The sequence below is a fragment of the Legionella sp. genome, from assembly GCF_965140895.1.
Lineage (GTDB): Bacteria > Pseudomonadota > Gammaproteobacteria > Legionellales > Legionellaceae > Legionella.
Genome location: NZ_CBCSKT010000060.1, coordinates 1 through 115,343, shown reverse-complemented (window position 1 = coordinate 115,343; position 115,343 = coordinate 1). Strand labels below are relative to the sequence as shown.

Here is a 115,343-nt window from a genome sequence, read left to right as displayed (position 1 = left end):
ACCCAAGCAATTTCTTCCGGTTGTGCCAAGCGTTTTGCAGGAATTTGCTCAATAATTGATTCCAAAATGTCAGGACGAATACCCTTCATTAAACGTGTATCCACATAACCTGGAGAAATACTGTTTACCGTAATGTTTTTATTCATTAATTCTTGCGCCAAGCTCTTGGTAAATCCATAGATACCTGCTTTAGAGGCGGCATAATTTGCCTGAGAAAACTGACCTTTTTGTGCATTTACAGAAGAAACATTAACGATTCTTCCCGACTCGTGTTCCCTCATATTTTCGACAACCTGACGGGTGACATTAAACATACCATCAAGGTTAACTCGCAATACTTCATCCCACTGCTGTTTCGTCATTTTAGTAAATACCGCATCACGCGTAATACCTGCATTATTTACTAAAACATCAACATCACCGAACTCTTTTATAATGGAATAGATGACTTTTTCGCATTGATCATAATCACTCACATCCATATGTCGAAATGCTATATTTCGATACCCAGCTTCTCGCAACTCTTCTTCCCAGGCTATACCATGCTCTTTAGTAGCCAGATCAAGAGCAAAAACATGCTTAGAAGATGCATTTAACTGTTTTGCGATTGCAGTACCGATATCACCGGTACCCCCAGTAATTAATACGACGTTGTGACTGTGCATAGGACTCTCTACTGTTGTTTTACCTAAACTAAGCATAGACTTAACTCCCAAGAGTAACAACTTTTGAGAGTTATTCTTTTCTAATTGGCTTTTACTGCATAGATCTGTAGAGGGAAACTACATGTACTGGCCACCGTTAATGTCTAAATTTGCTCCTGTCATAAAGCCACTGGCTGGAGATGCAAAAAAAGCAACCGCATCAGCAATCTCTTGGGGATGTCCCAAACGTCCAACAGGAATATTAGCAATAATTGCATCGAGAACGTCTTGTTTAAGTCCTGCGAGCATCGAGGTTTCTATGTACCCAGGCGATATCGTATTTACGGTGACTCCTTTGCTTGCTACTTCTAAAGCAAGGCTTTTGGTAAAACCGAATAATGCTGCTTTGGTAGAGGCATAGTTACATTGGCCAAATTGCCCTTTACGTCCATTAATTGAAGAAATACTAATGATACGACCATATCCCTTATCCAACATATGCGGGATTACATTACGTGTCATATTAAACACACTGGTTAGGTTGGCATCAAGAACTTGCTGCCATTGTTCAGGAGACATTTTTCTTAAACTACAATCTTGGGTAACGCCTGCGTTATTAATCAACACATCAATGCGCCCGAAACGCTCCATCATATCTGCTGTTATTCGTTCACAATCAGCAAATTGCGCTACATCACCATAGATAATGTCAATATCAAAACCTGCTTGTTTTTGCTCTTCTTGCCATTGTTTGGCTTCCTCATGCCGTCCATGTTTAAAATAGCAAGCAACTACCTGATAATCTGCCGCAAGACGCTGGCAAATTGCACTACCAATTCCTCCGGTACCACCAGTAACGATTGCAACACTCTTAGTCATAAATAACTCCCTGTTATTACTTCAACCATCATAGTACAACTATTCTTAAAAACCTCAAAATACCTTTTCCAAGGCTTTTGAGTATAGAAGAAGTTTAGGGGTAAGCAAATAGATTATATAAGAATTTTTAGATTGGTTGATGGCAACTAAGATACCTCATTTCCTACGCCCGGCGGCTTGTCCGCAGGACGTAGGTAGAGAAGAAGAACTAATGTGTGTGATAAACAGGAACATACCCTTTTAATTGTTGCGCAAACTGGTTGAGTACCTCAAGGCCGGACTCTTCAGCCTGACGGCACCATTGTTGCAGCGCTTCAATCAATTCTTTTTGCGTTGCCGCTGTTTTTAACCAAACGTTTTGCAGTGATTGCTTGTATGCATAAACAACACGTAATTGCTCACGTGCTTCTAATAGAGCAGATAAGCGCGCTTTGGCTTTAGAACTAAGTAAAGAATCTTCACGACGCAACAAGCTGCCTGCTCGCGCAAACATTTTTTTCGTTTCTTTACTGTCGTCACTATTAATACGCTCTTGTTTTAATATCGGACGAATCACGCCTCTATAATAATTAGACATTACTTGGAACCGATTCGAAATAACTGCTTTAACCGTATCGATATCTACTTGCAACTTCCCCGCATCCGTAGCTAACTTTGGTGGTAATTTTTTAACTCGAGCCAAACCAAAGAACGACAGAATACGAATGTACATCCAACCCATATCAAATTCCCACCACTTCACAGAAAACTTGGCTGAGGATGCAAAAGTATGATGGTTATTATGCAGCTCTTCACCACCAATCCAAAATCCCCAAGGAAATATATTGGTCGCTGCATCACGGCATTCATAATTACGATAGCCCCAGAAATGACCAATTCCGTTAATCACCCCTGCCGCATGAAAAGGAATCCACATCATTTGAATTGCCCAAATGGTAATTCCCGGAAGGCCAAAGAGGAATAAATTGATGAAAAACATCAATGCAATGCCTCCGGCAGAAAAACGAGAGTAAATATTTCTTTCTATCCAATCAGTCGGTGTACCATGAGAGTATTTAGCAACCATCTCTCGATCTTTACGTGCCTCACGGTAAAGCTCAGCCCCCTCCCAAAATACTTTTTTAATGCCTAGAACTACAGGACTATGAGGATCTCCCTCAACATCAGTTGTTGCATGGTGTTTACGATGAATAGCAACCCAATCAGCAGTAACCATTCCTGTAGTTAACCATAACCATAAGCGAAAAAAATGGCTAACGATGGGATGTAACGTTAAAGCTCGATGAGTTTGATAGCGATGTAGGTAAAGTGTTACTCCGGCAATGGTAATTTGCGTCATAACAAGGACAGCAACCACATACCCCCAAAAAGACAGGTTTAGATAACCAAAAAGCATAATCACTCCGCGTCTAATGCTAGTTTATGAAAAAGCCATTTCCGTAGGCAAAACACTTGGCTTGTAGGCGGTGTTTTACACTCAAGATCCCTCAAGTATAGCATAAGGATAACACATTTTTATTCATTCCGTTGCAACATTTAGTGATGTAGTCGATAATTAACCTTATCTCATCATATATACATTTTGGAATAATGCTATGAACAATAAATTTCAAGTACCAAAGATCTTTGAGACCCTAATTCCATTTATTATTGCCGGAATTGCCATTGCCTTATTTATTGGCCTGCTGTTTATGTTTTCCTATGTTGTTATTTGGGGATTAATTATTGGTGGAATTCTTTGGCTCATCTCGGTAATTAAAGAACTAATTTTTCCTAGTCCCCAAAAAACAACCATCATTAAAAAAACTCAAGGTCGTATCATTGAACATGACGATAAGAAATAATGCCTGAATTACCTGAGGTTGAAACAACAAAAGAGGGCATTAAACCTCACCTCGAAGGGCAAATTATCCGGAATATTGAAGTCCGTAATTATGGATTCAGGATTCCTGTGCCCTCTAATATTAACGAGCTTTGCGCAGAAAAAAAGATCCTGGCCATAACCCGCCGGGCCAAATATATTCTGCTCCAATTAAGTAAAGGTTATCTTTTAATTCATTTAGGAATGTCAGGACACTTACGCATTGTTTCCGACACGAACCCACCTGAAAAACATGATCACATTACCTTATATTTAACTAATGGGAACGCGCTGAGATTTTGTGACCCTCGACGCTTTGGTTTATTTGTTTATATAGATGAAAACCCTCATCAGCATAAACTATTGACGCATCTGGGCCCCGAACCATTTTCTGAAGCCTTCGATGGTCATTACTTATACCAACGAGCGCAAAATAAGAGCAAACCCATAAAATCATTTGTTATGGATAATGACATCGTTGTTGGTGTGGGTAATATTTATGCTACTGAAAGCCTATTCTTATCGAATATTCACCCAGCTACTCCAACAAAAAATATTAGCGAAGCGTCCTATCATCTTTTGGCAAAGCACATCAAATCCGTGTTGCAACAAGCCATAAAAAGTGGCGGAACGACTCTTCGTGATTTTTATGCCTTTGATGGAAAACCAGGTTATTTCAGTATTTCACTCAAGGTTTATGGTCGTAAGAATCAACCATGCATGCAATGCCAACACTCAATCCAAACCATGATGATAGCAGGTCGTAGCTCTGCATTTTGCCCCAACTGCCAAATATTGACTCACGAGCATGCGGCATCTGGGCAATTGTAGCGACTTAAGTTATATTAGCGCCTCATTTAACTTAGCATAATAATAATGAAAATAAACCAGATAAGAACAGCATGGGTAGTTGGTTGTTTATTTTTTTATACAGCCGTAACCAGCCTCCGCTGTATTGGTAAATACTATTTCGGTAAAACCACCCGCGCATGGACTGATAAAACCCTTCACCATTGGGTTGATCAACTACTCAATAGTGTCCAGGTAAAATATAAGGTTGTTAATCCATATAAGGTCCTACCTGAGCCAGGAAAAGCTACGATTATTATGTGCAACCATTCCAGTGCCTATGATATTCCTCTTGGTTTTAAAGCATTTCCAAATCATTCCATCCGTATGCTGGCTAAAAAAGAATTATCTAAAGTTCCGTTAATGGGTAAAGCCATGCAAGCAGCAGAGTTTCCATTTGTTGATCGTAAAAACCGCTATCAGGCTATAAAAGATTTAGCTTTCGCAAAAAAATTAATGGAAAGTGGCATTATTCTTTGGGTAGCTCCTGAAGGAACTCGCTCTAAGGATGGAAAACTGGCTCCTTTTAAGAAAGGTGCTTTTATTACTGCAATTGAATCTAAGGCTACCATTATCCCTATCGGTATTCGTGGTGCTAATAATATTCTCCCTGCGCGTACTTTTAATATTCATCTGAATCAAGAGGCAGAAATACATATAGGTAAACCTATTGATACAGCAGAATTTGGTTTGGATAACAAGGCAGAATTAATTCAGCAGACTTATGATTCGATTAAGGCGTTGATTGGTGAGTAAAAGCCTCCCCATCTTGCGATTGCAAAATATTTATTAGGAATAGCCTGGTTGCTTACAACCAGGATCCTGGCACGAAAAAAATAACCCCCTAATACTTCACCCCATACCCACGAAAGCTAGTAACAACACTAGCGGCCAATCCTATCGCTCTCGGATCAGAAGCAGCCGTAAGAATATTAGTATCCTTATCCCAGGTAATTGCTTGCATATCACCATAATATTGCTTTAAAGGCTTCAAGGAATATCCCATAGCCTTGAGAGCTTCTTGAAGTTCAGGAGAAAAGGTATCTGGCTCAAACTGCAATAAATCAGGAAGAAATTGATGATGAAAACGCATTGCCGAAACCATGCTAATTGCCCCAAAATCATCATGAAACACCAAGGAGGCAAGCAAAACCATCGTAGCAATACGACTGCCTCCAGGAGTTCCTAAAATCGCGACCCGTCCAGGCAGCTCAAGAAAGGTTGGCGTCATGGTTGATACTGGGCGTTTACCTGGAGCGATACTGTTTTTATCACTTCCTACAACTCCAAATACGTTTAACGCCCCGACTTTAGCAGTGAAATCATCCATTTCATCATTAAGTAAAACACCTGTTCCTTCAGCAACAACACTAGAGCCAAAAATAAAATTGACGGTCATCGTTGCCGCAACACGATTACCCTCTACATCAATGATCGAGATATGGGTAGTGTTGCTTTCTTTAGTAGAATTGTTGCCAGGCCCCTTCAATACGTCACTGGAAATTGCTTTATTCTCGGGAATTAATACTTTTAATTGCTTCGCATTCTCAGCTGAAACCAATTTTTCAATAGGTACAGACACAAAATCCGGATCACCCAGAAACTCTTCACGCTGCCAATAAGCCAAACGCATAGACTCCGTTAAATAATGTATCCATTGCACCTTAGGCAATGAAGATAAAGAATAATGAGATAAAATATTTAACATGGTTAATAAAGCAATCCCGCCCGCAGAAGGAGGAGGAGCAGTAATAACGAGCATGTTGTGATAGGCACCAACTAAGGGTTCTCTAAGCTTCACTTGATAACCGGCTAGATCCGATAAGGTCCATCGTCCACCCGCAGCATTAACACCTTTTACTAAGCGCTGAGCAACTTCTCCTGTATAAAAACCCTTCTCGCCCTGCTCTGCGATTCGTTTTAAGGTATTCGCTAAATCAATTTGCACCAAACGTTCGCCAAGTTCATATGGACGCCCATTTTTTAAAAATATTGCAGCCGTTGCAGGATACTTTTTAAGCTGCTCCAGTCGACCTTCCATATTGAAAAAATGGCTAAGTTGCTTATCAACTAAAAAACCATCTTGGGCTAATTGGATTGCCGGAGCTAAACTCTTATTTAACGGCAAACGGCCATAATGCTTTGCCAGATAAACCAAAGCAGCAGGATGCCCTGGAATCGCCGCAGCCAAGCCTCCATTTAAGGATAATTCAGGAATAACCTCTCCAGTCGCGGTTAAAAACATATCTTTGTGAGCAGCTGCGGGCGCTGTTTCACGGGCATCTATAAAAACATTAGAACGAGTACTTGCTTGGTGTAATAACCAAAAACTTCCTCCACCTAAACCTGAATGGTACGGTTCAACCACAGCTAATACTGCCGCGGCGGCGATACCTGCATCAAAAGCATTTCCACCATGAGCTAAAATATCTAAAGCAGCATTAGTCGCTAAAGGATTAGCCGTAGCTACCGCATATCCAGGAGGATGATTGGGGGACTGCTTTGCATAGGCATTAAATCCAGAAAAAAAACAACTGAAAATGAATACTGCAGACCACAAATGTTTTGGCTTTCTTCTATTGAAAATCATTATTTTTTTGTTTCTTTTGTAATTCCTCAGCCACACAAGGAGGAACAAATTGAGAAATATCGCCATTCAAATTAGCAATTTCACGTACCAAACTGGAGGAAATAAACATAGCACGTTCTGATGGCGTTAAAAATATGGTCTCAATATTCTGAGATAACTTACGGTTCATTCCCGCAAGTTGAAACTCATATTCAAAATCAGATACAGCACGCAAGCCACGTAAGATTACCGTCGCATTTTGCTCCTGTGCAAACTCGATTAGTAAATTATCAAACCCCAAGACCTGTACGCCAGGCAAGTCGGCCACGCTTTCTTGTAAAAGACGTATTCTGGTTTCCAAAGGAAAAAAAGGTTTTTTTGCCTTATTGGTGGCAACAGCAACAATAAGTTCAGGGAAAATTTTCGCTGCTCGTCCTATAATATCCACATGACCATTAGTCACCGGATCAAAGGTGCCTGGGTATATTGCTTTTGATTTCATATGAGTTAAGACTAATTGCTAAGACGACCAGTCTAGCGTATTGTTGTACAAAAAACTACAATAATCCTGGTAAAACAGTAGGATGCAATGCTTTACCAGATCTCGGAACGAGGTGAGTATGGATAATTTAAAACGTTTTATTGTGCTTCCTATTTTTTTGTTAACGGCATGTGCACCGCCAAGACCAGTAATGATACCAGAACTGCCAGGCAAAATAGCAAAAGTAGCTCCTAATGAAACACGGACAGAACACGCAACAGGCAAAGCCGAAACGGTTTCCTCCTGGGAAATTGGTGGTGCTTTAGCCGCCAAAAATAAATCCAAAGGCTGGTCCGCAGCAATGGATTGGGCACAGAACGGGCCTAGCTCATATCAACTCCGTTTAATGGGACCTTTAGGGGCCGGAGCTATTCTGATTACTAAAAAAGGCAGCTCGATTACCTTCCAGGATGGTCCAAAAAGAATTACATCAACTAATGCGGATGAGTTATTACTGCAACAAACAGGAGTCCGCCTTCCTGTAAATAATTTATACTATTGGGTTAGAGGCCTCCCTGCCCCAGGAAAAGTAGGTTCAGAACAACGTGACACAGCCAACCACTTAGTTATGTTAAGGCAAAGTGGCTATACCGTTACCTTTGGAAACTACACGATTGTAAAAGGAATCGCCCTCCCTGGCATCGTTCGCTTAGACGGAAATGGGGTGATGGTGAAAGTTGTTATTAAAAATTGGTCTATTTAAGGGATACGTTATCCCGAACATCGTGAGGGAGCTCTCAAATAAGGTAAAAATTAACATTGTCCTTATTCAGAGCCCCCTTCACCCCAAGTCTCCCAAACAACCTGTTTGAGTTCAAATTGAACTAATTTGCCAAGCAAAAACCTATCGAAAAAATAAATTTAAAAAATTTATAAAAATTATTGCTTTCAAAGTTGACATGTTAATAAAACCACTGCAAAATACCTCCACATCGCAAGGATGAAAGCTTTTATAATTTATGGAAGTTTTGATATAGAATCTGCAATTTTTTTAGGGGTGTCGCCAAGCGGTAAGGCACAGGGTTTTGATCCCTGCATACCTAGGTTCGAATCCTAGCACCCCTGCCACTTTCTTGTTGATTCACAAGTAAACAGACAGCAGAAGATAACCTGGAAGGATGCATTTTCGTTGGTGCTCAAATAATAATAATATCTTTTTGGCTGTCTTCTGCTATGTGTTTAAGTTACGATGAACCTAGGTCTAAGGCTTTTTACACATGTCCACAATGATGATTTTTGCCGGTAACGCGAATCCGGAACTAGCACAAAAAATTTCTTCCCACTTACAGATACCTATAGGCAAAGCGACAGTTGGTACTTTCAGCGATGGCGAAACCATGGTTGAGATCCTTGAGAACGTTCGCGGGCGGGATGTATTTATTATTCAGTCGACTTGTGCCCCATCAAATAATAATTTGATGGAACTGCTTGCTATGGCAGATGCACTAAGAAGATCTTCTGCAGCTCGTATTACCGCTGTAATCCCCTATTTCGGTTATGCGCGCCAAGATAGACGAGTACGCTCTGCACGTGTTCCTATTACGGCAAAAATTGTTGCCGATATGATGGCCTCTGTAGGAATATGCCGTGTTCTTACCGTTGACTTGCATGCGGATCAAATCCAAGGCTTCTTCTACATGCCAGTGGATAACGTTTACGCAACGCCAATGTTACTTGAAGACATTGCCAAGCAAAATCTGCAAAACGTTATGGTAGTATCACCAGATGTTGGCGGTGTAGTTCGAGCTCGTGCTGTTGCCAAACGCATCGAACATGCAGAACTGGCAATCATTGATAAACGCCGCAGTGGACCGAATAAATCCGAAGTGATGCATATCATTGGCGATCCAACTAATAAAGACTGTATTATCGTTGATGACATTGTTGATACTGCAGGAACTCTTTGTTCTGCAGCTCATGAATTAAAGAAAAGTGGTGCGAAAAGTGTTAGAGCCTATATTACTCATCCAGTTTTATCCGGCCCTGCGCTCAAGAACATTAAAAATTCCCATATTGATGAAGTAGTAATTACTGATACTATTCCTTTATCAGAAGAAGGACGTGCTTGCGATAAAATCCGTGTAGTCAGCCTTTCTGACATGCTGGCACAAGCAATGAAGCGCGTGAATATAGAAGAATCTGTTAGTTCTATGTTTGCCGAATAATCCCTTCAATATCCTCTCTTGGTTGCTTGCAACTGCATCTTAGTTACATTTCTGCTACGCCCCGCGGACAGCCGCGGGACGTAAAGTCTACAACTTCTTGCACCAATGTCCCTTAAAAACTATTAAATCTTAATACTCTCTTAACCTCATTGCGCTAAAATAAGTACAGGAAATATAAAAAGAGAGCACTATGCCCAAATGCCGCACCCTATTTAAATTTTTTCATAAAGTTGAAACTACATATAAGGACATGCTCGAGCATATACAGGAAGGATTACGAAATAAACAACATCATATTGAAACTAGCAGTCAAGAGATTAATTTTTTACTTAGGCTAATTGCTGCATTACACCTTAATTCTGATTATGAAGCGAACCCTGTTCGTACTCAGGAAGTATTACAAGAAATGTTAAACGGTGGGCATCTGAATTTGGAAGATGATGGCAAACTTTATGATGAGTTAGTTAAGCATTTTAACTCCAGTATTAGCAAACGGATCTCATCTCATCATTCTATCGCCCAGCAATATTCTCTTTCTTATCCAATATCAAAAGAAGTTCTTTTTGGTGTAACCGAGGATAGCGAAGGTAGAAAAAGAACGTGGATGCAATTTGAAAAGCATAATACCAAAAACTTGCTAAATATTATTTTGCACCTTATCGATTATATTAAATACCGAATCACAGGGAAAAATATTGGCCCCTTTGGTTCATCGGAGCATACTGATAGCAATCCATTGGTTGTTACGAAAGGTATGGGAGCAAATTAAGCGTGAGCTCAATGATGACGTAGTTTCCCTGCTCGTCTGGCTCAAGTGTCACAAATAAAAAAAGGAGCTTTAGCTCCCTTTTTTATTTGATACGGCTCAATTAATCACGCGTACCAACATATTTGTCATCAAAATAACGACGTAACTTAGTTCTCAATGTTCCACGACTAATTCCCAGCATAATTGCAGCTCGTGACTGATTGTACTTACAGTGTTCCATTACTGCTCGAAATAAAGGTGTCTCAATTTCTTCAAGTACAAACTGGTATAAGTCAACAGGATCAGTTCCCTTAAGCTCTGAAAAATATTTTTGTACTGAATGTGTTACGCTCTCGGCTAGTGAAGCGGTGTTATCCACTACTTCATTACTGATTGTTGTCATTATTATTAGCTCCTCCTTTTAAAAACAGTATATTACCGAATCAAACCGTGTCAGACAAGGGTGGAATTGAAAAAACTACGTTAAATCAACATAGAATAACTAATACTGAAGCCCTTAATATCCCAAAGTTGCTTAAAAATAAAAAAGGGGAAATTGCAAATACAATTTCCCTTTTTTTAAACAATGCAGATTCGAATTAAAACTTTAACATCGATTCATTAAATGGCTTACCATTCACAATAAATTTACCCTGATCTAAACTTACCTCAATAAAATAATCAGTACCTTTTTCAACAATTAAACCCGCTTGCTTGAGCGCATTTAATTGTTGATCAACTTGCGGCTGCGCAGATTGGACTGGTTGTTGAGTTGCAGGCTGAGCACCGAGCTGTGTAGCAATTGATGGCTGCGCGTTAGGTTGTTTTGCCATTTGTTGGGCTACTGCTTGCTTCATTAATTCTCTTACGGTAGCAGCTGGAACACTCAATTTAGCATTACCACGAATTTTCTGCATCAATTGAAATGGATTAGCATTTTCATCTTTAGGTAAAGAAATAAGCAAACTACCATCAATTGTGCCTTCAGGTATCTTGAAATTAAGCTTAGAAATCTCTAACTCAGCCCCTTTGTTGAATAATTTAGGTAACTCAGGAAGTAAGGCAATCATTGCTTGTTGGCGCTGTTCATCTGTACCATTTTGCATTGCATTGGCTTGCTGATTGATTTTCGCCAATACATCCGCATCAAGATTTCTTACTGAAATGTTGATTTCACCTGGGCCATAATTTTGCGCATTCGCTAAAATTGACTTAATTGTTAAAGTAAAACTTGTATTAAATAAATGTTGTTCAATATCGCTTTTTGATTTAAAGAGCAAGTCTACAATCTCGAATATTTTTTGCCCTTTAACCTGGATATTAAACGCAGGCAAAGTGAAGTTTGCATCACCTAAATACAGGCCAGTATCAGTTTCATGTAAATCATAATCACTAGATACTTTACCCAAATCGACTTGAGCATCATCTTTAGCCAGATGAACACCATCAATAACTACTGTACCATCAACTTTTTTCATGCCCGCAGACATTGTTGTTGTCGCATTCAATCCTAACCAATTAAAACGACCGCCATCTTTAGAGGTTAAATTAAATGTAGGAACATTAAAATCCAAAGTACTTTGATTAAAATAATTTACAAAAATACTTAAGTCTAATTGTGGTTTAGTTGATTCAGCAGTGAAGGCCGCATTAAATTGATCAACGTATTGTTTAGGGAATGGGAAAACAGCTTCAGCATATCCAAGTCCAAATCGTACGGAGTTATTAGCAATAATAACTGGGCCATGATGAATCGTCAAAGGCATTTCCATTGAATAATCTTGTGCAGGAACAGTTTGCGCAGCTCCATTTGCATCGATCACATGCTCAGGAATATGTAACTGCCATTGGATCTGAGCTTCAGAACTAAATAGGCCTCGATTATATTGCTTAATCTCTGCTCGCAATCCATTCGATTGGTCAATTACCTCTATATTCTTTCTGATTGTTTTTTCAGTAAGAATGCCCATACCATAATATCCGCCTATAACCAAAGCGGCCAGGATAATTATTAATCCTGCCAATTTTTTCATTATGCTCTCCATGTTAGTAATTCGAATTGCAGCATAAAGTATAACAGTAAATAGACTTATTGTGCGATAAACTAGTGATTGAAAAGAAAGAAAAAAATTGAACAATAGGTAGAAAGGTAGCCCTGAGAAATCCTTTCAGGATGTACCTTGGTTGCGAACAACCAAGGTACATTATTTAATGTCTACGTGAGCAAAATTATGCGTGTTCTATCGGCTTACAATAAGTTTCTTTGACCAACAGTGCCAAGATAAGTGCGATTAAAGAACATACTGGTAATATTTTTAATCCCGCTTGGAAATCGGACAATAGTAGAGATTCTACATTATACGCACGAACCCCAGAAACCATGTCTACCAAACGCCCAACTAAAGGCTGTAAGGATGCGCCAACAAAAATGGATATCATATTCGTAAAAGCAATTGACGTACCAATCACATTACGATGATGAATTTCCGTTGATACGGCATAAGCGATGGCAACTCCTGTATTAGTCAAACCGAAAAGGAAGAAAATAAAATATGCATAGTTTTGGCTTAAGGATGGGCTAAAAACGTATATGGAAGTCAGTACCATTCCGCATAAGGCTGAAATGATCATTAACGGTTTACGACGCCCCATTTTATCAGAAAGCCAACCAGAAAGCGGTCCACTAATTCCCCAGCCAATGAAAATCAAACCCGTTGCAAACGCAGCAGCATGAGCCCCTAAACCATGGCCAAACTGTAAATAAGCAGGTCCAATTGCCTCGCCGATTACTGCAGTGGGTCCAAATAAAAAACCAGCATATAAAGCGTTAAGCCAAGTTTGTCGGCAAGATAAAATGATTTTTAAGCTTTGCAGAATGCTAACATGATTGACCGGATGAGCCTCACTGCGATGCCCCGCCGGAGTATCTTGAACAAACTGATAAAGAAGACCAGCCAGAGCAATAAACAAGAAAGCGATAATAAGCATACTGTGACGCCAGCCTACATTAGTCACTAAAAAGGATACAGGAGCTTCTCCAGCAGCGGCGCCTAACATTCCTACAGATTGGGTTAAACCGGCTAATAAACCCAGCATGGTTGGTGGGAACCAGGAAGTAGCTAATCGTAATGAACAAACAAAAGCAAAGGCCGCACTAAAGCCAATCAGCATGCGACCAATTGACCCCATAAGTAGCCCATCAGCTAGGCCAAAAACACAGCAACCAAAGGCCGTGACCAGAGACATGACGGTTAATAAGCCGCGTATACTTAGACGGTCAACGGTAAGGCCCACAGGAATCTGCATGAGAATATAAGGAATATAGAATGAAGCAGTTAAAATACCGAACTCAGCCTCATTGATTCCAAAATCCATTTGTAGATAACGATGCATTACACCAGGTGCAACACGCGCCATGTAATCGGAAAAATAAAAAGCAGCCGCTAAACCCCATACTAACCAAGCAATCCCCTGATAGCTCTTGCGATTATAGATATCTACTTTAGCATTATGCATTTTGTTCATAAATCTCTACTCAATAAAGCCCTAATTCGCCTTGTTTTATAAGCATAAGCAAAGGATTATTGCCGGGCTAGATACTCCAAAAACAAAACTCCTATTACCTGATTCGTAGTAACGTTGTTCTAAAAAATCCATACATTCAACAATGTAGTTACCAGATTATCGAGTTGAACAAAGCCACAAATTTCCGTAGATCAACTACAGAGAATCGGTGTTTTTCTCTCAGAATAACTGAAATTAACCTAGGATTATACTGCTGCTGTCATTTATTTCAACACTGATATTACTCTGTAATTCAAGAAGAAACTTAAGCTTCGCTCCCCTCCTCGCTGCCATTCAGTTGAGGAAAAACGTCATCCGAAACGTAGCGAGAGATGACGTCTTCAAGAAAGATGGACTAATAAAGCTCCGCTAATTTTTAAAAAACTTTAATACCATAGAACGCATTCTTGCGGTTTCAGAAGGATTAAATTCTTTATAAACGTCGCTACCGATGTTTAAACACACAGTAACCTGCTCTCCAAGCCCTTTGAGCAAATCAACACCTGATAATTTAAGTAAATTAATTTCTGTAGCGATTTCAGCAGCCCACGCATCAAGATAGGTCATCTCAGTGAATACAGGAAGAAATAGTTCATTATCCTCCTGGAGAAATAAAACCCGAGGCTCTTCACCTTCTATATGTTTCTCTACGGGGATAATAAAGTTGGCTTTAATAAATTCCAGGTAAGCTTTATTTGCTTCTTTTGAAGATCCAGCAGAAATAAGCGCTTCTTTTATGGCGTTGTCGAGTGCATTCATCAGTGTAATTTGATCCGGTAAAAGGCAAATTATAACCAAGTATGCCGTTGATGAACAGCACTCAACTGAGTAAGTAGCCCGACTAGGCTACCAACTCAAATAATTGATATCCAACGAAAGCAGAAGCGGCTATTGCACCACTAATTTCAATTACCAATGATAAGAAGCTATGCTTTTGGCAATATTGCTGATCGTTTGCAGCAATTTCAGGCTCTAGTGAATCTTCTTTTTGTGAATACTCACTAATATCAAATAGAGGCTCATCACCAGATAACGCATCCCACCATCCCTCTAACCAGTGATCGGCTTCTTGAGATCCTTTTGGATAAGGATTATCTTCTTCTGCCGCATAAGCTAACGCACACTCATATCCTAAGGCATAACTCTCTTCATGGCTTGGATGATCAATGTTAAAACGTAATTTAATATGTGGTAGTAAGGCAGTAATGTCGTTCATGATTGTACCCTCAATTTATGTATCCTGTATGTATTTTCCCAAGCTCAACTGTGATACTCCAAGTTGTATTATAATTAAAGCTGTGTGCAATTCGTTATCTTCTCATGTCGATAATTTCTGCACTTAAAACAATTTTACGACTTTAAAATACTAGTAACAGCCAAATTAAAAACCTTTACTCCTTTTTGACAATTTCTTCAAAAACTATGGACTTAATTAAGTTTTATGATTTCTATATATAGATGCAATTAGCAGGCCAACTTTTTATTTTATGAAATTATTTTTTAATATGTTGAATAACATCTATTTTTTATTTTGGACGAGAATATAACTTGGACTACACTTTCGTATTGCTCCGCTTAATGTAGGCTGGGCTGCCAAGTCAGCATTGAAAGTAGCATAAACACTATTTGCTGGGCTTTTCAGCCCAGGCTAGGATACTGTGTCAAAGAATTGATAAGCAAAATGCGTTGCCGACAAATTTTGCCGTTAGGGTGCCAGGCGGTGGTGCAGCCAGCGCCCTTCTTGCCGGTAATATTGAATTCGATCATGCAAACGGTTGTCTCTTCCCTGCCAAAACTCAATCGCATCAGGGATAACCATGTAGCCTCCCCAATATTCAGGCCGCAATACAGGCTCTTGTCCATGTTGCTGAATTAAGTCATTTAATGCTTTTTCCAACATATCCCTACTAGTAATTTCATGACTTTGTGGGGATGCAATCGCGCTAAATTGGCTTTTTATTGGTCTCGATGAAAAATAAGCATCCGATTGCTCCTGACTTACTTTCTGTACTTTGCCGCGAATGCGAACTTGTCTGGCCATTTGTGGCCAATAAAAATTAAGTGCCGCATAAGGTTTATTTTGCAACTGCGTTGCCTTGCTGCTTTGGTAGTTAGTGTAGAAAATGTAATTTCCATCCTCCAAGCCTTTTAATAAAACAACTCTGGAATCTGGGTGGCCATCGCTATCTACGGTAGAAAGTACCACCGCTGTAGGATCATTTGTTTCATTTTTTAAGACATCAGCGAACCATAAGTGAAACTGTTCAAGAGGATCATCAGGGATATTCTGGTCTTGCAGTTTTAATTCACCATAATCGCGTCTTATGTCAGCAATACTTCGAAAATTTGTCATGGTGTTACATCCATTTTGAAAAACACTGTTGCCTGGATGGGTTAAAGCATATTTATTATTGCAGGTTGGACCCATGGCCCAACCTACAACTCAAAATAACTTACCAGCCAGTTACTTCTGCAATAGCATCGCCTAAATCAGCAGGAGAACGTACTGTTCTTACACCAGCAGCTTCTAGCGCAGCGTATTTCTCAGCGGCAGTACCTTTACCACCAGAAATAATCGCACCAGCATGCCCCATACGCTTACCCGCAGGTGCAGTAACACCAGCAATGTACGATACAACAGGCTTGCTAATATTTGATTTAATGTATTCAGCGGCTTCTTCTTCTGCAGAACCACCAATTTCACCAACCATAATGATGGCTTCAGTTTGTGGATCTTTTTCAAATAAAGCCAACGCATCAATAAAGTTAGTTCCTGGAATTGGATCCCCACCGATACCGATACACGTACTTTGTCCAAAACCTTTGTCAGTAGTTTGTTTTACTGCTTCATAAGTTAACGTACCGGAACGCGAAACAATACCTACTTTACCTGGTAAATGAATTGAGCCTGGCATAATACCAATTTTACATTCGCCTGGAGTGATAATTCCTGGGCAGTTTGGTCCAATTAAACGAGCTTGAGTATTGTTCTCTAAGTAAACTTTAACATCCAACATATCAAGAACAGGAACCCCTTCAGTGATACAAACAATTAATTTAATTCCTGCATCAGCTGCTTCAATGATTGAATCTTTGCAAAATGGCGCTGGAACATAAATAACGGTTGCATCGGCATTGGTTGCTTCTACCGCGTCACGCATTGTATTAAATACAGGTAGGCCTAAATGTGTTTGGCCACCTTTTCCTGGGGTAACCCCACCAACCATACGCGTTCCATACTCAATCGCTTGTTCTGAATGGTAAGTTCCTTGCTTGCCAGTAAATCCCTGACACAGTACTTTGGTTTCTTTATTAACTAATACACTCATTGTTGACCTCGAAATTTAGTTTAAGCCCGCAGATTAACACTGCAGGCAATCGCTCTATAGCAATCAATTAATTAAGCAACAGCTGCCACAATTTTCTTCGCAGCATCAGTTAAACTGGTTGCAGCAATTACGTTTAAATCACTCTTATTTAAAATATCAGCGCCTAATTGAGCGTTATTCCCTTCCAATCGAACAACTACAGGGATCTTAACATCGACTTCTTTTACAGCAGCCAAAATACCATCAGCAATAAGGTCGCAACGAACGATACCACCGAAAATATTCACTAAAATACCTTTAACTTTATCGTCAGATAAAATAATTTTTAGTGCTTCACTAACACGTTCTTTGGTTGCACCACCACCTACGTCCAGGAAGTTTGCTGGCTCACCACCATGAAGTTTAATCACGTCCATAGTCGCCATTGCCAAGCCTGCACCATTAACCATACAACCAATTGAACCATCAAGAGGAATGTAATTTAATTCCCAATCGCTAGCACGGTTTTCACGCTCATCTTCTTGTGATGTATCGCGCATCCCTTTCAATTTTGGTTGACGGTATAACGCATTGCCATCAATATTGATTTTTCCATCTAAACACAATAATTGTCCTGATTTAGTAACAACTAATGGGTTGATTTCTAGTAAGCTTAAATCGCATTCAACAAACATTTTACCTAAGCCCATCATCAACTGAGTAAATTGTTTGATTTGGTCATCTTTCAGGCCTAATTTAAATCCAGCGTCACGACATTGAAATGGCATAACACCTACTAATGGGTCTACAACTACTTTGAAGATTTTCTCAGGAGTTTCTTCAGCTACTTTTTCAATTTCAACGCCGCCTTCAGTAGACGCCATAATAACTACACGACGTGTTGCTCTATCAACAACAGCACCAAGATATAATTCACGGTCAATGTCACATGTTTCTTCAACCAATACCGCATTAACAGGTTGTCCATGCGCATCTGTTTGATAAGTTACCAGGCGAGTTCCCAGTAATGCTTTAACTGCTGCAGCTAATTCATCACGGTCAGAAACTAATTTAACACCACCTGCTTTTCCGCGGCCACCAGCATGCACCTGCGCTTTAACAACCCAACGTTTGGTTGATAGTTGAGAAGCAACTTGTAGTGCATCTTCAACCGTGTAAGCTACTTGGCCATTTGGTACAGGTAAGTTGTAGCTAGCAAATAATTGTTTGGCTTGGTATTCATGTAAATTCATTGCAATTACCTTTTAAAAAAGCAAAACCCGCAGACACGGGCTTGCTGTTAATTGTGATTATTAAACATTAAGTAAAAGACGAGCAGGATCTTCCAATAACTCTTTAACACTCACTAAGAACTGTACGGAATCTTTTCCATCAATTAAACGATGGTCATAAGATAAAGCGACATACATCATTGGACGAATAACAATCTCACCTTTCTCAACTACAGGCCGGTCTTCGATTTTATGCATCCCAAGAATACCTGTTTGTGGTGGGTTAATAATTGGCGTTGCCAATAATGAACCGAAAACCCCACCATTAGTAATAGTGAAGGTACCACCTTGCATTTCTTCCATAGACAATTTACCTTGTCTAGCGCGGCTGGCAGCATCGTTAATAGCCATTTCAATTTCAGCCATGCTCATTTGATCCGCATCACGAATCACAGGTACAACCAATCCGCGTTCAGTAGATACAGCAATACCAATATCATAGAAGCCATGATAAACCACATCTTGGCCATCAATAGAGGCATTCACGGCAGGGAAACGCTTTAATGACTCAACAACCGCTTTAGTGAAGAAGGACATAAAACCTAATTTAACACCGTGCTTCTTCTCAAAACCGTCTTTATATTGAGCGCGCATGTCCATTACTGCTTTCAAGTTAACTTCGTTAAAGGTAGTTAACATAGCAGCATTATGTTGTGCTTCAAGTAAACGCTCAGCAATTTTGGCTCTTAAACGAGTCATAGGCACACGGCGCTCTTCTCGCGCTCCCATTGCAGCTACTGGTGCTGGTTTGCTTGATGCTGAAGCTGCTTTACCACGATTGGATTCAATATAAGAAAGAACATCGTCTTTAGTAATACGGCCGTCTTTGCCACTGCCTGGAATTTGACCTGGTTGTAAATCATGTTCCGCCATCATACGACGTACGACAGGACTTGTTGATTTATCTTCATGGGCACTAACATCAGCACTGCTTGCAACAGCTTTTTCCTCACTTGGCTTAGAATTAGTCTCCGCAGGAGCAGCAGCACCTGCAGTGATTTTTGCCAGAAGTTGGCCCGAAGTTACAGTGTCTCCAGTTTGGAAAAGAATTTCACTGAGCACGCCGTCAGCAGGAGCAGGCACCTCAAGAACTACTTTATCTGTTTCCAGATCCAATAGATTTTCATCACGAGTAACTTTATCACCTACTTTTTTATGCCAAGCAGCTACAGTTGCATCAGCAACCGACTCAGGTAGCACAGGTACTTTGACTTCGATAGACATGGTTATACCTTCTTATTTTATTAAATTCATTTAAGAGAGCACTGTCTGGAGCAAACACCAGACAGTAATAGCCTAAAATTTATCCCAACAACGCGTGTTCAACTAGTGCCAATTGTTGTTGTGCATGCAAGGCCGAACTACCTACTGCGGGTGCTGCAGCAAATTCTCGTCCTGCATACTGCAATGATTGCTCAGGGCGTAAACAATCTTTCATATTATGCTGAGAAGAGAACCAGACGCCTTGGTTTTGTGGTTCTTCCTGACACCAGACTACATCCTTAGCATTTGGATACTTATTAATCTCTGCAATTAGCGCTTTTTTCGGGAATGGATACATTTGCTCAATTCGTACAATGGCAACATGATCCAAGTTTTTATCACGACGCATTTGCAATAAGTCATAATAAACCTTTCCACCACAGAGCACCACTTTCGTTACTTTTTCCGCATCTAAAGCATCAATTTCCGGAATAATCGGATGGAATTTACCTTTAAATAAGTCTTCTAGGGGTGAAACAGCTAACTTATGACGTAATAAACTCTTTGGAGTCATCACAATCAGTGGTTTGCGGAAATCACGAATGGCTTGTCTTCTTAATAAATGGAAGATCTGGGCTGGTGTGGTTGGTGTACAAACCTGGATATTATGCTGTGCGCAAAGCTGCATGAAACGTTCCAAACGTGCAGATGAATGTTCAGGTCCTTGGCCTTCGTAACCATGAGGTAGCAACATAACTAAACCACACAAACGACCCCATTTTTGCTCGCCAGAGCTAATAAATTGGTCAATAACTACTTGTGCACCGTTAGCAAAGTCACCAAACTGGGCTTCCCAAAGAACTAAATAGTTAGGTTCGGAACAAGCATAACCATATTCAAATGCCAAGACCGCTTCTTCTGATAAGACCGAATCGATAACAGAAAAACCACGGCCATGTCCATTAGAAATATGCTCTAAAGGAGTAAAAGAATCACCAGTTTCAATATCATGTAATACTGCATGGCGATGTGCGAAAGTGCCTCGGCCACAATCCTGACCTGACAAACGAACACCATAACCTTCTTGAATTAGACTTGCATAAGCCAGAGTCTCTGCATAACCCCAGTTCATGGGTAATTCACCTGCGGTCATCTTGTCACGTTCACTTAACAAACGTTGCACTACTGGATGCAAAGAAAATCCTTTTGGCAAATCATTTAATTGCTTCGTAAGTTTTTGTAAGTCCCCTTTAGTAATGGTGGTATCTGCTTTATCAGTCCACTTGCCATTAATGAAAGGACTCCAGTCCATCGCATATTTACCGTCATAATCGCCATGTACCAGATTAACTACAGGCTTACCTTGATCTAAACCATCACGATAAGCATCAACTAGTTGTCCGGCATCGTTAGCAGTTAACAAACCTTGTTGTATTAATTTTTCTGCATAAAGCTCACGCAATGGGCGCATGGATTTAATTTTTTTATACATTGCAGGCTGCGTTACTGCCGGTTCATCAGCCTCGTTGTGACCATGACGGCGGTAACATACCAGATCAATAACCACATCGCGGTTAAATTTCATTCGGAAATCAAACGCGATTTGGGTTGCAAACACGACCGCTTCAGGATCATCACCATTCACATGGATGACTGGCGCCTGAACCATCTTGGCAACGTCAGTACAATAAAGAGTAGAGCGAGCATCCAAAGGATTGCTAGTCGTAAAACCAATCTGGTTATTGATGACGATGTGGACTGTACCACCGGTTGAGTAACCACGAGCCTGAGAAAAGTTAAAGGTCTCCATCACCACGCCTTGACCGGCAAAAGCAGCATCTCCATGAATCACCACAGGAACTACAGAGTCTTTTTTCTCTAAGTCATTACGGCGATTTAAACGTGCACGCACCGAACCTTCAACTACTGGACCGATAATTTCTAAATGAGACGGGTTAAAGGCTAAGGCTAAATGCAATACATTGCCTGAAGCCGTTTTAATATCAGAAGAATAGCCAAGGTGGTATTTCACATCCCCGGTACGCTCGTATTTGACTTTGCCTTCAAATTCCTGGAAGAGCACGCCAGGTTCTTTTCCTAAGACGTTAACCAGTACGTTTAAACGTCCACGATGCGCCATGCCAATGATTAATTCGTTTACATTATCCTTGCCCGCGCAATTAATGATTTCTTTCATCATGGGAATTAAGGAATCACCGCCCTCTAATGAGAAACGCTTTTGCCCTACATAGCGAGTACCTAAATAACGCTCTAAACCGTCAGCAGCGATTAAGTCCTTTAAAATTTCCATTTTTTTGGCAGCGTCAAAAGTAGCGCGGCCACGTACTGATTCCATTTTTGTTTGTAACCATGCAGTTTCTGCCGTATCAGAAATGTGCATGTATTCGATACCGATGCTGCCGCAATAGGTTTCACGTAAGGCCTCATAGATTTCATTTAACGGCATTTCTGGACCATTAAAAGAAGTACCTGCAAAAAACTTGCGGTTTTTATCTACATTAGTCAGATTATGAAAATTCAAATCTAAATTAGGAACTGCTGGACGCTGAATCATTTCTAAGGGATCGAGGCTCGCTGCAAGATGCCCTAATGCTCTGAAATCGTTAATTAAACTAGCCACTTCATATTGATGACTATCTCCAGATTGAACAACATGAGTAGCTTTCTTGTCCACATTCTGCAAAAAATATTCGCGAATATCACGATGAGATAGCTCTTGATTAGAACCATTAACCTTAGGTAAGGCGCTAAATACTGCTCGCCAATCGGCAGGAACCGAATCAGGGTCAGCAAGATAATCTTCATATAGACTATCAACGTAAGCCATACTTCCACCAGACAAGTAGGAAGAAGCCCATTCATTTTGCAGATTGGAACTGCTCATTATCGTTCTCCAAAGGGTGTAGCTAAAGGTTTATGTAACGACTCCACCCCTGCATTATCGAAGGGGTGGTTAAACTGCATCATTACTGCGATTAGGTTTCTTGTCTCAACATTTGCGTGCGAATTTCTGCAATCGCTTTAGTTGGATTGAGTCCCTTCGGGCAAACATTCGTACAATTCATAATGCTACGACAACGGAACACACTGAATGGGTCTTGTAATTTTTCCAAACGGTGATCAGTTGCCGTATCGCGACTGTCTGCTAAAAAACGGCGTGCCTGTAATAATCCTGCAGGGCCTACAAATTTCTCTGGATTCCACCAGAAAGAAGGACATGAACTGGTGCAACATGCACACAAAATACATTCATATAATCCATCAAGTTGTGCTCGCTCTTCCGGAGATTGCAAACGCTCTTGAGCAGGAGCTACTTGAGCATTTTGTAAATAAGGCTCAATACGCTCGTATTGTTGATAAAACTGAGACATATCAACCGCCAGATCACGAATCACCGGAAAACCAGGTAAAGGACGGATAACAATTTTATCCGTATTTAACTGAGAAACGTGAGTAATACATGCTAGACCATTCGTTCCATTAATGTTCATCCCATCAGAACCACACACCCCTTCACGGCATGATCTTCTGTAGCTGATGGTAGGATCCTGCTCATCTTTCAAACGCTCAAGCAAGGTCAACAACATCGGATCGCTTTTAGCCGATATTGTCAACTGATAATCTTGCATATAAGGCTTAGCATCCACATCAGGATTATAGCGATAAATTGATAAAGTCAAATTTCTATTATCTGACATTCTGATATATCCTCTTTAGTAAACGCGTTCTTTCGGCTCAAAAGGCGCAATATGTTTAGGTGATGCATTAACCGGACGAAAATCGATTACTTCACCTTCCTCAAAGTACAGTATGTGTTTAATCCAATTGGCATCATCACGCTGTGGATAGTCTTCACGACTGTGTGCCCCACGGCTTTCGGTGCGGACGATTGCCGAATGTGCTGTCGCATAAGCGGTCGCCATTAAGTTATCTAACTCTAAAGCACTAATACGATCGGTATTAAAGACCTGACTTTTATCTTCCAGCTTCGCATGCTTCAAACGCTCACGTAAGGCTTCTAAACGTTTTAGACCCGACTCCATAACTTCACCAGTACGAAATACGCCGAAGTCTTCTTGCATTACGCGTTGCATGTCAGAGCGAATAACCGCAATGCTCTCACCATCTTTAGATTCATTCCAACGATTATAACGAACCATAGATGCAGCAACATCTTCGTCACTGATGTAAGCCATGTCAGGTAATTGATTGGATTGCCATAATTCTTCAACATGGATTCCAGCAGCACGACCAAACACGACCAAGTCTAATAAAGAGTTTCCACCTAAACGATTAGCGCCATGTACGGACACGCAAGCACACTCACCTACCGCATACAAGCCTTCTACAATATGCTCCTGGCCATTCGCTTTACTAATAACTTGGCCATGCACATTGGTCGGTATACCACCCATACTGTAATGGCATGTTGGTACGACAGGAATTGGTTCAACAATTGGGTCAACACCGGCAAATTTCATTGATAATTCGCGAATCCCTGGTAAGCGCGACATAATTAAATCCGCACCTAAATGATCCAACTTCAACTTAACGTAATCAACGCCACCTGGTTCAAAACCTTTGCCAGCGCGCATTTCCAAAGACATAGAACGGGCAACCACGTCACGTGACGCCAAATCTTTAACTCGAGGCGCATAACGTTCCATAAAGCGCTCGCCATCTTTATTAATAAGGTATCCACCTTCTCCACGACAACCTTCGGTGACTAAAGTACCGGCACCGGCGATCCCTGTAGGATGGAACTGCCACATTTCCATATCTTGCAATGGAATACCGGCTCTTAATGCCATACCAAAGCCATCGCCTGTATTGATGAAGGCATTCGTAGTCGATTGATAAATACGACCAGCGCCGCCTGTAGCTAAAATACATACTCGTGATTGGAAAAATACCACTTCACCCGTTTCAATGCTCATAGCCGTAACACCTGAGATACGACCTTCTGCATTTTTAACAAAATCTAAAGCAAACCACTCACTAAAAATATGGGTTTTTGCTTTTAAATTTTGTTGGTATAACGTATGAAGTAAGGCATGTCCTGTACGGTCTGCTGCAGCACAGGTACGAGCAGCTTGCTCGCCGCCAAAATTCTTAGACTGCCCACCGAACTGACGCTGGTAAATTCGACCATTGTCCATGCGCGAAAACGGCAAGCCCATATGTTCTAACTCATAAACAGCTTCAGGGCCTGTCTTACATAAGTATTCAATACTGTCTTGGTCACCGATGTAATCAGCTCCTTTTACAGTATCGTACATATGCCAACGCCAATCATCCTCATGCGAGTTTCCTAAAGCGCAAGTGATACCACCTTGAGCTGAAACTGTATGTGAGCGCGTTGGAAATACTTTAGATAAAAGTGCAACTTTTAAACCAGAGTTTGCCATCTGTAGTGCTGCGCGCATTCCTGCACCGCCAGCACCAATAATTACCGCATCAAATGTATTCCGTGCTATAGCCATGCTTACCGCCCCCAAAGGATCAAGAAGCCCCAAATCAATTGACTAAGGAGCCACAAAAGAACCAACATCTGTACTGATACACGTAACACAGTACATTTCATATAATCGGTAGTTACTGTCCAGATACCTATCCAGGCATGCAAAGTTAACGAAAACAATGCTAAAGCAGTTGCAATTTGCACCACTGGATTGGTAAATAAGCTATGCCATTGTTCATAGCTCAATCCTGGATGCAACAATAAAAATCCAAACAAGAAAAACACATACGCAGCGAAATATACTGCCGTAACACGTTGAACTAACCAATCTTTTAACCCATTGCCAGTTAAGCTGGTGACATTTGTTACCATATCCAGAATCCTAGTAAAATTGACAAAATAACGGCAAGAACTATTACTAAAACGGCAGTACGCCGACCAGCACTAAGATGCTCACCAAATCCCAAATCCATAATCATATGACGGATACCTGCAAGCACGTGATAAATCAATGCAGCCCCAAAGGCCCATAAGATCAACTTATAGCACGGATGTGTTAATAATGCCTTCATCTGTGCAAAAGTCTCTGCTGATTGCACTGACTGGCCAAAAATAAACAACATTATTGGCAATAATAGGAATAAAACCACCCCTGAAATCCTATGCAATATCGATGCGATTGCCATAGGGGGAAATTTTAAACTACCCAAATCAAGATTAACGGGTCTTTTTTTGTTCACTGTTAGTTTCTTCCTTAATTTGAAAAATTATAAAAGGACGCACGAATGCGAAGTATAGCACTCTGTTTTTATCACGCAAGATTAAGTCATAATGTGTGGAGATATAACGGTTTAAATGACTAAAATTTAATCGAAATCAGGAAAAACAACCAATAAGCTTGAGTAGCTTGATTACTTGAGTGGCTTATCCAAGAGCGAATTACCGCAGTCAATCCACGGTAATTCGAGAGAACGATAAGATGGAAGCTGTTAAATCTTCATACCAGGAGATTTATGCAGTTGTCTAAAGGTTGACCTTGGTGCCTCTGGAGGATAACCATATTTTTCGGCATTTTGTTTTACAATCTGTAGATAACGCTCACCCCAAGACCCAGGATCGAAGTTAGTAACGACTACGTTATAATTCAGATTAATAATGGATTCAAAAGCCTTTCTTTGCGATAACAAGTGCCCACCAAAAGCAACTTGCACTTCTATTTCAGTACTAATGCCCCCAGACCTCAGTCGCTCGACCAGAATGTAAATCATTTTTTCTATGGTATAGAATAACTTACACATCGACATGCCTGAGTTAATCATGTCTTCGCCCTTGGAAGTAGAGAGTTTCGAACCGTAGTCATGAATATCATACACAAACTCATACTCCTGAGTCCCCGGTATCAGTTCCGGCTTAATGACTATAGGCGGAGATACTGGAGGAATAGTCGGAGAAATAATATAAAGATGGAAATCAGCCCAATGCCACCAAATCTGATAAACCCGCTCCACTAAGGCGACCGGATCATTAAGATCGGCTTCCATTTCCAATTTGCGCAAATCAATGCTGCGCTCCTCTGGCATATCTGCTAAAGGATCAATATTGCTTTCATCTGGTTCATTGGCCATGTATTTGTACCCAATGTAATGCATCTGTTTATGATTATATATTAGCCCAAATTTCAAGAATGAGCATCAAAGTTAGATCACATAGTGGTAAAAAAGATGTAAAAAAATAATAAAAACAATAAGTAGGCTACAAAATACACCATCTAAACAAAGATTATGTAGCCGTATTAGCGGCAGCGTAATACAGCAAAACCTGATTCATGTACGCGGTTTCATGCCATATTGGGAGATAACTACGCCTGATATTGATAATATTCAGGTGCGTTGATACGGCATTTAAAACAGGTACTCTGGCAATTCGCTTTTTCCTGGCATTTACGAATCACCCCTTTTTTAACCCAAAGATCCAACATAGGCTGTAACGCAGATAAGTCCAAATGAAACTCACGAGTTAGCTGTTGCGTGCTAACCACGCCCTGACGACAAATATAATCACGAATTTGTAATAACATTCTGCCCTCCTATCATGCGTTTATTGAAATGCCATAGAATAGGGATCAAGACAAAAGTCAATACGGATACCAAAAGCCAATAGATCCCATGTGGTGAATGTTCCACAAATTTGGCTCCCTGATAAAATCCAACCGCAACCAAATAAGCAACCACAAAGGACCAAACAACGGACATCCACATAAATTTTTTATTTGCTTCCTGACGTATAACTGCCATGGTAGAAACACATGGAATGTATAAGAGAACAAATAACAGATAAGCATAAGCACCAATCGGCCCATCAAAACGCTGTACCATAATGCCATAAACGGACTGCGATACAGGATTATCTGCGGCACTTGCTAATACAGGGTTAGCAAAAGCACTCCCTAATTGCGATAAATTTTGTGGCACGGACCATAAGGCTGCCTTAATACCTCCCCAAAAATCAAAATGTGCTGCCGCAATTTCACTTAGGTGCCCTGCTTGTGCATAAAGAGAGTTGAGTGTACCCACCACAACTTCCTTGGCTAACATTCCCGTTAATAGACCCACAGTCGCCGGCCAATTGTCTGGATGAATCCCCATAGGGGTAAACAAAGGAGTAAGCCATTGCCCCATTATTGATAATAAGGATTCACTGCTTGCGTCAGTAGTATTAATACCACCGCCTACAGTAATGGCATTTAAAGCCCCTAAAATCACACAGATAGGAATAATTAATTTACCTGCACGCAGAACAAAAAAACGCAACCGCAGGGCCGTTTCTTTGAGCAAACGACGTACCGAGGGCTTGTGATATGCAGGTAATTCTAAAATCAGTGGCGAAGAATGCCCCTTAAGCATGGATTTACGTAAAATAAATCCGGTGAGAATCGCCATTAAAATACCAACCAGATATAAAGAAAATACGATATTTTGACCGCCTGAAGGGAAGAAAGCAGCGACAAATACGGCATAAATAGCCAAACGGGCGCTGCAAGACATAAAGGGACTCATCATAACGGTCAGTAGCCGATCGCGTTCAGAATCTAAGGTACGTGCCGCCATAATCGCAGGAACATTACAACCAAAACCCACAATCATGGGCACAAACGACTTACCCGGCAAACCTAAGACACGCATGACTTTATCGACAACAAACGCAGCTCGAGCCATGTATCCTGATGTTTCCAATAAAGACAAAAAGAAAAACATAGCTGCAATCACGGGGATAAAGGTTAAGGTGGTGTTAACTCCTTTGCCAATTCCATTCGCCAAAATGGCAACAAGCCAGTTCGGGGCGTGAACTTGTTGCATTAACCAAGCAACTCCTTGCACAAAAATGGTATCGGTACTGATATCAAAAAAATCCTGGAATGCCCCACCGATGTTGATCGCAAATAAAAACATTAAATACATCATGCCAAAGAAAATTGGCAATGCCCAAAAACGATGCAATACGATACGATCCAGCTTGGCGGTAAAATTGTCGCTCGCGTCACTACATTTTTTTTGCACAGCGCTAACCAGTTCATGAATTTTCTGATAACGCGCATCAGCCAATAACACCTCAACGCCCAAATCATTATTATTCAATGCAGATAAAGCCTGCGTTACCCGCTCATTGACTAAAATCACATCGCCCTCTGCGATTCTTCGTGAAAAATAGTACGCAAGTACTTGGCTATAACCTTCAGCGATTAAGGCGTTTTCTATCTCCATTAAGCCTTGTTTTACTGAGGATTCTAAAGGAAGAACCCAAGGTAAAATAACCTGCGGTAACTTGAGCAAGGCCTGTTCCAGGGCGATCAGCCCTACTTTTTTATGTGCCTGAATCGCAATTACTGGGCAACCTAGCTGCTGTGCTAAAGCGTTCACATCAATGGATATGCCACGCTGCTCAGCAATGTCGATCATGTTTAAAGCAACAATAACGGGTTTTCCCAACTCTAAAATCTGACTGGTTAAATATAAATGACGCTCTAAATGGCATGCATCAACGACATTAATAATGCAATCTGCCTGCATGGTCGCAACGGATTGTGCGGCAATTTGTTCATCCTGACTCACGCCACCAGAGTTAGCTACTAAAGAATAAACTCCTGGTAAATCAGTGATGTTAATTAATTGCTTTCCTAAAGAAAAAGACCCTGTTTTCTTTTCGACGGTAACCCCAGGCCAGTTTCCGATACGCTGATTATCACCAGTTAATGCATTGAATAAGGTGGTTTTGCCACAATTCGGATTGCCTACTAATAAAACGTGGGTCATATACGCTCCAAAATCAATTGGCTTGCCTCTTCCTTGCGCAAAGTCAATGCAGTTCCTCGTACTTCAATTTGGATGGGGCAGCCCAAAGGCGCCATTCGAACGACACTAAATTCGGCCCCACAAGTAACTCCTAAAGACAGGAGCCTGCGTCTATATTGTACATCAGTACTACCATAGCTCACTAATCGAGCACGGTCACCTTGAACTAATTCAGTTATTCTGGTCATGGAATAATCATAAAGACGTAAACACATGATATATATTCTAACACAAATGATATCGAGAATCGTTCTCATTTAAGAAAAATAATTCATCGAACAATTTCTCCATTACAGGCTCAGGATATCAATTTATAAAACCCATAACCCAGCACCAAAATAAATCCAATTTTCATATAAACGGCAATAGGTGCATTTAGGTATAAATTATACAGATACGCCAAAGGATGCTTGTAAATTAGGGTACGTAATATTTTTTTACACACCGGAGTAGGAATTCCATCCATTGCGTGCTCGTGAATACGCACACTTGGTCCGTGGTTTGCCTCAATAATCGCTCCGTTGGAATGGTCAAGTGGCTCATTAATATCAGCGCACTGTACATCAAAGCCAACTAGCTCCAGCCCTAATACTTTAGCTGCACGGACAAAAAGTCGCTTGTTTTCTTTGCAAATCTTTTTCCCCAAGGAAATATAGGTTCCGCCACGAGTCGCATTCGAAGTATACGCTACGGTAACCCATTCCCCCTTTGGTGGAATGTAATTCAGATCAATATTTAGCTCATGTAAGCGAATATTAAACTCTGTATCAATGCAAATCGGCCCAAGGGTATCATTTATTTTTTGCCGTTGCTTATTGGTTATTTCTACAAGTTCTTGCAAATTATGTTTGCCATCACCAATTACGTGGGCCGGATGGCGTAAGACAACGCCAATCACTTTATTTTTTAATACCAAGACGCGATAAGATTGTAAATTACCAAGATATTCTTGAATCAATAAAGATTCATACTTCACCAACTGTTCGTGCAAATGTTCTTCCAGCTGAGCTAGATTCTGTATATTACAGAGCACGTCCTCACCCAAGCCCCCTGTAACTGGTTTTGCAACCAACGGAAATGACAGCCCAGAGATTATCTCGTCAAGTTCTCCATTTTGAAATTGATCCTGGTAAATAACTGTAGTGTTAGGTACAGGTATACCCGCTTTTTCCAGAAGAGAGTTAGTGGCATATTTATTTTTGGAAACAAAGGCATTGGTATAACTATTTAACGGGGTGACCGCACGAAAAAAAAAATAGTGTTTTGAACCTAAAGAAAGTTCTAATGTACCTAATTCAGAATTATAAGTTACAGGAAGATGCATCTCCAAAGCGTGCTTCTGATAACATTCAGTATTTTTATTCATGGAGGACAACGGATTTTCCTTATGTAAAATATATGAAAATAATTATCAACCAAACCCCGTTCATTTGACAATAATATTTTTTTAACTCACCATTTAAATCATACATATCAATAGGTTCTTGCATGCACGATGATTTAACGCCCTATCGTTATCCTAACAGTTATCTCGTAAAAACATTAAATAACAAAGGGCCATCTTCAACATATATTGATGAGTATGCGAAACAATTTATTCACTATGCCGCCTCACAAAAGACTCCCGTTTTAGAACTGGGCGCTGCTTATGGGTTTGTCGCAATTGAAGCGTTAAAAGCTGGCGCGACCCTAATTGCTAATGATTTGGATCAACGACATCTCAATATTTTATACAATAATACTCCAGAAGAATGTCGCTCACATTTAACTTTATTGCCCGGTGAGTTTCCCCAAGATATTAATTTAGCCAATGAAAGCATTGCTGGCTGTTATATTTCACATGTGCTCGGCTATCTGGCTCCTGAGGACTTACCCATCGGATTTATGAAAATTTATCGCTGGCTAAAACCTGGCGCATTATTGTTTATTTTATCATCGTCACCCTATCGTGCTGTCTATAAAGATCTGATTCCCATCTATGAACAACGTATTCGGGAACATCGACGATGGCCTGGTTATTTTACCGGGATAAAAGAACTGGTTAGCGGCAAACTCGCCCGTTATGCTGCTGCAGATACTTTACACTTTATAGATGACCAAGTATTAAGCCGTGAATTAATGCGTGTAGGTTTTGTAATAAAAGAAGCTAAATTATATCCACGTAAAGATTTATCAGAAAAAGTTACTTTTGATGGCCGAGAGGGGGTCATTGTTATTGCTCAAAAACCATAGAGATGATTTTATGGGAAAGGTTAACGTTTCTTTCAGCTTTGTTAATCAAGAAAGACTCCCCTTAATTATACAACCACAAAACGAACAACCATTAAGTGCTGAGCATATAGCCGCTTTTCTCGAAGAAAAAGGATATGAAATAAAAATATACCGAAGCCCGATTATGGAAAGGCTAGGATTTAATCATCATATGGTTTATGCAAAACAGAACGAGGAATTCTAGCAACGGTCTTGAAATGAAATTCAAGACCGTTGCTAGACGTATATAGTACCGAGGTAGGTCTGCGCCCTACCCCATCGCCTGCACTTCCCGCTTAGGATGGCGACTTAAATAATCAACCGATTGCATTTCCATCAATCGACTGCGAGTACGTTTAAACATTTCCAACAACTCGCCCTTTAAATACAATTGCTCAACAGGAACAGCGGCAGAAATAATAATATTTACCCCGCGGTCATACATTACATCAATAAAGTGAATGAACATAATTGCTTGTAAGGTATGATTCTCCGTTAACTCCGGCACATCACTGATAAAAATAGAATCAAACTTATCCGCAAGTTCTAAATAGTCCAACTGACTGCGCGGTAAATTACACAAGACATTAAAGTCAAACCAAATGGATTTATCTCCCCGCTCCCAATAGGGAATATCTCGATTTTGGATCAAAATCGTCCCAGCTCCTTGGGGAGGAGCTGCTAAACGGAGGAATTGCTGTTCCATCTTCTCTTTAGTTTGTGGACTCAAAGGAAATAAATAAGCATCGACTAAGGGTTCACGTCCTACGCGATAATCTCTTAACTCATTGAGATTTAAAACCTGACAATTTTTATTAATTGCGGTAATCGCAGGCAAAAATCGCTTACGATGCACCCCATTTTTATACAGATCGTCTGGCATGGTATTCGATGAAATAACCAAGATGACCCCGTGCGCGATTAAAGCCTGTAAGAGTTCCGCTAAAATCATAGCGTAGGCTACATCGTGAACCAGAAATTCATCAAAACATAAGACTCGAACTGATTTAGACAGGTTTTTCGCAATCTGCCGCAGGGGATCTTTTTGTCCTTGTAAATGCCTTAACTGAGCATCAACTTGTTGCATAAAATGATGAAAATGAAAACGCGCTTTTTTGCTTTCCGCAATATGGTCATAAAAAAGATCAACCAGATAAGTTTTACCCGCACCGACAGGCCCATAAATATACAAACCTTGGATATGAGGCTTACGCATCCAGGAAAACCAAGATGTCTTTGCCTTTTCTAAATCCTGTGCAAGCCGTTCCATCTGTGCCAAAATCTCTCTTTGCAAAGGATCATCATTAATCTCACCACGCCCAATCGCGGCAGCATAGTAGGCCGTCAACGTCATGAGGGCTTTACCTGTGTACGAAGATACTCCGTCAGTTTATTTTTAAGCTCAATTAACTTGCCATGAAAAAAATGAGTTGTTTCTGCAAAACGAATCACCGGTATTTCCGGTTGGGCTTGGGCAGCAAAATCAAAAACCATATCCGGTGACACCACCTCATCCTCATCGCCTTGAATAATTAACCAAGGATAAGGAGCGGGGCTAAACTCCTTATAATCATAGTGATGTACAGCAGGAGCAACACTAATCAAGAGCTGGTGTGTGCATTGCGCGGCAACCCGATACGTCACATAAGAACCAAAAGAAAAACCGGCAAAAATAAACTGTACCTCAGGCTGCTCCTTTTTCCAAGCATGTACCAAAGAAAGCATATCCTCACCTTCACCAATCCCCGCATCATAAACACCTTCAGACTGGCCAACACCGCGAAAATTAAACCGCAATGAAGGAATGCCTAAGTCCTTGAATGTACGTGCTAAAGTGGTAACTACTTTATTGGCCATCGTCCCCCCCTGCAAAGAATGAGGGTGTCCCAAAAAAGCAATGTAATTAGAAAGACGTTGCTCTGGAACCGTCAAAACAGCTTCCAATTGACCAACCACACCCTGTAAAGTTAAACGATGCTCACCGGGGACAACTAATTTTTCAGTGATTTGCATAAAAAACCTGTTACTATAACGAGCATAAATGATAACTCAGAATCAAAGATGATGAAAATGCATAACGAACAAAAAGAATTCGCTAACCCAGGAGAAACCCCAGCAACACTCTGGTCAAAGCCGACCTGATTCCGCTTAGCCCCAGGTTTTTGGTATTAGTAAACGGGGTGATTGATATTTGCGAACATTACTAATTCATGGAGCAAGATCAGCACTTTGTCGTTGTAAGAATACAGAGAGTAAATATGGCCAATGGTTGGCTGATAAAAAAGCGTCATTTAGCCTTAATAAGGCGGCTGCATGTTGCCGCCTGTCTTTAAAGTGAGCGCCAAACTTAATGCACCATTGACGCACCGTTTCATAACTCACTTCAATGCCGCGATATAATAACCGCTCCGATACGTCTCGATAACAGTCGTTAAAACGCTCTTAACTCCATACTGCAATACTGATTCGCTCTACAGGGTAACAATATCTTTTGGGCTTCCGTTGCAGCATTGCGTGTCCCGATAAATAAATATCAGTTTAGCTCAAAGTTAACTTGACGATGCCCTTTTAAAGGCTCCCGCCAAGAAAGTTAAGGGAGAAACGCCTTCTCAATTACCTGAATTTGAACTATGATATCTGAGGCTGTTAATTGCTTAAAATAGTATAATTATCAGCCTCATGACGCGCTGACCCCAAGTAAGCATTCATAGAATATTATCTGTATTCGTCATTGCGAACCTACGGCAGCGACCCCCTATCATTTCAATTTATGGAGGACTTGATCCATGCGACAGGTACCTGAAGAATATTTTGGTTTTATTAGTCATGCGCAACTTAGCCTGCTAAGGAGTGCGGCATGAAAATTCATGATTTTAAACGAAAAAAGCAAGAGCAGCAAAAAATTGCCATGCTCACTTGCTATGATTATCCTTCCGCTTGCACTATTGCTGAATCTAATATTAACTGTGTGCTGGTTGGCGACTCAGTTGCAATGGCAGTGCATGGCCATGATACAACCATTATGGCAACCATGGACATGATGGCTATGCATACTGAAGCAGTAGCTCGCGGTCTAAAACAGCAATTTTTAATTACCGACCTACCCTTTTTAAGTCATAAAATTTCTCTGGCACAAACGGTTGAAAACGTAATGCGACTTTTACGTGCAGGGGCTCATGCGATAAAAATTGAAGGTGGTGATGCAGATACCTGTAAAACCATTAACCATCTAGTAACTGCCGGTGTTCCCGTAATCGGTCATATAGGCTTAACACCACAATCAGTTCACCAATTAGGTGGTTTTAAGGTTCAGGGAAAAAGTCAGGAACAAGCCGACATTCTGCTGCAACAAGCGCTTGAATTAGAGCAAGCGGGTTGCTTTGCTCTCGTCATTGAATGCGTACCACAACACGTTGCTAAGCGCATTACCGATGCATTAAGCATTCCCACTATTGGTATTGGCGCTGGCGCAGATACCGATGGGCAAGTCCTTGTTTGGCATGACATGTTAGGCCTGCAAACCAGCCATAACTTTAAATTTGTTAAACGCTACGCTCAAGGCAAAGAAGTGCTGCTTGAGGCAATTAATGCTTACGCAGCTCAGGTACATCAAGTAAGTTTCCCGACACCTGAGTATGCTTTTTAGGTGGTGTACCTAAAAGAATCCCGTTTGCAAACAAGCGGGCTACGAGCAATAAACCGTTTACGGCATATGTAATTTTTTAAATTTAAAATAAGAAACGCCGTCATTGCGAGCCTTGGCGAAGCAATGACGGAACATACATAGCCCATGAACCTACAACAGCAATATGCAGGAGTAATTCATGCAAATTTTTCATGATCTTCAAGAATGGATGAACTTTCGAAAACAGCTCCCAACCGAGCAGACTATTGGTTTTGCGCCAACGATGGGTAATTTACATGCAGGCCATGCCTCTTTATTTTTAGCAAGCCAAAAAGAAAATCACTATACCGCCACCACCTTATTTGTTAACCCCACCCAATTTAATCAAGCAGATGACTACAAGCACTATCCTCGAACTTTAGAGGCGGATATACGTATTATGGAGGAAGCAAGAGTCGACTTTTGTATTTTACCCACAGAAAAGGCAATCTATCCTGATCAGTATAATTATCAAGTGCACGAACATCAGCTTTGCCAACTTATGGAAGGAGCACATCGTCCAGGGCATTTTAATGGTGTATTAACTGTGGTTATGAAATTATTGAATCTGGTTAAACCTCATAAAGCTTATTTTGGTGAAAAGGATTACCAACAGTATTTGCTTATCCGAGAGATGATTAAAGCCTTTTTTATGAATGTAGATATTATCTCCTGCCCTATTATTCGTGAACCCAGTGGGTTAGCCTATAGTTCTCGTAATAATCGTTTAAACCCAGAAGAAAAGGCTTTAGCTGAGATTTTTGCCCAACTATTTCAGCAAAAGGACAAGACCTGCAAACAGCTTCACTCGGAGATAAGCGCGAAGAATATAGCCGTTGAATACATTGAAGAATACGACAATCGCCGTTTTGCGGCAGTACGCATTGGCGATATTCGTTTAATCGATAATTATTGCTTGTAATTTTAATCGGCCTGGTTGCCCACAATAAGGCTTCCTTTAAAGCAAAATGAAGTCAGAAAACGTGGCCCGTATTAGCGTAGAGTAATACGGGAACCAAACGTGGTTTGTACCCTACAATAACTCAGGAATCGCCTCTTGAGCCACTTCACCAACCGCAGCAACTTGGTGTGCAAGTTGATACCCCACCCCAACTAAAATTGATTGCGCAGGAATACCAGCCCATTGGGTATTCTCGGGCAAGCACTCACCTTTCATTAATAAAGAGAGACTACCCAAAGTAGAGTTATCTTCCATTACCGTGTTGTAGAGTACAATTGATCCAGTACCTACGTTACAACCTGAATTAATCGTTACGGTAGATACCTTAAATATGCGATCTTCATAAAGATGGGTCTGGATTATGGTTTCCGCATTAATGCACACATCATCACCAATGGTGATTAAATCAAATTCAGAAAACTCGGCACTATCAGTAAATACACGCTTACCAGCCTTAGTACCTAAACAACGATGAATCCAAAGTGCAAATGGAGTACCTAAAACCTTATTGGTTAAATGAGGATTGGTATAATAGTTATAAGAATATTCAATGACATCATTTTTCCAAATAAAGGGATCCCAAATAGGTTTGGTTAATGGCTTTAATTTGCCCAAAAGAACCCACTTTAAGCCGACTAAAACCCCAACCATACACACAGTAAGCAGTAGCTCAGAAACGGGCAATACAAGCGCTGTAACGCCCCAAGAATATGTTGCTAACATGTAGTCCAGAATATAAAGCAGGTTAAACAAAACGACTAATGAAAACGATGTAGGTAAAATAATTCGCAAAAACTCGATTAGCAAACGTGTGCAATACAGTTTTTTCGATGGATAGAACGTTTCTTTATCAGAAAAACCTACAAATAGTTCACGTTTTGGCAGATATACGGCTGGAGAACCTAACCATGCAGAATTGACCTCTGTCGCCTTGTCTCCCGGAGGTGTTATTGACAAACATCCAAGCAAGGCGTGCTCACCCAGTTCTTTACCTGCGGAAAGTAAACTAACGTTCCCGACAAAACCACGTCGACCAACAGAAACTGGAGCAAAATTAATTGCGCCCTGATAAACATGGGGCCAAGCTAAAGCGACAGAACTTGCCGTAAAACCGCCCTCTTCAATCGTCACTAAATCAGGAATAATGTGAGGGGTCTCGCCCATTTCTACACTTTTCCCAAGCTTAGCACCGAGAAGTCGTAAAAAGGCTGGCAAATAAAGTGTATCAGCCATTACAGATATTTCATCACTGTCCAGCATTTTTACGATGATCCAGTGACGAAGATAATAAAAACTCTTCAATGAATACTGGCCAGGTTTTACCTTGTCCATAATAATTTTTTTGCAGACAATGACACACAGATAATACAAACTTAAGAAAACAACCGAGCCCAAAGGAACAGCAAAGAAAATTGTTGTAAAATAACTGCCCTGATCAAAATAATAACTGATAAAGGAAAGCGCAGGAACCAGACATAAGTAGAACATGACCATAACAAAAACAATGCCTAAATAGTGCAAAATACCAAACATCGTATTTTCCAGCATTGTGGATTCTTCAACGTCTACTTTTTTCCTGGTAATGTGATCCTCAGGAAGCACTCCTGGACTCGCAGGAGAACCTGAAAAATAGGTGCCTTGAGGCATATAACTTTGCTCGGGTAACATGGACATATCATCCAATACCGCATTATCCTCAACAACGCTATTTAAACCAATTACAGCCCTGGCGCCAATATAGCAATTATCGCCAATACTAATGGACCCTATTTTCAACCAACCATCTTCAACGATATATCCATACAGCCGGCTATCCGTATTAATGGAAGTATTATCGCCAATGACTAACAGATCGTGAGCGGCAATCTGCATGGAGCCTATATGGCAGTTTTTACCTATTTTTGCCCCTAACAGGCGGTAGTAAATGTTAACTAATGGGGAGCCGACTAAGTACTTAGCCAAAAATAAATTTTTTTGCAGTTTCTGTACGAACCACCAACGGTAATAAAACCAACCCCAAAGCGGATATTCACCCGGTTTCACTCGGCCTAATAAAATCCACTTCATTCCGACAGTAATCATTAACGAGATAATCGGTAATGATAAAAATAAAGCTAAAAATGTTAACTGTGATTCACGGGAAATAATTGAATATTCTGAAGTCACCCAACTGTAGCATAAAACCACCGCCAACAATTGAAAGGTGCCCACCGCATATTGCAATAAACAACCGAAAAATTGCCCCAGGCCACATAAATAATATTTCCATTGAGGAGCACGGTATTTTGGTTTACGCGGAACTTCTGCTTGAGGGGCTTGGTTCGCATCATTAAATTTTTGCTCTAGCTGACTAATTGTAGGATTTTTATATAAATCCAAAATAGATATATTTCGTAACGCAGGAATTCTGCGTAAGCTAGATATCGCTTTTGCAGCCAGTAGAGAATGTCCACCTAAATCATAGAAAAAATCGGCATCCACAGAAATTTTAGGATAATCCAGCACCTTCTCCCAAACATGGGCGATTTGTTTTGCCAACTCTGATTTGGGTGCGGTATATACAGTTTCTGCCCTCATTTGGGTTGGTTTAGGTAATGCCTTACGGTTTACTTTGCCACTCGATAAGACAGGGAAAGATTCCAGAACTTCTGTAATTGCGGGAATCATATAATCTGGTAAATTAGTTTTTAAAAAGGACTTGAGTTCACTGGCATTAAATTTGGCATTTTTTTCGAGCAAAACATAAGCAACTAAGCTTTGTTGATCCAGAGTTTGTAAAGAAACTACCGCTTGCTTAATACCAGGGTAGTGCATCATTACGGCTTCAATTTCATTGAGTTCAATACGAAAACCACGTAACTTCACCTGATCATCAATCCGTCCGGCAAAGCGTATATCGCCATGTTCGGTCTTAGACGCTAAATCACCAGTACGATACAGGCGCTGTTGATTTGTTGGATTAATGACAAATTTTTCCGCGGTATTTTCTGGACGATTCACATATCCTCGAGCCAGAGCCAAGCCACTAATGCATAACTCACCTTCTTCGCCATCACGTACTTCGTTTAAATGTTCATCAACGATCAAAACCCCATAACCAGGAAGTGGTTTGCCGATGGTAATTTCCTTTTCTGGATGACATTCCGAATAAGTTGCAATGACGGTCGCTTCAGTAGGACCGTAAGTATTGATAATTCTAAGTCCTTTGCGGCTCCAATTTTTAACTAAGCTGGCAGGACAGGTTTCGCCACCTAAAATGAGTAGCCGTAAATCAGGCAACTGCCCCTCTAAGGTAGACAATAACGTTGGTACGGTAGACAGTACACTGACTTGATGTTGATTTAAGAAAGAAATTAAACCAAGCCCTGAACGGACCTCTTTTGCAGTACAAGCGACTAATGCCGCACCATTAGCAAAAGCCATCCACAGCTCTTCCAATGAAGCATCAAAAGCTAAAGAAAAACCTTGATAAACACGATCATTGCTGGTTATTGCATAAAGAGCACTTGCCTCTCTTACATAGTGGCAAATACTGCTTTGTGGAATTTCTACCCCTTTGGGCTTACCAGTCGAACCTGAAGTGTAAATGACATAGCATAAATCATCGGGACTCGGTTCATTTGCAGCTGAAATCAATCTTTTAGAGGGTTGTTGCGAAAGCTCTTCACTAAGTTCATCAAGAACTAAAGCCTTTGGCCATGCTAATTTTTTTTGCGCTAATTGAGTGGAGGAAGTTAATACTGCAGTAAATGGCAGATCAGAAAAAATATAATTAATTCGCTCCTCAGGGTAATCCACTTCAATAGGAACGTAAGCGGCGCCTGCTTTTAACGTAGCCAGGATAGCAATATAACACTCTACCGAACGCTCTAAAAGAATACCGACAATACTGCCCGTTGATACCTTGTTCTCAACAAGATAATGAGCCAACTGGTTCGCACGGCTTTCTAATTCTTGGTATGAAATAAACGCATTATCGCAAATTAAGGCAATATTGCTCGAAAAGCTATCGACTGATCGCTCAAAAAAATGATGCAACTGCATAGTGTTATCACCGGAAGAAAAACTCAAGTTGGCTTGCTCCTACTAAAGGCACCATTTCCACAAATTAATTGATTGTTGCTGATAAAAAAGCACAGAAAACCCCATGATTTAAATATATTATATTTAACATCAATAGTAAAAGGCTTATGGAAAAAACACCGAAGCAGAGCTTAATTGGAGGGATTATAATTCTTTATGGGCAGACAAGCGACACTCCACGCTATAAATTTTTTTTAAATCACTGAGCTACATACTGTACAGTAAATTTCTGTCATGAAAAGATCCGCTCATTTTTTTGACGCGCCGCTACACGTCGAAAACTCGATAAAAATGAGCGAATATATCAGCACTCCAGCCAAGCAATGCCTTAATTCACGGGATTGCATACCTTAAATAAAAATTTCTTGTAAAAAATTCGACATGGCCTGCCATGAGCGCTTCGCAGCAGTGGAATTATACATCAAACCTAATTGTGTATCATGGGCGTTAGGGTTGGTGAATGCATGTTGCACCTGGCCATACATATGCAGCTGCCAATCAACTTTTGCTGCAGTCATTTCTTGGCAAAACGCATTGGCTTGCTCGGGATTTGCCATAGGATCGTCATAACCATGTAAAGCTAGAACCTTTGCTTTAATCGCATCGGACCTCATCGTTCCAGGCTTATTCAGCAAGCCATGGAAGCTAACCGCGCCTTTAATATCAGCCCCAGAACGTGCTAACTCTAAAGCGCACATACCACCAAAACAAAAACCAATGATCGCAACATGCTCCTTATCGACTTCAGGAATAGCGAGAACCGTATTTAAAGCAACATCTAAACGTCGACGAAGTAATGCTTGATTAGAAACCAAAGGTTGTATTAATGCTGATTTTTCTTCGGTCGTCGTACCAACCTGAGCATTACCAAACATATCCAGTGCAAATCCAAGATAGCCCATCTCAGCAAGCATCGTTGCTTTTTGACAAGCAAACTCATTACGTCCAGACCAATCATGGGCTACAATTACTGCAGGCCGAGTACCTTCTTTAGAAGCGTCATAAGCCAGAAAACCATGAAGTTCCAGTTCATCTTGATGATAAATATAGTTTGAAGTATGCATGTGCTATCCCTGAAATAAACGGTAACGATAGTCTAGGTGAAACAAACTAAATGTCCAGTAATTTAACCTAAGTAGCACAGAAAAACACTGCGGTTCTCACCAGTAAAAATAAGGCCGTTTTTAATATATAGCCGTATGATAATAAAGGAATTGTGAACCAATAAGAAAATTGGTCTACACTAAAAGAAAATAAAAGGAATTAGTATCATGTTAACTACATCATTAACCTATGTTAGGGATTTATTACATGCTAAATTCTGCTATCAAGTTTTTATTACCCCCATCCATCTCCCCCTGGAAAAAGAATATCGAGATTTTGCAAAATTAGCCTGCGAAATTATGGAAAAGCGACGTACTGAAGTAATTCATAAGGAATACCCTCGGCATCACGTATTACATCGGTTTCTTCCTACCCAGGCAACCAAAGATAAAAAAATTCTTATTACGCACGGCTGGATATCCCGTGCAGCGTATATGATGCGAATTATCGATACGTTGCAACAACAAGGATATGAAGTCTATGCCCTTGATTTCCCTGCTCATGGTGAAGCCAAAGGGCTGCAATTGCCATGGATGGATGCAGTCAATGTAATAAAGGAAACCTTAAACCAGTATGGCCCTTTCTATGGAACAATTGGCCATTCTTTTGGCGGTTCGATGTTACTTAATACCTTAAATTTATCCGGACAATTTCCTGAATGGCGATTAATGCATAAACCGGAACGTGCCATATTAATTGCCTCCCCCACCCAGATGCGTGGTCCAGTGACTAGTGTTGCTAAAAAATTCCGGCTTAGCGGACCTGGGTATATTCACTTACGTCATCTCATGGAAGAGGATGCGAAAGTTGGTTTAAATAGAATACAATTAAATCATTTTATTTCCCAATCCCCGAATATTCCCTTTTTATGCATTCATGGGGACTTAGACAAAACCGTGAGCACAAAAGAATCGATTCGCTTCTGCAGACAATATCCGAATGCGGATTTGCGGATTTTAACGGATGCAAATCATGTTAGTGTGCTGATAGATGAGCGAGTGGAGAGTTTGGTGCGCGATTTTTTAGCGTAGGGGTTGGGATTACGCAGCTTATAAATAGAAAACCCAATTACCGCGGCTTGACCGCAGTAATTGGGGATTATTATTCGTTAAGGAATAAATCGTCTACGCTTCAATATACTGGCGCAGTTTTTTCATCGCATTTTTTTCAAGCTGTCGTACACGCTCAGCGGATACGCCATATTTTTCAGCTAAATCATGCAAAGTCAGTTTGTCATCCGCTAACCAGCGTTGCTGCAAGATGTCTTGGCTGCGTTCATCAAGCTGCTCTAAAGCAAGCATTAATTTCTCGCGACCTTGATCCCCACTATCTTCCTTCTCTAATACCAAAGCAGGATCGTCATCCGCATTAAATAAATAACGTTCTGGTGCATGGAAATCATCACCATCATCCGAATCAGAAGCCTCATATGGAGAATCCATCGCATTCAAGCGCTGCTCCATCAACAAAACATCTTTAGTACTTACACCAAGATCTTTTGCTACCGCTTCAACTTCTTCATTACTAAACCAACCCAAACGGTTCTTCATCTGACGAAGATTAAAAAATAACTTGCGCTGGGCTTTAGTAGTCGCAACCTTAACAATACGCCAATTGCGTAATACAAATTCATGGATTTCCGCTTTAATCCAATGGACTGCGAAAGAAACTAAACGCACGCCCATTTTAGGGTCAAATCGTTTTACCGCTTTCATTAACCCAACATTGCCTTCTTGAATTAAATCATTCAAGGGCAAACCATAACCTAAATAACCTCGAGCAACTCGAACAACATAGCGTAAGTGAGCAAGAACCAAGTATCTAGCCGCGTCAAGATCCCCTTCAGAATGAAAGCGCTCGGCATAGGCAAGCTCTTCCTCCAAAGTTAACATAGGAATTTGATTAACTCTATGAATATACGCATCAAGACTGCCTATGGGTAAATTCATAGCAGCAAGTTGCAATTGTTGACTCATACGTCTTCCTCTTGGAATTAAACTACAATTGAGGCTCTATAGAAGCTAACTGTCGCTTTACCGACAAAAAGGCCCCAAACCAACCTAGTATAATGGCAAATATAATGAGTAGCAAGATTTGCCGCATAGAAAGAAGACTGATCGAATAGTGCATTTGATAAACAGATGCCAGGTGATTAACGGCTTTTGCTAAACTCAAAATAAAAATATTAACTAAAAAAGCAGCGAAAACAGCCCCAATAAGCCCATACCAAATCCCTGAGTACAGAAAAGGCCGGAGAATAAAAGGATCTTTAGCACCAATTAACTTTAACACTTGAATCTCTTCCTGACGACTGTGTAGCGCTAAACGCAATGTCGTACCAATGATCAGCACTACTGCTAAAGCAAGCAACACTAATAATCCATCTGCAAAATGCGAGGCAAATCGCATCAGTGCATCGAGGCGACTAATCCACTCCATATCAACCTTAGTTTGCTCAACACCAGCCAGGGTCTGCAATTGTTGGGCGAGTTGATCCAATTTAAGGGGAGAATCAACCGATACCGTTGGTTGCACCGTCACTACCGCAGGTAATGGATTTTCAGGAAGATAACGCATGATATCCTGCATTCCCTCTTGCTTTGTTAATTCAGCAAGCCCTTCTGCTGGTGATTTAAGGGAAACCTGACCTACTCCCTCTGTATCACGTACTCTCTGTAGCAGTTGTTGCTGTTCTGTTTCCGTCAAATTAGGTTTTAGATAAATGGAAATAGGGCCACCGCGTTTCCAATCGCTGGTCAGCTTATTTACATTATCGGTACACACCCAAAAAAGAGCCGGTAATGCCAATGCAATGGCAATCACCACCGACGTCATTAAAGTAGCCACCGGTTTGCTGCACAGATAATTCAAACTTTGCGTTGCTGCCTGAACATGATAGGCAAAAAAGGGTCGTAATTTCTTTAACACACCCGGCCTCCTTTAAGCATGACAATTCGGTGTTTCATGCGGGCAATTAAAGGTAAATCATGGGTTGCAATCAATACACTCACCCCAACCTGATTAAATTGCTCAAATAGAGACATAATTTCCGTAGACAGCTTGGGATCTAAATTTCCAGTTGGCTCGTCAGCCAATAATAAAGCCGGTTTATGGACTACGGCACGCGCTATACCAACCCGTTGTTGCTCTCCTCCAGATAGATGAGGCGGAAGCATTTTTTCCTTACTTAATAAACCAACCATATCTAAAGCAGCATGAACCCGTTTTGCAATCATGGGATAAGGTGTACCTTGGATTTGCAAAGGCAGGGCGACGTTATCAAAGATGCTGCGATCATTCAGTAAATACGGTGATTGAAAGGTTATTCCTAATTGGCTGCGGTGTGCTGCTACGTCACGACGCTTCAAATGATTTAAACGCATGCCATTCACCATTAACTGCCCAGATGTTGGCCATTCTAAAAGCGCGATTAGCTTCAATAACGTGCTTTTGCCAGCTCCCGAATGCCCGGTAAGAAACGCCATTTCGCCCTTTTGTAAGGAAAAATTAACATTGCTTAAGGCTTCATAGCCACCAGGATATCGTTTACTCACCTGCTCAAATGTGATCATGAAACAATGCACCAACAAATTGTTCAGCATCAAAGGGACGTAAGTCTTCTATCCCTTCACCAATCCCTATATAACGAAAGGGTATTGCCAATTCACTCGCAATAGCAAACAATATTCCGCCTTTAGCAGTTCCATCCAACTTGGTCATAGTAATGCCCGTTAAATTTACTGCTTCATGAAATTGCCGTGCCTGTACTAATGCATTCTGACCGATACTTGCATCCAAGATCAACATCGTTTCATGAGGTGCTTCTGGACAAAGTTTTTGCAAAACCCGTTTTACTTTTTTCAACTCATCCATCAGATTACCCTGGGTATGCAAACGTCCAGCGGTATCCGCAATAAGTACATCTATCTTTCGTGCTTTTGCTGCCTGCAGCGCATCAAAAACCACTGAAGCACTGTCAGCGCCAGTATGTTGCGCAATGACGGGAATGTCATTGCGCTCCCCCCAAACTTGTAATTGCTCTACTGCTGCCGCTCTAAAAGTATCGCCTGCAGCCAACATGACTTTTTTGCCTTGTTGTTGGAACTGTTTCGCTAATTTACCAATTGTGGTTGTTTTTCCGGCTCCATTTACACCAACCATTAAAATAACAAAAGGCGAATGATCTTCGGTCTCTAAAGTTAAAGAAGTATCGTTTTGGGTTAAAATGGATTGTAAATGCGCTTTAAGTGCATCATAAACCGCCTCACCATTAGCTAATTGCTTACGCTCCAAGCCTTCAGCGATTTGTTTTAATACCTCTTGCGTCGTATTAATTCCAAGATCTGCGGTAATGAGTACGGTTTCTAACTCATCTAACAGCTCTTGACTGATCTCTTTTTTACCTAATAAAAGCCGTCCAATACCATCACCCAATTGGTGACGAGTCTTACTTAAGCTCTTGCGAAAACGAGCAAAAATACCTTCTTTGGTGACTTCGGGTTCAGGTTCTACAGGACGTGGAACCACCTCAGAAATAGACTCTTCGATTCCCTGCTGTTCCTTGCTCTCGAGCGGAGCTTCACTTTGGCCTCGTTTAAACCATTTAATCATATTAGTATACAAATCCTAAAAAATGTGGAATTCTATCATCTTTTTGCTTAGAGGTTAATTTGTGCGCAAAATATTAATCACCTTTCTTATGGTACTATCTTGCCAAACCTTCAGCCAAGTTCAAGAGTATACCTTGAATAATGGATTAAAAATATTGGTTAAAGAAGATCATCGAGCACCTATTGTAGTATCCATGATTTGGTATAACGTAGGTTCAGCAGACGAACCTGGTGGGATTACAGGGGTTTCGCATGCCATTGAACACATAATGTTTAAAGGTACAAAAAAATACCCTTTGGGGATATTTTCTAAGACAATCGCCGAAATTGGCGGTCAATCGAATGCATTTACCAACAATGACTATACTGCTTTTTATGAAAAAACGGATGCTTCACGCCTAGCAACCAGCTTTGAACTAGAAGCGGATCGCATGAGTAATTTACTACTTAGTGCCGATGAATTTGCCAAAGAAATTAAGGTAATCCAGGAGGAACGTCGTTTACGAACTGACGATAATCCCCAGGCCCTGGCTTTTGAACGCTTTTTAGCAACCGCACATTTAGCAGCGCCATACAATCATCCGGTTATCGGGTGGATGAGCGATCTAAAACAAATGAGTGTTGATGATGTAAGAAAATGGTACAAGCGTTATTATGCCCCCAATAACGCAACGCTAGTGGTAGTCGGCGATGTTAATGCCGAGCAAGTACGTGCTTTAGCCCAACAGTATTTTTCAGCCCTACCCCAGCGGAAAATTCCCGCACGTAAGCCACAACAAGAACCACCAGCATTAGGTAAGAAGGCAATTACTGTGCAAAGCACCGCAAGACTGCCACTGGTAATGATTGGTTATTCAGTGCCTGGAGTAAAGACAGCAAAAGCAGCTTATGAACCTTATGCTCTGGAAATTATTGCCGGTATTCTGGATGCCGGAGAAGGCGCTCGCTTTGCCAAAAATCTCATCCGCGGGCAACATATCGCTACGGGAGCCAGCACCTATTACAATCTTTATACTCGCTATCAAACTCAATTTATCGTTTATGGTGCACCCAGCCAAAACCAAAACGTTCATATTCTGGAAAAAGGCTTAGTGGAACAATTAGATGATTTGAAAAAAAATCGCGTCAGTGACAAAGAATTACAACGCATTAAGAATCAAATCATTGCCCAAAAAACCTATGAAAAAGATTCGATTTTTAGCCAGGCAATGGAACTGGGTTTGTTAGAAACCGTAGGACTTGGTTGGAACAAGGCCAATGAATATACCCAGGCAATTAATGCAGTAACTGCAGAGCAAATTCAACAAACGGCTCAGCGTTATTTTCAAGACAATAACATGACCATCGCCAAACTAGAGCCGCAAACAACTCCTAAGGTGAACCAATGAAAATTTTAACCACTTGCCTTATGGCGTTAACCATCGGCTTATACAAGCCAGCCCACGCAACCAGCTTTAAAACGGAAAAATGGCAAACAACAAATGGCGTACGCGTTGTGTTTTACCCGGCCAAAGAAGTGCCTATGCTGGATGTTAGCCTCGCATTTGCAGCAGGCTCATCCTACGATAAAGAACACTATGGTTTAAGTTCCTTAACCGGACATCTGTTAAATCAAGGTAGTGCAGGCGAAGATGCGACCGCGATTGCCGAAGCATTGGCAGACACTGGGGCACAATTCAGTGTGGAAAACAGCAGAGACATGGTTATTTTAAACCTGCGCTCACTAGTCAGTAAAGATGTCCTGGCTCAATCAAGTAAAACATTTACCCAAATTATTAATCAACCTGATTTTCCAGATGAGGCTTTTGCCAGAGAAAAGAAACAATTACTCATGACGATTGAGCAAAGCCATGAATCACCAGAAGATGTCGCGGATCGTGCTTTTTTCAACGCATTGTATCAACAACATCCTTACGCCCATCCAGTTAATGGCACCAAAAAATCACTAAGGTCCATTACTAAAAAGCAAGTAATGGACTTTTATCACCGTTATTTTGTGGCACAAAATGCGGTGCTCGTCATGGTGGGTGATATAAATAGTGAAACGGCTCACCAATTAGCAGAGCAGTTTACCGCGAACCTACCTAAAGGTACTCCAGCTCAGCCTGTTGCCCAAGCGACTCCATTAGCTCAATCCGAACATGTAAATACCGCATTTCCATCATCGCAAACCATGATTCGTCTTGGTCAAATAGGCATTGATCATAAGAATCCCCGTTATTTCCCGCTCATGGTAGGTAACTATATTTTAGGTGGCGGGTCCTTAGTTTCGCGGCTGGCTATTGAAGTAAGAGAAAAGCGAGGATTAACTTATGGTGTTGAAAGTCAATTTTCACCCATGCCAGGGGAAGGACCATTTCTTATCAGCTTATCAACTCGGAATCAGCAAGCGAAGCTGGCTCTGGATATCATTCAAAAAGAATTACATGCCTATATCAGTAATGGTCCCAGCGATCAAGAACTGGATGCGGCAAAACAATATCTTACCGGTAGTTTTCCGCTCTCCTTAGCAAGTAATCGCAGCATAGCAACCATATTGTTACGTATGACCTTTTACCATTTGCCAGATAATTATTTGGATACTTACGTCACCCGCATCAAGGCCGTAACCAAAGACGAAATAAAACAGGCATTCCAACAGCAGTTAAACCCAGATAAATTACTTCTCGTGACAGTGGGGCAATCTTGAAACAGGAAATTCGTATTATTGGAGGCCAATATCGTGGGAAAAAGTTACATTTCCCCGAGATTGAAGGATTAAGACCCACCCCGGATCGGGTACGCGAAACCGTATTTAATTGGTTAATGCACGATATTAGAGGCGCACGCTGCCTCGATGCCTTTGCCGGCAGTGGTGCTTTAGGCTTTGAAGCCTTTTCTCGTGGTGCAGCACAAGTCGTCTTTGTCGAGCAATCACCCCAGGCTCATGCGAATTTGCACAAAATAATTACTTCATTTAATAGTCCGATTTTAAAACTATTAAAGATGGATGCCCGTGCTTATCTGCAATCCTGTAAAGAGCAATTTGATATTATTTTCCTCGACCCTCCCTTTGCCCAAAACTACCTTCCTCAATGCATCCAAGAACTGACGCAGAAGAATATTTTAGTTCCCAGAGGTTTAGTTTATCTGGAATCGCCAACGGCAATCGAATTGGATGAACAATCATGGCGAACAGTGAAACTGAAAAAATCCGGCCAAGTCGTCTATGGTTTATTTGAAAAATTATAAAGTAACGGGTAGGCTGGCTTTTTAAGCCCAGCCTATATTAAGGAACATGCATTACCGGGAACCAGAACCACTTTAAAACGAAGCTCGCTAATCTAATAAGAAAAACCCACAGACAAACAACCCAACCAAGCCCAATAACCAAAGCTCAAACGATGTGCTTTTTTTATGGATAAAACCTGGCTGCCTGAGTAAAAAGCAAATTGATTCAACAAAGAATTTCGGTGATTCTTTTCCAGAAGTTACGTAATGACTTGACAAGGAGCGTGGCTCCTGTTTCAATCATTCCAATATTATCTAGACCGAAAGAATTTGAATGAACAACAAGCTTGTCACGCTTTTAATTGCTTCAATCCTGCTTGCCAGTTGTAAATCTACGGGTGTGTTTTTTAAAAAACCCCCTGTAAATAACCCCAGTGATGATGCCACAATTAAACTGGCGGAAGCAGCAGTTTCTGTTAGCGATTCGATGCATGAAATGGCTCGTATAGAAAAAGTAGTCGTGCCACCACACAAAGATAATATATTAACAATACCTAATGCCTATAATCTACAAGCCCGTGCAAGTGTAGATTGGTCCGGTCCGATTGAAGAGTTGACCGCGCGCATCGCTAAAGCCGCACATTACAGAGTACGTATCCTAGGAAAATCTCCAGCGATACCTGTACTTATTAGTCTTACCGTTAAAGATCAAAGCTTAGCTGAAATCCTGCGTGATATAGATTATCAGGCTGGAATAAAAGCTTTTATTCACGTTTACCCTAACAGTCAGGTTGTTGAATTACGTTATGCCAAAATTTACTCTTAGTCTCACTGTTCTGGTGTCAGCCTTATTGGTGGCATCATGTCACAAATCAGCGTATCTAGGTGATACCGGTTCATTGGCTGGTTTGCAAGCTATGGCCAATGTAACAGCCAAGGAAAGAACCAGAAAACAGTCTGGTAAATTTCGCCAAATGGCCCTTAAAGAAACAGCACTCAGTCTTGGAGCTCAAGCAGGCTTGGCATGGCGAGCTAAAGCTATTGATGAGCAATTGGCCAAACAAACGCGTACCTTAGATACAATCTATGATTTTAATTCACTAACGCTGGAGCATAATATTCTCCCTCCCGTACTATTGGAAGGAAGAAATACATTAAATCTTGCCGATGCACAAAACATTCGTGTTTCAGATCGCACTTATAAAGTAGCAAAACAAGCCCACTTTGTGACAACTCCTCCAACATGGCGTCAATATTTATGGTTGGATTATGTTAAACCTGAATATCCAAACCATACCTTGCTACCTAAAACGCGAATCGAGAAAAAAATTTGGTGTATGTATGTAGCTAAAGGTTGGAAGAATGGTATTGAGCAAGCCAATACCATTCTTGAAGAAAATATTGCCCGTATCAAGGAAGACTTTGGTGGTATGATTCTTTATCGCAAGCTCTTAGCCATGAATATGGTTTCTCCTCCCTATGTATCCCATACTGACTTAGGGGTTACTGGGGATGCCTCTGAAATTCATATTGATGACCGCGTCTTACGTATTACGGCATTGCCTGCATTGAATATCAATAGTAACGAATGGCGAGCAGCTGTAGCCAAAGATGAAAACGCGTTGGAACAATTTAAGAACATGGAAAAATTGGCAAGTCAGTCTAAAATTATCATAACAGACAAATCTTGGCAGCCGGTTATCACACCAACGACAAACTGATAATTTAACTATGACTACAAACCTTTTAATGCCTGATGAACCAACACGTTTTACGCCATTATTCATGGATAAAATGTTGGAACATACGGAGCGCCTAAACGCATCAGATATCACCATTCAAACTGGTGAGCCTATCTATGCCGAGGTTTATGGAAAATTGCTCCGCATTACGAATCGCCGCTTATCGAATACAGAGCTTGGCGATTTAATTAATGCTATTTATGGGCCTAACGCGACCACCCAGCTCCTTTCAGGAAAGGATATTGATACGCACTATGAATTCCGTCCGAATCGTGGTGTACGTTATCGTTATAGGGTCAATGGTACTGCTTGCCTCGTTGAAGGCCATGATGCGATTCAAATTACTCTGAGGACCATTCCTACCACCCCTCCCAAGTTAGAAACCATGAACCTTCCGGACATCGTGCTTGATGCCGTTGCGCCACAGGAAGGAATTGTTTTTATCACTGGGGCAACGGGTTCGGGTAAATCAACTCTTTTGGCTTCGATTATTCGCGATTTAATTGAAAAAGAAGATTCGCACCGTAAAGTATTAACTTATGAATCACCTATTGAATTCGTTTATGATGAAATTGAAACGATTTCGTCAGTCGTAAGCCAGTCTGAAATTCCTCGCCACTTGCCCAGTTTTGCGGATGGAGTGCGAAATGCTTTGCGACGCAAGCCACGTCTTATCATGGTTGGGGAGTGTCGTGACGCGGAAACCATTAGTGCGGCACTTGAAGCCGCTCTCACTGGACACCCAGTCTATACCACCTTGCACACCTCCGGGGTTGCAGAAACCATGCGTCGTCTCGTAACCTCATTCTCAGGGGAAGAGCGCTTGGGGCGTACTATTGATATTCTGGAAACCATTAGACTGTGTATTTGGCAAAAACTGGTTCCCACTGTAGATGATAAACGCGTCGCATTGCGTGAATATCTCGTATTTGATGAAGAAGTTCGGGATATTTTATTAGAAAGTGATCCCAATGATGTCACCGCAGCAACACGTAAGTTGGTACGAAAAAAAGGGCAACTGATGACTTGGGATGCCAAAAATAAATTCGAGCAAGGAATAATTAGCGAACGCGTCTACAAACTAATTATTGCTGGGGCAAAAGATTATCAGCAATAATTCTAGATTTAACTAGAGGGGTACAGCTATAAACGGGAACGCTTTATGTTATTATAAAAGTGCTCAAGCCTTATTTTTACCAGTAAAACCTATTGAAGTATTAGAAGGTTTTGAGCTGCGCCTGCATAAGCACCGTTACTTTTTTTGTGGTGCCGAACCGCCGATAAATTATTCCAGCAGCACCCGTATTGGCAGGCATAAATATGTTGCAAACCGCTTATTAGAAGAAGCAGAAATCCCTGTTCCTAAGGCCGTTTTAGTTGATAAAGAAGAGCTAGAAAATGATGCCTTTACCGAACTAACTGACCAGCTAAAGTATCCTTTGGTTGTAAAACCGCTAAATGAACGGCAAGGAAGAGGCGTTTTATGCAATATCCAAAGCCTGGATGAATTAAGAACTGTACTAAACCAAGCCTTTTCCACCTATCAACAAATCATTGTGGAAGAATTCCATGGCAATTTAAAATCGTATAGGGTCCTCGTATTTAATCAAAAAGTAATTGGGGTGGTACTTCGCCATCCATCCTCTGTTATTGGCGATGGGAAGCACCATATTAACGACTTAATTGAGCGAACCAATAAGGAACGCAAACGAATCAATGAGTTTTTAGGGCCTATTAGTTTGGATGCAGAAGCGTATACCTGCCTTAAAGAACAAGGTATTAAAGAAGACTATATTCCTCGCGGCGGTGAGAAAGTAGGCTTAGGCTACACCAGTAATGCTAGTCGTGGAGGCAGCTACGAGAATATAAGTAAAAAGATATGCAAAGAAAATCGCAAGCTCATGATTCAAGTTGCCAATACGCTCAACCTCAAACTGGTTGGTATTGATATACAATGTGACGACATAAATAAACCAATAAAATACCCAGACGGGGTTATTATTGAAGCCAATGAAATCCCCAGTATACGCATTCATGAAGTTCCCATGTATGGGTCGGCTAATCTGGTAACCCGAAAAATTATGCGTCATTTTATCTATCGGCACCCTTTTGCCTATTTATGTTCGCTATACTTTAATAAACGCACAGCATTTTATATTCGGGCATTGATTATTGCCTTAATTATCGCTGTGCTGTATCCATTACTCAAAACAAAAGGCCTTATATGAACAATTCCATACAATTGTTGGATGCGTCATTAAGAGATGGTGGACATAGAACAAATTTTCATTTTACGGACAATGAATTAGAAGGTTTTCTGCCCCGTCTCGACCATTCAGGCATTGAATACATTGAAATTGGCTATCGCAATGGCTCCTTACATTTTATTCCAGACTTAGGGCGAGCCGGATGGTGCCACAAAGATTATTTACTTTTTTGTCGTGACTTGATTAAAAATTCCAAAATGGCAGTCATGGCTCATCCGCACAACGTAACTCAGGAAGACCTACAAGAGCTCAAAAGCTGTGGTGTTGCTTTATTAAGGATATGTATCGCTCGAGGCGAACTACCCGTTGCCCTCCCCTTAATAAAAATGGCCCAAGACCTAGGCATGATGGTCTCGGTTAATTTCATTCATATTTCGTACTACACGAATGCAGAATTAGATGAAGTAGTGGGCTTAGCCAGCAGTCATCAGCCAGATATTATTTATTTTGCCGATTCTAATGGGAGCTTATTACCCTCTCGCACGAAAGAAATCTACGATCGCTATCTGAAGGATAGTTCGATTCCTTTTGGCTTCCACGCTCATGATAATATCGGTTTAGCCCAAGCGAATACACTAGCTGCACTCAATTCCGGCGTTCGTTTTATTGATGCCTCCCTGGCCGGAATGGGTAAAGGCATAGGTAATTTACGCACTGAGTTTTTTACCGCATACCTTCATGCAATTGACGTTAAAAAATATAACTTACAAGATGTTTTGGATGCTGCCAATTACGTACGAGATGTGCTAAAAATAGGGCATGAAACCATTGAGATGGATGAATTTATTCGCGGGATTACCGATCTATCCACCGCAGATCTCAAAGCATATAAAGAAAAAAATAAATTGTCCTAGAGGTACAGCCGCATGAAAAAAAAGAACATATTAGTCATTGGGCCGGTTTCTGCACACCCTGAGGATATGGCATCTATTGCCAAAACGCTGACATTTCTCACCGAGGACTATGACATTGACTACCTTGACTCTCTATCCATTATGGAAGAGCTGCCCAATGCCGCTTATTACCCGCTTTGGGAACAAAAGTTAGCAACCTGCATCAATGATTATGATGCCTTTTTTGGATTTGCATTTGGTGGTGTCGTCATTCAACAATGTTTTCCATTGTTCCAATCCCTGAATAAACCAATTATTTTATTTTCAACCCCAAGTTTTGCGGATAGCCCCTTAAACCAAAAGCTCGGTCTGGTAGTTCATTTATGCCAGGAAGATAAGCTTGAAGAGGCACTCCAGGCACTCTATGAGCCTGTTTTTTACCCTAATCCCATGCCACCCCAGTCAACGACCAACCTTAACCGTGATCAAGCTTATAAACGGCTAATTTTTGGTTTAACCCGGGTATTACAAACAGACTCAAGGCCTATCTTACAAAACAACCAAATACCCCATTTACATTTCATCGGCGAATACTCCAACCTAGTTAATAATAAAAATGTTATTGCAGCGCAAAACGGTCAATTAGTAACCGTGCCTCATTCCAGTATGCGGGTACTGCAAGATAACCCAACCTATTGCCAAAAAATCATTTTGGAGGTTTTAAGTGGTTCTCGATAAAAAGCTTAAAGTCGCTGTCCTTCCCGGCGATGGCATTGGCATTGAGGTTACTGAAGCAACGCTTCCCATATTTTCTGCGCTGGATCTTCCTATTAGCTTGCATATGGGCGATATCGGATGGTCCTGTTGGCAAAATGAAGGCACTCCGATTCCTGAAAGAACTTGGGAGCTGATCCATCAGTGCGATACGGTCTTATTGGGGGCAATCACTAGTAAACCGCAACGGGAAGCACAACAAGAGTTAGCGTTGGCGTTACGTGATCGGAACCTGAACTACATCTCACCGATTATTTTACTGAGACAAAATTTAGATTTGTATGCCAATGTACGCCCGTGCTTTTCAATTCAACCCCGCGACAAATCATTTAATTTTTGCATCATCCGCGAAAATACCGAAGGCCTCTATGCAGGCTTTGATTATGCCCCACCTCCTGAAGCAATACTTGGATTACTGGGCAAAAATAAAACCTGGAAGCAGGTTCCCGCCGAGGAGCTAAGTTGTGCGCTACGCTTGCAATCAACTGCCGGCTTAACACGTCTATTTGAATTTGCGTTCCAGCATGCAGAAAAACAACAAATGCAACGTGTCACCTTTGCAGATAAACCAAATGTTTTACGTCTAAGCAGCCATTTTGCCCGCGAAATATTTGAATCCGTCGCTCAGAAATACCCCCTCATTCATGCCGACATCCTCAATGTTGATGCTGTAGGTCTCTGGCTTATTCGCCGCCCCGAAAAGTTTGGGGTTATTGTTGCAGAAAACATGTTTGGCGATATTTTATCAGATGTGGGGGCTGGGGTTATGGGCGGTTTAGGATTTGCGCCCAGTGCCAATATTGGCCTAAAACAATGCTATTTTGAGCCTGTTCACGGCAGTGGACCCCAGATGCGCCCCCAAACCGCAAACCCAACCGCCATGTTCTTAACCATCAGCATGCTCCTTAAGCAATTCGGTTATGAAGAGCAGGCGAAACTGATTAATGAATCAGTGCGTACCGTCATCAATAAAAGACGCTTTTTGACCTATGATGCGGGAGGTAAATCAAGCACTAGTGATATGGCCAATGCAATTATCGACCAATGCCTACGCTCCCCCCCAAATCAGCATCAAGCCCCAACTCTAAGTGAAAAAAACGCCATGGATGCGTATCTGAAAAAACTATATACCTTTAATACCACCGAAATTTCGGATGCATTGGATGCCTGTCAGGTTGAAGGAGCCTTGTTACACCTAAAAGCCTTAGCGCCAGGGATGAAGATGGCCGGCCATGCCTATACCGTACGTTATGCTGCTAATGAGCAAAAAAACGTTGGATTTAGAAATGCAGCAAATTACATCGATGCGGTACCAGAGCACTCGGTTATTGTCATCGATAATGAGGGGCGCATTGATTGCACCGCTTGGGGAGCAATCCTTACCAAAATGGCGCAGCATATGAATATAGCAGGCACCGTAGTTAATGGCGCCGTTCGTGATGTAGACTTTATTCGCGAAGCCAACTACCCACTTTTTTGCGCTGGAACCTACATGCGCTCCGGGAAAAATCGTATTCATAAGGTAGATGAACAATGTCCTCTGAGCATTAATGAGGTTACAATTAATCCTGGTGATATCATTTTTGCCGATGATAATGGGGTTTTAGTCATCCCAAGACAGTTAATGGCAGAGGTTATTGAGAAAGCAGAGAAAATAAAATTCACTGAGCTCAATATTGCGCAGGCGATTCAAGACGGCTCCTCCTTGGAACAAGCACGCATTGATTATCGCTATGATCAACCCTGGCTTGGTGCGAACAAGAAATGAAACCATTAGCAGATTATCAATTTATTGATATTCATTACCATGCCAGCCCGGATCTTTATGCCCGTCGCTGGAATGCATTGCAGGCAGGAAAAATTTATCAATCCTTGCATGGAGCCGTTTTTTTAACCAGTCATCTTGGCGCAACCAGCATTCAAGCCACTTTAGCCCAGCAACAAGGATTACCGGTCTTTCCGTCCTTGATATTAAATCAACTAGCAGGTGGAATTGATTATCGCGCCATTATGCAAGCACTGAATGAATATCAACCGCTTACGCCTTCAAAACTATTAGTACATTTTCCTACAATTACGGGACGCAACTATCCCTCAAAACTTTCGCGTCAATTAAGCTACCCACATTTAAGCCCATTCAGCCAACGCGGCGAAACCCTGTTTAATAGTAACCAGCAATTAGGCCAAAATGTGATTGATATTTTAAAAATGAGCAATGACTATCCAATTGTTTTAACTACGGGACATGCATCTAAAGAGGAGGTTTACAGTTTAGTGGATGCTTGTATTCGCTACAAAGTACCCGCATTAATCTTAAATCAACCGGCACATCCATTGGTTAATTTAAAAGCACCCGCCTTAAAGGAGTTGGCGCAAAATGAATTTGTCTGGATTGAGCAAACCGCATTGACCTATCTTTTAGGGCATCAGGACAAAGAGGATTTTAGCGAAGTATTGCAGACCATTCCTCAGGTTATCTACAGCTCGGATCTAGGGCAGACCACACAAATGGATATTAAGAATTGGGTTCGTTTTTCCGCTGATCTATTTACCGAACAGAAGCTATCGGAGCAAAGAAAAAATGAGCTGTTGCGAGAGCATGTGATTAAGCTGCTTTCGTGACTACTTTTGCATTCATTCACGTGAATGGCTGCGCTGTCAATTAATTCTAAATCTTCCTTTTATAAAGCGAAGAATTACCGTGGCCTGATCGCGGTAACTCAAGAGAAGAATGAGGGCCACTATCCCACAAAAACCTCGTTCAAAAACGCCTCCGTTGCCTGCCAGGAACGCCGATCCGCTTGCTCATTGTAATGCAAGCCCATCTCATCATCATTAGCCAACGGATTAGTAAATGAATGGGCCGTGTTACCATAAATATGAATTTGCCAATCCGCCTTACGGGCACTCATTTCAATGGCAAATTGATTCACCTGCTCCGGTTTAACCAAAGGATCATCATAACCATGCAAAACCAGGATCTTGGCCTTAATTGGAGCAAATAACTCATCTTCAGGAGCTTTAAGCACACCATGAAAACTAACCACACCTTTAACATCAACGCCAAAACGCGCTAAATCCAAGACACATAAACCGCCAAAACAATATCCTATAGCCGCAATATTATTTTTATCAACTTGAGGTAATTCCGTGAGAACATTAAATGCTGATTGAATACGCTTAATCAGCATTTGCCGATCATTCATAAATGGAGTCATTAAGGCTCGCTTTTCTACCTTGTCAAAGGCCACTTGCGCCTGTCCATACATATCAACAGCAAAGCCAACGTAACCCAGTTTAGCAAGTTGTATCGCCTTGTTACATGACTCATTCCCACGACCGCCCCAATCATGAGCGACCATTACGGTGGGTCGTGGTGATGAAAAGTCTTTGTTATATGCGATGAATCCTTTGCAGATTGTACTCGCATCGTTGTAATTTATTTCATCCGTTACAATCACACTAATCCTCAACTCATTAAAATACCAATGTCTGTTTACAGCCGGCTGACAACCGACTTGTAAACAGACTTTAATTACCTAATTAACCCTATTCTTGTTTAGCCGCCCTCACCACCAATGCCTTGGAGTTTGCCGCCAAGACCTCCTCCACCACCGCTGCTACCACCACCGCTACTGCTACTGCCACTGCTACTGCCACTGTTTTTGCCGCCAAGACCACCGTCTTTACTACCACCTTTATTACCGCCAGTAGCCTCAACGCTACCGCTGCCACCACCACCACTGCTTATGGCTCCTTTAGCTTTATTTAGTCCTTTCATACCAACACCACCAAGCTGCTTGTCAATCTGGCCTTGAGCATCCCGAGTTTCTTTAACACCGGCATCTTGTTGTTTTTGAACCTCACCAGCCCATTGTGCGGACTCTTGCCCTAAGCTTTCAGGGTTACCACCAATCCAGCGTAATACCTTATCAGGTAGGTAAGATATTAACGTAAAGGATTTTTGAATTAACACTAAATACATTGAAGTGTAGGTCAAAATCGAGAAGAAGAAGGCATAAATACCTGCCCAATCTGAATAACCCCCAGTACCTGAGGCCATATCAGAAACCCCACCGCCTAAGGTTGTAAGTGCTGTGCCTACGCCACTCGTACTCACATTTTCCTGTTGGATAAAGGCAATCGCGGTATCGTATCCGGAATTAAGGATCCATACCCCGACATAAGACAAGGCAATAGCAGCAATATATCCAATAATCATCATCGACGGTCTTAAGAAGACGTTGATCAAGATCATGATTGCCGCTTCACCTTTACCAAAGGCATCATGTCCCTCTGGGTGAGTGACCCCTAAGGCCACAATAGGCGCTGCCACCATCGCTTCGATCACGGAGATCAGCCATGACATTGCACCGAAGGTAAAGATCATGTAAGGCAATATAGGAACATAGTATGCGGTTGTAAACCCTATGGTTGTCATGATCCCAACCCACGCGAGTAAAAGAGGCAGAGCTAAAGAAATCAACGCAAAGATGAAGATACCAAATATCGGGATTAACGCACTCGTAACCGCCATATTTAATAACATGAGCCATAAGTTACCAGAGAAGTTAATGTATTGCACACCCATATTTGCTAAAGCCACAACTGGGTTAACTCCTGGAGCAGATAGAACTTGCACCCCTTGTTTAAAGATATCAGCCATACCACTAAGAGGTATCATCAGGAATGCCATGACCACCTGGTTAATTATCTGTCCAAAAACCTGCATCAAGGTATTATAGATGAAGAGGAAGATGACGTTATAGAACAAGTTACCCAACAATTGTCCCAAACAGAAAGAGAAGAATAAAATCTGCACCTTACCGCATGAGAAGCTTTGTTGTTGTAATGTATATAATGACGTATCAACATGGAAGTTAATGGTATTCGCAAAGGTCAAAGGTTTTAAGCCGGGCTGACCTGGGGTTTGCATCATGACTGAGTTATTGATAAATCCATAGACTGTCGATGATTGTGAACTAGCAACGGCAGGTCTGTTAGGGTTTGCAGTCATATTAGGTTTAGGTACAAGACTACTTGCAGAGGTAGAGGTAGGAGATGAAATACCAGAACCATCAATTAACGATTGCACCATAGCTACAGGGGTACGATTTCCTCCAAACCAAGTACATAAGGTTGAGAAGGAGCCTCCACTACAACTGCCATTATCACCAAAAGACGAAGTAATCTGGGTTGCATCAAAAGAGCTTTGATCCAAACCTGTATTACTGTCCGTCATGCTCGAGCTTTGGGTTGCACTACCCTGAATTTGCACTAGATTAAAGAAATAAGCTCCAGCCATAATCCAGCCTTGGGTAGATGCTTGGGCAATGAATGAACGAGCATTATTTGCATTAGTACTATCGTTCATTTGGGTTAACAGGTTTAGCGTTGGCATCATAATGCCATTGTAGTCATTTATCGCGTTAATAAACTCAGTTCCATTAAATAATGTACCGCCACCAGTACTACCTGCAGCCGGCCCCCAAATCAAGCAATTTTGACCATAAGACGAACACACTGTCGAATTTTGAGTATAAGGTACTCCAAACTGCTGATTTGCCAGATTAGGAATAAATGGCTTAGAGTTACTTGAATTATTCGAACCAGGTGGCTCAAATCCAGGGGCATTACCGATTATAGTTTGGGTTACATTAGATAAATCCACATACATTTGTTGGATAGCAATTGCCCGTGACATCTGTGCCGTTTGCAACTCATCAGCGGTAAGAGAAACACCCCCTATACTTGTTGTCTGCCCAACTTGTCCCTGACTTGAGCTCAAAGCAGCAGAATTACCACCTACATTATTCGTATTAGTTACCTCGCCTTGTGTCCAGCCCAAACCCTTCCCAGCAGCCTGCGCCCAGGAGTTTCCATTTCCGCTAGAAGAAAACCCTAACGTTTTTCCAATGGCTCCCCATACAGAATTAGCAGATGAAGTACCTTTGGTGGCCGTTGAAGTAAGTGTATTAAGATTATTCCAGCGAATCTCACCGCAAATACCATTTAAGAAATTATAGGGAGAGCCTGAGTCAAAATTAGGCATTGACACAGTCCAGTAACTTGCAGTGGGATTACCATTTTGTGTGGTCACCGCATTTACCGAACCAAGAAAATCAGGTATAGAAGTATTACAAAACGTAGCCATAGTTCCTGAGGGAGTTCCAGAACAAGGTCCTGAATTTTTTGCTTTTTGATTTAAATAATTTTGTCGCTGATTTTGTAGTTGTGTTTGCAAACCCAGCATACATACTTGGCCTGCGAGAATGTTCATCGCGCCTGAAGCAATACCAGACATTCCAGCAGAACCATTAACAAGTGCGGAAGCAGGATTAATTTGCTGGGCCTGAATAATGACCCCACCGCGGTTCAAATAGCTTAATGCCGCATTCCACACTTTATCTGCGGCTCCAACACCTTGTACCACAATCCACATAACAAAAATTTGCATCAAGCAATAACCAGATGCTTTAGGGATTAATAAGGATAAACCCACTGTGGAACGTACTGGAATCCAAATGGAAGACCATTTTTGTCCTAACATTTGTCCTTCATGAGCCGTATTCATCGTGGAGACGAGCAAGGTGTACATGATAATCATACCGCCTAAGGCCAAAACGGCGGAGTTAAACACCCCAAACATACTCCCCATTATTTGGCTACCTGTGCCGCTTAAAACGCCATCCACAATACCAAATAAATTACCCAAAAATACCATTGAATAATCACTGGCCGGCGGAGCAAAAGTCAACGAATTATCCGCTAAGGCCATAGCTGGAAAGAGAAAGATGAGTAAGGTTTTCGTAAGGAAATTGCTCATTTTTTCTCCCCTAATAATCCTTGCTTAAACCATTCGTTAAAGGTACAACCCAACTTACGATTTTTAATTTGGTAGTACCAGAAATGGTAGCGAAAAGCCAATGCCAATGCGATTAAAGTGACTATTAAGCTCACAATAACGGCCTTAAATGAACCATAAAAAAGTTGATAACCCGCATAACCCAAGATCAGGCCTGCCGCGATTAGCATGACAATGCTTAAACGAAACAAAGCGTTTTGCTTTGTCATTAAGGTTGTATCACTAAGATTTAATTTGGTTGCTGCCTCTTCAAAGGACTCAACCTCGTTATTCTGTTGTGGTACAAACAGCCGTTTAAATCCATTAGATAGGTATAGAGTAAAAGATCTCACCCGTTCCCAATCAAACCATGCGCGAACATTTAGAATACTGCTAATAAGCTTTACGATTCTCGATTCTGATTGCTTCTTCATATTTTTTGCTTCTTTAAATTAGAAATCTATCTTTTACCCTTCATAATATACTATAGTAGTTAGTAATGAATTCGTCCATTAATCTGACACAGTAAAAAAAGAGTAAATCATGCCCGATCTTAGCCATGAAGCATCCTCCCAATATTGGTTTGAATATATTGACCCGATGATCTACCGCGTTATTACTTTTATGGAAAGTGTTGAGGACTGGACCCTCGATGGAAACCCCGAATTTGAAGCGGTTATGGAGCAGTTGGGTAAGGAGCTGGATGACATTGAAAAAATCGATTTAGGACTCCTGTCTGAAGAGGAAAAGTTCATTCGTATCGTAGGAAATATTAAATCAGGGAGAGGACTACGTTTGTTGCAAGCAATCGATACAGTTCATCCGGGAAGCGCCTCACGCGTCCTGATACATGCGGAAGAAACGAGTACTGGAAGCCATGATCCTGCAGGAGTTTTTCTTAAGAGAAACATTGTATTTGAACGTTTACGCTTATTATCGCGGGTTTTTTGTCAATATCGACTAAAACTCGTTTTGCGCGCACTTGAAGGGGATGAATGATGAAACGACTATCAAAATTCGCTGTGATTAATTTGTTTTGCTGGACGGCTCTGCCTGCTGTAGCAGATGATATTTCCCAATACAGCACCCAGCAAACAGCAGCAAACACACAAAACTTAGTACAATACTTAGTAAATCTTGGTGGTTATTTAGGATATAACATTACTCAATCGCCTACCAAAAATAACAGTACGGTAAGTCAAACCTTACTGAATGCTACTGCAACCCAAGTCGTGCAAACTTATATGTTTAATACCTTTTTAGGCGCACTACCCGTTAACGCGTTCAATACGGCTTTAGCTCAAATCGTTCCTGGAGAAGTATCCGGCGCATCATCGATCAATGCTTGGGCCAACAACACTTTTAATGCACAAAATTTTAGCAATCCCTCATCCCAACAACAAGGCAAGGTCTCCGTTGTCAATAATGTTGACCAACAGACATTCCAACAAGACCCTGTGAATCAAGGCTTATTAAACATACTCGGCACACCCGATAACAGCTATTGTATGAACTACGATGGCACTGAGTGGGTCGGATGTTCCTCTAATGCCAATGGTAACCTCGTACCAGGAGGCGTGGTTTCTGCGAACATCATTGGGGAGCTTCCTTCGACTTACCAATATTTTACGTATCAATATAACCAACAATTTTTAAGTCAGCTAAACAGCAATAATCTAACCGCACCACTTATGTATTCAAACCAAAGCACATCGAGCAATACAAACTCGAATTCAGTTAACCCTCAAAATCAAGGTTTGAGTGCACAAAACCAAGCTCAGCAAGCCTCGAACTTTATTCGCTATGTTTCTGGCTCTGTAACGCCATTACAACTACCCAATCTTAAGTCCTATGATACCTTATATAGTACTGCAACCTCATCAAGTGGTTCTCAGAAGCCAACACTTCAACAAGTACAAGCACAATCAACGCTCAATAATTATTTTACGTCGCTACGTACCTATGCAGCGCAATACTCCGTAGGGCTAAGTAACTTATATTTTATTATGTCAAAAAGACTATCACAAAACCAAAGCACTACTGGGCAAGCACCAGCAAGCCAGGCATTGAGTGAATTTAAAATGGCGACCTGGAGATTATTTAATGCGGATATGAGCCAGAATAATCAATGGATCAATCAAATTAATAGTGCCTCTCCAGCAACAGTCGAAAAAGAAATTGCCACCTTATTGGCTGAAATTAGTTATCAAATGTACTTAGACCGCCAAATACAAGAGCGTATTTTACTTACAAATAGCATTATGCTTTTACAAAATACTCGCTCAACTCAACCTAGCGGCAATTTCACGAGTGGGTCAGCAACAAACTCTCAATAAAATACTATTCGTGCTACACCCAATGCTTTTGCCTCTCCCCGAATTCCCGTGACTTAAACGCGGGAATTCGGCTAGGATGGTTCGGTGGTTGCAGCAGCCTAGGCTACCCCGCTCTTTTATACACCAAATAAACATTATCAATCATCTTTTGCGAATGCCCTTTCACATTATGAGCAACAGGTCCCGACTCAAACCGCGCAATAAACTGATAATCAGTTAAAAAATCACTGCCTTGGAGTTGGCTGATTAAGAAATCACCACGAGCCTCCAAAACAGGCTTGCTGATAATAACCCAATTTGGTTTTACCTGCTCGCGCAGATGGGAAGCATATAAGGCAAAGTTACGATTATAAGGTGCTTGTGTTAACTCCGCATTATTCAAACACTGGCTATCAATAAAACGTAAATCAGAACGCGCATTAAAAGGAATTACACCGCAATCCCCTAATAAAATAGTATCCCCCTTTGCTGCCTGCTCATTCAATAATCTGGCAATCAATAACCGGCTTTGATTTCGACTTTGATAATTGGTAGCCAGTGCATGTAGCGAAGTCAAATTATTCCCAGGGATCAATAAAAACGTTATGAGAATAAATACAACGCAAACGAGTAGCCTTAAATCTTCTTTTGCTAAATTAAAATAGCTTAAAAACTCGGATACGCCCAAAACCGCCAACAAAGAAAACAAAGCAAAAGGAGCTAAAAATAAGCGCAGCATGTGTGCTAAAACCGGATCCGCCCCCCATAGCATCGCTCCATAAAGCAGGGAAGGTAACCACAGGAGAATATGGCGGCAATCTTTAGGCGCTAACAAATAGGGTAAGGAACACACAATTAAAGGAAGAATCACCCGGACATAATCTAGATCAACCACCCCACCCAGTCCTGCCAGAGAAGCTTTACATTGGTAACTGTTTGGAATCCAATACCCAAAATAACGCACACGCCAAATGAAATAAATTGTATAGGGAAGCACCAAACACACAAGCGTAATGATTCCCCATAAGTAGCCTGTTTTTTGGCTCGGCAGCATCATACTTATACGTTTTGATTTCCACTGACAAAAAATAAATAAGGCAACAGGGACTCCCCAAATTATTCCTTCAAACCGGGTTAATCCGAGGAGTAGCAAGCTAATATTAGCAATTGTCCAAGCCCGTGTAGATAATGAGCCATCCTCTGTTGACTGCTCTGTCACCGGAGAAAATCCCAAAGCCACTGCGCATTGCCATATTAATAGTAGCGATAACGCACAGAAAAAAGCACTTTCTAGTCCACTAACCGTCCACCAAACCACCCCAGTATAATGACTAAAAATGAACACTGGAAGCATTGCCAATAAAGGACTTAAAAAAAGCCGGCTCAAACGATATAAGAAAAAAAGTCCCAAGCCTAAACTAAAAACAGAGACCCATTTCATAGTCAGAACAACAGACCAATGTAGCTTAAAACTTAAAGAGGCGATTAAAAGCCAAAGAAAATTTGAATAACCTTCTACCCGAGGCAAAAGCGCAGGCCAACTAATCCCCTCCCCTTCAGCCAACTGGCGTGCATAAAGCCACGTAATGTAGGCATCGTCGGTAGTAAATCCCCAGGAAGCAGCTAAGGAAACAATTAAATAATAAGTACAATAAACTGCAAAAATAATTGCTAGCCAACTTTCCTTTCTCGATGATAAAGAACTCAAAATTTAATGATCCGCTGTTTCTAAAAAGTGGTTCAAGCATAGCGATAAGCTGTAATACTGTCATCCAATTTTTTATCTCTCTAAGATAAATTCTGGCACCTCAATCTGGCAAAATAACACCCAGTAGCTCAAATTAAAACGATTAAAAAGCCAGGAACGAGCCTGTTTACACCTCTTTTTAAAGATAAATTAACAATTTTGCAAAAAAAAGGTGCAAAAAATGTCATATATGATATGATTTCATTCAAATTGTAACATACTGTTTTTAAGTCAATTTTAGCAAACGAACAAAAAACAAACTAAAAGATAAAATAAAAAACAAACTTAACGGGTAAATATGTCTAAGACTTTAACTTTTTATGTTTCCGGAATGACCTGCGGGGGTTGTAGTGGCCGCATTCAACGCGTTGTTACTGAGCAGCTCAACGAAGAATCCATCACGCTTGAAGCCTTTAATGCCGATCTTACTCAATTTAAAGATCCGAAAAAAACCACGATGGTTATTTCATATACCCTTGAAGAAATAGAACGATTAAACCAAGCGCAAACACACGAAGAGCGTAAGAAGATAGAAGAACAATTAAACCAAGTAAGCTGGCAAAAAATAAGAAAATACATTGAAGAATTGGCGTTTACCTGTGAAGAGTATGACTACACGCCAATAAATGAGCGTCCATTAACACTGCCAATCAGTGGACATCCACAAAAACCACTTTTAGTCGTAGAGGATCCACAAGCAACTGAGCCAACGGTTGAAAACGACCTAACAGCAGAGTCCCTCCCCTTGCAACTCAGTGCTCTCTTTAGCCAAGCAAAAAAATATTTTTCTTCTCATTGGTTTAAGGGATTTCTCGGTTGTGGCGCTGGCGTTATTGTATTAATCGCGTGTTTGAGCGGTACGATGTCACTTGCCGTGATGCTGCCACTTGCAGGACTAAGTACTCTGTTAACTTTAGCATTAGGTGCAAACTCCTATGTTGATGCATGGAAAAAATGGAGGGCAAGTCGTGCCCTAACAATGGATAGCCTCTTCGCGCTAAGCACGAGCTTGATTCTGGTTATTTCTCTTGCTTCATTATATGCACCTTGGCTGCCTATGATGTTCGATGCAGCCCTGTTTATCTACGGTTTTAGACATATTGGTCTCGGCATCGAAGACCGTATTAAAGCGCAAATAGGTACGGCTAAATTCCAAGATCGCGCATCAAAAATAGTTAGAAAAATTAGCACAGACCTTTGCGATGAAGCAGCAGAATTCGAAGAGAATACTTTATTAACCCAGATTCAACCCGGTGATGTCATCCTGGTTCACCCAGGAGAAATTATTCCTTTAGATGGGGAATGCCTTGCAGAAAGTATCATTTATAATACGATTACTACTGGAGCGATTCTTCCCCGCTCGTTCAAGCCCGAAGCTAAAGTGCTTGCGGGGATGCGCCTTGCAGAACATGCAGATCCGTTAAGAGTTCGCGTTAGCAAAGACTATAAAAACTCCCATCTTGCCCGCCTCGATACCCTACTTGCCAAGGCAGCTTTAGATAAGTCCCCGATTGAGCTACAAGCAGTACAGTACTTAGAATATTTCATTCCCCTTGTGCTCTTATTAGCATTAACTGCAGGAACAGCAATTGGCCTATTTTTCTCGTTGACTTCTGCTATTCAATGTGTAGCATCAATTTTGGTAAGTGCCTGCCCTTGTACGTTAGGCTTAATTATTCCCCTTGCTGTGACTTCGGGAATGCATAAAGCTGCGGAAAATGGGGTGCAATTTAAAAGCACTAAAGTGTTACAAAATGCAGAACACATAGATACGGTTATTTTTGATTTGAATGGTACCCTAACGACAGGAGTACCTAAAGTCGAAAGGATAATAGCACTCAATGAACAAGATACTTCTGTATCGCAACTTCGCAAAATTTGTGCAGCTTTAGAAAAAACAGCAGTTCATCCAACAGGCAAAGCAATTTATGCATATACTAAAGACGATAATTCAGAGGAATTATACGTAACTGTATTAAATAGAAAGCACCACTCAGGAATCATTGGGGAAATAAATAGAACGAGTTACTTCATCGGTAGCCGCTCCTTAATGGAACAACAAAGAATAATTATCCCTGAACAGATTAAATTACTTAACTTAAACAGTGATGATCTAGTCTTGGTTGCTCGTGATAAAACTATCATTGGCTATATGGAGATGACTGACCCACTACGTGATGATGCTATTCGAACAATCAATGCCTTAAAAAACATGGGCAAAGAAGTTCACATCTGCACTGGCGCAGCCAAAGAAACGGCTCTTCGTTATGCGAACAAGCTTGGCATCAACCATGAGCATGTATATCCTGGCTGTCTTTCGAATCAAAAGACGATTTATATCGAGAAGTTACGAGGTAGAGGCCGTAAAGTAGCCATGTTCGGCGATGCGGGAAATGATGCGGAAGCTATGGCTGCAAGCGATTTTAGCGGTGCTATTGGCTCTGGAGACCAAGTAACCCAGGATGCCGCTGATGCAGTAATTCATCCAGGTGCGTTAATGGCGATTGCCTCATTATTTGCAATATCAAGGCAAACAGTCGCGAATATTAATCAAAATATGGCAGGTAGTTTTGCCTACAATTTGGGAATGGTTGGCGCCTCTGGGCTATTATTTGTTACTGCGGGCATCACGATTCCTCCTGCGTTAGGTGTTGTCCTTATGATGTCACAAGCCTGTCTTATCTTATTGAATGTTTATCGATTCAAACAGCAACCGCTCAACCATTTGACAGAAGAAGCTCAGGAATATCAAAAGGCATCTCAGCCACTATCACATACACACATGATTCAGCGAATGCCAACCTGTGGCAATAAGGAACCCCTCATACTAAATTCGCAATCGCGTCTCTCTCAAGAGGAGAAAACTCCCAGCTCGAGTTATATCGTAGAGCCAGAAGTTTCAGATAGAGATAAGCAAGTATTCAATGTTTAGTGACAAGTACAAGATGGTGATTGGGTGCCATCTTTACAACGCTGGTGACCAGTAGATTGGTCACATTGGGCAACACCGCCATGATTAGAACAACAGCCTTTAGCGTTACCAGTTGAAGTTCCCTTTGTGGTTTCTGGGGTTGTTGTTTTGGATTTACCACCCCACCAGCTATTTTTGGGTTTTGTAGTTGTGGTAGTTGTAGACTTGGTGGTGCTCTTGGTTGTTTCAGGAACTGTTTTTGTTGCTTTATTGTTTGTTTTTGTAGTTGCTGGAACGGTAGTCGTTGTTTTAGGTGTCAGCGCCTTCTTCGTATTTTTTGACTTAGCACAAGTACAGGTTGGAGAAGCAGTGCCATCTTTACACATCTGAACCCCTGTTGTTTTATTGCACGAAGCGACCCCACCATGGCCTGCACAACACGCGGCATACGCCCCCGCTAATGGACTGGCAAATAAAAACAAGGCAAGAACAAGATGATTTAAACTGCCGCTTTTTACTGCTAAATTATTCTTCTTCATTTGGAACTCCATGTCCGTGGTTTACATAAGTAAATATAGATCATACTTTGACTAAAATGCACACTTAATATTCTGCTAAGATTAAAAGAGGATCCTCTCCATAGTTAACGTCCATAATCAGCGGACATTGTGGAGAAAATTACCATCAAGGAACAAAAATAATTTCTAATGAATCAGTGGAAAATGATGACCGAGATCAATTATAAAAAACTCAACGCATGGATGTGGTTTATCTTCTTATGCCTGATTATTGTGATGAGTATTGCATTAATTACTCTACACCGTTGGATAGGGGAGCCTTCTGCTGCCTTCCATGTTGTCATGCTTATTTTTACCTTATGCTTACTGATAACAGTTCTAATGGCTGTATGTATGTATTTAATACTTAAATCGCACGAAAAAAGTAAATCGCTCTTTAATAACGAACAACGCTATAAAATGATTCTAGACAGTATCAAAGACATTGCGATTTTCACCCTAACCCCTTTAGGGCATGTAAAAAGCTGGAATTTTGGTGCCCAACGAGTTTATGGATATTCTGATAAGGAAATAGTGGGCAGGCACTTCTCCCTGTTTTATCCCCGTGAAGACGTTGCTAAAGGCACCCCCTTAAATGTAATCGGCATTGCCAAAAAACAAGGAAAATTTGAAGGAGAGGTAATACGAATACGTAAAGATGGCAGCCCTTTTTGGGCGCATGTTTTAATGGAACCCATATACAACGACAAACAAAGATTAGCAGGATTTGTTAATATAACTCGTGATGTTACTGAAAACCGCAAAATGGAAGAAGAACACTCCAGACTGATCGCCTTAATCGAAGAAGCCTCCGATTTTGTAGGCATTGCCGATTTACAAGGAAATTTATTATACCATAACCGAAGCGCTAAACAGATGGTTGGCTTACCCGAGGATTATGATATATCCTCGCTGAAAATATCCGACATGCATCCACAGTGGGCCGTACAAAAAATAGTTAACGAAGTCATACCCACGGCCTTTGAAAAAGGTTTTTGGACTGGGGATTTGGCTTTATTACACCGTAGTGGCCGAGAAATCCCAGTTTTACAATCGGTAACCTTACACCGAAATGCAATGGGAGAACCTGTCTGTCTTACCACCATTGTGCGCGACATCACCGAACGTAAGGCTGAAGAAGATGCAACCAAAGCCAGCGAAGAAATATTCCGTTCCGCCATGCAACATGCCTCTACCGGGATGGCCTTAATATCTCCGACAGGCAAATGGTTAAAAGTGAATCATTCCTTGTGCACCATGCTTGGTTATAGTGAGGAGGAGTTACTACAACGTGATTTTCAAACCCTAACGCATCCGGACGATTTAGAAACTGACTTGGAAAATGTGCTTTTGATGCTCAATAAACAAATCGACAGTTATCAAATGGAAAAAAGATATATTCACAAAGATGGTCATCTTGTCTGGGGGTTATTGAGTGTCTCTTTAGTCTGGGGTAATGATGGTACCCCCAAATACTTTGTTTCACTAGTGCAAAACATTTCCTACCGTAAAAAAGCTGAAGCAGCAAATAAAAAACTCCTGCAAGCCTTAGAAAGTTCAAATGCTGAATTAGAGCGATTTGCTTATGTAGCCTCTCATGATTTACAAGAACCAATACGTATGATCAATAGCTTCGGCGAACTATTATTAACGGAAAAACAAGATAAACTTGACGATGAAGGCAAAGAATATTTAAAAATCATGACCAACGCAGGCTTACGTATGCGTGCAGTAATTAATGATTTACTCGCCTATTCTCGTGTACATGAAGACTCTAAAAATGTCTCCTTTGATGGCGAAAGGGTCTTAAAAAACGCCTTAGAAAACATCAAAGCCTTAATCGAAGAACAAAAAGCCCAAATAACTCATGACCCCATACCACTGCTTTATGGTAAACCCATGCAGATTATGCGCGTACTGCAAAACCTAATTACCAATGCCATTAAATACCAACCGCCAGGTAATATCCCTGTTATTCATATTGGCGTAGAAGATGCAGATTCCTATTGGAAAATCACCGTCCAAGACAATGGGCTAGGAATTGATGAGCAATTTATTAAAGAAATTTTTGAACCATTTAAACGCCTACACGCATGGGACTCAATTAAAGGAAGTGGGCTTGGTCTCTCAATTTGCAAAAAAATTGCCGAGCATCATAATGGCTTTTTATCAGTCACATCAAGGGTGGGATTTGGCAGCAACTTTACCCTTGCTCTACCAAAACATGATAACATTTTACATGCCTAAATAAGAGGACTAGTATTATAATAGCGGGTAAAATACTTTGATGTCCTCGCCTAATAGCACTTACGGATATGTTAAATAACATAGGAAAAAATGATGCACGATTCATCTGCTTCTAATCCGCTAAAAATCTTGCTCATTGAAGACTCTGTCGGTGATGCAATGATTATTAGCAAGGTATTACAGCAGGCTATGCCTCAAGCTCATCTCTTGCAAAGAGCCTCAACAATTGGCGAAGCGCTAAAGATTGTCTCTGAACAGGAGTTTGATGTCGCATTATTGGATCGCACCCTGCCTGACTCTCACGGATTTAATGGACTTCATAGTATTCAGAATATGTCCCCCAAACTGCCGATTATTTTTTTAACTGGCTACAAAGATGAGCGCTTAGCACTTGAGGCCATCAAGCAAGGGGCTCAAGATTATTTATTTAAAGATCAATTGGATGCAGAGTTGATTAAACGTGCAATCCAATATGCCGTATTAAGAAAACAATTCGAAGACGTACTCATTATCCGCGCCAATTTCGATATGCTGACAGGGCTTGCCAATCGCATGCTCTTCGAAAACCGCCTGGAAATTGCGCTGGCAAAAATGAAACAGCTTGGAGGCATCATTAGTGTACTCTTAATTGATTTGGATAAATTCAAACAAGTTAATGACACCTATGGACACATTGCCGGAGATAAATTACTAAAAGAAGTAAGCTCACGTCTGAAACAATCGCTGCGTTCTTATGACGTTGTCGCTCGTTTTGGAGGGGATGAATTTGCAATTCTCCTCGAAAACCTATCCGATCCTCATCAAAGTGAAGTGGTCGCCAAAAAAATTGCCTCCTTAATGGATACACCATTTAATTTATCTGGAAATGAACTTCCCATTACACTCAGCATTGGCATCGTTAACTGCCATAATAATCGTTATATCAGCAGTGAATCGGTCTTATTGCAAGCAGATGCCGCGATGTATGAAGCAAAATCGCTTCCCGGCACTTCTTATCGGGTTTTTGGTGGGAATTAAGCATCAAATTCCCCCTGCGCACTTACGAACATAGCACAGCTCAAAAAAAGTAGGTATATTAACGTGAATTCACTTTAAAAGAGATAAAGCAATGGGGCGCGTTATTGGATTTGCAGCCAGCTTGGTTATCCTATGGATAGTCGGTTATTTTCTTATCGTAGGCAGCAACATCTTTATTCCAGTTGTTTTGGCAATCTTTATTTGGCATATTCTCAATACCATTCGTGGTATTATCCAACGCATTCCTAAATTCGGCGCGTTACTCCCCAGCTGGCTAAGTATGATTTTAGCCTTTGGTGTCGCTGCGATTTTCATCAGCATCTTCGTAAATATTATTTCGAATAATGTCAGTAGTGTTGTTTATGCTTCCGGGCGTTACCAAGATCATTTATTGTCTATTATTGATGGCATTGATAAGCGATATCACATTGAAGTATTAACTAATATTAATAACATTATAAAAACCATTAATATTCAAACGATGCTTCTAAAAATCTCAGGTGTTTTTACCACACTCGCCAGCTCGACCGTGCTCATTGCCTTATATGTTGCCTTTTTATTTGTGGAGCAACACTACTTCCTCAGAAAAATCGATGCTCTAGTCCCCTCGCAACAAAATCAACAATTAGTTAATAATATTTTGATCCATATAGTTAACGACACCCAAATTTACTTAGGCTTAAAATCGCTTTTAAGTATTGCTACAGCAATGGCAAGTTGGTTCATTATGAAATGGGTGGGTGTCGATTTCGCCGAGTTTTGGGCTCTACTCATTTTCTTTCTCAATTTTATTCCCAATATCGGCGCAATTATTGCCATTTTTTTCCCAGCCACTATAGCCATAGTGCAATTTGCTGACTGGCTCCATTTTCTAGAAATTATTATCGGTCTTGGCTCAATACAGTTTCTGGTCGGTAACATAATTGAACCACGTTTTCTTGGTCACTCATTGAATTTAAGCCCCTTAGCTATTTTACTTTCATTAACGGTTTGGGGCACCATCTGGGGTGTTCTCGGAATGTTTCTTTCCGTCCCCATTACCGTCATGATGATGATCATATTTGCTCATTTCGAAGCAACTCGCCCCATCGCCATTTTATTGTCCCAAGACGGTGATATTTTTAAATCCTATGAGACAATTTCTGGTGAAAAGATAACCGAAAAAAATTGGATACAGTATTAATTAAGGGATTTTTGTAATGATAAGAGCGTCTTACTCTCAAGATACAAGGATTGATAATGCAGGATGAATTAGCCCAAGAACCCACCCTACAGCGACAGTTTAGCGCTCGTGTTTTAGTCATGATAACGTTGGGGGGGGCTATTGGTACGGGGATTTTTTTAGCCAGTGGTAGTGCCTTAGCCTTAGCAGGCCCGGGTGGCACCTTGCTTGCCTACAGTACTATGGCCATTATGGTTTATTTTTTGATGACGGGTCTGGGTGAGATGGCCTCATTCATGCCAACGACCGGATCATTCTATGTCTATGCATCTGAATTTTGCGACCCATCATTAGGTTATGCTTTAGGATGGAACTATTGGTATAGCTATGCCATTTATATCGCTTCAGAAATTTCAGCAGCAGCCTTAATTATGCGTTATTGGTTTCCCGACAGCTCCCCCTTCATTTGGTGCTCTATTTTTTCCTTTTTAATCATTGGCTTTAACGCCATTTCAACCAAAACCTTTGGTGAAGTGGAATACTGGTTATCATTTATCAAAATTACCGTGGTAGTGCTCTTTATCGTCACCGGCTTTCTTCTAGTTACCGGAGTTACAGGCCAACAAAGCGCCGGTTTTCACAACTGGCATATTGGTGATGGCCCATTCCATGGAGGCTGGAGCGGGATAATTGGAGCCTTTGTAGTAGCTGGCTTTTCGTTTCAGGGTACCGAGCTCATTGGCATCGCCGCCGGCGAAAGCAGAAACCCCCGTAAAAATATCCCCAAAGCCATTAAAATGGTCTTCTGGCGGATTTTAATATTTTATATCTTATCCATTTTCATTATTAGCCTGTTATTGCCTTATAACGCACCGCAACTTGCAACCGAGGATGTGGTAACCAGCCCCTTTACCTTAGTGCTCAAGCAATATAATGAAACCTTTGCCGCAAGTATCGTCAATGCAGTCATCCTAATTGCTATTATTTCTACCGCCAATACCGGCATGTATATAAGTAGCAGAATGATGTGGTACTTGGCCAAAGAAGGTCATATGCCGCGAGTTTTTTCCACGGTCAATCATCGTGGCATACCCATTCATGCGTTAGCCTTAACCAGTAGCGTAACTATTTTAGCCTTTTTATCCTCCGTATTTGGCAATGGTACGGTTTATTTTTGGTTACTCAATGCCACCAGCCTTTCCGGATTTATTGCCTGGATGGGTATTGCCATTAGCCATTATCGTTTTCGCAAAGCCTATGTAAGTCAGGGAAAAGACCTGTCCAAGCTGCCTTATGTCGCCAAAGGCTATCCTTTTGGCCCTATCTGTGCTTTTGTTTTATGCACGATAGTCATTGGTGGGCAAAACTACTCAGCGCTCGTAGCAAATCCTATTGATTGGTATGGCCTACTTATTTCTTATATCTGTATTCCCTTGTTTTTATGCATTTGGCTAGGCCATAAGTGGATAAATAAAACTAAGGCTATCTCATTGATGGATTGTAAGTTTACCTCTGAATAGCCCAAAAGTGAGCTGCTGCAGATTTTATTTCCTATTATTTTAAATTTATACTCAATGAGTAAGAGTAACTTTTGGGGATGTTGTATCGTGATTATTCATAGTGAATTCAAACCCGCTTGGTGGCTAACAAATAAACATGGCCAAACATTATATCGTACACTAACTAATCGTTTACAGGCACCGATTGATTTCCATGAGCGTATTGAATTACCCGATGGAGATTTTATTGATCTCGCCTGGGCAATTAATGGTCTCAGTGCCAAAGCCCCTCTGGTGGTTTTGCTGTATGGTTTAGGTGGCAGTGTTAACTCAGCCTATGTAGCGGGTCTACTAGCCGCATTTAATAAATCCGGCTATCGGGGAATGCTCATGCACTTTCGAGGAGCTAGCGGCGAACCCAATCGCCTGCCTCGCACTTATCATGGAGGGGATACCGCGGATTTATCCTATGTCCTTGAACTGTTAAAAACCAGGGAGCCTAAAACCCCAAAGGCTGCCGTTGGCATTTCTCTTGGTGGTAATGTGTTGTTGAAATTGCTTGGTGAGTCAGGCTCAGAAGCGTTAATTGATGCGGCTGTTGCAGTTTCCGTCCCCTTTCAATTACATGATGTGGTGAGTCACATTAACAAGGGGTTTGCACGGGTATATCAAGCAAACTTATTGCAGCGCTTACAGGCTGTGTTTTTACAAAAGCTAGATATTATAAACTGGCAATTACCTCTATCAGAGGAGCGCTTACTTAGCTTAAAAACACTCTATGATTTTGATCAACAAATCACCGCCCCCTTACATGGTTTTGCCAGTGTAGATGACTATTATCAACAGGCAAGTTCTCGACAATACCTCAGCGACATTACCGTGCCCACCTTAATTATTCATGCTTTAGATGATCCCTTTATGACTCCAACCACGATTCCTGGAGTGCAAGAATTATCTGAGAATGTAGTACTGGAGTTAAGTCACCATGGTGGCCATGTAGGTTTTATTACGGGAAAAAATAAACACCATTCTAAATGCTGGTTAGAACAACGCATTAATTGCTTTTTTAATGCTTTACTGATTAAAAGGGAAACAAACTAACTTTTGTGAAAAGGATGACACATTATGCCCAATGCCCTACTCCACAATTCATTCTGTGCACAATTAGACATAAAGTGGCCCCTTATCCAAGCCCCTATGGGTGGTGGCCCAACAACGCCGGCATTAGTTGCTGCAGTGTCTAATGCCGGGGGCCTAGGTTCTTTAGGGGTAGCTTATTTATCTCCCCAAGGCATTGAGCAAGCAATTAAAGAGACACAAAAACTCACCCAACGCCCCTTTGGTGCGAATCTATTCGCGCCAGCAAGCACGCCCACCTTGAATAAAGCAGCGATTGATGCAGCCTGCAACGCCACCCAAGCTTACCGCCAGGAGCTAGGCCTCATTGAGCCTTCATTGCAAGCACCCTTCGCCGAAAATTTTGAGGAGCAATTCACTAGTGTATTACGATGTCGTCCTGCGGCATTAAGTTATACATTTGGCCTCATAAAAAAAGAGCTGTTGCAAGAATGTCGCCAACAAAAAATCGTTACCATCGGTTCTCGGTTTTTACACCAAAACCAGCTTCCCACAGAGACGATTCAGAAGCACCGATAAAATCACCTCGGCAATCCAATTTCTCAGGCAAGTAATCTTAATGCAGAGCAGAACTGAACGCTCTGCTCATTTTTTCGGCGTGCAGTGACACATCGAAGATTTGACTATGAAGGCACTTTTCTGCGTCAAGACGGCAATTGCTCCTGCATCTCTGAAGATAATACTTCAGAAAGCTTATCCATTACCTCGTCAACCGAAATTAACTGCATGCTTTCATCGCCATGTACATGCTGCCCCCACACTTCCTCAACGGACACACTGCCTAAAATTTTTTCTGCAGCTTCTGGATAGCGATTCACTACCAAATGTTGAAAAAGATAAGGACCGGAAATAAGTGGATTAGTTACCGCATGTAAGGCAATAACTGGTGTATTTACCGCTGTGGACATATGAGATGGGCCCGTATCAGGGCAAAGAACGACCGTTGCTTTGCTAATCAATGCCAATAATTGTTTTGGCTTCGTTTTTCCAGCCAAATTAATTGCGGGAATCTCTTGAAGAATTTGCTCTGCCAATTGTTTATCGAAATCACCAGGGCCGCCGGTAATAACCACTTGAGCCTGCCACTGTTCCTGAGCTTGGCGTAATACTTCAATATAACGAGCCACGGGCCAACTGCGCTCTGGCTTGCTTGCAGCAGGGTTAATCACCAGAATAGGGCCATTTTTTGGCAAATGCCGATCAGCCCATTCATAATCAGCGGGAGTAATCGGTAAGTCCCAACGAATTACTTTTTCCTTAATACCTAAAGCCTCCGCAAACTTTAAAAAGCCATCCAAAGTATGCTCAAAGCCTGGAGTGATACGCTCAGTGACGAACCAGCCATGGCCATCATTAGCCCGATGCTCATCATAACCAATCTTACGTTTCGCTTTAATAAAGGGATACAGAAAATTAGTGCGCAAACTGGCTTGAGGAGCCAACAGCACATCAAAAACACGGCCACTCATTTGTTTTTTAAAACACCAATAATCCGCTAAACGATGAGGCTTATCAATTACGATAAATTCAACACCATCCATGCCCTCGACTAGATCAAAAGCAGGCCTGGATATAATCCAGGTCAATTTGGCCTGCGGTAAACTGGCTTGCAATGTCCTAATGAGCGGAACGGCCATTAGAACATCACCTAAAGCAGATAATCGAACAATACAAATAGAATCAATCATTCTGTAATACAAATCGCGAACCACAATAAGGACAAACTTCTACACCGGTTTTATCGATGGGTAGGTAAACTTTGGGATGCGCATTCCACAACACCATATCATCTGTAGGACAGCTTAAAGGCAATTGAGCACGGTGTACTACATAATTTTTTTTCGTACTTGCTGGTTCTAGTTGTTCTTTTAACATTGTGTTCCTCAATTAGAAAATACCCCTATTGATTCTAAGGGGCAAAGAATCAAGTGCAATGCACCACGAAACATTTAGCGATTATCTAATATTTCCCCAGTTTTCGCCATAACCTCATCAGTAAAAGCTGTATTTTGTGGATCAAAGCGCATTCCCTTCCCCCAATGTCGCAACCAAGTTAATTGCCGTTTCGCTAATTGGCGGGTAGCGGCTATGCCTTTTTCACGCATCGTAGGGTAATCGTCATTGCCGTGCAAATAGTCAAATACTTGGCGATAACCGACACAACGTATTGAAGGCATGTTGGTCGTTAAACGCCATTTATGCTGTAATTGCCGTACTTCGTCAACAAATCCTTGCGCCAACATCTGATCAAAACGCAAAGCAATACGCTCATGCAACCAAGCACGCTGTTCTGGAAAAAGAATGACGTTGACAAAAGTATAAGCGGACTCTTCTTTTTGTTGCTGTGCTAAGAAATCAGATAAACAAGTGCCCGTTAAATAATAAACCTCTAAAGCTCGCTGAATCCGTTGCGTGTCATTGGCGTGAATGCGTTGGGCTGCGGTAGGATCCACTTGTGCTAGTTTTTGATGTAAAGCCTCCCAACCATGTTGAGCCGCCTCCGCCTCTAATTGCTGCCGCAATTCTGGATTCGCTTCGGGTAAAACCGATAAGCCCTGTTGTAATGCATTAAAATACATCATAGTTCCACCGACCAATAAGGGAATCTTGCCTTTTTGGATAATTGCATCTGCCAAAGAAGTAGCATCAGTACAAAACTGTGCGGCTGAATAGGTTTCTGTTGGGTCTTTAATATCGAGCAAATGATGTGGTGCAGCCTGCAACTCCTCTTGAGTGGGCTTAGCCGTACCAATATCCATATCCCGATAAATCATGGCGGAATCAACACTAATAATTTCAAAAGGATACTGCTTGACTAATTCCATCGCTAACGCGGTTTTCCCTGAAGCAGTGGGTCCCATTAAACAAAAAATCAATTTAGACATGTAACAAACTCTGACAATGTTCAATTGTTAAGGCTTTAAAGAGCCCTGTTCTTTGCTCTTCTCCTCCGTGAAGCTTAATAAACACCTGGTCCAATTCGATTTTTTCTTCGCGACTTAATAATCGAGGATCAAAAACTTGAGACTGGCTCATTAATTCGCAGAGCTGCTGCAAACTCCATCCATCTAAAACAGTCACAGCATCCAAAAATAAACGTAAATCCAAATAAGGGACACTTACAGGAATAGTGCGAATCAGCACTTCATTTATTCCTGCAAGTTCACAACGAATACCTAATTGCTCAAGGCTTTGACTTAGTTCGGTCATCCTCTCAGCTAATTGCTGCTCTAAGCAATAACGAATAGGTACCAATAAAGGGCGGCTCGGCCAGGGTAAAGTCTGTTGCGCCAAACGTTCCTGCACGGCATGTTGATGCAAGGCTAAAAGATTAATGAGATAGGGTGTTTGCTGTACAAAACTAAGAATGTACTGGTTATTTAAAACGATCCAAGATACATCCGTTTCCAGGCGCGTACCTTCTCGGCCTGACACGTCCAATTGCGGATAGGGTTCACAAATTTCTTTTGCAAATGGTGCGACTATTTCATGGTTCAGTTTGTAGTGTTTTTCTGACTCTGGCTCTGGCTCTGCCGTAACCGACCGCAGTGCAGCCCCTAGCTGAGAAGTAAAAAAATCATGGATTAAACGTGGCTGTTGAAAACGCACTTCATGCTTGGTTGGGTGCACATTAACATCGACTTCGCCATGCTCAATGGAGAAATACAACACACAAGCAGGAAAACGTCCAGGATACAGTAAATCATCATACGCTTGCTTAATTGCATGCGTGATTAACTTATCTTTAACCATACGTTGGTTAATATAAACCCATTGACGATCATTTTGACTACGCTGGAATCCGGTACCACTAATCCACCCATAAAGCCGCATGGCGCCACGTTCCACATCGAGGTAAATAGCATTCTTAATAAACGTGCCGCCCATAATGCGCGTCATTCGGGTTAGGCGGGTTTGCTCATTGATTGCTGCCGGAAGAGCTAAAATCTGTTTTCCATTATGCTTTAAGGTTAGGGCAATACCTGGAGCACTTAAGGCAAAACGTTTAACCACCGTTTCGATGGCTTGAAATTCTAATTTTTCGCTTTTCAAAAATCGTTTACGCACGGGCGCATTAAAAAATAAATCAACCACATCAATGGTTGTTCCCTGACTACGTGCGCAAGGAGTAATCGACATTTCCGTACCCTGCACTCGTAACGCCATCGCTGTATCTTGCGCTGCAGGCTTAGAGCTAATCGTTACTTTGGCCACCGAAGCAATGCTGGCTAAGGCTTCGCCGCGAAAGCCCATGCTCTCTATCGCGTATAAGTCATTGAGCGTATTAATTTTACTCGTGGCATGAGCGGCAATCGCTAAGGGTAAATCCTCCGCAACAATGCCTATGCCATTATCACTGATTTTGATTTGATTCAGCCCACCATAACCAATCTCAATCGTAATCGCATCAGAGCCAGCATCCAAAGAATTTTCCAATAATTCTTTAACTACGGATGCCGGTCGCTCAATGACCTCACCCGCAGCGATTTGGTTGGCAATTAACGGAGGTAATTGGTGTATTCTCATGCCCATGCTGCTGGAATCACCAGTTTTTGACCAGGCTTAAGCTGGGTTATTCCACGTAAATGATTCGCCGCCTGCAATGCATTAACCGTCACACGATAACGTGCTGCAATTGCGGGTAAGGTCTCCCCTGCACGCACTAAATGAAACGTGCTTGCAATCATTGCCTCAATACGTGAACCATGAGGTGGATTTTCCCAGAAATAGCCTTTAATCCCTTGAAAAATTGCCTGGCTTAAACGCAACTGATAGGCAGGACTCGTCAGATTTCGTTCTTCTCGGGGATTAGAAATAAATCCTGTTTCCACCAAAATTGAAGGAATATCAGGAGACTTAAGCACCACAAAACGAGCTTGTTCTACACGAGAATTATGCAAGGTAGCGAAACCACCTAACTGATTTAAAACACGCTTGCCCATCTCTAAGCCAGCATTAATAGTTGCGGTTTGTGATAAGTCGATTAATACTGAGCGCACGACACCATTGCGATCATCTAACTCGCCTAAATTCACCCCACCCAACTCAGAATAGTTTTCCTTTTCCGCTAACCAATGCGCAGCCTCACTCGTCGCCCCTCGTTGAGATAAGGCAAATACTGAAGCACCATTAGAATGGGGATTATGGAAGGCATCCGCATGGATCGCGACAAAGATATCGCCATTATATTTACGGGCAATGTCCAAACGCTCTCTAAGCCCCACATAATAGTCACCCGATCGAGTGAGTACGGCATGCATTCCTGGTTGCTGATCAATAAGGCGCTTTAATTTAAGGGTAATCGCCAAGACTACATCCTTTTCCCTAGATGCATGTGGGCCTCGAGCTCCTGAGTCTTTACCCCCGTGCCCTGCATCTAACACCACAATTACATCACGTAATGCCTTTGTTGGCGCTGCACTGACTCTAATCGGAGCCTGGCGTGCGAGAATAGGTTTTACCGGCGCTTTCGCGGGCACGTTTACAGTAACAGCAATAGAGGCAGGGGAGGCAAGCACTGGTGCTGCGACTGCAACTGGCTCATGCGTGTACATTAAATCAATGCGCACCCCATAGATACCACCAGGAGGTTGCCAAGGCGCAGAGCGAACCTGTACCTTTTGACTTACATCCAAAACCAATCTTAGGGTTCTGAAGTCAGCATTTCCCGTACGCATATGACGAATAAGCGCATTAGTTAAACTTGGATGATTTAAATCAGTTGCTAATTGCGTGTCTTTTAAATCAACAACCACTCTATGCGGTTGAGACAAGACAAATAGCTTATGCATAAACGGCCCATCAAGCGTAAAAAAAAGGGACGTTTGATTCTTTTGTTGTTGTAAGGCAATTGCCTTTAGTTGGCCACTGAAGGCTCCTACCGAGCTAAAAAACAGCACGAGCAATAAAGACCATGAACGTAAGATCATAATTCCCCTGAGAGGCAAGCTAAAATTCTTTGGCCAGCATCACTGAATGCAGTAATTTGCACCTCGCGTCCAACCCCTTTTATACTTAAATTAAAACGAATATCTACGTTAGGCAATGCCCTTCCTGCTTTTTCCGCCCATTCGATGCAACAAATGCTCTCTTTCGTAAAATAATCACGAAACCCTAAATATTCTAATTCTTCTTCGTGATGAATACGATATAAATCAAAATGATGGATTGCTCCATTCGGATAAGGATAACTTTCTACAAGCGAAAAAGTTGGACTTTTAATTGCTGATTGCACACCTAAACGGCGTAACATCGCACGCACAATCGTTGTTTTTCCTGCCCCTAAATCACCACTAAACGTGAGGATAAGGGGAGCGCTAAGAGAAGAAGCCAATTGGGATGCAAACTGTTCACTGGCTTGTTCATCAGGTAAATCTACAATAACCACTTTATTTAATTCATTCACAGTAATTTAATACATAAGGTAAAACATCAAACAAATCACTCGCTAATAACCCAGCGCCTCCTTGCACGTAAGCAATCTTGTCTCCTGCTAGCGCATGGGCGTATACCCCACAACGCGCAGCCTCAGGCAATGACATACCTTGAGCACAAAGACCGGCAATAATGCCGCTTAAAACATCCCCCATACCCGCACTTGCCATCGCGGGGTTGCCTTTAGGGCAAACATAGGTTTTTTGTTCAGGGGCTTGGATTATTGAACCAGCTCCTTTCAATACCACCACGCCGCCATACTGCGTTTGAATTTTTGCTGCAGCCTGGTAGCGATTCTTTTGTACTTGCTCTGTAGAACAAGAAAGCAATGCAGCGGCTTCACCGGGATGGGGCGTTAAGATCCAATTATCATCCAACTGTGGATGTTCTGCCAAGAGTCTTAATGCTGAGGCATCAATAACCATAGGCAATTGCGATGTAATCGCCGCTAAAAATAAGCTAACCGCCCAATCGCTATCCCCCAAACCAGGGCCAATAACACAAACACTTGCTCTGGCCAGTAAGGGTTGCAACTCGCGTGCGGAATTAACGCCCCAGACCATCGCTTCGGGGATTAAGGCTAAAGCCCCTTTCGCATGCTCTGGTAAGGTTGCAATACTGACGCAACCTGCACCAGTACGCATGGCCGCCTTAGCAGCCAGGCTAATCGCGCCAGGCATGCCCAGTCCGCCACCAATCACTAGAACATGTCCATAATCGCCTTTATGGGAATTTTTTTTGCGGGGTGCTAAGGGCAATCCCATATTAGCAGGTCCCAACAGAGTGGCAGCAGGTTGCTGCTTGGCAACACAAGCATCCAATTGAACGGAGCAGCAATATATATCACCACAATAATCAGGAGCATCCGCGGTATAGAGTCCTGCTTTTAACGCGATAAAGGTCAATGTAATGGACGCTTTAACACAAAGATTCTCAACACAACCCGTATCAGCATTAAGCCCTGAAGGAACATCTAAAGACACCACCGGTATGCCACTGTCATTAATCTGATTAATTGCCGAAGCAATTAATCCATGAACCGGGCCTTGCAAACCAATGCCTAATAACGCGTCAACAATGAGTTCAACCTCACTATCAATAGGCTCATCCACAGGTTGGCACTCGACTCCCGCATCAATAGCCATTAATGCAGCGTATTGCGCTGCATGCGGAAGATCGGCTAAGGCCTTGCCCTGATAAATCGTCACGACTAATCCGTTTTCATGGGCTAATCGAGCCACCACATAGCCATCCCCTGCATTATTGCCTGAACCACAAAATACAGCGATGTGCGTCACCTGGGGATACAGTTTTTTAATGTGCGCAAAAGCCTCTGTCCCTGCTCGCGACATTAATTCATTTTCATCCAGGTGATATAAAGACGTTGCTTGTTGTTCGCAAGCTCTGATGTGTTCACAACGGTAAAGGGCATTTTCTGGTTTAATCACCTGTTTGCTCCGATAACGATTGGGCTGTTTGCAACCCTGGTTTGAACTGAAACGATGTAGCCTGGATGAAACGACGCACTAAAAAATCTTCTCTCAATTTATCAAGCCATCGATGTGCCGCGGCTTGTCCGCGGCACATCGAAAAAATGAGAAACGCGTTCAGAATGATACATGCCCCAAGCTACAACTTACTTAACTAATTTTAACGATGGCTTACTTTTAGCCATCACTGCAGCGCCATCTGCACCAGCGGTTGCTGGCGGGGGAGACGCGGGTGGCTCTTCTTCAAGCTCAAACGCAATACCTCGACCATTTTCTTTGGCATAAATCTCTAATACCGCACTAGGAGGAACAAAAATTTGCTCCGTTTTTCCTGAAAAACGTGCGGTAAATACGATGCGATCATTTTCTAATAACAACCCACGAGTAGCAGCAGGAGATATATTTAACACAATCCGTGCCTCAATGATGTGCTCATGAGGAACCTGTACACCCGCGTAGGCTGTATTAACCAAAACATAAGGCGTTAATCCGTTATCTACGATCCAATCGTAAAAAGCACGAATTAAATAAGGTTTGTTTGTTGTCATAGTCATGTTTATGCCGCTCTTAATTGTCGCTCAGCATCAGTTAAGCTAACTTGAAACGAATCACGTTTAAACAAGCGCTGCATGTATGCAATTAATCCTTTATGTTCAGGTCCAATATCAATGCCTAAACGAGGCAGACGCCATAATAAAGGAGCAAGCGCGCAATCTAACAAAGAAAACTCATCGCTTAAGAAATAAGACTTATCAGCAAAAACAGGATCTAAGCTAGTTAAACTTTCATATAAGTTTGCTCTTGCTGCGTCTACATTAGTATCTCTTAAAATTTGATTCATTAAGTAATACCAATCATGCTCAATGCGGTGCATCATTTTACGTGTTTCCGCACGGGCAACCGGATATACTGGCAATAATGGAGGATGAGGAAAACGCTCATCTAAATATTCCATGATAATGCGTGGTTCATACAGTACAAGCTCTCTATCAATCAGCGTCGGCACTGTTCCGTAAGGGTTCAGAGCTAAAAGATCAGCACTGGGTTCATTTTGCTTGGCAGGTAAAATTTCGACATTAACTCCTTTCTCAGCCAAAACGATACGAACCTGATGACTATACACATCATCAATATCAGAAAATAAAGACATTATAGTGCGCTTTGCAACAATTGCCATGAGCAACTCCTATTATTTCATGAAAAACGGTGAGGCACCTAGGGGTAATAATTCTCGAAGGAAATACTGAGTTATTACTCAAATCCCTACCCTAGAGTACAAACGTAATATTTTACCATATTTTTAACCTTTTGGGTTACTTTGTTATCTAAACCATGATATTTTTTGCCAATACAGGCGATTCAAGCCAAGTACTACCAGCAAAAACACCAGCAAAAACGCCAGTACAAAGTACCCTAGTTGGTGACGCGCTGCTTGTGTAGGCTCACCGACATAAACAAGAAAGTTAACTAAGTCCTGCAATAGGCCATCAAGTTGGGCTGAGGATAACTCCCCTTCTTTAACCAATGACAATTGAGCCGCATGCTCCTGAGTTGCTCGCACCAAGGTCATTTCGCCAATTAAGGGTTCTAATATATTCGGCATAGCAACCCCGGGTACCAATAAATTGTTAACCCCAAAAGGCCTGGAATTATCCGTATAAAAACTTTTTAAGTAGCTAAATAACCAATCAGCACCCTTTGCTCTCGCAATTAAAGATAAATCTGGAGGTACAACACCAAACCATTGCTTAGCATCTTCTGGGGGCAAGGCGATGCGCATGGGCTCATTCACCAAGGCTTCAGTAAAAATAAGATTATTTTTAAGTAAATTTTCATCAACACGTCCATCAAAGTCAACAAGACCTAATCCTTCCGCCATCTGGTTGTAACGCAAATAGGTTAATGAATGGCAGCCTGAACAATAGTTCATGAATACTTTGGCCCCACGCTGCAAACTAGGCATATTAGCAATTGCTACCGATTGAGCCACCAATATTGGCGCCCATAAGCATCCTAAGAACACTGCTAGTAATGCTTTTGCTTTTAACATAACTAGCCCCCTATCCGAAGCGGAATGGGACGTGTAACTTCCCAGCGCGTGTAAAGGGGCATAAAAATAAAGTATGAAAAATAAAGCACAGCACAAATACGCGCGATAAGTAAACGCGGCGGATTTACCGGAATGGTACCTAAATACCCTAAAATTAAAAATGCCATAACGCCAACGAATAACATGATACGCGAAAAATAGCCCTTATAGCGCATGGAACGCACCGGGCTACGATCTAACCAGGGTAAAAAGAACAATATGCCTACAGCAGCCCCCATGCCAATAATCCCCAAAAGTTTATCAGGAATAGCACGTAAGATGGCATAAAATGGGGACATATACCACATAGGAGCGATATGATCTGGAGTCACCATCGGATTGGCGGGAACAAAATTACTATGTTCTAAGAAGTAGCCCTCCATTTCTGGCGCAAAAAATACTACCGCAAAAAAGAGAAACATAAAGACCAACACCCCAACCAAGTCTTTAACAATGTAATAGGGATGGAAAGGAATGCCATCAACTGGATTTCCTTTTTGATCTAAGTTATTTTTAATATCGATTCCTGTTGGATTATTTGAACCGACCTGATGCAAGGCAACGATATGTAAGAAAGTCAGGAGTAGTAAAAGTAAAGGGATAGCAATAACATGCAACGCAAAAAAGCGCTGTAGTGTTGCATTGGTCACCGAGTAATCCCCCCTTAGCCAAATTTCCAGGCTGTGCCCGATGTAGGGAATACCACCAACCAATGAAGTAATTACCTCTGCGCCCCAATATGACATTTGCCCCCAAGGCAACAAATAGCCTAAAAATGCCGCGGCTAAAAGTAAAACATACAGTAGCATGCCTAAGAGCCAGACTAATTCGCGTGGTCGTTGATAGGAGCCATAAAGCAAGCCACGAAATAGATGCAAATAAATCACAATAAAAAATGCAGAAGCACCAGTAGAATGCATATAGCGTAGCAGCCAACCATAGTTAACATCACGCATGATGTACTCCACGGAAGCAAATGCCTGCTCAGAGCTGGGTGTGTAAAACATCGTAAGCCATAAACCAGTAATAAACTGGTTTACTAAGACAACCAAGGCGATTGAACCAAAAAAGTAGAAGAAATTTAAATTCTTGGGTACATAATATTCGCTAAAATATTGTTTCCAAGTGTTTGCTAATGGGAAACGCGCATCCAACCACTTAAATAATCTTTTCATTTATTTTTCTCTAAAATCATCGCTATTGTAGCCCTATTAGACGCCGTCGTAATACAGGTTTTGACAAATACTCATATTACGGTACCTGTTTATGGCATAGGTAAATTTCATCATTGCGAGCCTTGGCGAAGCAACCCAGAACGATGCTTTGTTAAAGCTTCACTACGTTCGCAATGACGGTCTTTCTATTTTTATTACATCTTCGGTAACCATCTGTAATACAAGCTATATTTTACTATTCTCACCAATTACTAAAGTATGCTTATCGATAAAATAGTAAGGCGGCACTTCCATATTTATCGGTGCGGGTACATTTTTAAAAACCCGCCCCGCAAGATCAAAGGCAGAACCATGACAAGGACAAAAGAAACCTCCAGGCCAATCCGGACCTAACTCTCCAATTGTCGGTTTGTATTTTGGCGAACAGCCAAGATGAGTACAAATGCCAATTAATACCAAATACTCGGGATTAATTGAACGATGTATATTTTGTGCATAAGCCGGCTGCTGGGCGGTTAGAGATTGAGGGTCTCTTAATTGAATTGTGTTTTCATTAAGCGTTTGCAGCATTTCGTGGGTACGGCGAATGATCCATACTGGCTTACCGCGCCATTCAACAACCGCTTGTTGACCAGGCTCCATTTTACTTAAATCAACCTGAATAGGAGCTCCATCAGCTTGTGCTTTGGCGCTTGGCAACCAAGATGATATGAGCGGCGTCATGGCACATAAAACGCCAACACCGCCTAAAACACAAGTAGTACCTAGTAAAAAGCGACGCCTGCTTTCATCTACAGAATCATCTGTTTTTTGATTTGGATCTGGATTGACAACTTCATTCATTATGAGAGCACCTCAAAATGATCTTAGGGTAGCCTGGTCGCGTTCAACCAAGCACATCGATGATAATATGCACAGCCTCAATTTTAAATGCAAATAAAACACTGGCATCACTGCGTTCGCAATGACGAAACTTACAAACCTGTATACATACCATCGTTGGCTATAACGCCAATAAAAAACCCCGCTGCAGCGGGGTTTTTTGTGTCCAATAAACGATTAACGTTTGGAGTACTGAGTAGCACGACGTGCTTTGTGTAGACCCACTTTCTTTCTTTCAACACGACGTGAATCACGTGTTAATAAGCCGCGAGCACGAAGCTTTCTACGGAAGGAATCTGGATTTGGTTCTGCATCTTCTGCTAAACCATGCTCATCATAAACAACTAAGGCTCTTGCGATACCTAAACGAACTGCACCAGCTTGACCAGAAACACCGCCACCAACGACAGTAATGTAGATGTCAAACTTGTTAACTAAATCAACAGTTTCTAGTGGCTGCATCACAACCATGCAAGAAGTTTCACGGCAGAAATACTCTTTCAAAGTGCGACCATTAACTTTGATCTCACCTTTGCCTGGACGCAAAAACACACGAGCTGTTGAACTTTTTCTACGGCCAGTGCCATAGTATTGCTTCATTTCAGCCATAATACTTATTCCTCAATATCAAGTTGCTTGGGTTGTTGTGCAGTATGTGGATGCTCGTTGCCAACATATACTTTCAGCTTACGATACATTTCACGACCCAAAGGATTTTTTGGTAACATACCTTTTACAGCTAATTCGATAATCCGAGCAGGATTTCTAGCCTGTAATTTTTCAAAACTATCTGATTTGATACCACCTGGGTGACCTGTGTGACGGTAATACATTTTGTCTTTAAATTTGCGACCGGTCACAGTAACTTTCTCTGCATTTGTGACGATAATGTAGTCACCAGTATCAACATGGGGGGTATACTCAGCTTTATGTTTTCCGCGTAAACGACGGGCAATCTCAGTAGCTAAGCGACCTAAAACTTTATCGCTGGCATCAACCACGAACCAGTCACGTTTGACTTCATGGCTTTTGGCACTAAATGTCTTCATTAAATGAACTCCGAACTGCCTAAATTAGTAATCTTCTATCATGGACGGGCGATTTTAACCAAAACAGAAACATCCTACAAGTAAAAAGGATAAAAATTTACAAACAAATAAATAAATCGGCGTAAATATAACAAATTCTGTGTGATAAAACCACTATAAAAATAGTGCTCAGTTAAAGAAACAAAAACACTACTGTTCAATTACTGAACTAAAATAATGTACGCGTTCACATCATAACATCGACTTAAAGAATATATCTTTAGCACCCGCTGTTGGCTCGGCTTTACAGCACCCAGCCTACGATTTTTTCCTTAATTGACGCGATTAAACATACCTCGTAGGCACCTACAAAGTAATTTATACGTGCTCAGGATCAATAGCTAATTCCTGAGCAATAACCCCAGAAATTAAATGTGAATCAATGATTGTGTCAATATCGGCAAAGGATGAATAGGTATACCAAACACCTTCAGGATAAATAACAATACAAGGCCCTAAATCACAACGTCCAAGACAACCTGATTTACTCACACGAATTTTCCCCGGGCCATGCATTCCCAGTTCTGACAAGCGTGATTTCATGTAAGTAAAAAACTCTTCACCACCAGAGTTAGCACAGCATTGCTTGCCTGCGGCCTTCTGGTTAGTGCATAAAAGTACATGTTTCGAATAATAAGTCAATGTACTACTTTCCTATTTCTTCAATTTTGGTTTTCAACTTCAAACCTGATTTAAAGGTAACTACCCTGCGGGCAACAACAGGTATTTCTTCACCCGTTTTAGGATTTCTACCAGGTCGTTGCGGTTTATCCCTTAGGGTAAAATTACCAAAACCTGATAACTTTACATGATGACCATGTTCCAGTGCATGCCTTAACACTTCAAAAAAATTTTCGACCATTTCTTTGGCGGCAGTTTTAGACATGTTTAATTCATCACATAAGGTTTCAGACATTATTGCTTTGCTAAGTGCATTCACGATTATTCCCTCAATATGATTGAAAATTCATTTTCTAACGCTTTGATTATAGCACTGATTAGAGAATTGATCTCAGTGTCAACTAATGTTCTACCATCATCTTGTAACGTCATTGCAACAGCTAAACTCTTCTTGCCTTCTGGAATACCTTGGCCAGTATACACATCAAATACATCAAAGGCTTTTAGCCAATTTTCTTTGATAACGGCTCTGATTGCCGACTCAATCTGCATCACACTAATTTGTTTATCCACTAAAAACGACAAATCTCTGCGAATCTGGGGATATTTAGAAATAGGGCGATAACGAGGCGCACCATGACCAATAAGTGCATCTAAATTTAATTCAAACAAAAACACATCGTTGTGTAAATCTAAAGCGTCAAGCAAGCGCGGATGCAATGCCCCTACCCATCCCGCAAATACGCCATTCACCAGAATTTCAGCTGATTGTCCGGGGTGCAACGCGGAATGTGATGCGGCAATAAACTCAACTCGGTTTAATTTTAATGCAGCAAACAAGGATTGCAAATCACCTTTTAGATCAAAAAAATCAAAGGTGCGGCTCGTTTCACTCCAGTTTACATCGCCGAGTGAACCCATCATAAGCCCTGCAACACAAGGACGCTCGGATAATTGTTGTTGCTTAATGTCAAAAACAACCCCAACTTCAAAAAATTTTACTGACTGTTGTTGGCGATGGACATTATGAATCATTGACGCAATTAAACCTGGCCACATTCCCACCCGCATTTGTGATAATTCAGATGAGATAGGATTTAATAACTGCATAGTTTGATATTGTGGATAAAGCTCTTCTTGCAACTGTGGATCGACAAAGCTGTAACTGATGGTTTCATTATAGCCATTACCGCTAAACCAACGTGCTACACGTGTCGCAATCTCTTCATTGGCACAGGTTGTTCCTGCTTGTACCGAAGCCTGCATCGGCTCCGCTTTTAAATTATCATAACCATAAAGGCGAATAATTTCTTCTACCAAATCAACATCTTGTTGAATATCAAAACGGTGTGACGGTGCCATCACCTCAAGAACTGTGCCGTGCTCATTGGTAATCATGATACCAATTCCCTGCAGTAAGCTTTTCATTTCGTCAGGTGAAATATTAAGACCAGTCAATCGCTTCACTTTGTCAGTATCAAAAGAGAAGCTCACCGTAGCAGGTAGGTGTGCGGTATTATTTGCTTCAATCACAGGCCCTGCCTTTCCACCAACAATTGACAGAACCAGCTCGGTAGCACGTTCAAGCGCCCTTCTTTGTAAATAAGGATCAACGCCGCGTTCAAAACGTTGTGACGAATCACTAAATAAACCAAATTTTCTAGCAACACCCGCAATAGTAATCGGATTAAAGAATGCACTTTCAAGAAATACATCAGTTGTATGTTCTTGCACAGCGCTATTCGCCCCCCCCATAACTCCAGCCATTGCTAAAGGTTTTTCTTGATCAGCAATAACCAGCACATTCTCGTTGAATTTAAGCTCTTGGCCATCGAGTAATTCTAATTGTTCATTTTCATTGCTAAAGCGAACATTAATTTCACCTTTCATTGTGCTCAGATCAAAGGCATGCATTGGCTGCCCAAGTTCCAGCATAACGTAATTCAGAATATCAACAACTGGATGCAAGGAGCGAATACCCGCGCGACGCAGACGCTCTCCCATCCATACAGGAGAGCTTGCATGAGGGCTAATACTACGAATAATACGACCACAATAACGTGCGCAAGCTTCTGGATTTTGTAACTTCACTGACATTACGTCATCAATGCTCGGAGTAACTTCAGGAATCGGTTTCTCTTGCAAAGGTAATTTATTTAATACCGCTACTTCCCGAGCAATACCTAAGACACTAAAGCAATCAGCACGATTTGGCGTCAAATCAACATCAAAAACATGATCATCTAAAGCTAAATATTCACGTAAATCCATGCCTACAGGTGCTTCGCGCTCTAATTCAAGAATGCCATCAGATTGTTCTGCCATTCCCAGCTCGGCTACGGAACACAGCATTCCCTGAGATAATTGGCCACGTAACTTTGATTCTTTAATTTTAAAGCCGCCAGGTAAAACAGCACCAATCATTGCCAATGCAACTTTGAGGCCTGCGCGTACATTAGATGCACCACAAACAATTTGTAAGGGCGTATCGGTATTAATGTTTACTTCACATAAAGTTAATTTATCGGCATCAGGATGAGGCTTAGTGCTAAGAACTTCAGCAACGATTACGTGGGTAAACTCTCCAGCTACAGGGCCTACTGCATCGACTTCCAGACCGGCCATTGTTAATTGATCGGCTAATTCTTGTTCTGTTAATGAGAAATTAACCCATTCACGTAACCATAATTTACTTAATTTCATTTATAGTCCTTACCACCAAATTAAAATTGACTTAAGAAGGTAAAATCATTTTCAAACATCATGCGCAGATCATCGATTCCATAATACAACATGGCTAATCGATCCATACCCATTCCGAAGGCCCAACCTTGATATTCGTCAGGAGAAATGTTGACGGCTCTTAAAACATTCGGATGCACCATACCGCAACCTAAGACTTCCAACCAACCAGTGAACTTGCAGGAACGGCACCCTTTACCATCACATTGGGTACATTCAATATCCACTTCAGCAGAAGGCTCAGTAAACGGAAAATAAGAGGGTCTGAATCTTAATGCAAGTTCGCGTCCAAAGAAATGAGCGAAAAAGTCTTGCAATAGACCTTTTAGTCCAGCCAAAGTAGCCTGCTTATCAATGAGCAAACCTTCTACCTGATGGAACATTGGTGTGTGCGTTAAATCAGAGTCACAACGGTAAACTCGCCCAGGGGCTATCAATCGGAATGGTGGCTTACGTTGCTCCATGGTCCGAATTTGTACCGGTGAAGTATGTGTTCGTAATAGGCTACCGTCCCCGAAGTAAAAGGTATCGTGCATTGCTCGTGCGGGGTGATGCCCAGGAATATTTAATGCTTCAAAATTATAAAACTCAGTCTCAATTTCAGGACCATCAACGATATCAAATCCTAAACGACTAAAAAACTCATTAATTCGATGTTTTACTTGGGTTACAGGATGTAATGAACCGCTGTTTTTATTACGGCCAGGAAGGCTAACATCAACTTGCTCTGCCGCAAGCTTTTCTAATAATTGCTTTTCTTTGAGCGCGTACATTTTAGATTCAATCAGCGCGGTAATGTCGCGTTTCACCTGATTGACTAATTGTCCTACTTTAGGTTTTTCTTCAGCGGATAAATGAGCCAATCCTTTTAGGATTTCAGTTAATCGGCCTTTTTTGCCTAAAAAATCAACACGAATTAATTCTAAAGCCGCAACATCTTGTGCATGATTAATCGCGTCTGATGCTTGTTCTTGTATGGCGGTGATATCCTGCATAATTATACCCACAAGTAAAAAGGAGGCCTGAGCCTCCTTAAGAATTACATTTTATAGTTGCCCTAGATAACTGTTGTTACAGTCATACTAAAACAATTATTATGCTAATGCGGCTTTTGCTTGTTCAGCAACGGCAGCAAATGCAACTTTGTCGTGAACCGCTAGATCAGCAAGAACCTTTCTATCTAATTCAATTGATGCTTTTTTCAAACCATCAATTAAACGGCTGTATGATAATCCACATTCACGAGCTTGTGCGTTAATACGAGTAATCCATAATGCACGGAATTGACGTTTTTTCTGGCGTCTATCACGGTAAGCATACTGACCCGCTTTAATCACGGCTTGTTTGGCAACACGATAGGTACGACTACGGGCACCGTAGTAACCTTTCGCTTGAGCCATTATTTTCTTATGACGCGCTTTGGCAGTCACACCACGTTTAACTCTTGGCATTTTCTATTCTCCCCTTAACTACCGTGCAACATACGTTCTGCTAAACGCGCATCGCATGCTTTCAAACTACTAGCACCAACGCGTAATTGACGTTTTTGCTTTGTAGACTTCTTGGTGAGAATATGGTTTCTGTAAGCGCCACGGCGTTTTACTCGACCACTTGCTGTTTTAATGAAGCGTTTGGACGCTCCACGATGTGATTTTAACTTCGGCATAACATATTACTCCGCATTTGTTCTGCTACTTAGTTTTTTTGGGCGATAATACCATCAGTAATTGTCTTCCTTCGCGTTTCGCATGTTGCTCAACAACAGCAACATCAGCAGTATCCTTTTGAATACGCTCAAGAATCTTCATACCAAGCTCTTGGTGCGCCATTTCACGACCACGAAAACGTAGCGTTACCTTGACCTTATCACCATGATTGAGGAAACGGATCAGGTTGCGTAGCTTGACCTGATAATCTCCATCTTCCGTCGTAGGACGGAATTTCAGCTCTTTAACCTGAATTTGCTTTTGCTTTTTTCTAGCCTCAGCCTGTTTTTTGCTCAGTTCAAAGAGAAACTTTCCATAATCCATAATACGGCAAACAGGAGGTTTGGCTGTTGGGGATATTTCCACCAAATCCAAGCCGCCCTCTTCCGCAGCGCGCAGGGCTTCACGTGTTGATACAATTCCTGCCTGATTACCATCGACATCAATTAAGCGTACCTCAGGTACATTGATCTGTTCATTAATTCTTGCGCGATCACTTTCACGCTTAGTCGGTGCACTAATGGCTTAATCTCCCCAGCTGGTTAATTGGATATTGATCCCTTATGGGCAATTTCTTGCATTAAGGTATCACAAATTGTATCTATTGTCATCACACCCAAGTCTGCACCTTCGCGGGAACGCACAGCAACCTGGTTTGCTTCGACCTCTTTGTCCCCGATCACTAAAAGATAAGGAACTTTTTGTAAAGTATGTTCGCGAATTTTAAAACCAATTTTCTCATTTCTCAAGTCAAAATTGGCGCGAATCCCTCTTTTTTGTAAAGTTTGGGTTACTTTTTCAGCATATGCGTTTTGTTTTTCACTAATCGTTAAAATTACGGCCTGAACAGGAGACAACCATAAAGGTAATTTGCCCGCATAATGCTCAATGAGGATTCCCATAAAACGCTCAAAAGATCCTAAAATTGCACGATGCACCATTACCGGGGTTTGCTTACTGCCATCTTCCGCTACATAGCTCGCGTCTAGGCGCCCTGGCATAGAAAAATCAACTTGAATCGTTCCGCACTGCCAGATTCGACCTAAACAGTCAGATAGTGAACATTCGATCTTTGGACCATAAAATGCACCCTCACCAGGAGCATCAACCCATTCTATATTACGGTCTTTCATCGCCTGTTTTAAAGCACCTTCCGCTTTATCCCAAACTTCATCGCTACCGACTCGTTTTTCGGGCCGTAATGCGAGGCGGTATTTAATTTCATGGAAACCAAAATCCGCATAGACTGACTGCACTAATTGCAACATCATATCTACTTCAGATTGAATCTGATCTTCGGTACAGAAAATATGGGCATCATCTTGCACCATATTACGTACTCGCATTAAGCCATGCAGTGAGCCTGACGGTTCACAACGGTGGCAGTTACCAAACTCAGATAATCTTAGCGGCAGATCTCTATAGCTCTTCAAACCTTGGTTGTACACTTGCACGTGGCAAGGACAGTTCATTGGTTTTACCGCATAATGACGGTTGTCTGTTTCCGTAACAAACATTTCATCTCTAAAGTTAGCCCAATGACCTGACTTTTCCCAAAGAACTCGATCGACTAGTTGTGGTGTCTTAATTTCTTGATAACCAAAGTCCACTAAGCGCGAACGCATGTAACGCTCAAGCTCTTGATAAATAGTCCAACCTTTAGGATGCCAAAAAACCATCCCAGGGGCGATGTCTTGAAAATGAAACAACTCTAGACTTTTACCTAATTTACGGTGGTCACGCTTTTCAGCCTCTTCGATGCGGAACAGGTAATCAGCTAAGGATTTTTTATCTGCCCAAGCCGTGCCGTAGATACGCTGTAACATTTCATTATTAGAATCACCGCGCCAGTAAGCACCGGCAACTTTCATTAATTTAAATGCTTTTAAGAAACCGGTTGAAGGCACATGGGGACCACGACACAAATCTTCAAAATCGCCTTGTTTATAAAGAGAGAGCACTTCATCCGCAGGAATATCAGCAATAATCTTCGCCTTATATTCCTCACCGATACTCTTAAAATAACTAATTGCCTCATCACGTGGCAACGCTCTGCGGGTCACAAGATAATTGGCCTTAGCCAACTCCATCATTTTCGCTTCAATTTGTTCTAAGTCTTCGGGTGTAAATGGTCGTTGGAATGCAAAATCATAATAAAAACCATCTTCAATCACAGGCCCAATGGTTACTTGAGCCGTAGGAAATAAACTTTTTACTGCTTGCGCTAGTAAATGCGCCGTAGAGTGGCGAATAACCTCGAGGCTATCTTCTTGCTTTTCAGTAATAATAACCAAGGTACAGTCATGCTCAAGAAGAAAGGAAGTATCAACCAGACGTGAATCAACACGACCAGCTAAAGCTGCTTTTGCCAACCCTGGACTAATGCTGTGTGCCACATCATAAACAGTCAGAGGCGCCTCAAAATGTTTTACACTTCCATCAGGTAATTTAATGTTTGGCATGATTAGTATCCGTATGTCCGTCGATCACTTTAATCTCAAAAAAAAACCCTGCAGAGCAGGGCTTAACATAATCTGAAAATAACTACAATCTAAGCGTAAACTATTCTACACTTAATAAACTTAAAAGAATTCTGTTATATTGGTAGGCACGAGTGGGATCGAACCACCGACCACCACCATGTCAAGGTGGTGCTCTACCACTGAGCTACGTGCCTATAAAAAGACCTGCATAAAGCATAGTTAGGCAGTATATAATAGTAAGTGTTGCAAAGCAACCTCTTATTTACGGTATTGATGCAATTAATTATTTGACTTTTTGACAAAGAGAACACATAGTGATTTTCTGTTGTCTAACTTATAAGAATAATAATCATGGCAATTAGCCCAATAAATAGTATTATAAATTGGTTCAGAGGTACCAGCTCAACGTTACGCTCGTTTTCAAATTGGTACCAAGAAAATAACTCCTTCCTGGATACTCCTCTCGCATCTCAAGAATGGGATAAACAGATTTCTAAAAAACAAGTACGAAGAGCCCTGGCAACCAGCACCGAAAAAACCGACCTATGCCAACAAATTGAAACTCGCCTGGCACAAGACTATGCAGACTTGCTGGATAGTCAATTAAGAAGCACTTTTCAACAATTAGAAATAACAGACATCGCAAACCCAGTTGGATTTTCTGATATCAGCCAAGGCAGCATCAACATGAAAAACTACTTGCAATGTTACAATGTAATGGATAAGTTCATTGAGGCTGATATTACTGGACACTCGAAGAAGGCTACAAAATTACATGCCTTCGAACGCTGGATAGAGGTTGCCAACATCCTTCTTAATCAACACCAAAATTATGAAGCATTCACCTTGGTTATGTTGCGCCTGTCTATAGTAGAGACGGATTTAAAACATTTAGCCGACTTATCAGATAGCTCCAGAGAAACCTATAATGCGTTCCAGCCATACATCAACCCGCGTGGAAACTTCAGAGAATTAAGAAAGCATATGCAAGGCAATAATGACCCTAACGTGCTTAGACCAAGCTTTTTATTGTCAAAAGACATATTGTTCCTCAATGAAACTTTGGGAAAAAATAAAAACTTGACGAGTGCTAATATCCCGGTCACTCATGAGAGTTATGAAAATATCAAGAAAAAAGAAGAAATTCTTGCGCAATTTGCTGCCACAAAAAAGACTGAAGTAAAAAAACAGTCCCCCCATTTACAAGCGACCTATACAATTCTTGCAGAACAATATATGGCACAAGCTGAATTACAAGAACGTAATGACTTAGAAAAAGAGACGGCAAAACAGACTACAAAACCACGAAGAAATTCTGCAGATGCACAGCTTCCTAAGAGAAAAGCTGAATCGATGATTGAGGAAAAAGGACATAAAAGACAACGCAGCAAATCACTTGATTCTGGAAGTGCACCAAAATCAGAGGTCACTGCAGTAAAAGAAGAGTCTAAAAAGCACCACAAGAGTAAAGGGCTTACATTCTGGCACAATCCAAACGATATTACGCTGGATCGCACGACAGAAGTTCATCGCGAATTTATACGCATATTAGGAATGGGTATATAAAAACCTTGAAGAAGAGACTCAGCCCTGTAATACCCTACTATCAGATATAGAATAGAAGATATTATGGAACGCGACAGTAAATGAACGGGAAAAGCTGCTTGGGCTACCGTTTGGAAAGGTTTTTTTAGACAGGGATAACGAGTGGAGGGGTATTTGGTGGCTGTCTCTTGATGAGATGTGATCATAGAGACAGTTGTAAGCAACCAGGACTTCCTAAAACAGCAATCAAATCAAATAGCAGAATGTTAAGTTCGGCACTCAATTAAACCCGATAACAAGAAGAAAGGCGATCGATTTCATCTTCCTGCTCTTTACGAGCCAACTGCACCTCAGACATCAAGAACCTAACTTTTGAGAACCATCCTTTATCCCAACCCGGATTTTCTGCCGTTGACTTTTCGAGTGCCTTCCAATTTGTTTCTGTAGGCTCACTTATATAGGCTTGCATTATCTTCATAACAGCTACTTTTGGTTGATGCAGTTCATCGGTATCTGGACCTTTATCATGTCTATCCAAATAAGATTGAATAGCGGCATTTACTCGACCTTTTATCTCTTTTAAACCTGTTCCTATATCGTTACACCTTGAGTAAATTGATCTGCGCCAAAGAGACTGCGCCATATTTTGTCAAATATGCCATCTTTTTGAACTATTCGAGCCAAATAATCTTCGTCAGCTTCAATTTTTGATGCAATCGTATTTGCTTTGGAAGGACGTGCAGAAGGATCCATCGCCATACGCTTTGTATCTATTACTGCCGTAAGCGCTTCTCGGGTGTCAGAAACAATCTCTCGATTGACATTCTTTACAATTTCCTTATTCGCAAGTATTTGCAAAATCTCATTTTTTGTCATCGAGGGATTGTCATATATTTTTTGTATAACTCGATCGATAAAGGCAACTGTCTTACTGTCCTCAACGCGCCTATATGCATGCCTTTTTACTCGTAAAGAATCTAAAGCAATTGCTACATCAAGCCCTAACTGAGCCTGTGCGCCATCCTTAGTATAACGATTATAAGGAGCATCCAAATCCTCTATATCACTAACCAATTTGATTACACAATAATCAGGATGCCTTTCGTCAAAACCACGAAAACTACTATATTTGTCCGCTAGATTATCCATTTCACTCGCTAACAACTCAGTCCAGCCTTGACGGGGCTTCTTTGCTCTACCACGCATACGGTCCAATTCTTTCCAGCGTATGTAATCAGCTGTTTTTTGATTTCCGTACATTACCGCGCTTACCTTCCCATCCTCATTCCCCTGAAGAATTGAAATTCCTGCATGAGTAGTTACGGAAACAACCCCACCAACCTTACTTTCTTGAGGATGAGTAGCCGCTTTAACGAGAGCTTGAGTAAAGCCTTTTTTATGCAATTCTTTGGCGACTTCTAAAGCAAGTGGATGCTCACCAAAGCCCCCCCTCACAAGAAACTAATATTAAAGATTTAAGTTGTGTCTTATCTTTTCCTTGAAATTGCTTCGCAAGCTCGTGAATTAATTCTTTTGGTGTTTTATCACCAATGTGCTGCCGTGAATCATCACTATGCGCTAGTAAAATTAATTCGCTTGGCACTTCGTTGGGAACGCTTGGATTAAACGCAACTAGTGGAATCTGATTTACATTCTTGCCGGCATGTTTGACTACATTTTCTCGAAGCTTTCCTGCAATCGCCAACTCAGAGTTGTCTCCAATATAATAAATTGCTTGTTCTAATTTTGCTCTGCTCATTTTAAATCTCACAAAGTTCGCTTTAATTATAAAAACCAGGCTCAGTTTTCGCATTGCCCTAATATAAAACAGTCAAGCTTAAGAGTTGATTAAGAAAAGCGCATTTAACAATGCAAAAATCAATAAATTCCTATTCGATTAGGAAAATAAAAAAAAAGGCCTGAATGATTCCCATCATTCAGGCCTTGGTTTGCGAGGTTAACCGCTATGGTTAAACCACTATTCCTGTTTGTTGAACTGTTCATGGCACGATGTTCCATCGGGTGCCCTGTTTTTCCATGTATTTTTGGACTTTATTGAAATATTTCCGTAAATTTCAGAGTCATTATAACGGCTAAGTTTCGAATGTCAACATTTGATTTCGAATCGAAACCAAAAGTTTCCAATCAATACTAAAGTTTGCAGGTTTCCTCGGTCTTTGTTACAATTCAGCACAGTTTTCACTCTATAAGTATATTGCACGCACCATGGAAAAAGTTGATTTAACAAAACAATTTGCATACCGCTTACGCGATGCCATGATCGCTGCAGGCTTTAATTCGCAACGCTCTACATCCGGCGTTTGCATTCATAAATTATCGGAAATAACCGGTTATTCGTTACAAATTTGTCGAAAATACCTTCGCGGTGAAGCCATACCCGAGCCATTAAAGCTGGTTGAAATCGCCTCGAAACTTCATGTTTCGCCAGGCTGGTTATTATTTGGTGACTCTCATGATGAGCGCGGTGTAGAGCAAGATAAGGTATCAATTAGTAAGATATTGCTTCACTATATTTTCACCAAAGCGGCAAATCTATATAATAGCCCGCTTATGGAACAAGAAGTCTCTGATTTCTTAATGGACTTGATAAATGACGTAAGTTTAATCAATGCCAATGAAGAGCAGTCAAAAAGAATTATTGATCTGGCTTTAGCTTCAGTGAAGCATTTTAGCCGGCCACATGGAACTTGAAATAAGAATGGTTTTATGGAAAATTGTCGTCATGAAGTAACGCGTCATCCACAGTTACTGGAAGTCCTTTTTGCATTTAGAAGTAAAGTCTCCTCTGTGTTCAGGGACGTTTTAGGCATACATGAAATTGATCACATCGCCTTTACTCGCATTAACAAGAATAATCAACTACTAACCCTATCTTCAACACCAGCGATGGAGTTTAATTTATTTAATAGCGCGCTATGGCGTTATGATAAAACTTATAGACATGCATGGTTTGAATTATGCGTACAGGATTATTGGCAAAATTTATATGACTATACGCGTTACGATGAACTGTATTATTTAAAGCAAATCAAACATGCTTATCCCATAGGATTAAGCCTTGCGGCAAAAATGGATGAAGAATACCTAATCTATTCATTGGCCAGCCGAAAATCCTGCGCACATACGCGCGAGTTATTTGCTAATCAACATGAAGATTTTTATAAAATTGGGCAATATTGTTCAAACAATCTAATCCCACTTTTAAATACCTATGATCCTTCATCCTCATCCCTACTACCCATTACAGGTTGAACTATGAAACACCAAAATAAATCGATACTCGGCGGCCTTATGGGGAATATCGTAGAAGCCTATGACATGTCTATCTGTTATTTTATGGCAACTGAAATGTCTCGCTACCTCATTGGCGATAACAAAGGCAACCTCACCGTTGTTTTATCTTTAGTATTTATTGCTTATTTAGCTAAACCCTTGGGTGCATTCATCCTGGGTTTATTTTCAGATTTATATGGGCGTAAAAATGTCCTTATGGTATCAATCCTGATTATGGGGGTTTCCACTGCTCTAATCGGTGTTATTCCAGGATATCAACAGATAGGCCTTGCCGCAGCAGGCTTATTATTGATCTTGCGCATCATCCAAAGTATGGCTTTAGGTTCTGAGTTTTTGAATTCAGCGTCCTTATTAGTTGAAAGTGGCGACAACCAGCAACGTGGTTTTCGTGGTTGTTGGTCCTCTGTTGGCGTAAAAGCCGGTTATTTACTTGCCTGCCTGGTTGTTGAAGGCATGCGTTATTTTGCTGATGCTCATCCAGAAATAGACTATCTCTGGCGTATTCCCTTTTTATTTGCTTTACTGACCACAATTATTGGTTTTGCCATCCGCGCCAAAATGCCTGAAAGTCTGGCCTATATTGTCTATTATGCAAATCGAGCCAAACCCTCGACGCGAGATATTTACAAGCAATCGTTAAACTACGTCAAAAAATATCCCTTCATGTTCCATTATGCATTTTTCTCCAGTTTTCTGTCAGTCACCACCGGCTTCTTTTTTTACCTCTATATTCCCTTGCACGCGATTCAGTACGCCCATCTTTCACGTTCATTAATTATGACGTCAAATACTTTAGCCCTCGCGTTAGTAACCGTGCTGATTCCGATTTTTGGTTGGCTCTCTGATAAGCAAGACCGTTTAAAAATGCTCACGTTTGCCAGCAGTGGTTTATTGGTGCTTGCATATCCGTTTATGCATGGTATTAATTATGGAAGTGCCGGTTATTATATTTTAATGCAACTGCTCATCTCGATTCCCTGCGCTTGTTATTATAGTGTGGCTACGGTATTGCTCACCGAGCTATTTCCACTGCAAATACGCTGTACTGCCTTATCAATTGTTTATTCAATTGCTGCAAGCCTGGCAGCAGGTGTACCACCACTACTTTCCGATTATTTGGCCCGCAAAACGCAAATGCCCAGCTCCCCTAGCCTCATCATTATTGTCTTGGCGGCTATTGTGTTAACTAATATCAAAATTTTGGCGCAACGATATCGTATGGGTAAAAACCAATATGCTAGTGCATCTATTAAAGATGAGTCGCCAGTATTTAGTATTCATTATAATTAAATGAGGTAGCCAGGTTAACCCACATGAAAAAATCATTGTCACTGCGCTCCTTGCAATGACACGATTTATGGTAACCGTTCAGACCTGTTACGATTTACGTACCCATTGAAATTTTTGAATATATTACGCCGGTATTGCTTACGCCAAAAGTCTATTCATCTACAACTAATGAAACCACTGGGGTTATTGCTTTGATTGCTTGCTCAATATCCTGCATGAGATGAGGCAAATGGCTTTCCTCTGCTTCATTTAACTTCAATTCTAGCTCGGCACGTAAAGTCTTTAATTTGTGATCAAGCTCAAGAATTTTTTTACGTGCATCTGTATCAATTTCATTTAGGAAAAACGGCATACCTATCTCCATGAATACGCTCCAAATAAAAAATACTTTTTAATGTAGGTTCTGGATAAGAATTCGCACGTTTATCTCTTCCGCCAATTGACTCAACAATGCTATCATTGGCCTTTTTGCAGGCAGTGAGTTGTATGTTGTTACATTTTCTTTTCATCATGGGCATTTGTGTCGAAGCGGTTACTGGCGCATTGGCTGCTGGCCGCAAAAAAATGGATTTTTTTGGTGTCATGCTCATTGCATGCATTGCTGCACTTGGTGGTGGCACTGTAAGAGACTCGCTATTTAATACCTACCCATTGACGTGGGTACTTCATCCAGAGTACCTATTATACACGTCCTTATGCGCATTTCTCACTATTTTTATTGCCCATTCACTGATAAAAATTATGAAACTCTTTTTAATCCTTGATGCACTTGGCTTATCGACCTTTGTGATCATTGGTACTCAGAAAGCGTTAAACCATGGATTATCCCCAAGTATTGCCGTAATTAGTGGTGTAATCACCGGTATTTGTGGTGGGATGCTACGTGATATTTTATGCAATGACATTCCCCTGGTTCTAAGAAAAGAATTGTATGCGGTTATCGCTATTGGAGGAGCCATCCTCTTCATTACTCTGAATTATTTTCAAGTTGCAGAAAGCCTCAGTGTGATTATTACCTTGATAAGTATCTTCCTTGCGCGTCTGCTGGCTATTTTCTTCCATATTGAAATACCCATTTTTGATTATTCGGACAAGTATTAAGAAGCGTCGAAGGAGAATAGATGTGGCTTGCAGTAAGTGTTGGCGGAATATGAAAATGTCGTCAGTGCGAGCCTTGGCGAAACAACCCAGAGCGATACCTCGTTAAAACTCTGTGCTGGGTTGCTTCGCTACGTTCGCAATGACGGAGAAAAAATTACTCAACTTCTTTAACGGAAAGAATACTTACTTCTTCAACTGGAACATCGGCATGGCCCATGCTTTGTCCCGTTTTTACTTTGGCAATCGCATCGACAACGTCCATACCTTCAACTACTTCACCAAATACGCAATAGCCAAAACCTTGCATAGAATCAGCAGTGTAGTTTAAGAACGCGTTATCTGCGACATTAATGAAAAACTGGGCTGTTGCAGAGTGAGGGTCCATCGTTCTTGCCATAGCAATCGTGCCGCGCTTGTTTAGCTTGCCATTTTTTGCTTCATTTTTTATTGGGCTTTGCGTTTGCTTTTGTTCCATATTGGAATCAAGTCCGCCGCCTTGAATCATAAAGCCAGAAATGACGCGATGAAAAATTGTGGTGTCGTAAAACCCACTACGCACATAACTTAAAAAGTTCTCTGCTGTAACTGGAGTATTTTCTGTATCTAACTGAAGACAAATGTCACCTTTAGATGTACTAATAACTACCATTATTTCTCCTGTGAATTAATTACCAACTCGCGCATTTTATCACAAACATCATGCATCACATGGATATTGTGAATCGTCGCCAGGGCAGTGAAAAGATTAGACTTCTGTTTTATTAAGTGGTGCAAATAAGAGCGTGAATAATTACGACAGGTATAACACGTACAATCCGGCATAATCGGTGACATATCATCAGCAAAGCATGATTTTTTAATTTGAATACGTTCATTCTCATACTCGCTGGCAAAACGCAGCCAATTTCCTTCTTGCACTACCTTACCGCAATACAAAGCCCCATGTCGTGCATTACGCGTGGGCGCAACGCAGTCGAACATGTCGATTCCCTCTGCAACTACGTCCAAAAGATCTTGGGGGGACATGCCCACCCCCATGGTATAACGCGGTTTGTTTTCGGGCAAATAATCGCGAACCCAACGAATTACTTCAACCGTTGTGTTCATGTCAAAACCAATAGTCTCACCGCCAATGGCAATTCCATCAGTATTCATAGAAGCGACAAAATCAGCACTTTCACGTCGTAAATCATTAAACGTGCCCCCTTGAATAATGCCAAATAAAGCTTGCTGATAGCCATAGCGTGATTCGGGGTGTTGCTGGTGATATTGGATTGATTGTTTTAACCAGCGATGTGTGCGCGTCATAATATGACTCACTTCATCTTTAGTACAACTATCAGGAGTACATTGGTCAAAAGCCATAATAATGTCTGCACCAATAATCTTCTGAGTCTCTAAAGACATTTCTGGGGTCATGTGGATTATGCCCTGCTTACCAGGCAAGATAAAGTGAGCCCCTTCTTCATCAATGGTACAAATTTCCTTATTTCTGGACAAACTAAAAACTTGAAAACCGCCGCTATCCGTGAGCATAGGGCCATGCCATCCCATAAAAGGATGCATTCCACCAGCCTTCTCAATGACCTCCATACCTGGAGCACACAGCATATGATAGGTATTACCACCTAAAATAATTTGGCTATGAGCTTCTTGTAACTCAGCAGGCATCATGTTATTCACCCCTGCACGAGTACCAACAGGCATAAATACCGGGGTGATAAATTCACCATGAGCCGTGGTAACACGGGTAACCCGGGCGTTGGTGGCCGAATGCCGATACAGCACTTCGCAAGAAAAGCTTTTCATTGTGTCAAAAATAATTCAAAAAAAAGGGATGATAGCTAACTCGACTTCAGATTACCAGTAAAGGATACTCAGAAATATTAATCCCCCCCCAATCTGTGATAAAATCATGCGCTAATTTGAACGGTAATCAGGTCTGAGACCTAAAACTACGTCATCCTGAGGAGTTTACAACGAGAGAGCCCCTGAATGTGACCTTATAGTCATACATAAACCTTATGCTACATTCAGGAACTCCCTCGCCTCGCTCAGGCTGGCTGCGTTACGTTAAACGAGGAGCAGCATTATGCCATCGCAATTCATGGTTGATATAGAGGGAACTGAACTATCTAATATAGAACGGGAACTTTTAGCGCACCCTAATGTAGGTGCCGTAATTTTGTTTACCCGTAATTTTATTAATCCTGAACAACTCGCACAATTGATTGCGGAGATAAGAAGTACTAATCCTGCTCTTTTTATTGCAGTGGACCATGAAGGAGGCAATGTCCAAAGGTTTCAACGCCAAGGATTTAGCTCCATTCCTGCCGCCCGCTCCTATGGCAAGGTTTATGATCTCCATCAGGAAGCTGGTTTAGCTCACGCCCAAGAATATGGGAAAATCATGGCACAAGAACTGTTAGCGCATGATATTGATCTGAGCCTCGCCCCCGTATTAGACCTAGAAGGCAACAGCCGTGTTATTGCCGGTTTAGATAGAGCATTTCACGCAGCTGCAGATGCCGTTGCGAAATTAGCCGCTGCCTTTATTCAAGGCATGAACGATGCAGGCATGCCGGCAGTTGGAAAACATTTTCCCGGCCATGGTTCTATAGTATCGGATTCACATATTACGATGCCAACATCCCCTGCCCCCCTGGAAGAATTAGAAGCAAACGATTTAAAACCCTTTAGTGAGCTAATTAATAAAAGTTTATTAACCGCAGTTATGCCCGCCCATGTAACCTATGAGGCTATTGATGAAAATAACCCCGCCGGTTTTTCCAAGATCTGGTTGCACGATATCCTACGCACTAAATTAGGGTTTAAGGGATTAGTCTTAAGTGATTGCTTAAGTATGAAAGGTGCCGACATTGGCAATTTAAAAACCAGAGCTGAGCATGCACTGAATGCCGGATGTGATATGTTGATCGTTTGCCACCAACCTCGAAAATTATTATTGGAGTTGATACAATCGCCCTCTATTGAGCAAACGCCTGAATCTGCCGCCCGCATTACCGCATTCAAAAAACAAATGATTCGTTTTTCTAAAGGCCATATTTCGCCCTATTCCTTGTATGGGAAAAAATCTGCTGATGAGATTCAGGTTATTGCGGGACCTAATGATGAGTTTAATAAAACGGTAGAAATTTAAGCAATATTAGTGATGCCGTCCGGTCCCGTATTAGACAAAATCGTAATACGGGATGCTACGCTAATGCGACTACATTCTTGAGTACATCCTATCAAAACGAGAGCGATGGGTATTCCAAAACAAAAACAGCCCCATAACAATCATAAAAATAAAATACATGGCACTCCAACCCGCCATAGAAATACCTAGCCAATGCCACGTGACTTCAGCACATTCCCCAGAACCCCATAACAGGGTTTGCGCTACGGTTTTCCATGGGAAATAACGAATCATAATATCCAAGCCAGGCATGCAGGCAGGGACGTTTCCCGCAGGTAATGATTGCAACCACAACTGACGGCCTGCAAAAAATAAACCTAAGGCAGCAAAAAAGACGAGCCATCCGCTAATTGCATGTGCCCTTTTCTGAGTACCAAAACTTAAACTCATAACGGCCAATAAGAAAAAGACACAAAGGCGTTGCATCATGCATAAAGGGCAAGGCACTAAGCCTACAACGTATTGAAAATAAAGTGACGCGAATAGTACCACTAAAGTAACTACTGCGTTGAATGTTTGTATTCTTCTGAAAGTTAATTTTGTCATGATCTGGGCAACATATAAGAAATTGCAGCATTCAGATCATCCTCACTGCACTTAAAACAAGTTCCCTTTGTAGGCATCGCATTTAAACCCTTTATTGAAGAAACAACTAAATCATCTAATGTTCTACCGGCTAAACGAGGTTTCCAATCTTGCTCATTGCGAAACTTAGGCGCACCCGCCAATCCATCGTTATGGCAAACAATGCAATACTGCTCATAAGTTTCTTCACCTGGCTCTTTTTTGTCAGGTGTTGCCACCGTTTTCTGTTCAGAAGGGGCTTGTCCTTGCACTGAAACCTGACCTACAGGTTGAATTCTTAACTGCGTTTCCTGTCGTTCTGTATCACTATCGGCATAACCGACAAAGGAGAAAAAAGACAAGAGCATTACAACAGACCATTTCATACCCGTACACCTCGAAAACACAATTTAAAAATCATACCTATAAGTAAGCTTTTTTTCCAGCATAGCAGATAATTATTCATTCTATGGGCTATATTAAAAATAATACAATCAAAAGGAACTGATATGGAAAACACCGAAAAGATGCAAATCCCAATGGTCGATTCATTGCAACGTCATTGGGGATGGCTGTTAGGACTAGGGATAATACTTCTGATTATCGGTACTATTGGTTTAGGCATGGACATTATGCTGACCTTAGTGAGCATGTATTTTTTTTCAGCCATGCTCTTAGTCTCCGGTTTATCGCATTTTGCAGATGCCTTTAAATACAAAAAATGGAAAGGGGCTGTTTGGCAAATTCTTATCGCGCTGTTGTATGTGATTGCCGCAGGGGTTGTGTTGTACGATCCTATTCTCGCTTCCGCAGTAATTACTGCCATGCTAGCCTGGCTACTCATTATTATCGGCGTAACTCGCATCTCAATGTCTATTTCGTTAAGAGATACTGAAGGTTGGGGTTGGATATTATTTGCTGGTATTACTTCACTGATTTTAGGTGTTTTAATTCTCATCAAATGGCCAATGAGCAGTTTATGGGTTATTGGGATGTTCATTGCCATTGATATGATCGTTAGTGGTTGGACTTATATTTTCATGGCCCTGGCACTACGTGCTGGTTATAAAAAGTAAGCCTCTTATAACCTGGATGAAGGGCACAGCTCTAGTCCAGGTTACATTTCTTGACATCAAACTCACGCTCATGCAAATAAAATGCTATGATAGCGTATCATTAAATAAGTCGTTCTAATTATCTATGAATATCAAAACGCTCCGTATTGCAACACGCCAAAGCCCTCTTGCTTTATGGCAAGCCAACCATGTGCGTGATTTGTTATTAGCACAATGGCCCATGCTAAAGATTGAGCTGGTGCCAATGACTACCTCAGGAGATAAATTCCTGAAAGATAAGCTGCTTGCTGTCGGGGGTAAGGGTTTATTTGTCAAAGAATTAGAAGAAGCCTTATTGGACAAAAGAGCAGATATCGCTGTGCATTCATCAAAAGACATGCCGACAGAATTTCCCGAAGGACTGAGCTTAGCGGTAATTTGTAAACGAGATAATCCCTTTGATGTCTTGGTCAGTAAACAATATAGTCGTTTGCAAGACCTCCCCCCTCAAGCAATTGTGGGAACAAGTAGTCTCAGACGCCAATCACAATTACTAGCCTACCGACCGGATTTATACATCAAACCACTGCGTGGAAATATCAATACTCGCCTGGCTAAATTGGAGTCTGGCGAATACCAAGCCATAATATTAGCGGCTGCAGGCCTTGAGCGCATGGGATTTACTGACGCAATTCGCGAACAAATTCCCGAGCACCTTATGCTTCCCGCATGCGGACAAGGAGCATTGGCTATTGAATGCCGAACCGATGATCAGGAAACTCAAGCCCTAATTGCCGGACTCAATGATCCTACCTCCGCTATTTGTGTACACACCGAACGTCAGGTGAATGCCTTATTAGGAGGCAACTGCCATGTGCCTTTAGCTGTTTTTTGTGCACCAGTCGCCGCCAATCAATTGATGTTGCATGCCAAAATATTAAACGAGGACGGTACGCAAATCCTGAGCAATCAACAAACGGGCACCTTGAAAGATGCACCCCAATTAGCCAAACGTTGTTCTCAAGAATTGCTTGCTCAAGGTGGAGCAGAACTTCTGGCATCGGTTCCTAAATGAATCGCTCCCTGCAAGGGTTACGTATTTTAAATACACGCCCCCAAGAACAAGCTCAGCACCTAAGTGAGAGCATCCGGGCGGCACAAGGCATCGCCATCGAATTACCCACGTTGGCAATTCAAGCATCTGTGGATTGGCTCAGCCAACTGCCCGATTTAAATGGCGTACAACAGGCTATTTTCATCAGCGCGAATGCCGTTAAGCATTGTTTTATGCAACTGAAACAAGCTCAGATTCATTGGCCATCAACCATTGAGGTCATTGCTATAGGCAACGGCAGCACCGCGCTACTTAAGCAATTTGCGATATCGGTACATGCCACCCCCTTAATACCAGATAGCGAGCATTTATTGGCATTGCCGAGCCTTAAACACCCACAGGAACAAAAAATTCTTTTATTTAAAGGTGAAGGCGGAAGACCTCTTATTGAAGAAAGCTTGTTGCAACAAGGTGCTGATTTAATTGCATTAAATGTATATCAACGCGCCCTGCCAAAAATAAATGAGCAATTTATAAAATCAATCTGGCGCGATGATTTAGTGGATATTATACTGTTAACTAGCGAGCAGTCTATGCACCATCTTTTTCAATTATTTCCTAAAGATGCTCATCATTGGCTGCGCAGTAAAACATGCCTGGTTATTAGTGAACGCCTGGCTCAAAGTGCCTCCTCATTGGGAATAGAACATATTATTCGTAGCCATCCCGAGGGGATAATGAATGCATTGTTTGACTCTGTTATCAAGGATTAATTTATGGCCAATGGCAATGAAGAACAAAAAAAAGCATCCGAAAAACAACCAAAACAAACTATGGAGCAAAACAATAGTCCGTCAATGAACAACCAAAGCTCGACTGCAAGAACTAAATCGGCCATGGCCGTTGGAGCGGTTGTAATTGCGATTGGCGCCCTTAGCTCTTCACTATATACGCTATCGCTCAATAAGCAGTTACAAGCGCAATTAATCATTCAGAGCAATCAAAACAATCAAATAAACCAGCAATTAGATAAATTAGAACAAAAGGAAGGTAAGACCCAAGCACAACTTGAATCCAAGACAAAGATGCTTGAAGAAACGCGCTCTACGCTACAAAACCAATTTGGCGAGTTAAACAAACAGTTGCAAACGGCGATGAGCCAGCGATTTTATCAAAATCAAAATTGGCTGTTGCTCAAAGCCCGTTATTATCTTGAATTAGCACAAATCAACGCCCACTGGAACAACAGCTTTGATGCCACCATCAGCTTATTACAGCAATCGGATCAGTTATTACGGCAATTAAATGACCCTAAAATTTTTGAGATCCGACAAGCAGTAGCTAAAGACATTGCAGAATTAAAAGCAACCCCAAAAATGGACCTTGCTGGAACACTAAGCCAATTGGATGCGGCGCAAAATAGCCTTGAGGATTTAAGTATTGCCTCGGTGTTAAGTGAGATGAAACCAGCAGCAGAGACACCTGCCAGCCCCGAAAATAAAACATCAGTATGGCGCCTTCGCTGGCAAGATAGCATGGATGTATTAAGCAAACTGGTGGTCATTCGTCGTAATGATGAGCAGATTAAACCACTAATATCTCCTGCTCTTGAAGCAATACTCAAAGAAAGCATTCGCATGGATTTGCAGCAGGCGCAATGGGCTGTACTCAATAATAATACCGAGGTCTATCAATTAGTACTCAATCAGGCAATAAATACCCTGAAAAAGAATTTTAATGAAAATGCCACCAATACTGCAGCACTTATAAAAAAATTAACCGAATTACAGCAAATTCAGTTAACACAAAAAAGACCGGAAGTTGGGGTTAACTCCTTACCTTTATTAAATCAATTAATTGATTCCAAAGAACCAGCTGCCAAACCGGCCGATAAAGAAGGACAGGGAGGAACCCCACAATGATGCGTCTTTTTATTGCGTTTTTCATCTTATTGGCCGCAATTATTTTAGGGGTTCAGCTCAATAAAGATCCGGGTTATGTATTAATTGCCATAAATCATTGGACCGTTGAAACCACCTTATGGGTTATGATTTTAGGCTTAATTCTGGTATTTCTTATCGTCTATTTAGTTGTCCGCTTATGCCACAAAGTTACCCGCGCCCCGAAAGCGATGAGTCTTTGGCACTCTAAGCGCTTAGCACAAAAAGCTCAAGCCATTACGCGTAAAGGCTTAATCGAATACAGTGAAGGATATTGGGATAAAGCGAAGAATCATTTAATTCAAGCCCTGCCTAATACCGATACCCCGCTACTGAATTACTTAACCGCTGCGCGTGCGGCTCAAAAGATGGGTGATAGCCAATTACGTGATGACTTTCTTCGTGAAGCACAACAATCAATGCCCGAAGCAAAGATTGCTGTTGAACTTACGCAAGCACAATTACAATTGGCAAATCATCAATGGGAGCAGGCATTAGCCACGCTAAGACACTTGCATGATATTGCTCCGCGCCATCCTTATGTTTTAAAACTACTCGTGCAATTGTATCAAGAGGTTCGTGATTGGCCTCAACTAATTGCCTTACTGCCTAGCTTGAAAAGATATCATGTGCTCGAGCCACAAGAGTTTGGAGCACTACAACATAGTGCTTATTTGCAAGCGCTGACGGATTTAACGAAGCAAAACCAGCCTGAGGCAGTAACGGAGCTATTTAAATCATTGCCCAAACCCTTAGCAGCAGATCCCAATATTGTTACCGAATATGTGCGTTTCTTACTCAAGGACAATGAGCATACCAAGGCCAAAGAATTATTACGCCGTAACTTACGTAAGGAATTTAATCCTCAACTCGTTACACTTTATGGCTCATTGCCCAGTGATGATAGTCAACTTGCCTTTGCCGAAAGCCTATTAAAAAAACATGCGCACTCAGCAGAACTTTATTTATGTTTAGGGCAATTATGCATTAATCGTCAGCTATGGGGTAAAGCGAAATATTATCTTGAACAATCAAATGAAATCGAACCATCACCTTTGGCATATATGACTCTCGGCAAGCTACAGGAAAAATTAGGTGATGCCAGTCAAGCTTGTGATAGTTATAAAAAAGGATTGGCGTTAACAACAAATCATGTATTGGTGTAAAAGAAAATTTGGATGACACACTTATTTAAACAATATATAACTTATAAACATGTGGCGAGGCTTAGAGAAGACTAAATTACCGCGGCTTTGACCGCGGCATCCAAATTTATATTGCGTCTCACTCCGTACTTATGAATATCGCGGTCAAGAGCATTATATTGCGCGACAACCTTATGTAAAGCGCCATTTTTGCGAGCACCCATCCTACATTCCATTTATAAAGAGTAAGGTGAATTACCGGTTAAATCCGACCTCCCATATAATTCAAGTTCTAAATCAACAATTTGTGTTGTGTTAATGCGTTGATTCTATTGGTGTAGTCTTGATCTATAACCTGCACCTCTTCTGGATTTATTTTTTCACTTTTGCCATATAACCCATGTAATTTGTCATTGCTCATAGTCAATTCTTAAATAATGTTCTTGATTAATCATTCTACTCGAGGGTTTTGGGTTGACTATCCTCATCAATCGTGGATTCACGCGCCCCATTAAATTGTGCTTTCAAATCGTTAAATGTCTGGGCAGAATACGCCATATCAATCTTATCTTCCGCTTTATAGACAGCTCCACCTTTACCATAGGACGCAAACGCTTCCTGAACTTTATTTGCCGAACCATTATTACTAATCACGGTTCCACGTTCAAGAAGTGGTGTGGTACACAACGCGGCCTCAATCCGTTCTGCTTTTGCAATTACACCTCGTGTATACCAGCGGCTGCTATCACGTAAATTGCTTGCGGCGTTCTTCACAGCGAACACCTCAGCCGAACTTACGGAAGCCAATACCGCTTCCAATTGTTTTTTAATTTCCGCTAATTTTTGCGGATTTTCACTATGTTTTTTCAGCTTTTTTCTCATATCGATCACATAAGTTTGTAAAAGAAGGTCTTGATCATTCACCTTATGGGATAAAATATTTTTCAATATTTGCTTATGCTCTCTCATTTGCACGAAGTGATTCTTGTGCGAGAACTTCTATTCTTGCCACTGCCGGCTCAGCCATTTCTTTTTTAATCCAGGTTTTTCCTGAGCCATTTAACCTGCCTCGAACAACCTGATGAGAGGAATTACTTTGCATCGCCAAGGGATTTATAAAAAACCAGGGTTATGACAATTGTCATTGCATGCTGATTGGCTCTTTTCTACCTGAATAGTTACATGTTGAATACTAAATTCCTGCCTTAACTGTTCCGTCCACTCCATCCGTGATTCGTCGCTTAATTCGATTTCGGGCATGTACAAATGTACGGACATTGCATTTTCCTGCGTGCTCATAGCCCAAATGTGCAAATCATGAAAACCATCAACCCCTGGTTTGGCTAACAAAAACTCACTCACTGCAGACCAGGAAATATTCTCTGGCACGCCATCAATAATTAGTCGGAAACTATTAACAAATAAAGACCAGGTCCCTTTTAAAATAATACCCGCAATCAGTAAACCCACGACCGGATCAAGCCAGAGCCATCCAGTAAAATAAATTAAGGCCGCAGATACCACGACCCCAACAGAAATTAATGCATCGTAAAATAAATGCAGATAAGCACTCTTGATATTAAGGTCATCAGTGCCACGCATAAATAAAAGTGCGGTTGAAAAATTAATAACAATGCCAATACCGGCCACAATCATAACCGATATCGCTTGAATTTCCGCAGGAGAAAACAATTTATACATTGCTTCGGTAGCAATAATACCGCAGGTGAATACCAACAAAATTCCATTGGCGAGCGCAGATAAAATAGAGGTTTTTTTCAGTCCATAGGTAGCTTTCATCGTGGGAGCTCGTTTCATCAGACTGGTTGCAACCCAAGCTAAAACCAAGCTCAACACATCCCCTAAATTATGAAATGCATCAGCTAATAAACTGGTTGAGTTTGATAAGTAAGCAAACACAATTTGCAAAAGAACAAATAGACCATTCGCAATAATTGCAATTAAAAAAGCCCGATCATAGGTGACTGGGCCATGCGAATGAGAGAGCATAAGCAAATATTGAAAAATATTTTATC

General features: G+C 41.3%; 112 protein-coding genes, 2 tRNA genes and 2 pseudogenes (1 of these 116 running past the window's edge). 44 read left to right on the top strand and 72 right to left on the bottom strand.

From position 1 onward, the window contains the following. From phbB (ACQY7T_RS08100) to ACQY7T_RS08090, 3 genes are all read right to left on the bottom strand, one after another. Positions 1-665, bottom strand: the 5' portion of a protein-coding gene (phbB, locus tag ACQY7T_RS08100) for an acetoacetyl-CoA reductase (protein WP_428412551.1). 82 nt of this gene lie to the left of the window's left edge; only the first 665 of its 747 coding nucleotides appear in the window; its start codon is at positions 663-665; its stop codon lies off the left edge, out of view. 117 nt (positions 666-782) lie between these two features. Further along, positions 783-1,523, bottom strand: a complete 741-nt coding sequence (gene phbB / locus ACQY7T_RS08095; protein WP_428412511.1) for an acetoacetyl-CoA reductase — start codon at positions 1,521-1,523, stop codon at positions 783-785. 208 nt (positions 1,524-1,731) lie between these two features. Beyond that, positions 1,732-2,919: a DesA family fatty acid desaturase gene (locus ACQY7T_RS08090; protein ID WP_428412510.1), complete on the bottom strand. Its 1,188-nt coding sequence runs from the start codon at positions 2,917-2,919 to the stop codon at positions 1,732-1,734. A 199-nt stretch (positions 2,920-3,118) separates the two neighbouring features. Here ACQY7T_RS08090 and ACQY7T_RS08085 point away from each other — a divergent pair, with 199 nt between their 5' ends. The 3 genes from ACQY7T_RS08085 to ACQY7T_RS08075 are packed head-to-tail and all read left to right on the top strand — an operon-like array spanning position 3,119 to position 4,989. Beyond that, on the top strand, positions 3,119-3,367 hold the full coding sequence (locus ACQY7T_RS08085) for a hypothetical protein (RefSeq protein WP_428412508.1): 249 nt from the start codon (positions 3,119-3,121) through the stop codon (positions 3,365-3,367). Then, on the top strand, positions 3,367-4,215 hold the full coding sequence (mutM, locus tag ACQY7T_RS08080; RefSeq protein ID WP_428412507.1) for a bifunctional DNA-formamidopyrimidine glycosylase/DNA-(apurinic or apyrimidinic site) lyase: 849 nt from the start codon (positions 3,367-3,369) through the stop codon (positions 4,213-4,215). The genes ACQY7T_RS08085 and mutM overlap by 1 nt, the downstream gene beginning before the upstream one ends. A gap of 45 nt (positions 4,216-4,260) precedes the next feature. Next, a complete protein-coding gene (locus ACQY7T_RS08075) occupies positions 4,261-4,989 on the top strand; it encodes a lysophospholipid acyltransferase family protein (RefSeq protein ID WP_428412505.1) in 729 nt (242 codons plus the stop codon). Positions 4,990-5,077: 88 nt separating this feature from the next. Here ACQY7T_RS08075 and ggt read toward each other — a convergent pair whose 3' ends face one another. Then, a complete protein-coding gene (gene ggt / locus ACQY7T_RS08070; protein ID WP_428412503.1) occupies positions 5,078-6,823 on the bottom strand; it encodes a gamma-glutamyltransferase in 1,746 nt (581 codons plus the stop codon). Beyond that, entirely contained in the window at positions 6,810-7,304 is a 495-nt protein-coding gene (coaD, locus tag ACQY7T_RS08065) for a pantetheine-phosphate adenylyltransferase (protein WP_428412502.1), read from the bottom strand. Before coaD ends, ggt begins: the two co-directional genes overlap by 14 nt. A 118-nt stretch (positions 7,305-7,422) precedes the next feature. Between coaD and lolB the strand changes: the two genes are divergently transcribed. The 4 genes from lolB (at position 7,423) to ACQY7T_RS08045 (ending at position 10,277) form a co-directional block, all read left to right on the top strand. Beyond that, positions 7,423-8,046 carry a lipoprotein insertase outer membrane protein LolB gene (gene lolB / locus ACQY7T_RS08060; protein WP_428412501.1) on the top strand — a complete coding sequence of 208 codons (624 nt, stop codon included), beginning with the start codon at positions 7,423-7,425 and terminating at the stop codon, positions 8,044-8,046. Between the two features lie 290 nt (positions 8,047-8,336). Then, positions 8,337-8,411: transfer RNA gene (locus tag ACQY7T_RS08055), tRNA-Gln, on the top strand. A gap of 149 nt (positions 8,412-8,560) precedes the next feature. Then, complete coding sequence (locus tag ACQY7T_RS08050) at positions 8,561-9,508, top strand: ribose-phosphate pyrophosphokinase (protein WP_428412499.1); 948 nt, start codon at positions 8,561-8,563, stop codon at positions 9,506-9,508. Positions 9,509-9,698: 190 nt separating this feature from the next. Next, positions 9,699-10,277, top strand: coding sequence for a hypothetical protein (locus tag ACQY7T_RS08045; protein ID WP_428412498.1), 579 nt, complete (start codon positions 9,699-9,701; stop codon positions 10,275-10,277). Between the two features lie 100 nt (positions 10,278-10,377). Here the strand turns inward: ACQY7T_RS08045 and ACQY7T_RS08040 are convergent, their stop codons facing one another. The 19 genes from ACQY7T_RS08040 to ACQY7T_RS07950 all read right to left on the bottom strand — a co-directional run bounded on the left by ACQY7T_RS08040 (position 10,378) and on the right by ACQY7T_RS07950 (position 30,820). Next, positions 10,378-10,659 carry a helix-turn-helix domain-containing protein gene (locus ACQY7T_RS08040; RefSeq protein ID WP_058476721.1) on the bottom strand — a complete coding sequence of 94 codons (282 nt, stop codon included), beginning with the start codon at positions 10,657-10,659 and terminating at the stop codon, positions 10,378-10,380. Positions 10,660-10,855: 196 nt separating this feature from the next. After that, complete coding sequence (locus tag ACQY7T_RS08035) at positions 10,856-12,289, bottom strand: YdgA family protein (RefSeq protein WP_428412497.1); 1,434 nt, start codon at positions 12,287-12,289, stop codon at positions 10,856-10,858. A gap of 196 nt (positions 12,290-12,485) precedes the next feature. Next, positions 12,486-13,781 carry an MFS transporter gene (locus tag ACQY7T_RS08030; protein ID WP_428412496.1) on the bottom strand — a complete coding sequence of 432 codons (1,296 nt, stop codon included), beginning with the start codon at positions 13,779-13,781 and terminating at the stop codon, positions 12,486-12,488. A gap of 408 nt (positions 13,782-14,189) precedes the next feature. Further along, entirely contained in the window at positions 14,190-14,579 is a 390-nt protein-coding gene (locus tag ACQY7T_RS08025; protein WP_428412495.1) for an SseB family protein, read from the bottom strand. 82 nt (positions 14,580-14,661) lie between these two features. After that, positions 14,662-15,036, bottom strand: a complete 375-nt coding sequence (locus ACQY7T_RS08020) for a transmission trait enhancer LetE (RefSeq protein ID WP_428412494.1) — start codon at positions 15,034-15,036, stop codon at positions 14,662-14,664. Between the two features lie 489 nt (positions 15,037-15,525). After that, positions 15,526-16,173, bottom strand: coding sequence for a pyridoxamine 5'-phosphate oxidase (pdxH, locus tag ACQY7T_RS08015; RefSeq protein ID WP_428412493.1), 648 nt, complete (start codon positions 16,171-16,173; stop codon positions 15,526-15,528). A 100-nt stretch (positions 16,174-16,273) separates the two neighbouring features. Beyond that, positions 16,274-17,149: a succinate--CoA ligase subunit alpha gene (sucD, locus tag ACQY7T_RS08010; protein ID WP_428412491.1), complete on the bottom strand. Its 876-nt coding sequence runs from the start codon at positions 17,147-17,149 to the stop codon at positions 16,274-16,276. A 71-nt stretch (positions 17,150-17,220) separates the two neighbouring features. Next, positions 17,221-18,381 carry an ADP-forming succinate--CoA ligase subunit beta gene (sucC, locus tag ACQY7T_RS08005; protein ID WP_428412490.1) on the bottom strand — a complete coding sequence of 387 codons (1,161 nt, stop codon included), beginning with the start codon at positions 18,379-18,381 and terminating at the stop codon, positions 17,221-17,223. Positions 18,382-18,441: 60 nt separating this feature from the next. Further along, positions 18,442-19,644, bottom strand: coding sequence for a 2-oxoglutarate dehydrogenase complex dihydrolipoyllysine-residue succinyltransferase (odhB, locus tag ACQY7T_RS08000; RefSeq protein WP_428412489.1), 1,203 nt, complete (start codon positions 19,642-19,644; stop codon positions 18,442-18,444). 79 nt (positions 19,645-19,723) lie between these two features. Next, entirely contained in the window at positions 19,724-22,528 is a 2,805-nt protein-coding gene (locus ACQY7T_RS07995; RefSeq protein WP_428412487.1) for a 2-oxoglutarate dehydrogenase E1 component, read from the bottom strand. Positions 22,529-22,619: 91 nt separating this feature from the next. Beyond that, on the bottom strand, positions 22,620-23,342 hold the full coding sequence (locus tag ACQY7T_RS07990) for a succinate dehydrogenase iron-sulfur subunit (protein ID WP_428412485.1): 723 nt from the start codon (positions 23,340-23,342) through the stop codon (positions 22,620-22,622). A gap of 15 nt (positions 23,343-23,357) precedes the next feature. Then, positions 23,358-25,127, bottom strand: coding sequence for a succinate dehydrogenase flavoprotein subunit (gene sdhA, locus ACQY7T_RS07985; RefSeq protein ID WP_428412484.1), 1,770 nt, complete (start codon positions 25,125-25,127; stop codon positions 23,358-23,360). 2 nt (positions 25,128-25,129) lie between these two features. Next, on the bottom strand, positions 25,130-25,477 hold the full coding sequence (gene sdhD, locus ACQY7T_RS07980; protein ID WP_428412482.1) for a succinate dehydrogenase, hydrophobic membrane anchor protein: 348 nt from the start codon (positions 25,475-25,477) through the stop codon (positions 25,130-25,132). After that, positions 25,471-25,845 carry a succinate dehydrogenase, cytochrome b556 subunit gene (sdhC, locus tag ACQY7T_RS07975; protein WP_428412481.1) on the bottom strand — a complete coding sequence of 125 codons (375 nt, stop codon included), beginning with the start codon at positions 25,843-25,845 and terminating at the stop codon, positions 25,471-25,473. The genes sdhD and sdhC overlap by 7 nt, the downstream gene beginning before the upstream one ends. A gap of 249 nt (positions 25,846-26,094) precedes the next feature. Then, entirely contained in the window at positions 26,095-26,685 is a 591-nt protein-coding gene (locus ACQY7T_RS07970; RefSeq protein WP_428412550.1) for a virulence factor, read from the bottom strand. A gap of 278 nt (positions 26,686-26,963) precedes the next feature. Further along, the gene (locus ACQY7T_RS07965) at positions 26,964-27,182 is read right to left on the bottom strand and encodes a FeoC-like transcriptional regulator (RefSeq protein ID WP_428412480.1); all 219 of its coding nucleotides are present in this window, start codon (positions 27,180-27,182) and stop codon (positions 26,964-26,966) included. Further along, the gene (gene feoB, locus ACQY7T_RS07960) at positions 27,163-29,415 is read right to left on the bottom strand and encodes a Fe(2+) transporter permease subunit FeoB (RefSeq protein ID WP_428412479.1); all 2,253 of its coding nucleotides are present in this window, start codon (positions 29,413-29,415) and stop codon (positions 27,163-27,165) included. The genes ACQY7T_RS07965 and feoB overlap by 20 nt, the downstream gene beginning before the upstream one ends. Then, a complete protein-coding gene (locus ACQY7T_RS07955; RefSeq protein ID WP_428412478.1) occupies positions 29,412-29,642 on the bottom strand; it encodes a FeoA family protein in 231 nt (76 codons plus the stop codon). Before ACQY7T_RS07955 ends, feoB begins: the two co-directional genes overlap by 4 nt. Before the next feature lie 110 nt (positions 29,643-29,752). Next, on the bottom strand, positions 29,753-30,820 hold the full coding sequence (locus ACQY7T_RS07950; RefSeq protein ID WP_428412549.1) for a UDP-N-acetylmuramyl peptide synthase: 1,068 nt from the start codon (positions 30,818-30,820) through the stop codon (positions 29,753-29,755). Positions 30,821-30,942: 122 nt separating this feature from the next. On the opposite strand from ACQY7T_RS07950, the gene ACQY7T_RS07945 reads away from it, so the two are divergent. Beyond that, on the top strand, positions 30,943-31,686 hold the full coding sequence (locus ACQY7T_RS07945) for a class I SAM-dependent methyltransferase (protein WP_428412476.1): 744 nt from the start codon (positions 30,943-30,945) through the stop codon (positions 31,684-31,686). 10 nt (positions 31,687-31,696) lie between these two features. After that, positions 31,697-31,909 (top strand): hypothetical protein, encoded by a 213-nt coding sequence (locus tag ACQY7T_RS07940; protein WP_428412474.1) that lies wholly within the window; start codon positions 31,697-31,699, stop codon positions 31,907-31,909. A gap of 66 nt (positions 31,910-31,975) precedes the next feature. Here the strand turns inward: ACQY7T_RS07940 and zapE are convergent, their stop codons facing one another. Both zapE and ACQY7T_RS07930 read right to left on the bottom strand, forming a co-directional pair. Beyond that, a complete protein-coding gene (gene zapE / locus ACQY7T_RS07935; RefSeq protein ID WP_428412472.1) occupies positions 31,976-33,058 on the bottom strand; it encodes a cell division protein ZapE in 1,083 nt (360 codons plus the stop codon). Then, the gene (locus tag ACQY7T_RS07930; protein WP_428412470.1) at positions 33,055-33,717 is read right to left on the bottom strand and encodes an alpha/beta hydrolase; all 663 of its coding nucleotides are present in this window, start codon (positions 33,715-33,717) and stop codon (positions 33,055-33,057) included. Before ACQY7T_RS07930 ends, zapE begins: the two co-directional genes overlap by 4 nt. Before the next feature lie 154 nt (positions 33,718-33,871). Here ACQY7T_RS07930 and ACQY7T_RS07925 point away from each other — a divergent pair. From ACQY7T_RS07925 to panC, 3 genes and pseudogenes are all read left to right on the top strand, one after another. Beyond that, positions 33,872-33,976, top strand: a pseudogene (locus tag ACQY7T_RS07925) (transposase); the annotation flags it as partial. Between the two features lie 585 nt (positions 33,977-34,561). Next, positions 34,562-35,350 carry a 3-methyl-2-oxobutanoate hydroxymethyltransferase gene (gene panB / locus ACQY7T_RS07920; RefSeq protein ID WP_428412469.1) on the top strand — a complete coding sequence of 263 codons (789 nt, stop codon included), beginning with the start codon at positions 34,562-34,564 and terminating at the stop codon, positions 35,348-35,350. A 178-nt stretch (positions 35,351-35,528) separates the two neighbouring features. Further along, positions 35,529-36,290, top strand: a complete 762-nt coding sequence (panC, locus tag ACQY7T_RS07915; protein ID WP_428412467.1) for a pantoate--beta-alanine ligase — start codon at positions 35,529-35,531, stop codon at positions 36,288-36,290. A gap of 111 nt (positions 36,291-36,401) precedes the next feature. Here the strand turns inward: panC and ACQY7T_RS07910 are convergent, their stop codons facing one another. Beyond that, positions 36,402-40,400 (bottom strand): Pls/PosA family non-ribosomal peptide synthetase, encoded by a 3,999-nt coding sequence (locus ACQY7T_RS07910; protein WP_428412466.1) that lies wholly within the window; start codon positions 40,398-40,400, stop codon positions 36,402-36,404. A gap of 362 nt (positions 40,401-40,762) precedes the next feature. Further along, a complete protein-coding gene (locus ACQY7T_RS07905) occupies positions 40,763-41,476 on the bottom strand; it encodes a dienelactone hydrolase family protein (RefSeq protein ID WP_428412464.1) in 714 nt (237 codons plus the stop codon). A gap of 207 nt (positions 41,477-41,683) precedes the next feature. On the opposite strand from ACQY7T_RS07905, the gene ACQY7T_RS07900 reads away from it, so the two are divergent. Further along, positions 41,684-42,547 (top strand): alpha/beta hydrolase, encoded by an 864-nt coding sequence (locus tag ACQY7T_RS07900; RefSeq protein WP_428412463.1) that lies wholly within the window; start codon positions 41,684-41,686, stop codon positions 42,545-42,547. A 93-nt stretch (positions 42,548-42,640) separates the two neighbouring features. Here the strand turns inward: ACQY7T_RS07900 and rpoH are convergent, their stop codons facing one another. Genes rpoH through ftsY form a run of 4 tightly spaced genes read right to left on the bottom strand, consistent with a single transcriptional unit; the run spans position 42,641 to position 46,127 of the window. Beyond that, the gene (gene rpoH, locus ACQY7T_RS07895; protein WP_428412462.1) at positions 42,641-43,492 is read right to left on the bottom strand and encodes an RNA polymerase sigma factor RpoH; all 852 of its coding nucleotides are present in this window, start codon (positions 43,490-43,492) and stop codon (positions 42,641-42,643) included. Positions 43,493-43,514: 22 nt separating this feature from the next. Further along, positions 43,515-44,444: a permease-like cell division protein FtsX gene (gene ftsX, locus ACQY7T_RS07890; RefSeq protein ID WP_428412460.1), complete on the bottom strand. Its 930-nt coding sequence runs from the start codon at positions 44,442-44,444 to the stop codon at positions 43,515-43,517. After that, complete coding sequence (gene ftsE / locus ACQY7T_RS07885; RefSeq protein ID WP_428412459.1) at positions 44,438-45,088, bottom strand: cell division ATP-binding protein FtsE; 651 nt, start codon at positions 45,086-45,088, stop codon at positions 44,438-44,440. The genes ftsX and ftsE overlap by 7 nt, the downstream gene beginning before the upstream one ends. Then, positions 45,075-46,127, bottom strand: coding sequence for a signal recognition particle-docking protein FtsY (gene ftsY / locus ACQY7T_RS07880; RefSeq protein ID WP_428412458.1), 1,053 nt, complete (start codon positions 46,125-46,127; stop codon positions 45,075-45,077). Before ftsY ends, ftsE begins: the two co-directional genes overlap by 14 nt. A 61-nt stretch (positions 46,128-46,188) precedes the next feature. Here ftsY and ACQY7T_RS07875 point away from each other — a divergent pair, with 61 nt between their 5' ends. The 11 genes from ACQY7T_RS07875 to ACQY7T_RS07825 all read left to right on the top strand — a co-directional run bounded on the left by ACQY7T_RS07875 (position 46,189) and on the right by ACQY7T_RS07825 (position 57,574). Then, entirely contained in the window at positions 46,189-47,514 is a 1,326-nt protein-coding gene (locus ACQY7T_RS07875; protein WP_428412457.1) for a M16 family metallopeptidase, read from the top strand. Further along, positions 47,511-48,815: a M16 family metallopeptidase gene (locus ACQY7T_RS07870; protein WP_428412455.1), complete on the top strand. Its 1,305-nt coding sequence runs from the start codon at positions 47,511-47,513 to the stop codon at positions 48,813-48,815. The genes ACQY7T_RS07875 and ACQY7T_RS07870 overlap by 4 nt, the downstream gene beginning before the upstream one ends. Continuing rightward, on the top strand, positions 48,812-49,357 hold the full coding sequence (rsmD, locus tag ACQY7T_RS07865; RefSeq protein WP_428412454.1) for a 16S rRNA (guanine(966)-N(2))-methyltransferase RsmD: 546 nt from the start codon (positions 48,812-48,814) through the stop codon (positions 49,355-49,357). The genes ACQY7T_RS07870 and rsmD overlap by 4 nt, the downstream gene beginning before the upstream one ends. A 313-nt stretch (positions 49,358-49,670) precedes the next feature. Continuing rightward, on the top strand, positions 49,671-50,162 hold the full coding sequence (dotD, locus tag ACQY7T_RS07860) for a type IVB secretion system lipoprotein DotD (protein ID WP_133136598.1): 492 nt from the start codon (positions 49,671-49,673) through the stop codon (positions 50,160-50,162). Further along, the gene (locus tag ACQY7T_RS07855; protein ID WP_428412453.1) at positions 50,143-51,057 is read left to right on the top strand and encodes a type IV secretion system DotC family protein; all 915 of its coding nucleotides are present in this window, start codon (positions 50,143-50,145) and stop codon (positions 51,055-51,057) included. Before dotD ends, ACQY7T_RS07855 begins: the two co-directional genes overlap by 20 nt. A 10-nt stretch (positions 51,058-51,067) precedes the next feature. Then, positions 51,068-52,195, top strand: a complete 1,128-nt coding sequence (gene dotB / locus ACQY7T_RS07850; RefSeq protein ID WP_428412451.1) for a Dot/Icm type IV secretion system ATPase DotB — start codon at positions 51,068-51,070, stop codon at positions 52,193-52,195. Positions 52,196-52,223: 28 nt separating this feature from the next. Further along, positions 52,224-53,306 (top strand): UDP-N-acetylmuramyl peptide synthase, encoded by a 1,083-nt coding sequence (locus tag ACQY7T_RS07845; RefSeq protein ID WP_428412548.1) that lies wholly within the window; start codon positions 52,224-52,226, stop codon positions 53,304-53,306. Next, complete coding sequence (locus ACQY7T_RS07840; RefSeq protein WP_428412449.1) at positions 53,303-54,199, top strand: 4-hydroxy-2-oxovalerate aldolase; 897 nt, start codon at positions 53,303-53,305, stop codon at positions 54,197-54,199. The genes ACQY7T_RS07845 and ACQY7T_RS07840 overlap by 4 nt, the downstream gene beginning before the upstream one ends. A 12-nt stretch (positions 54,200-54,211) precedes the next feature. Continuing rightward, complete coding sequence (locus tag ACQY7T_RS07835; protein WP_428412448.1) at positions 54,212-54,916, top strand: hypothetical protein; 705 nt, start codon at positions 54,212-54,214, stop codon at positions 54,914-54,916. Beyond that, a complete protein-coding gene (locus tag ACQY7T_RS07830) occupies positions 54,903-56,720 on the top strand; it encodes an isocitrate/isopropylmalate family dehydrogenase (protein WP_428412446.1) in 1,818 nt (605 codons plus the stop codon). The genes ACQY7T_RS07835 and ACQY7T_RS07830 overlap by 14 nt, the downstream gene beginning before the upstream one ends. After that, positions 56,717-57,574 carry a DUF6282 family protein gene (locus tag ACQY7T_RS07825; protein ID WP_428412445.1) on the top strand — a complete coding sequence of 286 codons (858 nt, stop codon included), beginning with the start codon at positions 56,717-56,719 and terminating at the stop codon, positions 57,572-57,574. Before ACQY7T_RS07830 ends, ACQY7T_RS07825 begins: the two co-directional genes overlap by 4 nt. 119 nt (positions 57,575-57,693) lie before the next feature. Here ACQY7T_RS07825 and ACQY7T_RS07820 read toward each other — a convergent pair whose 3' ends face one another. From ACQY7T_RS07820 to icmV, 3 genes are all read right to left on the bottom strand, one after another. Continuing rightward, positions 57,694-58,413 (bottom strand): dienelactone hydrolase family protein, encoded by a 720-nt coding sequence (locus ACQY7T_RS07820; RefSeq protein ID WP_428412444.1) that lies wholly within the window; start codon positions 58,411-58,413, stop codon positions 57,694-57,696. 98 nt (positions 58,414-58,511) lie between these two features. Further along, positions 58,512-61,778, bottom strand: a complete 3,267-nt coding sequence (dotA, locus tag ACQY7T_RS07815) for a type IVB secretion system protein DotA (protein WP_428412443.1) — start codon at positions 61,776-61,778, stop codon at positions 58,512-58,514. Next, positions 61,775-62,230 carry a type IVB secretion system protein IcmV gene (gene icmV, locus ACQY7T_RS07810; RefSeq protein ID WP_428412441.1) on the bottom strand — a complete coding sequence of 152 codons (456 nt, stop codon included), beginning with the start codon at positions 62,228-62,230 and terminating at the stop codon, positions 61,775-61,777. Before icmV ends, dotA begins: the two co-directional genes overlap by 4 nt. Positions 62,231-62,339: 109 nt before the next feature. On the opposite strand from icmV, the gene icmW reads away from it, so the two are divergent. Together icmW and icmX are read left to right on the top strand one after the other, a co-directional pair. After that, positions 62,340-62,795: a type IVB secretion system protein IcmW gene (icmW, locus tag ACQY7T_RS07805; RefSeq protein WP_428412440.1), complete on the top strand. Its 456-nt coding sequence runs from the start codon at positions 62,340-62,342 to the stop codon at positions 62,793-62,795. Then, positions 62,795-64,132 (top strand): type IVB secretion system protein IcmX, encoded by a 1,338-nt coding sequence (gene icmX / locus ACQY7T_RS07800; RefSeq protein WP_428412547.1) that lies wholly within the window; start codon positions 62,795-62,797, stop codon positions 64,130-64,132. Before icmW ends, icmX begins: the two co-directional genes overlap by 1 nt. A gap of 103 nt (positions 64,133-64,235) precedes the next feature. Here icmX and ACQY7T_RS07795 read toward each other — a convergent pair whose 3' ends face one another. Further along, positions 64,236-65,819: a protein LphB gene (locus ACQY7T_RS07795; protein ID WP_428412439.1), complete on the bottom strand. Its 1,584-nt coding sequence runs from the start codon at positions 65,817-65,819 to the stop codon at positions 64,236-64,238. Positions 65,820-66,156: 337 nt separating this feature from the next. On the opposite strand from ACQY7T_RS07795, the gene ACQY7T_RS07790 reads away from it, so the two are divergent. Then, positions 66,157-68,790, top strand: coding sequence for a heavy metal translocating P-type ATPase (locus ACQY7T_RS07790; protein WP_428412438.1), 2,634 nt, complete (start codon positions 66,157-66,159; stop codon positions 68,788-68,790). On the opposite strand, the gene ACQY7T_RS07785 is transcribed toward ACQY7T_RS07790, so the two are convergent. Further along, positions 68,787-69,308, bottom strand: a complete 522-nt coding sequence (locus ACQY7T_RS07785) for a hypothetical protein (protein WP_428412437.1) — start codon at positions 69,306-69,308, stop codon at positions 68,787-68,789. The genes ACQY7T_RS07790 and ACQY7T_RS07785 overlap by 4 nt on opposite strands. 183 nt (positions 69,309-69,491) lie before the next feature. Between ACQY7T_RS07785 and ACQY7T_RS07780 the strand changes: the two genes are divergently transcribed. The 6 genes from ACQY7T_RS07780 (at position 69,492) to ACQY7T_RS07755 (ending at position 76,907) form a co-directional block, all read left to right on the top strand. Continuing rightward, positions 69,492-71,573 (top strand): PAS domain S-box protein, encoded by a 2,082-nt coding sequence (locus tag ACQY7T_RS07780; RefSeq protein WP_428412436.1) that lies wholly within the window; start codon positions 69,492-69,494, stop codon positions 71,571-71,573. Between the two features lie 90 nt (positions 71,574-71,663). Beyond that, complete coding sequence (locus ACQY7T_RS07775) at positions 71,664-72,590, top strand: diguanylate cyclase domain-containing protein (RefSeq protein WP_428412434.1); 927 nt, start codon at positions 71,664-71,666, stop codon at positions 72,588-72,590. Positions 72,591-72,681: 91 nt separating this feature from the next. Continuing rightward, positions 72,682-73,773, top strand: a complete 1,092-nt coding sequence (locus tag ACQY7T_RS07770; protein ID WP_428412432.1) for an AI-2E family transporter — start codon at positions 72,682-72,684, stop codon at positions 73,771-73,773. A gap of 56 nt (positions 73,774-73,829) precedes the next feature. Beyond that, complete coding sequence (locus ACQY7T_RS07765) at positions 73,830-75,272, top strand: amino acid permease (RefSeq protein WP_428412431.1); 1,443 nt, start codon at positions 73,830-73,832, stop codon at positions 75,270-75,272. 87 nt (positions 75,273-75,359) lie between these two features. Next, the gene (locus ACQY7T_RS07760; protein WP_428412430.1) at positions 75,360-76,352 is read left to right on the top strand and encodes a hydrolase; all 993 of its coding nucleotides are present in this window, start codon (positions 75,360-75,362) and stop codon (positions 76,350-76,352) included. 24 nt (positions 76,353-76,376) lie between these two features. Further along, positions 76,377-76,907, top strand: a complete 531-nt coding sequence (locus ACQY7T_RS07755) for an NAD(P)H-dependent flavin oxidoreductase (RefSeq protein ID WP_428412429.1) — start codon at positions 76,377-76,379, stop codon at positions 76,905-76,907. Positions 76,908-77,032: 125 nt separating this feature from the next. Here ACQY7T_RS07755 and ACQY7T_RS07750 read toward each other — a convergent pair whose 3' ends face one another. The 23 genes from ACQY7T_RS07750 to ACQY7T_RS07640 all read right to left on the bottom strand — a co-directional run bounded on the left by ACQY7T_RS07750 (position 77,033) and on the right by ACQY7T_RS07640 (position 97,293). After that, positions 77,033-78,076 (bottom strand): glycosyltransferase family 9 protein, encoded by a 1,044-nt coding sequence (locus ACQY7T_RS07750; protein WP_428412428.1) that lies wholly within the window; start codon positions 78,074-78,076, stop codon positions 77,033-77,035. After that, positions 78,069-78,263 carry a zinc-finger domain-containing protein gene (locus tag ACQY7T_RS07745; RefSeq protein ID WP_428412427.1) on the bottom strand — a complete coding sequence of 65 codons (195 nt, stop codon included), beginning with the start codon at positions 78,261-78,263 and terminating at the stop codon, positions 78,069-78,071. The genes ACQY7T_RS07750 and ACQY7T_RS07745 overlap by 8 nt, the downstream gene beginning before the upstream one ends. A gap of 74 nt (positions 78,264-78,337) precedes the next feature. Next, positions 78,338-79,273, bottom strand: a complete 936-nt coding sequence (miaA, locus tag ACQY7T_RS07740) for a tRNA (adenosine(37)-N6)-dimethylallyltransferase MiaA (RefSeq protein ID WP_428412426.1) — start codon at positions 79,271-79,273, stop codon at positions 78,338-78,340. After that, positions 79,266-80,921, bottom strand: a complete 1,656-nt coding sequence (gene mutL / locus ACQY7T_RS07735) for a DNA mismatch repair endonuclease MutL (protein ID WP_428412425.1) — start codon at positions 80,919-80,921, stop codon at positions 79,266-79,268. The genes miaA and mutL overlap by 8 nt, the downstream gene beginning before the upstream one ends. Beyond that, complete coding sequence (locus ACQY7T_RS07730; protein ID WP_428412423.1) at positions 80,912-82,318, bottom strand: N-acetylmuramoyl-L-alanine amidase; 1,407 nt, start codon at positions 82,316-82,318, stop codon at positions 80,912-80,914. The genes mutL and ACQY7T_RS07730 overlap by 10 nt, the downstream gene beginning before the upstream one ends. Further along, positions 82,315-82,794, bottom strand: a complete 480-nt coding sequence (gene tsaE, locus ACQY7T_RS07725) for a tRNA (adenosine(37)-N6)-threonylcarbamoyltransferase complex ATPase subunit type 1 TsaE (protein WP_428412422.1) — start codon at positions 82,792-82,794, stop codon at positions 82,315-82,317. The genes ACQY7T_RS07730 and tsaE overlap by 4 nt, the downstream gene beginning before the upstream one ends. Next, the gene (locus tag ACQY7T_RS07720; protein ID WP_428412421.1) at positions 82,787-84,271 is read right to left on the bottom strand and encodes an NAD(P)H-hydrate dehydratase; all 1,485 of its coding nucleotides are present in this window, start codon (positions 84,269-84,271) and stop codon (positions 82,787-82,789) included. Before ACQY7T_RS07720 ends, tsaE begins: the two co-directional genes overlap by 8 nt. A gap of 188 nt (positions 84,272-84,459) precedes the next feature. Next, on the bottom strand, positions 84,460-84,867 hold the full coding sequence (locus ACQY7T_RS07715; RefSeq protein WP_428412420.1) for a ClpXP protease specificity-enhancing factor: 408 nt from the start codon (positions 84,865-84,867) through the stop codon (positions 84,460-84,462). A gap of 2 nt (positions 84,868-84,869) precedes the next feature. After that, on the bottom strand, positions 84,870-85,490 hold the full coding sequence (locus ACQY7T_RS07710) for a glutathione S-transferase N-terminal domain-containing protein (RefSeq protein WP_428412419.1): 621 nt from the start codon (positions 85,488-85,490) through the stop codon (positions 84,870-84,872). A gap of 144 nt (positions 85,491-85,634) precedes the next feature. Then, complete coding sequence (locus ACQY7T_RS07705) at positions 85,635-86,363, bottom strand: cytochrome c1 (protein WP_428412418.1); 729 nt, start codon at positions 86,361-86,363, stop codon at positions 85,635-85,637. A 2-nt stretch (positions 86,364-86,365) separates the two neighbouring features. After that, positions 86,366-87,577, bottom strand: a complete 1,212-nt coding sequence (locus ACQY7T_RS07700; protein WP_428412417.1) for a cytochrome b — start codon at positions 87,575-87,577, stop codon at positions 86,366-86,368. A gap of 225 nt (positions 87,578-87,802) precedes the next feature. After that, positions 87,803-88,420 (bottom strand): ubiquinol-cytochrome c reductase iron-sulfur subunit, encoded by a 618-nt coding sequence (gene petA / locus ACQY7T_RS07695; RefSeq protein WP_428412416.1) that lies wholly within the window; start codon positions 88,418-88,420, stop codon positions 87,803-87,805. Positions 88,421-88,636: 216 nt separating this feature from the next. Further along, entirely contained in the window at positions 88,637-89,068 is a 432-nt protein-coding gene (gene rpsI, locus ACQY7T_RS07690; protein ID WP_400188299.1) for a 30S ribosomal protein S9, read from the bottom strand. Positions 89,069-89,073: 5 nt separating this feature from the next. Beyond that, positions 89,074-89,508 carry a 50S ribosomal protein L13 gene (gene rplM, locus ACQY7T_RS07685; RefSeq protein WP_133136564.1) on the bottom strand — a complete coding sequence of 145 codons (435 nt, stop codon included), beginning with the start codon at positions 89,506-89,508 and terminating at the stop codon, positions 89,074-89,076. A gap of 357 nt (positions 89,509-89,865) precedes the next feature. Further along, a complete protein-coding gene (locus ACQY7T_RS07680; RefSeq protein WP_428412415.1) occupies positions 89,866-90,189 on the bottom strand; it encodes a (2Fe-2S) ferredoxin domain-containing protein in 324 nt (107 codons plus the stop codon). Between the two features lie 4 nt (positions 90,190-90,193). Then, on the bottom strand, positions 90,194-90,487 hold the full coding sequence (locus ACQY7T_RS07675) for an integration host factor subunit alpha (RefSeq protein ID WP_165485130.1): 294 nt from the start codon (positions 90,485-90,487) through the stop codon (positions 90,194-90,196). A 2-nt stretch (positions 90,488-90,489) separates the two neighbouring features. Beyond that, positions 90,490-92,871 carry a phenylalanine--tRNA ligase subunit beta gene (gene pheT / locus ACQY7T_RS07670; protein ID WP_428412413.1) on the bottom strand — a complete coding sequence of 794 codons (2,382 nt, stop codon included), beginning with the start codon at positions 92,869-92,871 and terminating at the stop codon, positions 90,490-90,492. Positions 92,872-92,891: 20 nt separating this feature from the next. Then, positions 92,892-93,905, bottom strand: a complete 1,014-nt coding sequence (gene pheS, locus ACQY7T_RS07665) for a phenylalanine--tRNA ligase subunit alpha (protein WP_428412411.1) — start codon at positions 93,903-93,905, stop codon at positions 92,892-92,894. A gap of 99 nt (positions 93,906-94,004) precedes the next feature. Continuing rightward, positions 94,005-94,361, bottom strand: a complete 357-nt coding sequence (gene rplT / locus ACQY7T_RS07660; protein WP_428412409.1) for a 50S ribosomal protein L20 — start codon at positions 94,359-94,361, stop codon at positions 94,005-94,007. Positions 94,362-94,375: 14 nt separating this feature from the next. Continuing rightward, a complete protein-coding gene (rpmI, locus tag ACQY7T_RS07655; RefSeq protein WP_252580873.1) occupies positions 94,376-94,576 on the bottom strand; it encodes a 50S ribosomal protein L35 in 201 nt (66 codons plus the stop codon). 25 nt (positions 94,577-94,601) lie between these two features. Next, positions 94,602-95,138, bottom strand: a complete 537-nt coding sequence (gene infC, locus ACQY7T_RS07650; RefSeq protein ID WP_428412546.1) for a translation initiation factor IF-3 — start codon at positions 95,136-95,138, stop codon at positions 94,602-94,604. 20 nt (positions 95,139-95,158) lie between these two features. Next, positions 95,159-97,078 carry a threonine--tRNA ligase gene (gene thrS / locus ACQY7T_RS07645; RefSeq protein WP_428412407.1) on the bottom strand — a complete coding sequence of 640 codons (1,920 nt, stop codon included), beginning with the start codon at positions 97,076-97,078 and terminating at the stop codon, positions 95,159-95,161. Positions 97,079-97,218: 140 nt separating this feature from the next. Beyond that, positions 97,219-97,293 (bottom strand) — tRNA-Val (locus ACQY7T_RS07640). A 157-nt stretch (positions 97,294-97,450) separates the two neighbouring features. On the opposite strand from ACQY7T_RS07640, the gene ACQY7T_RS07635 reads away from it, so the two are divergent. After that, entirely contained in the window at positions 97,451-98,665 is a 1,215-nt protein-coding gene (locus ACQY7T_RS07635; RefSeq protein ID WP_428412406.1) for a RasGEF domain-containing protein, read from the top strand. Between the two features lie 262 nt (positions 98,666-98,927). Here ACQY7T_RS07635 and ACQY7T_RS07630 read toward each other — a convergent pair whose 3' ends face one another. From ACQY7T_RS07630 to ACQY7T_RS07620, 3 genes are all read right to left on the bottom strand, one after another. Continuing rightward, positions 98,928-99,122, bottom strand: coding sequence for a hypothetical protein (locus ACQY7T_RS07630; RefSeq protein WP_428412405.1), 195 nt, complete (start codon positions 99,120-99,122; stop codon positions 98,928-98,930). Positions 99,123-99,235: 113 nt separating this feature from the next. Then, positions 99,236-100,099: a hypothetical protein gene (locus ACQY7T_RS07625; RefSeq protein WP_428412403.1), complete on the bottom strand. Its 864-nt coding sequence runs from the start codon at positions 100,097-100,099 to the stop codon at positions 99,236-99,238. After that, positions 100,080-100,403 carry a hypothetical protein gene (locus ACQY7T_RS07620; RefSeq protein WP_428412402.1) on the bottom strand — a complete coding sequence of 108 codons (324 nt, stop codon included), beginning with the start codon at positions 100,401-100,403 and terminating at the stop codon, positions 100,080-100,082. Before ACQY7T_RS07620 ends, ACQY7T_RS07625 begins: the two co-directional genes overlap by 20 nt. 467 nt (positions 100,404-100,870) lie before the next feature. On the opposite strand from ACQY7T_RS07620, the gene ACQY7T_RS07615 reads away from it, so the two are divergent. Genes ACQY7T_RS07615 through ACQY7T_RS07605 form a run of 3 tightly spaced genes read left to right on the top strand, consistent with a single transcriptional unit; the run spans position 100,871 to position 103,249 of the window. Beyond that, positions 100,871-101,356, top strand: coding sequence for a helix-turn-helix domain-containing protein (locus tag ACQY7T_RS07615; protein ID WP_428412401.1), 486 nt, complete (start codon positions 100,871-100,873; stop codon positions 101,354-101,356). Positions 101,357-101,371: 15 nt separating this feature from the next. Next, positions 101,372-101,917, top strand: coding sequence for a hypothetical protein (locus tag ACQY7T_RS07610; RefSeq protein ID WP_428412400.1), 546 nt, complete (start codon positions 101,372-101,374; stop codon positions 101,915-101,917). A gap of 3 nt (positions 101,918-101,920) precedes the next feature. Further along, positions 101,921-103,249 (top strand): MFS transporter, encoded by a 1,329-nt coding sequence (locus ACQY7T_RS07605; protein ID WP_428412399.1) that lies wholly within the window; start codon positions 101,921-101,923, stop codon positions 103,247-103,249. A gap of 151 nt (positions 103,250-103,400) precedes the next feature. Here ACQY7T_RS07605 and ACQY7T_RS07600 read toward each other — a convergent pair whose 3' ends face one another. Beyond that, positions 103,401-103,601: a hypothetical protein gene (locus ACQY7T_RS07600; protein ID WP_428412398.1), complete on the bottom strand. Its 201-nt coding sequence runs from the start codon at positions 103,599-103,601 to the stop codon at positions 103,401-103,403. Positions 103,602-103,735: 134 nt separating this feature from the next. Here ACQY7T_RS07600 and ACQY7T_RS07595 point away from each other — a divergent pair. Beyond that, a pseudogene (locus ACQY7T_RS07595) lies at positions 103,736-104,363 on the top strand (trimeric intracellular cation channel family protein); the annotation flags it as partial. A 141-nt stretch (positions 104,364-104,504) separates the two neighbouring features. On the opposite strand, the gene ACQY7T_RS07590 reads toward ACQY7T_RS07595, so the two are convergent. Both ACQY7T_RS07590 and tgt read right to left on the bottom strand, forming a co-directional pair. Then, a complete protein-coding gene (locus ACQY7T_RS07590; protein WP_428412396.1) occupies positions 104,505-104,999 on the bottom strand; it encodes a peptidylprolyl isomerase in 495 nt (164 codons plus the stop codon). Beyond that, a complete protein-coding gene (tgt, locus tag ACQY7T_RS07585) occupies positions 104,999-106,159 on the bottom strand; it encodes a tRNA guanosine(34) transglycosylase Tgt (protein ID WP_428412395.1) in 1,161 nt (386 codons plus the stop codon). Before tgt ends, ACQY7T_RS07590 begins: the two co-directional genes overlap by 1 nt. 283 nt (positions 106,160-106,442) lie before the next feature. On the opposite strand from tgt, the gene nagZ reads away from it, so the two are divergent. Continuing rightward, the gene (gene nagZ / locus ACQY7T_RS07580) at positions 106,443-107,510 is read left to right on the top strand and encodes a beta-N-acetylhexosaminidase (RefSeq protein ID WP_428412394.1); all 1,068 of its coding nucleotides are present in this window, start codon (positions 106,443-106,445) and stop codon (positions 107,508-107,510) included. A 69-nt stretch (positions 107,511-107,579) separates the two neighbouring features. On the opposite strand, the gene ACQY7T_RS07575 is transcribed toward nagZ, so the two are convergent. Further along, entirely contained in the window at positions 107,580-108,095 is a 516-nt protein-coding gene (locus ACQY7T_RS07575) for a disulfide bond formation protein B (RefSeq protein ID WP_428412392.1), read from the bottom strand. After that, a complete protein-coding gene (locus ACQY7T_RS07570) occupies positions 108,092-108,499 on the bottom strand; it encodes a c-type cytochrome (protein ID WP_428412391.1) in 408 nt (135 codons plus the stop codon). The genes ACQY7T_RS07575 and ACQY7T_RS07570 overlap by 4 nt, the downstream gene beginning before the upstream one ends. A 123-nt stretch (positions 108,500-108,622) precedes the next feature. On the opposite strand from ACQY7T_RS07570, the gene ACQY7T_RS07565 reads away from it, so the two are divergent. From ACQY7T_RS07565 to ACQY7T_RS07545, 5 genes are all read left to right on the top strand, one after another. Then, the gene (locus ACQY7T_RS07565; protein WP_428412389.1) at positions 108,623-109,189 is read left to right on the top strand and encodes an HdeD family acid-resistance protein; all 567 of its coding nucleotides are present in this window, start codon (positions 108,623-108,625) and stop codon (positions 109,187-109,189) included. 124 nt (positions 109,190-109,313) lie between these two features. Further along, positions 109,314-110,243 carry a hydroxymethylbilane synthase gene (gene hemC / locus ACQY7T_RS07560; protein WP_428412388.1) on the top strand — a complete coding sequence of 310 codons (930 nt, stop codon included), beginning with the start codon at positions 109,314-109,316 and terminating at the stop codon, positions 110,241-110,243. Then, positions 110,240-110,995, top strand: a complete 756-nt coding sequence (locus tag ACQY7T_RS07555; protein ID WP_428412387.1) for a uroporphyrinogen-III synthase — start codon at positions 110,240-110,242, stop codon at positions 110,993-110,995. Before hemC ends, ACQY7T_RS07555 begins: the two co-directional genes overlap by 4 nt. 3 nt (positions 110,996-110,998) lie before the next feature. Further along, complete coding sequence (locus tag ACQY7T_RS07550; RefSeq protein ID WP_428412385.1) at positions 110,999-112,144, top strand: uroporphyrinogen-III C-methyltransferase; 1,146 nt, start codon at positions 110,999-111,001, stop codon at positions 112,142-112,144. After that, on the top strand, positions 112,141-113,328 hold the full coding sequence (locus tag ACQY7T_RS07545; RefSeq protein ID WP_428412383.1) for a heme biosynthesis HemY N-terminal domain-containing protein: 1,188 nt from the start codon (positions 112,141-112,143) through the stop codon (positions 113,326-113,328). The genes ACQY7T_RS07550 and ACQY7T_RS07545 overlap by 4 nt, the downstream gene beginning before the upstream one ends. Before the next feature lie 71 nt (positions 113,329-113,399). Here ACQY7T_RS07545 and ACQY7T_RS07540 read toward each other — a convergent pair whose 3' ends face one another. The 4 genes from ACQY7T_RS07540 to ACQY7T_RS07525 form a co-directional block, all read right to left on the bottom strand. After that, entirely contained in the window at positions 113,400-113,531 is a 132-nt protein-coding gene (locus ACQY7T_RS07540) for a hypothetical protein (protein WP_428412382.1), read from the bottom strand. A gap of 68 nt (positions 113,532-113,599) precedes the next feature. Then, on the bottom strand, positions 113,600-113,728 hold the full coding sequence (locus ACQY7T_RS07535) for a hypothetical protein (RefSeq protein ID WP_428412381.1): 129 nt from the start codon (positions 113,726-113,728) through the stop codon (positions 113,600-113,602). A 35-nt stretch (positions 113,729-113,763) separates the two neighbouring features. Beyond that, on the bottom strand, positions 113,764-114,276 hold the full coding sequence (locus ACQY7T_RS07530) for a hypothetical protein (protein WP_428412380.1): 513 nt from the start codon (positions 114,274-114,276) through the stop codon (positions 113,764-113,766). Positions 114,277-114,420: 144 nt separating this feature from the next. Beyond that, complete coding sequence (locus ACQY7T_RS07525) at positions 114,421-115,317, bottom strand: cation diffusion facilitator family transporter (RefSeq protein ID WP_428412379.1); 897 nt, start codon at positions 115,315-115,317, stop codon at positions 114,421-114,423. Positions 115,318-115,343 lie beyond the last annotated feature (26 nt).

Excerpts from the sequence above, each read along its gene's own strand:
- phbB (WP_428412511.1), bottom strand. The coding sequence starts at position 1,523 with ATGACTAAGAGTGTTGCAATCGTTACTGGTGGTACCGGAGGAATTGGT.
- ACQY7T_RS08090 (WP_428412510.1), bottom strand. The coding sequence starts at position 2,919 with ATGCTTTTTGGTTATCTAAACCTGTCTTTTTGGGGGTATGTGGTTGCT.
- ACQY7T_RS08085 (WP_428412508.1), top strand. The coding sequence starts at position 3,119 with ATGAACAATAAATTTCAAGTACCAAAGATCTTTGAGACCCTAATTCCA.
- mutM (WP_428412507.1), top strand. The coding sequence starts at position 3,367 with ATGCCTGAATTACCTGAGGTTGAAACAACAAAAGAGGGCATTAAACCT.
- ACQY7T_RS08075 (WP_428412505.1), top strand. The coding sequence starts at position 4,261 with ATGAAAATAAACCAGATAAGAACAGCATGGGTAGTTGGTTGTTTATTT.
- ggt (WP_428412503.1), bottom strand. The coding sequence starts at position 6,823 with ATGATTTTCAATAGAAGAAAGCCAAAACATTTGTGGTCTGCAGTATTC.
- coaD (WP_428412502.1), bottom strand. The coding sequence starts at position 7,304 with ATGAAATCAAAAGCAATATACCCAGGCACCTTTGATCCGGTGACTAAT.
- lolB (WP_428412501.1), top strand. The coding sequence starts at position 7,423 with ATGGATAATTTAAAACGTTTTATTGTGCTTCCTATTTTTTTGTTAACG.
- ACQY7T_RS08050 (WP_428412499.1), top strand. The coding sequence starts at position 8,561 with ATGTCCACAATGATGATTTTTGCCGGTAACGCGAATCCGGAACTAGCA.
- ACQY7T_RS08045 (WP_428412498.1), top strand. The coding sequence starts at position 9,699 with ATGCCCAAATGCCGCACCCTATTTAAATTTTTTCATAAAGTTGAAACT.
- ACQY7T_RS08040 (WP_058476721.1), bottom strand. The coding sequence starts at position 10,659 with ATGACAACAATCAGTAATGAAGTAGTGGATAACACCGCTTCACTAGCC.
- ACQY7T_RS08035 (WP_428412497.1), bottom strand. The coding sequence starts at position 12,289 with ATGAAAAAATTGGCAGGATTAATAATTATCCTGGCCGCTTTGGTTATA.
- ACQY7T_RS08030 (WP_428412496.1), bottom strand. The coding sequence starts at position 13,781 with ATGAACAAAATGCATAATGCTAAAGTAGATATCTATAATCGCAAGAGC.
- ACQY7T_RS08025 (WP_428412495.1), bottom strand. The coding sequence starts at position 14,579 with ATGAATGCACTCGACAACGCCATAAAAGAAGCGCTTATTTCTGCTGGA.
- ACQY7T_RS08020 (WP_428412494.1), bottom strand. The coding sequence starts at position 15,036 with ATGAACGACATTACTGCCTTACTACCACATATTAAATTACGTTTTAAC.
- pdxH (WP_428412493.1), bottom strand. The coding sequence starts at position 16,173 with ATGACAAATTTTCGAAGTATTGCTGACATAAGACGCGATTATGGTGAA.
- sucD (WP_428412491.1), bottom strand. The coding sequence starts at position 17,149 with ATGAGTGTATTAGTTAATAAAGAAACCAAAGTACTGTGTCAGGGATTT.
- sucC (WP_428412490.1), bottom strand. The coding sequence starts at position 18,381 with ATGAATTTACATGAATACCAAGCCAAACAATTATTTGCTAGCTACAAC.
- odhB (WP_428412489.1), bottom strand. The coding sequence starts at position 19,644 with ATGTCTATCGAAGTCAAAGTACCTGTGCTACCTGAGTCGGTTGCTGAT.
- ACQY7T_RS07995 (WP_428412487.1), bottom strand. The coding sequence starts at position 22,528 with ATGAGCAGTTCCAATCTGCAAAATGAATGGGCTTCTTCCTACTTGTCT.
- ACQY7T_RS07990 (WP_428412485.1), bottom strand. The coding sequence starts at position 23,342 with ATGTCAGATAATAGAAATTTGACTTTATCAATTTATCGCTATAATCCT.
- sdhA (WP_428412484.1), bottom strand. The coding sequence starts at position 25,127 with ATGGCTATAGCACGGAATACATTTGATGCGGTAATTATTGGTGCTGGC.
- sdhD (WP_428412482.1), bottom strand. The coding sequence starts at position 25,477 with ATGGTAACAAATGTCACCAGCTTAACTGGCAATGGGTTAAAAGATTGG.
- ACQY7T_RS07970 (WP_428412550.1), bottom strand. The coding sequence starts at position 26,685 with ATGCCAGAGGAGCGCAGCATTGATTTGCGCAAATTGGAAATGGAAGCC.
- ACQY7T_RS07965 (WP_428412480.1), bottom strand. The coding sequence starts at position 27,182 with ATGTTATTACAAATTCGTGATTATATTTGTCGTCAGGGCGTGGTTAGC.
- feoB (WP_428412479.1), bottom strand. The coding sequence starts at position 29,415 with ATGACCCACGTTTTATTAGTAGGCAATCCGAATTGTGGCAAAACCACC.
- ACQY7T_RS07955 (WP_428412478.1), bottom strand. The coding sequence starts at position 29,642 with ATGACCAGAATAACTGAATTAGTTCAAGGTGACCGTGCTCGATTAGTG.
- ACQY7T_RS07950 (WP_428412549.1), bottom strand. The coding sequence starts at position 30,820 with ATGAATAAAAATACTGAATGTTATCAGAAGCACGCTTTGGAGATGCAT.
- ACQY7T_RS07945 (WP_428412476.1), top strand. The coding sequence starts at position 30,943 with ATGCACGATGATTTAACGCCCTATCGTTATCCTAACAGTTATCTCGTA.
- ACQY7T_RS07940 (WP_428412474.1), top strand. The coding sequence starts at position 31,697 with ATGGGAAAGGTTAACGTTTCTTTCAGCTTTGTTAATCAAGAAAGACTC.
- zapE (WP_428412472.1), bottom strand. The coding sequence starts at position 33,058 with ATGACGTTGACGGCCTACTATGCTGCCGCGATTGGGCGTGGTGAGATT.
- ACQY7T_RS07930 (WP_428412470.1), bottom strand. The coding sequence starts at position 33,717 with ATGCAAATCACTGAAAAATTAGTTGTCCCCGGTGAGCATCGTTTAACT.
- panB (WP_428412469.1), top strand. The coding sequence starts at position 34,562 with ATGAAAATTCATGATTTTAAACGAAAAAAGCAAGAGCAGCAAAAAATT.
- panC (WP_428412467.1), top strand. The coding sequence starts at position 35,529 with ATGCAAATTTTTCATGATCTTCAAGAATGGATGAACTTTCGAAAACAG.
- ACQY7T_RS07905 (WP_428412464.1), bottom strand. The coding sequence starts at position 41,476 with ATGCATACTTCAAACTATATTTATCATCAAGATGAACTGGAACTTCAT.
- ACQY7T_RS07900 (WP_428412463.1), top strand. The coding sequence starts at position 41,684 with ATGTTAACTACATCATTAACCTATGTTAGGGATTTATTACATGCTAAA.
- rpoH (WP_428412462.1), bottom strand. The coding sequence starts at position 43,492 with ATGAGTCAACAATTGCAACTTGCTGCTATGAATTTACCCATAGGCAGT.
- ftsE (WP_428412459.1), bottom strand. The coding sequence starts at position 45,088 with ATGATCACATTTGAGCAGGTGAGTAAACGATATCCTGGTGGCTATGAA.
- ftsY (WP_428412458.1), bottom strand. The coding sequence starts at position 46,127 with ATGATTAAATGGTTTAAACGAGGCCAAAGTGAAGCTCCGCTCGAGAGC.
- ACQY7T_RS07870 (WP_428412455.1), top strand. The coding sequence starts at position 47,511 with ATGAAAATTTTAACCACTTGCCTTATGGCGTTAACCATCGGCTTATAC.
- dotD (WP_133136598.1), top strand. The coding sequence starts at position 49,671 with ATGAACAACAAGCTTGTCACGCTTTTAATTGCTTCAATCCTGCTTGCC.
- ACQY7T_RS07855 (WP_428412453.1), top strand. The coding sequence starts at position 50,143 with ATGCCAAAATTTACTCTTAGTCTCACTGTTCTGGTGTCAGCCTTATTG.
- dotB (WP_428412451.1), top strand. The coding sequence starts at position 51,068 with ATGACTACAAACCTTTTAATGCCTGATGAACCAACACGTTTTACGCCA.
- ACQY7T_RS07840 (WP_428412449.1), top strand. The coding sequence starts at position 53,303 with ATGAACAATTCCATACAATTGTTGGATGCGTCATTAAGAGATGGTGGA.
- ACQY7T_RS07835 (WP_428412448.1), top strand. The coding sequence starts at position 54,212 with ATGAAAAAAAAGAACATATTAGTCATTGGGCCGGTTTCTGCACACCCT.
- ACQY7T_RS07825 (WP_428412445.1), top strand. The coding sequence starts at position 56,717 with ATGAAACCATTAGCAGATTATCAATTTATTGATATTCATTACCATGCC.
- dotA (WP_428412443.1), bottom strand. The coding sequence starts at position 61,778 with ATGAGCAATTTCCTTACGAAAACCTTACTCATCTTTCTCTTTCCAGCT.
- icmV (WP_428412441.1), bottom strand. The coding sequence starts at position 62,230 with ATGAAGAAGCAATCAGAATCGAGAATCGTAAAGCTTATTAGCAGTATT.
- icmW (WP_428412440.1), top strand. The coding sequence starts at position 62,340 with ATGCCCGATCTTAGCCATGAAGCATCCTCCCAATATTGGTTTGAATAT.
- icmX (WP_428412547.1), top strand. The coding sequence starts at position 62,795 with ATGAAACGACTATCAAAATTCGCTGTGATTAATTTGTTTTGCTGGACG.
- ACQY7T_RS07790 (WP_428412438.1), top strand. The coding sequence starts at position 66,157 with ATGTCTAAGACTTTAACTTTTTATGTTTCCGGAATGACCTGCGGGGGT.
- ACQY7T_RS07785 (WP_428412437.1), bottom strand. The coding sequence starts at position 69,308 with ATGAAGAAGAATAATTTAGCAGTAAAAAGCGGCAGTTTAAATCATCTT.
- ACQY7T_RS07780 (WP_428412436.1), top strand. The coding sequence starts at position 69,492 with ATGATGACCGAGATCAATTATAAAAAACTCAACGCATGGATGTGGTTT.
- ACQY7T_RS07775 (WP_428412434.1), top strand. The coding sequence starts at position 71,664 with ATGATGCACGATTCATCTGCTTCTAATCCGCTAAAAATCTTGCTCATT.
- ACQY7T_RS07770 (WP_428412432.1), top strand. The coding sequence starts at position 72,682 with ATGGGGCGCGTTATTGGATTTGCAGCCAGCTTGGTTATCCTATGGATA.
- ACQY7T_RS07765 (WP_428412431.1), top strand. The coding sequence starts at position 73,830 with ATGCAGGATGAATTAGCCCAAGAACCCACCCTACAGCGACAGTTTAGC.
- ACQY7T_RS07755 (WP_428412429.1), top strand. The coding sequence starts at position 76,377 with ATGCCCAATGCCCTACTCCACAATTCATTCTGTGCACAATTAGACATA.
- ACQY7T_RS07750 (WP_428412428.1), bottom strand. The coding sequence starts at position 78,076 with ATGATTGATTCTATTTGTATTGTTCGATTATCTGCTTTAGGTGATGTT.
- ACQY7T_RS07745 (WP_428412427.1), bottom strand. The coding sequence starts at position 78,263 with ATGTTAAAAGAACAACTAGAACCAGCAAGTACGAAAAAAAATTATGTA.
- miaA (WP_428412426.1), bottom strand. The coding sequence starts at position 79,273 with ATGTCTAAATTGATTTTTTGTTTAATGGGACCCACTGCTTCAGGGAAA.
- mutL (WP_428412425.1), bottom strand. The coding sequence starts at position 80,921 with ATGGGCATGAGAATACACCAATTACCTCCGTTAATTGCCAACCAAATC.
- ACQY7T_RS07730 (WP_428412423.1), bottom strand. The coding sequence starts at position 82,318 with ATGATCTTACGTTCATGGTCTTTATTGCTCGTGCTGTTTTTTAGCTCG.
- ACQY7T_RS07715 (WP_428412420.1), bottom strand. The coding sequence starts at position 84,867 with ATGACTATGACAACAAACAAACCTTATTTAATTCGTGCTTTTTACGAT.
- ACQY7T_RS07710 (WP_428412419.1), bottom strand. The coding sequence starts at position 85,490 with ATGGCAATTGTTGCAAAGCGCACTATAATGTCTTTATTTTCTGATATT.
- ACQY7T_RS07705 (WP_428412418.1), bottom strand. The coding sequence starts at position 86,363 with ATGTTAAAAGCAAAAGCATTACTAGCAGTGTTCTTAGGATGCTTATGG.
- ACQY7T_RS07700 (WP_428412417.1), bottom strand. The coding sequence starts at position 87,577 with ATGAAAAGATTATTTAAGTGGTTGGATGCGCGTTTCCCATTAGCAAAC.
- petA (WP_428412416.1), bottom strand. The coding sequence starts at position 88,420 with ATGAATGAAGTTGTCAATCCAGATCCAAATCAAAAAACAGATGATTCT.
- rpsI (WP_400188299.1), bottom strand. The coding sequence starts at position 89,068 with ATGGCTGAAATGAAGCAATACTATGGCACTGGCCGTAGAAAAAGTTCA.
- rplM (WP_133136564.1), bottom strand. The coding sequence starts at position 89,508 with ATGAAGACATTTAGTGCCAAAAGCCATGAAGTCAAACGTGACTGGTTC.
- pheT (WP_428412413.1), bottom strand. The coding sequence starts at position 92,871 with ATGAAATTAAGTAAATTATGGTTACGTGAATGGGTTAATTTCTCATTA.
- pheS (WP_428412411.1), bottom strand. The coding sequence starts at position 93,905 with ATGCAGGATATCACCGCCATACAAGAACAAGCATCAGACGCGATTAAT.
- rplT (WP_428412409.1), bottom strand. The coding sequence starts at position 94,361 with ATGCCAAGAGTTAAACGTGGTGTGACTGCCAAAGCGCGTCATAAGAAA.
- rpmI (WP_252580873.1), bottom strand. The coding sequence starts at position 94,576 with ATGCCGAAGTTAAAATCACATCGTGGAGCGTCCAAACGCTTCATTAAA.
- thrS (WP_428412407.1), bottom strand. The coding sequence starts at position 97,078 with ATGCCAAACATTAAATTACCTGATGGAAGTGTAAAACATTTTGAGGCG.
- ACQY7T_RS07635 (WP_428412406.1), top strand. The coding sequence starts at position 97,451 with ATGGCAATTAGCCCAATAAATAGTATTATAAATTGGTTCAGAGGTACC.
- ACQY7T_RS07630 (WP_428412405.1), bottom strand. The coding sequence starts at position 99,122 with ATGAAGATAATGCAAGCCTATATAAGTGAGCCTACAGAAACAAATTGG.
- ACQY7T_RS07620 (WP_428412402.1), bottom strand. The coding sequence starts at position 100,403 with ATGAGCAGAGCAAAATTAGAACAAGCAATTTATTATATTGGAGACAAC.
- ACQY7T_RS07615 (WP_428412401.1), top strand. The coding sequence starts at position 100,871 with ATGGAAAAAGTTGATTTAACAAAACAATTTGCATACCGCTTACGCGAT.
- ACQY7T_RS07610 (WP_428412400.1), top strand. The coding sequence starts at position 101,372 with ATGGAAAATTGTCGTCATGAAGTAACGCGTCATCCACAGTTACTGGAA.
- ACQY7T_RS07605 (WP_428412399.1), top strand. The coding sequence starts at position 101,921 with ATGAAACACCAAAATAAATCGATACTCGGCGGCCTTATGGGGAATATC.
- ACQY7T_RS07600 (WP_428412398.1), bottom strand. The coding sequence starts at position 103,601 with ATGCCGTTTTTCCTAAATGAAATTGATACAGATGCACGTAAAAAAATT.
- ACQY7T_RS07590 (WP_428412396.1), bottom strand. The coding sequence starts at position 104,999 with ATGGTAGTTATTAGTACATCTAAAGGTGACATTTGTCTTCAGTTAGAT.
- tgt (WP_428412395.1), bottom strand. The coding sequence starts at position 106,159 with ATGAAAAGCTTTTCTTGCGAAGTGCTGTATCGGCATTCGGCCACCAAC.
- nagZ (WP_428412394.1), top strand. The coding sequence starts at position 106,443 with ATGCCATCGCAATTCATGGTTGATATAGAGGGAACTGAACTATCTAAT.
- ACQY7T_RS07575 (WP_428412392.1), bottom strand. The coding sequence starts at position 108,095 with ATGACAAAATTAACTTTCAGAAGAATACAAACATTCAACGCAGTAGTT.
- ACQY7T_RS07570 (WP_428412391.1), bottom strand. The coding sequence starts at position 108,499 with ATGAAATGGTCTGTTGTAATGCTCTTGTCTTTTTTCTCCTTTGTCGGT.
- ACQY7T_RS07565 (WP_428412389.1), top strand. The coding sequence starts at position 108,623 with ATGGAAAACACCGAAAAGATGCAAATCCCAATGGTCGATTCATTGCAA.
- hemC (WP_428412388.1), top strand. The coding sequence starts at position 109,314 with ATGAATATCAAAACGCTCCGTATTGCAACACGCCAAAGCCCTCTTGCT.
- ACQY7T_RS07555 (WP_428412387.1), top strand. The coding sequence starts at position 110,240 with ATGAATCGCTCCCTGCAAGGGTTACGTATTTTAAATACACGCCCCCAA.
- ACQY7T_RS07550 (WP_428412385.1), top strand. The coding sequence starts at position 110,999 with ATGGCCAATGGCAATGAAGAACAAAAAAAAGCATCCGAAAAACAACCA.
- ACQY7T_RS07545 (WP_428412383.1), top strand. The coding sequence starts at position 112,141 with ATGATGCGTCTTTTTATTGCGTTTTTCATCTTATTGGCCGCAATTATT.
- ACQY7T_RS07540 (WP_428412382.1), bottom strand. The coding sequence starts at position 113,531 with ATGGGTGCTCGCAAAAATGGCGCTTTACATAAGGTTGTCGCGCAATAT.
- ACQY7T_RS07535 (WP_428412381.1), bottom strand. The coding sequence starts at position 113,728 with ATGAGCAATGACAAATTACATGGGTTATATGGCAAAAGTGAAAAAATA.
- ACQY7T_RS07530 (WP_428412380.1), bottom strand. The coding sequence starts at position 114,276 with ATGAGAGAGCATAAGCAAATATTGAAAAATATTTTATCCCATAAGGTG.
- ACQY7T_RS07525 (WP_428412379.1), bottom strand. The coding sequence starts at position 115,317 with ATGCTCTCTCATTCGCATGGCCCAGTCACCTATGATCGGGCTTTTTTA.